Here is a 111,422-nt window from a genome sequence, read left to right as displayed (position 1 = left end):
GCGGTAGCCGAGGAGCCCACCCCTTGTCCGCTCACCATCGTCTGTGAACCGGCACCCGGCCTCATCTCCGGCTTGGCTGCAAACCGGGTCTCTGTCTCAGACGCCGCGTCGCGAGAAGATATGGAGCCAAATGCCTCCTGATCTGGGACAAGCCCGCCTGCAGCAAAACGACCGGCAAGCGGAGAGCTTTCCGTACCGGCCCGTCCCGGCTGCACCGGCTGTCCTGCCTGTACTGGCTGCCCCGCCTGTGCCGTTGAAACAGGACGCTCTATCCCTGCCGCCTTACCCGTCGCTCCTTGCAGCCCATTCAGAGGCTCGGACACAGCGATTCCGGGTGCAGCGGGCACTTTAGACTGTGACGCTGGCAGCAAGGCAGACGGAGAGGGCGGCGATTCTTTCGCTGCCTGGCCTGCCCGTGAGCCCAGCTGCGACAAATCGACCGGCAGTTCAGCCAATTTTCCCCGCAAGGCGGCGATCAGCTGCGGCAGTCCGTTTGCCGCTGCCAACCGGTTTTCTCCTGTGGCGCTGCTGCCATGCGTTTGCAAAAACAGCTCAGCCTGCCTGCCGAAGGTGCCGATGGACTCCGCCAGCGAATCCCCGGAAAAAAACGCCCGAAGTCCGGCCAGCACATTTTCGGTCACAGGCAGATTGCGCCTGACCGCCAGTAAAAAGGCATCGACAAGTCCATCGTCCAGGCCGCCGAGGCGCTGGGCAGCAGCGAGAAAAGCGTTGATCGACTCCCTTGACACCGGAAGCTGCTGCTGGATCAATGCCGCCACCAGCGTTCTGCTCTGAGCCGTGTCGGCAATCCCCAGCGTGCGCAGCAGCGCCTCTGCCGACGGCTGCTGTCCGGACTCATCTGTGGTGTGCAGGACTTTGAGCGTCACGGGGTTGCCGGATGGCTGTACCTGCAGCCAGGCGGTCCGTCCTGCCTCCAGCGGTGTTTCCAGCTTCGCCAATACCTGTGTGCCGCCGACTTGAACCAGTGCTTGACTGTCAGGCAGCAGCCTGACGACGCGCCCCGCGACTACCTGCCCAGGTGTTAATTCCAGTTGTTTTTGCCCGGGTGTTGCCGCCCGATTCAATACGGAAGTGATCAGTTGTGCAGCCTGAAACATGGTGCAACCCTCCTTTGGCATGCCTACCGGGCAGCCAGTTCCTTGACAGCGCCAAATGTACGCCGATGTATCGGGGAAGGTCCGACCAGGTGCAGAGCCCGCAAATGCTCTTCCGTGCCGTACCCGGCATTCTTCTCGAAGCCGTATTCCGGATAGAGCAGCGAATACTCCGCCATCAGCCTGTCCCGCGTTACCTTGGCCACGATGGAAGCGGCGGCAATCGACACGCTCTTTCCATCTCCGCCGATGATCGGCCGTTGTTCAAACGGGAAGTCCGGTATCTGCACCGCGTCGATCAGGCAGATATCCGGTCTTGTACCCGCCTCAAGGACAGCGTGCCGCATCGCTTCCCGTGTCGCTTCCAATATATTGATCTCATCTATTCTCTCGGCAGATACGATGCCGATCCCCACGTACTGCGCTTCCCGCATGATCACTTCATAAAAAGCCTGTCGCATGGCTTCCGGCACCTTTTTCGAGTCGTCCAGTCCGGGGAGATAAAAGTCCTCCTTCAACGCCACCGCGGCGGCCACAACCGGCCCTGCAAGCGGCCCCCGGCCCACTTCATCGATGCCGACGACGATAGTCTTCCCTTGCTGCCTGCAGGCCCGTTCATACTGCGACATCTCTTCCCACTTCGCAGCCAGCTTGGCCTGCCGCTCTTGCCGCTGCGTCAACTGCCGGGCGAGCTCCACGACGCCTTTGCGCTGGTCGGCGAGCAGCTGCTTGAGGACAGACGCCGAGACCTCTTCTTGCTTAGAAAGATACTCTCTTATTTCTGTTATCGACATATTCTCAATCTTCATTGACGGTTCTCTCCTATGTACGAACTGCATGAAAGCGAAAAACTCCGCTTACCTATCATGGTAGACGGAGTTAGGCGTAGCTGCAAATAAAATTTACGCTTCCTCTGATTCCTGCCAGTCCGTGGGCCTCTCCAGAGAGATACTCCCCAGCTTCCCCGAACGCAGCTCCCGTAAGAAAATCTCTGCTGCTTTATCGTAGTCAATCTCGCCGCCGCCAATCAGGCAGCCCCGTTTTTTTCCTATTTCGGCCAGCATTCCCACGTGATCTTCAGGCAGCTGTTTCAGTTTGAACCGCTCAAGCAGCCGCTCCGGATAGTACTGCAGCATGTAACGAATCGCAAACAGCGCGACATCGGTAAAGTCAAGCAGTTCATCCTTAATGGCCCCGCTTGCGGCCAACCGAAGTCCCACCTGCTGATCCTCGAACTTTGGCCAAAGAATTCCCGGGGTGTCGAGAAGCTCAAGAGAATCTCCCATTTTCACCCACTGCTGCGCCTTGGTGACAGCCGGACGATCGCCGGTCTGGGCCACCGAGCGCTTGGCCAGACGGTTAAGCAGGGATGACTTGCCCACATTGGGAATACCCAGTATCATGATCCGCACAGCCCGGCCCTGCATCCCCCGCTCGGCCCGCTTCTGCAGCATGTCGGAGGCGAGCTCCCTGCATATGCCAGGCAGCTTGTTTACTCCTTTGCCGCTAAGGGCATCGATGGGCAAGGTTCGGATACCGCGCAGGCGGAAGTATTCCATCCATTCCTTCGTCACAGCTTCGTCGGCTAAATCAGCTTTATTCAATAAAATGAGACGAGGTTTCTCGCCGACGATCTCATCAATCATCGGATTGCGGCTTGACAGCGGCAGCCTGGCGTCAAGCAGTTCAATTACGACATCGATCTGTCCCAGCCTCTCCGTTACCTGTCGGCGCGCTTTGGCCATGTGGCCGGGAAACCATTGGATCGTCATCGCTACTCCACCTGCCTCCTCTTGCTTGTTAACGAGTCATTCTGATGCGATTCAGCGGCCAGAAGACAAACTCGGCTCGTCCAACCACTGTCTTTAGCTCAACCGGCCCGATCATCCGGCTGTCCTTGCTGTTGGGGCGGTTATCCCCCATCACCCAGATGTGGTCTTCCGGAATCTTTACCGGTTGAAAGTCGGCTGTCCATTCCAGACCAGCCGCTTCGGCTTTTTGCTTATTCTCTGCGAGGTACGGCTCATCGATCGGTTGACCATTGATGTAGAGGGTATCATTGCGCATTTCAACCGTGTCGCCAGGAAGTCCGATTACCCGCTTTATGTAATCGCGTTTGGCCTCGGCGTGAAAGACGATGATATCTCCCCGCTCAGGAGGGTGCAGATAGTACACTGCCTTGTTGACAACCAGCTTCTCTTCATTATGTAAAGTAGACTCCATTGATTCCCCTTCAACGATGAACGGAGCGAACAAGAAGCCGCGAATCAATAAAGCCAGCACGATTGCGATAGCGAGTGCCTTAATCCATTCCCACGCTTCACTCTTGCCTCGGCTGGAGGTAGCTTCTTCACTCATGTACAATCCCTCCTGCGCATCCAATATCAATCAATGGGAAAAAAAGGAGGACTGGAATCCAGACCCCCTTTTTTTGAAAGCAAAACGGCTGTCTTGCTTCTTATCGACGAATTTCCTTGATGCGTGCAGCCTTACCCACACGATCACGCAGGTAGTACAGCTTCGCACGGCGAACACGGCCTCTGCGCACCACTTCGAGTTTATCGATTTTCGGCGTATGAAGCGGGAAAGTACGCTCTACACCCACACCGTACGAAATCTTACGAACGGTGAAAGTCTCGCTGATACCTGTGCCGCGACGGCGGATGACCACGCCTTCAAACAACTGGATACGCTCGCGCTGACCTTCAATAACCTTAACGTGTACACGTACGGTATCACCTGGTCGGAACGCAGGAAGATCCTGTTTTAATTGATCTTTTTCTAATTCACGGATCACTTGATTCATGTTATTCCCTCCTTCCGATCAGACGTTCTTACTCGCCTGCTTAACCATCAGCACCTTCGGCCGACGTACGAGTAGCGGACCGCCTTAGTCAGCGGGCAAAATTGCCACGATAAGTATAATAACACACTTGGGAACCGACTACAAGGGCTAATCCTGTCCCCCGGTACTTTCTTCTTCCCGCTCTGCTTGAAGCTCTGCGAGCACCTGCTGCATCTCTTTGGTCAGTTCCGTCTGCGCGAGCAGCTCCGGCCGGCGTTCCATTGTGCGGCGCAGGGACTCCCTCAGCCGCCAGCGCTCGATGTTGGCGTGATGACCCGAAAGCAGCACCTCCGGCACCTGCCAGCCGCGAAATTCAGCCGGACGGGTGTAGTGGGGGTGCTCCAAAAGGCCGGTGGAGAACGAATCCGTCACCGCCGACTGTTCATTGCCCAGCGCACCCGGCTGCAGACGGACAACACTGTCAATCACCACCATCGCAGCCAGTTCTCCGCCGGTCAGGACGTAATCCCCAATCGAGATCTCGTCTGTCACCAGGTGCTGGCGGATGCGCTCGTCATACCCTTCGTAGTGACCGCATATAAACACGAGGTGCTGCTCGGCTGCCAGCTCCTCGGCCAGCCGCTGGTCGTAGCGCCTCCCCTGCGGACACATCAGGATGACGCGAGGTTTCGCCTGGCCGGCTACCGCCTCTACCGCACGGAACAGCGGCTCCGGCTTCAGGACCATCCCGCCGCCGCCCCCGTAAGGAGTGTCGTCCACCGTACCGTGTTTACTCTCAGAGAAATCGCGAAAATTGGTCAAGCCAAACTGTACGATGCCCTTTTCCGCTGCTTTGCCCAAGATACTGGAGCCAAGTACCCCGGAAAACATCTCAGGAAACAGCGTCAGGATGTCAATGCGCATGCCTTTTCCTCCTACAGCAAGCCTTCCATTAAATGACAAACAATCTTTTTATTTACAACGTCCACTTCTTTGATGCAATCGTCAATATACGGGAGCAGGATTTCTCCCCGCACTCCGCGCACCACCCAGACGTCGTTTGCTCCCGGCTGCAGCACGTCGACGAGTTTTCCAAGCGGCTCCCCCTCGTCTGTGACCACTTCGCAGCCGACGAGCTGGTGAATGTAAAATTCGTCCTCTTCCAGTTCCATCAACTGGTCCTCCGACACCTTCAGCTCGCCGCCTTTGAACTTCTCCACATCGTTGATGGAGGGGTACCCCTTGAAGCTGATGATCTCAAACTCTTTTTGGGTGCGGCGGGAAGCCACTGCGAGCTTTAACGGCTGCGGCAGCGAGTCATGAAACAGGTACATTTCGCTGCCGACCCGAAAGCGCTCCTCGGGAAAGTCGGTCGTCGGGATCACCCGGACCTCCCCGCGCAGTCCCTGGGTGTTGACCAGCTTGCCTATCAAAAAATAGCGTGTCTCACTCACGTCGGCTTCACTCCTCGGCGGATTTCATGGATAACGCCATCTTTTAAAATGATTTCCGTTCCTTCCATAATTTCATCCCAGCGCTCGCCTACCTTGATCTCTATGCTGCTCTCTACCGTGGTGTGGTAGATCTCGCTTCCCTCCGGCAGATTCTCCACCTGCTTGATTTGGAACTGAAGCAGCTCCAATTTTTCCTTGCGAACGCGCTCTTCGCGGGCCACCCGTTCTCTTACCAGCTGGGCCCCGTCGCTTTGCTTCTTGGCCTCTGACAACAGCTTTTTGCCCTGAAACTGCCACTGCTCCAGCTCCTGCTGAAGCTGCTTGACCTGCCGGCGATACTCGGCCAGCAGCAGGGCGCGGGAGGCTTCTGTCAGGATCACCTTTACCTGTACGGGAGTCGTAATCGTCAGCATCAGATCCCTCCTTTGTAGAGGAGCTATGGATAGCAAAAAAGACTGGGTGTGCCCCAGCCTTTTTCATACGATTTCTACCGTGACGCGTTTGTCCGTTTGCACGGCAGCCGCGCTCACTACTGTTCGCAGGGCTTTGGCGATCCGTCCTTGCTTCCCGATAATCTTCCCCATATCCTCGGGGTGTACGGACAATTCAAAGACAACCAATCGGTCCTTTTCCACTGCGTTGACACGAATCTCTTCCGGATGATCAACGAGAGCCTTTGCGATCGTTTCGACCAACTCTTTCATATCATGACCTCCGTCAGAGTTCCTTATTTCCCGTATTTGGCTTCATGCACTTTTGCCATGACGCCTGCTTTGGACAGCAGATTGCGCACGGTATCAGTCGGAGCTGCACCGTTTAAAATCCATTGCACAGCCTTTTCGCTGTCAATATTGACAACAGCCGGTTGAGCGATCGGATTGTAGTAACCGATTTCTTCAATAAAACGGCCATCGCGAGGGGAACGGGAGTCAGCTACAACTACACGGTAGAACGGAGCTTTTTTCGAACCCATACGCTTCAGACGGATTTTTACTGCCATGATGTTCACCTCCTATATCAATCAACGCTTACACGTTGTACAAGCTGTATCTGAACTATCGCGTGAAGTGCGGCAGGCACCTGTTCGCGAAGAGAGTTCAAGCATTCTTATTTAAACGGCGGTTTGAAGTTAAACGGGAAACCGGGCCCCCGCTCCTTCAGCGGAAGGTTGCCGGCCGACTTGCCCATGAACGGCAGGCCGAACCCTTTTTTCTTGCTCTTCTTCTGCATCTTGTCCGCCATCCCGCTGAACTGTTTCATCATCTTCTTCATTTCTTCAAACTGCTTGATGAAACGGTTGACTTCCTGAACGCTCGTACCGCTTCCAGCGGCAATCCGCTTGCGGCGGCTGGCGTTGAGCAGGTCGGGATTGGCCCGCTCCTTCAGGGTCATCGACGTGACGATCGCTTCGACGCGCCCGAGCTGCTTTTCATCCACCTTCAGGTCTTTCATCTTGTTCATCCCCGGCATCATCCCGAGAATGTCCTCCAGCGGACCCAGTTTGCGCATCTGCTGCATGGAGTCAAGGAACATGTCAAAGGTAAACTCCCCTTGACGCATCTGCTTCTCCATCTCTTTGGCCTTCTCGGTGTCGACCGCTTCCTGGGCCTTCTCGATCAGGCTGAGCACATCGCCCATGCCGAGTATCCGCGAAGCCATCCGGTCCGGATGAAACGGTTCGAGGCTATCCAGCTTCTCGCCCATCCCGGCAAACTTGATCGGCTGCCCGGTGACTGCCTTGACTGACAGGGCAGCACCGCCGCGGGTATCCCCGTCCAGCTTGGTCAGGATCACGCCGGTCAATTCCAGCTGCTGGTTGAAGCTCTCCGCCACATTGACCGCATCTTGTCCGGTCATGGCGTCGACGACGAGGAGAATCTCGTCCGGCTTCGCTACTTCCCGCACCTGTTTCAGCTCATCCATCAGCGCTTCATCGATGTGCAGGCGTCCGGCTGTATCAATCAAGACGTAGTCGAGATGATTTTCTTTTGCGTGTTCAATCGCCTGTCTGGCGATTTCGACCGGGCTAACCTGGTCGCCCAAGGTAAAGACAGGCGCTTTCACCTGTTCGCCCAGCACCTGCAGCTGCTTGATCGCAGCCGGGCGATAGATGTCGCCCGCCACTAACAGCGGTTTGCGGTTTTGCTTTTGCAGGTACTTGGCCAGCTTGCCGGTGGTGGTCGTCTTACCTGCCCCCTGCAGTCCCACCATCATCACGACGGTCGGCGGTTTGGCTGCGACGGCTATCTTGGCGACGTTGCCGCCCATCAACTCAGTCAACTCTTCGTTGACTACCTTGATGACCATCTGCCCCGGGGTTAAGCTTTTCAGCACCTCTTGGCCAATCGCCCGTTCTTTCACACGTGCGACAAAGTCTTTTACTACCTTGAAGTTGACGTCGGCTTCCAGCAAGGCGAGGCGGACTTCCCGCATCGCTTCGTTGACCGCCTGCTCGTCGATCTTCCCTCTGCCGCGCAGTTTGTCAAATGCACTTTGCAACCGGCTTGCTAAGCTTTCAAAGGCCATGCCAGCCCCTCCTAATCCATCTCTGACAGTTGGCGGAGCAAAGATAGGAGTTCCTCTCTCGGCTTGCTTTCTTCCGTCGCTTCGGCCAGCAGGATCGCCTGGGAAATCACTTCCTGACGCCGCTGATGCCTGATGGCAAGCTGCAGCTTTTCTTCGTACTCAAACAGCTGCTTTTCAGCGCGTTTGATGTGGTCGTAAACCGCCTGGCGGCTCACTTCGTGCATCTGCGCAATCTCGCCGAGCGAAAGGTCGTCCAAATAGTACAATTCCAGGTATTCCCGCTGTTTTCCTTTTAGCAGCGGAGCGTAAAAGTCAAACAGGAGATTCACTTGATTGGTCTTCTCAAGCATGAAACCAATCCTTTGCTTAAAAGATCCGCGGTTGCATCACTGTAAAGGGAAATCACTTTACAGAACCAGATACTATACTATCCAATTCCATGCCCACTGTCAAGTGTTTTTGTTGACAAGAGTTTTGCTGCCTTACTCGCTTGTTTTCGCTTCGTCTTCAATCACTCCGGCGAACAGGGCGTGGACGAACTGTTCCGGATCAAACGGCTGCAAATCGTCCATTTTTTCGCCCAGACCGACGTATTTCACCGGCAGGCTCAGCTCATTGCGAATGGCGATGACGATGCCGCCTTTTGCCGTCCCGTCCAGCTTGGTCAGGACGATCCCGGTCACACCCGCCGACTGGCCAAACGTCTTCGCCTGAGACATCGCATTTTGACCGGTCGTGGCGTCGAGTACGAGCAGCACCTCATGCGGGGCGCCAGGGATTTCCCGCTGCAATACGCGGTGCACCTTGGCCAGCTCCTCCATCAGGTTGACTTTGTTTTGCAGGCGTCCGGCTGTATCGCACAGAAGCACATCGGCTCCGCGTGACTTGGCCGCCTGCACGGCGTCGAAGATCACCGCCGCCGGATCGGCTCCCTGCTGGTGCTTGATCACATCCACTCCGACGCGTTCGCCCCATACCTCCAGCTGTTCGATCGCCGCCGCGCGGAAGGTGTCGCCGGCCGCCAGCAGGACCTTATTCCCCTGCTGCTTCAGCATGTGGGCCATCTTGCCGATCGTCGTCGTCTTGCCGACGCCGTTGACGCCGACGAACAGGATAACGTTGAGCCGGCTGGGCTGAATATTGAGCGAGGCATCCTGCTCGCTGCCGCCGCCCTGCAGCAGGGCGACCAGTTTTTCCGAGAGGATCGGCTGCAGGTCAGCCGCTTCCTCGATTTTGCGCTTGCGCACCTCATCCCGCAGCTCATCGATCAGCTCCATGACCGTGGAGACGCCGACGTCCGCCCCGATCAAGATCTCTTCCAGCTCCTCAAAGAAATCGTCGTCGATTTTTTTGTAGCGGCGAATCAGTTCTTCCACCTTGCCGACGAGGACGTCACGCGTTTTCGTTAGCCCTTGCGTAAACTTCTGTGTGACCGCCTCCGATTTTTGCACGATGGCGTCGCGTAATTTCTTGAAAAAACTCACAGGTATCCCCCTTCTTGGCCGAAAAATGAATTCGGCACGGCTTATGACACATTCTCGATGAACTTCTTCGTCTCTTCCAGGCGGACCGATACCAGCTTGGAAACCCCGCCTTCCTGCATCGTGATGCCGTACAGCACGTCTGCGCTCTCCATCGTCCCCTTGCGGTGCGTCACGCAGATGAACTGGGTCTGGCTGCTAAAGTGATGCATGTACTCGGCAAAGCGGGCAACGTTGGCCTCATCCAATGCCGCTTCTACCTCGTCGAGCACGCAGAACGGCACAGGCTTCACCCGCAGGATGGCAAACAGCAGTGCCATCGCTGTAAACGCCCGCTCGCCGCCCGAGAGCAGTGCGAGATTTTGCAGTTTTTTCCCCGGCGGTTGAGCGACGATGTCGATCCCCGTCTCCAGCAGATTGTCCGGCTGGGACAGCATCAGATCGGCCCGCCCTCCGCCAAACAGCTGCACGAACACGTCCTGGAACTGTTCGCGGATCTCCTCGAACGTCTGCTGGAAGCGGCGAGACATCTCTTCGTCCATCTCGGCGATCACCTGGTACAGCATCTCTTTTGCTTCATTTAAATCCGCTTCTTGGCCGCTCAAAAACTGCAGCCGCTCGGACAGCCTCTCATACTCTTCAATCGCTCCCAAGTTGACTGTGCCCAGGGCGGCGATCTCCTTTTTCAGCCGGTTGACGACCTGCTGCAGCTCGCCGATGTCTCCCTTGGGCGGGTACTTCTCCTTGGCCAGATCAAAGCTCAGTTCGTACTCTTCCGAGAGCTTGCCGAGCAGGTGATCCAGCTCGACGTCGTAGCGGTTGGTCTTCACTTCTTCCTGGTGCAGCTTCTCCTCCAGCCCTTTTACTTGTTTACGAATTTCCTTCGTCTCAAGTTCCACTTGTTCCTGTTGGGCAAACAGGGTGGCCCGGTCTCCCCGCCGCTCGGCGATCAACGCGGACACATTCTCCTTGTCCCGGCGAAGCTCGGCAATCCGCTCGTCCAGCTCAACGGTAGAGGAGTCATTGGTCCCCTCCAGTTCGTCGTAGGAGGCCAACGTTCGGTTGGCTTCTTCCCAGTCCCGCTTCAGTGCCGCTTGTTCCTGTGCCAGGCGCTCCGTCTGTTCGACGCGGGAGCGATGCTCCTCCTTCACCTGGGCGACCAGCACCTTCAGCCCGGTGATCTGCTCATTCATCTCTTCCTTATTGGTAAGCTGTTCGAGCCGCTTGCTTTCCGCCGCGGCAATCCGGGCGCTGAGTTCCTGTTCTTCCTTCGCCAACTGCTCCAGCTGCTCGTCCAGCTTGGCCCGCTTTTCCTCGGCCAGCTTCATCTCCTGCCGGTAGCCGTCGAGATCCTGCGTCAGCAAAAACAGTCGCTCGGTCAGGGTCCGCCCCTCCGACTCGATCTGCTGCAGCACGCCCTTCTGCTCCTGTTCCTTCAAGCGAAGGCTTTCTCCCCGGCTCCGCAGCTCTTCCTGCTCGGCTTCCATCTTCGCCGCTTCCTGCTGCAGTTTCTGGATCAGCTCCGCCTGCTGCTGAATCGACCGGTCGATCTCGGCGAGCATCGCCTCCAGCTCTTCCGCCTGGCGCCCGCGACCTAACAGATTGGATGAATTCTTTTTCAGCGCACCCCCGGTCATCGAGCCGCCGGCGTTGACCAGATCTCCCTCCAGCGTGACGACCCGGTAGCGATAGCCGCAGGCCCGGGCCACGCGGTTGGCCTGCTCCAGGGTAGCCGTGACGACCACCGTGCCGAGCATCGACTCGATAATCGCACGGTAGGGCTCGGCAAAGGAGACGAGCTCGCTGGCAATGCCGACAACGCCTTCCTCCTTGGCCAGCAAGCGGCGGTCGCTCTCCGCAAGTGAGCGGGAGCGGATGACGTCCAGCGGAAGAAAGGTGGCACGGCCGAGATTTTGTTTTTTCAGGTAGGCGATCGCCTCGCGCCCGGCCCGCTCGTCATCGACGACGACGTTCTGCAGGGCGCCGCCCAGCGCCACTTCGACAGCCGTCTCCACCTTCTGCGGCACGGACAACAGCTCGGCGACCGCACCGTGGATCCCCTTGAACCCTTTTTCCCGCGCCTTCAAAATTTCTTTGACCCCTTGCCCGAAACCGGCGAATTCAGCCTGCATCTCTTTTAGCAAGGCGAGACGCGACTTTGCCGCTTCCCTCCGCTGCTCCAGCTGGTGCAATTCGCTTCGCGCGCTGTCTACCCCGGCTTGCCGCTCCCGCACGCCGTCCATCAGCGCCTTGTAGGAGGCCAGTGTTTCATTGATCGCCTGTTCGACTTCGGCCAACTCCCGCTGGCAGAGAGCCAGCTTTTCCTGCCGCTGGGCCTCTTCCTGGTCGAGCCGCGCTTTTTCCTGGGTCAGGCGGTCTACGCGCGCCTGATGCGTCTGCAGAATCTGCTGTTGGTGGCGCATGTCGTTGCGCAGATTGGCTGTCTGATTCAGCTTTTCAAAGTAATCGCTCTTCAAGGCGTCGACGTCGTCCGTCAGCGCTTGCAGCATCTCGCTGTAATTCTCCTGTGCCTTTTTCAGCGCAGCCTCCGCTTCCGCAAGGCGCAGCTCGGCCTCCTGCTTCAGCTTGTTCTGTTCGGCCAGCTCTTCTTCCAGACTGCGCTGTTTTTCTGTCAGCCGGTGCAGCTGTTCCATCGTCTGCTGCCGATTGGCCGCCAGGTTGCGCTTGCGTTCGCGCAGTACTTCCCGCTGGCCTTCCACCTTCTCGGTTTCTTCACTGACGGAAAGAAGCACCTGCTGCAGTTCTTCAATCGATTGATCGATCTCGTGCACCTTCAACTTTGCCTGCTCCAGCTCCGCCTCCCGGGTACTGGAGGTGGCGGACAGCTGGATGAGCTCGTTTTGCAGGCCGGCTACCTGTTCGCTTGCACGCTGCCATTTTTCGTGGGTCGCCTCGATCTGCTGCACGTACAGGGAGACTTCGTGTTCGACCAGCTGCTGATGCAGCACTTTATAGGTTTTGGCCGTTTCGGCCTGCTCGGCAAGCGGGCCCGCCTGCTCGTCGATCTCGCTGACGATGTCGTGGATGCGCACGAGGTTTTGCTCGGTCTCGTCCAGCCTTTTCTCCGCTTCCCGCTTGCGATTTTTATATTTGACGATTCCCGCCGCTTCCTCAAAAATGCCGCGGCGGTCCTCCGCTTTCGTACTGAGGATTTCTTCGATCCGGCCTTGTCCAATAATGGAGTAGGCTTCTTTCCCCACGCCTGTATCCATAAACAATTCCATGATGTCTTTCAGGCGGCAAGGACGCTTATTAATCGAATACTCGCTCTCGCCTGAACGGTACACCCGCCGTGTCACGGTCACCTCGGAGTACTCCAGATCGAGTGAGCCGTCGGAGTTGTCCAAGGTGAGCGACACTTCCGCGAAGTTGACCGGCTTGCGCGTATCGCTTCCGGCAAAAATGATATCCTCCATCTTGGCGCCGCGAAGCGATTTGGCGCTCTGCTCCCCCAACACCCAGCGGATCGCATCGGACACATTGCTCTTGCCGCTGCCGTTCGGTCCGACGACCGCCGTTACGCCCGGGACAAACTCCAGCTCGGTGCGGTCCGCGAACGATTTAAACCCGATTAATTCCAAGCGTTTCAGGTACATCCCTTCGTCCTCCTGTCGTAGAAAAAAGGCTCCTGGGGGCAGGAGCATTTTATCCATTGCAACCTATTAATTTTACCATAAATCAGCGACGAAGAGGAGAACCTGCAAAAAAACCGGGTTCGCCTGGATGAACGGAAAAAATATCGCGTCCATACCGGCCGCTTTTCCCTTATTTGCCGATATCCAGTTTATCATGGGTTCCATCGTAACCCCATGTTAGGCCTCCGTCTTTACTGGACAAATAAATCATTCCGATTACTCCAATCTTATCATCGAACAGACTGATAGGGTACAGTCCTTCCTTCCCGTTGAAGATTGGCGAGAGAGGGTTCTTCGAATACTGATCGAATTTTTCGGGAAGCTTGACGGAGAGTCGTTCCCATGAAACGAAAAGTGAAAGGGTAACAGCAAGCGTACAGCCACAATCATCCACACCCAGTATTTCCACTTAGCCGCATAATTTTTGTGCAGTATTGGAGACGACACTTTTAAACCGATAATGACAAGGCTGGTCGTAACGGAAATGACCAGGTAATCGATAAATAGACTTGTCGGCATGCCTACTCCTCCTTCGCTACCTTATCAAGGAAGTCGCGAAGTTCGGCAAGGTCGCTTTTGTCGATGGCTTTCCCGTTGTACAGGGACATCACCATGTCTTGAATAGAGTTGCCGTACAACTTTTCCAGTGTGGATTTTCCTTCGCTTTGCTTATATTCCGCTTCCGAAATGACAGCTTGATAGCTGTTGCTGCGCCCTTCTTTTTCGCAGCGCAGGAATCCCTTTTCGACCAGCCGCGCCAATACCGTCATCAAGGTAGCCAAAGCCCACTTTCTTTTCCCCCGCAGTCGTTCCAGTATGTATGAAGAGCTAACCTGTTTTCCGGCTTCCCAGATAACCAGCATGATCTCCAGCTCTGCATCTGGCAATCGCTTGATTTTACCATCCATAGATGACCATCCTTTTTCTTATACAAATGTATAACTACATCAATAATACATTTGTATAAAAAAAAGAAAGGACTTTCTGTACAAAGCGTAGTCACGTGATCCCCTGCGTCTGCTCAGGGGATCACGCGGCCTCGGTTCGCTGGAGAATTAGACTGGTTCATTGAGTGACTGCGGAACTTTCTTCCCAAAAGAGAAGAGATAGAAAAGAGCGACGGCAAGGACGATAAAGCTTAAGAACAGGATCAGGTTGCCGTACACATAGGCATGAGCGTCCGAAATCAAAGGATGCAGCGGAAAAGCAAACAGCTTTTGCTCCATCGCTTTGGCGACGAGCGCTGTCACGACTGCCCCGGAGATCGTCGAGGTCATATTATAGAACCCCATGCCGATGCCGATTTGGTCAGCAGGCAGGATTTGAGTCACACTCTCCGCCAATGCCGTCTGCAGGAAAGAAAAGCCGATGTACATCATGATCAGTGCCACCCCGATGTACCACACCCAAAGCCCGATCGTTGAAGATTGCAGCAGAAGGCTAAGCGCGATCAGGCCTAGCCCCAGGTAGACGACGAAATGACTCCCCCGTCTGACCGTCATGTTGCCGGCCACCCTGCCAAAGACGACCGCGCTGATCGCTCCCGGGAACATGATGAGTCCGATTTTGTCCGTGCTCAACTCGTACATGTGATGCAGCATCAGCGGAATGACAAACATCACGGACATGACGGTGCCGAAGATCAAAAAGCCGATCACGAGCCCGCTCCGGTACAGCGGATTGGCAAACAAGGCGGGATCGACAAACGGCTCCTTCGCCCGGCGGATGTGGACGATAAAGAGGACAAGAGCGAGGAAAGCTGCACACAAGTAGAGCCAGCGTGCTTCTGTCGTAAACAGGACCAGCATCGACACGACAATCCCCAACAGCAGCGCCCCGACAGCATCCAGCCTGCCCGGCCTGGGCTGTTCCGTCGGCAGCAGCTTCCGAAAAAAGGGAATGGCGATGAGGACAGGAAGCGGGATGAGGAACAAGTATGCCCAGCTAAACGATCCCGCGATGTAACCGCCGAGGACCGGGCCGATACCAACGGCGAAGGATGCAGTCGAAGTAATGATGCCAAACAATTTGCCGCGTTCGTCCGAAGTAAAATAACGCGCTACCATGGCAAAGACCAATGCCGGAATCGCAGATCCGCCGGCGCCTTGCAACGCCCTGGATAAAATGACAGCGGGATACCAGGATTGCAAGGCAAAGCCAAGAATCGACCCCAGGCTGTAAAGGGCGATTCCGATCGTTATCAGTTTTTTGATGCTGTACATATCGGATAATTTGCCAAAAATAACCATACCCATCCCGAAGACGATGAAAAAAATCGTTACCACCCAGCTTACACCGGCTGCATCCAAAGCGAACTGCTTGGCGATGCTCGGAGTAGCTACGTTGAATACCGACTCGTTCAGTACGGAAAAAAAGATCACGAAGTAAAGCCACGGTACACTTTTCTTTATGTCTGAAGTGTCCGTCACTGGTTTGGTTTTGCTCTCCACCGATTTCATTTCTCCTTTGCTCCTTTTCTCTTGTTTGTAGAGGGCAAAACGATCTTCAGCCCTGCACCTATCCTAGCACGGAGCAAATAATCAGGTTTCTTATCGATTGCTGTTTTGGTACACCTTGCCGAGAAAACTTTGCATCAATAGCGGAATGGATACCAGTATGGGAGGATCGTCCGAACGGGGCAGCTGCAGCACCAATTGCTGATGGGGCACGGGGGAATAGGGACCCACGATGATTGGCTCCTTCACTCGGGCGCGCAAGGTAGTGTGCGGCAGCAGAAAATCCATCGCCTGCATCCCCCAAGAGACCGATGTGGCCATCAGGTAGTACGTGCCCGGTTTGACGCCCGTAAAGCAAAAATTCCCCAAGGATGACAACAGCGTCCCGTACAAGGGACGTCCTTCCGGAATCGGCTTGGCAAATAAGCCGATTAACACAACGCCTTCAAAAGGAATCACTGAATGGACGGTCCCTTCTACCCTGAAATGAGTGTCAGCGAACCGTTGATACATCGACCAATCATCCAGCTTCTTCAACGAATGAAAGAGATCGTCCGCTTCCAGCGCGGAGTTGCGAAAGTGAGTCGGCGTCACGCCTACCCGCTCGGTGAAGCGGGTGGTGAAGGTTCCCAGACTTTGCTGCCCGATCTCCAACCCGATGTCGCGAACACTTAAATTTGTCCGCAGCAATAAATCCTTTGCCATTTGCAATCGGAGGGAAGAAACGTAGTAGAGAGGAGAGAGGCCGGTTCTTTCTTTAAAAATGCGGGCAAAGTGGTAGGGACTGTAACCCGCATAGCTGGCTAGCCGGGAAAGCGGAAGCGGATCATAAATCTGTTCGTGAATATATGCAATCACCCCGTCAATTTCTGCGTACCGGTCAGTCATCATGCCTACACCTTCCTTCTGCTCATCTTCCTGTTTCGATTGGGATTCGTTTGCTGTCCCATACAACATTATAGAACAATCGTTCGTATATGCGCCAGCATTAATTGCTCGCAAAATTCACTTTTCTTCGACAAACGGCCAGCTTCGCAAAAAAGAAAAGAGAGCCCGCATGCTGCTGCAAGCTCTTCCTTAATTGCACGATCCGCTTTCCCTTCTTCCGGATGTTATTCCTAAACCCCAATGTATATGCTTTTGCATGCAGATATGACGGATAAGGCAAAATCATAACGGTTGCTCAGAAATCACTTTTCCACATGAAAAACCGCGCCGCACAAGCGGCACGATCGATCACAAATCCTGGGATAAGCGCACCATATCCCGGCACTGTATCCCCTGTTCAAAAATCTCCTCAGGATAATGTCTGACGAAGAAGTCCCTGTCAATTCCGGTCATTCTGAATCCGCATTTTTGATACAGGGCCAGTTGGCCGATGCTGGAGTTTCCCGTCCCGACTTCGATGGTACGATAACCCTTGGATTTTGCCTGTTGAATGGCATGTGCCACGAGCCGCTTCCCGATTCCTTTCCCCTGATGCTTCTCGTCAACGGCAATATTGACCAGCTCAACGGTTCCCGGTCTTGTCGGAAGCAATACGTACACCCCGATGGCCTGACCATCTGCCTCGGCGATAAAACACTCCCCTCGGCTGACATAGTCCTCAACAAATTCGGGGGAGGGGTCTGCCAACAGCAACAGGTCTCTTGGAACCGCTTCGCCGGCACTCCACTTTCTGATCTTCATGTAATCTACCCTGCTTTCCTGTCAACCAGCGTTTCCAACAGTATACCATGTCCAGGTACACGGCAAAATCGAATCAAAGGTAAGGCTGCTGCCCTTTCTCGATCCAGTCTTCCCGCGTGGGACCGTATATCCCGGCCGGACGCAATCCTGCTTGACGCATCAGGACTGTCATTTGTCCGCGATGGTGGACTTCATGCTGAATGATCAGATGCAGGGAATATCCGTTGGACCATTCCTCGCCGTTCACGGACTTGGACTGCAGCAAGTCGGCATCGGTCCACTGGGTCTCCACGGCATCAAGCAAGGCTTGCGAGAGCCTTCTGTATTCACTCGCGATCTTGTTTGCGGAAGCGGGAGCGCGTTCTCCTCCATCCGGTTTCTCGAGATCGAGCCCCATCATTGACATGCTGCCGATGGTCAAAACGAGGTGCCAGGCAATTTGTCCCAACGTTCGGTACTCTGGCGCAATTGCTTGCTGCAGCGATTCATCTGTCAAGGTGTCCATCAATTGTTGGGTGAGATTCATTTCTTTCTTCCATTCAGCTGTGAAATCACTGATTTTGACAAACATCCGCTTGTCCTCCTTGGCTGTATTTACGCTCATTCTACTCAATGATCCCTGACAGATATGGTCAGTGATGTTACAGCACAAACGAAAAAAGCCGCACCCCATAAACGGTACGGCTTTCGTTTTTTATTTCGCTCCCAATTTGATCAGCGCGCGGGCGGCAGCCTGCTGTTCGGCCTCTTTTTTGGAACGGCCGATGCCGAGGCCGAGAGGATTGTCGTTGAGCAGCACTTCCGAGACGAACTCGCGGTTGTGCGCCGGTCCCTTCTCCTGGACGATGCGATACTGGATCTCGCCGAGGTTGTCCTGCTGGACGAATTCCTGCAGTTGGCTTTTGAAATCCGTCAGCTGGGTAAATTCCCCTTTGTCGATCAAGGGATAGACGTAGGCTTCCATGAAGCGGAAGACTGCGTCAATCCCCTGATCGAGATAGAGGGCTCCGACGAAGGCTTCGAATACGTCAGCGAGCAGCGCCGGACGCTGCCGGCCGCCTGTCATCTCTTCTCCTTTACCCAGCAGAACCATGTCGCCGAAACGGAGCCGCTCGGCAAATTTGACAAGGGACGGTTCGCAGACGATGGCCGCCCGCAGCTTCGTCATCTCGCCCTCGGTCATCTTGGGAAACGTCTTGTAAAGGAACTGCGAAACAGCCAACTCCAACACTGCATCTCCCAGAAACTCGAGACGTTCATTGTCCTGGATTCGCCTTCCCCTCTGTTCATTCACGTATGAAGAGTGGGTAAATGCCTGCCTGAGCACACTCTCATTGTGAAAGTGAATGCCGATCTTTTTTTGGAGTTCTGCAAAATTCAACACTTCCACTACCTTCCTCCGCGTGGCCGGGCGCTTTGCCCGGCTTAAGCCTCAAAACGTTTGAGGACGATTGTCGCGTTGTGCCCGCCAAAGCCAAACGTATTGGAGATGGCCACCTTCACATCGGCACGGCGCGCCTGGTTCGGCACATAGTCCAGATCGCACTCGGGATCGGGATGCTCCAGATTGATCGTCGGCGGCAAGATCTGATCTCGCAGGGCAAATGCTGTCGCAATCGCTTCGACACCGCCTGTAGCCCCGAGCAGGTGTCCGGTCATTGATTTGGTTGAACTGACCGCCAGCTTGTAGGCGTGATCGCCGAAGACCGTCTTGATCGCCCTGGTCTCGGCGATGTCGCCGATGTCGGTCGAGGTTCCGTGAGCGTTGATGTAGCCTACATCCTCCGGTCGAATTCCGGCATCATTAAGCGCGTCCTGCATGCAGCGGGCAGCCCCTTCCCCGTTCTCCGGCGGTGCCGTGATGTGGAAGGCGTCGCCGCTGAGTCCGTAGCCGATCACCTCGGCGATGATCGTCGCCCCCCGCCCTACGGCGTGTTCGTACTCTTCCAGCACGAGAACGCCTGAGCCTTCGCTCATGACGAAGCCATCGCGGTCCTGATCGAACGGACGGCTCGCTTTTTGCGGTTCGTCATTGCGGGTTGACATCGCCTTGGCTGAGCAAAAGCCGGCGATCGCCATCGGCCTGATCGTCGCTTCCGCTCCGCCGGTAATCATGACGTCGGCTTTGCCGTACTGAATCAGCTTAAACGCATCCCCGATCGCATTGGTCCCGGTGGCGCAAGCCGTCATCGCGCTGGATGTCGGCCCTTTTGCACCCGTTTCAATCGAGACGAGGCCGGCCGCCATATTGGCGATCATCATCGGGATGAAGAACGGGCTGACCCGGCGAGGCCCTTTTTCCATCAGCACAGTGTGCTGGTCCTCCCAGGTTGCCAGTCCGCCGATCCCCGAACCGATGTAGACGCCGACCCGCGGAGCTATCTCCGGCGTAATCTCCAGCTTGGCGTTCTGCAAGGCCATCTTCGACGCAGCCAGCGCGAATTGGGCAAAGCGGTCGGTCCGGCGGGCATCCTTTTTATCCATGTACGCTTCGGGATCGAAGTCTTTTACTTCCCCGGCGATCTGGGTCGGGTAGTCGGATACGTCAAAAGAAGTAATCTTGTCGATTCCGGACTTTCCTTCCAGCAAATGATTCCAGAAAACGGCAGCATCGTTGCCCAATGAGGAAATGACACCAACACCGGTAATAACCACTCTACGTTTCATGACATTCACCTCTATATCATCAAATCAGCTTTTTTCGCTTCTATTCGTTCCTAGTTATGTCCATTCCGCCTGAAAAAGTAACCCCTGCCTGCAGGGGCGAACTTCATCGGAATTGAATAAAAACGGGATTCCGCTATGTATGGGAAAATAAGTCAAGGTGTTCCATTATGAAGGGAGAGAAGTCCCGTTTTCACGGGACTCCTACTTACTCTTACTGGCGGGACTCTATGTATTTTACTACCTCTCCCACAGTAGAGATCTTTTCAGCGTCTTCGTCGGAAATCTCCATATCGAACTCGTCTTCCAGTTCCATCACGAGCTCTACCACGTCAAGGGAATCAGCTCCCAGATCTTCCTTAAAGGAAGCTTCCATAACCACCTTTTCCTCTTCCACACCCAGACGGTCAATGATGATCTTCTTTACACGGTCAAATGTATCAGCCATTTTTGCTCACCCCCTCTCCAAGTATTATACGGGATGTCCTATATAAAAACCAGTTGTCACCTATTGGTCGAAGCGGCCTCTACATGAACATGCCGCCGTCGATGTGCAGCGTCTGCCCTGTCATGTAGCCGGCTGCATCAGAGGCGAGGAACAGCACCGCAGCCGCGACGTCCTCGGACTGGCCCAGCCGGCCGAGCGGAATCTGCCGGAGCATGGCCTCGCGCAGGTCTTCCGGCAGCTTAGCCGTCATGTCAGTGTCGATAAATCCGGGCGCGACGGCATTTACGGTAATGCCGCGGGAAGCCAGCTCGCGGGCGCTCGTCTTGGTCAATCCGATCACGCCTGCCTTGGCCGCGACGTAATTGGCCTGCCCGGCATTGCCGAGAAAGCCGACGACCGAAGCGATGTTGATGATCCGGCCGCTCTTCTGCTTCATCATCGGTCGGGTGGCCGCCTTGATGCAGGTAAATACGCCTTTCAGGTTGGTGTTGATGACCTCGTCCCACTCATCCTCTTTCATCCGCATCAGCAGGTTGTCGCGGGTAATCCCGGCATTGTTGACCAGGATGTCCAGCCGGCCGAAATGGTCCAGTGTCTGCTTGAACATCTCGTTTACCTCATCCGTGCTTGCGATGTTGGCTCTGATCACCAGCGCTTCGCGCCCCATCTCTCTGATTTTTGCCGCCGTCTCGGCCGCCGCTGCTTCACTGCCCGCGTAGTTGACGACGACGTTGGCTCCGGCTTCGGCCAGCTTCAGGGCAATCGCGCGGCCGATCCCGCGGGAGGCGCCTGTCACCAGGGCTACCTGATTCGTCAGCATAACACTCCTCCATCCAGCAGTTCAGTCAGGCCGTTCATATCCTGAACCGCAAAAATCTGCACTTCTTTTGGCGCTATTTTCTTGATCAGTCCCGCCAGCACCTTGCCCGGACCAATCTCGACAAACGTGGTAACGCCCTCACCCAGCATATAGGTTACGCAGTCTTCCCAAAGCACCGGGGAAGCTACCTGCCGAATCAGACTTTCTTTGATTTGGTTCGCTTCGCTCACCGGTTTGGCGGTGACATTGGCGACAACCGGTATCCCTGCGTCCTTGATGGCGATCCCGTCCAGAACCCCGGCCAGTTTGTCCGCTGCCGGCGCCATCAAAGAAGAGTGGAACGGGCCGCTGACGTTAAGCGGCATGACACGCTTCGCCCCGTTTTGCTTGGCCTGCTCGGAAGCAAGCTGTACGCCCTCGGCGCTGCCGGAGATGACGATTTGCCCTGGAGAATTCAGGTTGGCAAGTTGAACCGGATGGCCTTGGCAGCTGACCGCTTCACAGACGGCGTGCAGCGCCTCCCGGTCCATCCCGAGCACCGCAGCCATCGCCCCCTGTCCGGCTGGTACAGCTTCCTCCATAAACTGGCCGCGCAGGCGCACCGTGGTTACCGCATCCGCGAAGCTCATCGCCCCGGCCGCAACCAGTGCCGAATACTCACCAAGGCTGTGCCCGGCGACAAAGTCCGGCTGAAAACCGGGCTGTTTTTCCCGCAATGCTTCCAGAACTGCTGCACTCATCGTCAAAATGGCCGGCTGGGTATTGGCGGTAAGACGAAGATCTTCTTCCGGTCCCATCCAGCAGAGCGTGGACAAAGAGAAGCCCAATGCGGCATCCGCTTGCGCAAATACCTCCCTGGCCTTTGCGTAATCTTTTGCCAACTCCGCTCCCATGCCGACGAACTGGGAACCTTGTCCCGGGAAGACAAAAGCGATTTTACTCATCTCGCAACCACTCCCTACTCTTTTGCTTCGCGAGTCGACCACTTGCACAGGGCCGCTCCCCACGTCAATCCGCCGCCAAAGCCGACGAGCACGACGTTGTCTCCTTCTTTGAGGCGTCCGGCCTCGATTGCTTCGTCCAACGCCACCGGAATGGACGCAGACGACATGTTGCCGTAGCGGTCGAGGTTGATCACGACCTTCTCCTCGGACAGGCCGAAGCGCTTGACGGCAGCGTCGATGATCCGCCGGTTGGCCTGGTGAGGCACCATCAAATCAATCTCATCCTTGCTGATCCCCGACTTCTCCAGTACCGCCTCGGTCGCCGAGTTCATTACCTTGACGGCAAACTTAAACACTTCCGACCCGGCCATCGAGATGTAGTGCTGCCGCTGTTCCACCGTTTCACTGGAAGCCGGCAGACGCGAACCTCCGCCCGGCAAAGAGAGCAGCGGGCCGCCGGATCCATCCGCACCCAGGTCAAACGCCAAAAAGCCCATCCCTTGCTCGACCGGACCGAGCAGAGCGGCACCCGCACCGTCTCCAAACAATACGCAGGTGTTGCGGTCCGTATAATCCGTGATTTTCGACAGGCACTCGACCCCGACTACCAGCACGTAGCGGTACAGCCCGTTGGCGATGAACTGGCTGGCCGTGGTGATGCCGTACAGGAACCCCGTGCAGGCTGCCGACAGGTCCATCGCCGCCGCCTTTGCCGCCCCGAGTTTGTCCTGCAGGATGCAAGCCGTCGAAGGAAACATCATGTCAGGCGTGACGGTTGCCACGATGATCATATCTAAGTCTTCCGGACGAACCCTGGCCTTCTCGAGCGCTTTCTTCGCCGCTTCCAGCGCCAGATCGGACGAGGCTTGTTCCGGCGCGCTGATGCGGCGCTCGCGAATGCCGGTGCGGGTCACTACCCACTCGTCCGAGGTATCGACCATTTTTTCCAGATCCGCATTGGTCAGTACGCGTTCAGGTGTATATGAGCCAGTTGACAGGATGCCAACCGAGCGTAATCCTCTCATTATCATCACTCTCTTTCGCTCTCTCTTCCTGCGTCCATCTCTTTTTGTACATAGCCGTTGACGTCTAACTGGGCAAACCGCGAGGCTACTAGGATCGCATTTTTAATCGCGTGAGCATTGGACGAGCCGTGTGCTTTTACCACCGGCCGGCGCAATCCCAAGAGCGGCGCTCCGCCGTACTCCGAGTAATCCATGCGCGTTTTGAAGCGGGTCAGGCTTGGCTTGAGAATAGCCGCTGCTATCTTATTCACGAAACTGGAGAGGAACTCCTTCTTGAGCTGCGAAAAAATGGTTGAGATCGCCCCTTCCATCGACTTCAGCATCACGTTGCCGGAAAAGCCGTCGCAGACCAGCACGTCACACATCCCGTCGAGGACGTCGCGCGCCTCCACGTTGCCGATGAAGTTCACATTGGAGGCAGCCAGCAGCGGATAGACCGCTTTGGTCAGCTCGTTGCCTTTCGCTTCCTCTGTTCCTACGTTCAGCAGGGCGACAGTCGGTCTGTCGTAGCCCAGCACCTTTTCTGCATACAGGCTGCCCATGATGGCGTACTGCAGCAGGTGAAGCGGTTTGGCATCCATATTGGCCCCAACGTCCAAGACCAGTGTCGCCTTGCTCTTCATGTTGGGAAAAAGCGCCGCCAATGCGGGCCGTTCGATTCCCTGCATCCTGCCTGCAACCAACAGGCCGGCGGTCATCAAGGCGCCAGTGTTGCCGGCGGAAATGACCGCATCTACTTTTTCGTCCCGGGCCAATCCGACAGCCACCACCATCGAGGCATCTTTTTTTCGTCTGACAGCCTTCACGGGCTCGTCATCCGGTTCGATCACTTCACTGCAATGCAGCAATTCAATTCCCGGCGGCAATTGTTCAGGCAAATGCGGCTTAACCTGGGCTTCGTCGCCCACCAGCACGATTTTTAAAGCCGGATCGGCCAGGCAGGCCTGCACCGCTCCCTCTACGGTGCTGCGCGGGGCGTTGTCACCGCCCATAGCATCCAAGGCAATACGCAAAAGAATTTCCTCCTCTTAAGTTGAAGCGTTTAGCCGGACTACACCGTTCCAGGCACCCGAAATACGCGAAACGTACCAGTGAAGACGGTCTCTCCCTGGACCTTCGTCTCGACCCGCACCTTGCTTTCGTCCCCGTCCCGGCTGCGAACTTCCGCTTTCGCGAACAGCTTTTCTCCAAGCTGAACGGGACGGACAAAGCGAATCCTGGCAGTGGCCGTCAGCGCGACATCCGCATCTATAACGGCGACCGCCAGCGAATTGGCTTGGGCAAAAATATAATGTCCCCTGGCGATCTTCGTCCGGGCAAAAATGTGTTCTTCTTTTACTTCCAGCATGGAAAATCCGTATTTATCCAACTGCAGCTCGATTACTTCTCCGATCACTTCGTCGATGTGAAGGGATTTTACGTTGTCAAAACTTTTTTCAGCAACCGATTTGATTCTCTCACGCAGTTCGGGAATGCCCAACTCCAGGCGGTCGAGGCGAATCGTCTGTATGCTTACGCTAAACATCGCGGCCAGATCCTCGTCCGTGGCAAACGGGTTGTCTGCTAGCGTCCGGGCAAGACGCTGCTGCCGTTCCCTCTTGGGTAATCGCATGGTCGCCGGCACCCCCTCTTGAAGAACACGACCTATGTATTACGATCAGTTTATATTACCTGGTACTAAGTCAGTATATGAGAACGGCAGGATTTTTTCAACCCTGCCGCCCACACTGGATAAACAATCCAGTGGAATTAATCCACCACTTTGTTTCCTTTATAAGTTCCGCAGCTTGGGCATACGCGATGCGCCAGCTTGTACTCGCCGCAATTGTCGCATTTGATCATGCCTGGGATTTCCAGTTTGAAGTGCGTACGGCGCATATTTTTACGGGTTTTGGAAGTTCTCCGCTGAGGTACTGCCATCTTCCTAACACCTCCTTCAACTGATGATGTCGCAAAATCTGCATTTGCAAATAAGAGTTAAGGCCTCTATTGAAGCACTCTCAAGAAAGAGCGACTGCAGTTTAGAGGAATCCTTGATGTATGGATGGTGTCCCATCCGTTCAAAAATGAGCCGGCAATCCGAAGACGACAGCTTCATCTTGAAAACAAGTGAATGAACTCATTCTTCTGTCTTAGAGAAAAAGTCAGCCAAACCGGCCAGGCGGGGATCAATTCTCTGGTTGTTGCACGAACAGGTCTGTTCATTTCGGTTTACCCCGCAAGTCGGACAAAGCCCCTTGCAATCCTCCATACACAGCGGAAATGCCGGTATCGCGAGCAGGAAGTCTTCCTGCAGCACCGGATCCAGTTCGATTTCATCCCCGTCGACTTCGTGAAAATCGCTGTCCTCATCCACCTGGACTTCCGCATCAGACGTGGCAAAGGTCTCCTGAAACGGGATCTCCACATGCTGTCGAAACGGCTCCAGACAGCGGGCACAGACAAAATCGACATCAGCATTCAGCTTGCCCGTCACGTAGACAAGTCCGCCCAGCATGACAGCTTCACCAACCGTTTCGACCGGGGTCAAGCCGCGGATCTCCTGATGGCGATGCTTCAAGTCTGCCGCTTCCAGGGTTGTACGAAAAGTCAGCGGTTCACCTTGTCGTGACTTAAGCTCTGCAATTTTAAGATTCATGTCTCTTCACCTCAAGCACAACAAAGTTGATTATAGCGGTAGCGGAAAGCTTTGTCAACCAAATTAGCTTGACAGTGCAGGAAAAACCGATTTGCCAAACCGGCCTTTGTCTCTTACACTCAAAAGAAAAAAAGGAGCGGTCCGCATTTGAAAACGGTCGGTCTTATCGTTGAATACAACCCGTTTCACAACGGTCACCTGCACCACTTCACCGCTGCCAAGGCAGCCGCAGGGGCTGACGCCTGTGTCGCAGTCATGAGCGGCAATTTTCTACAGCGCGGCGAACCTGCGATCGTCTCCAAGTGGGCCCGGGCGGAAATGGCACTCTCCGTCGGGATCGATCTGGTCATCGAACTGCCGGTTCCCTTCGCCTGCGCCAACGCGGAAATCTTCGCTCACGGCGCTGTGTCGATACTGGATCGCCTGGGAGTGGTCGACTGCCTCTGCTTCGGCAGCGAGAGCGGCGAGCTGGAATGGATGCGTCTTTTGGCCAAATCTCTGGCGGACGAGCCAGCGGCATTTACCCGTTACCTGCGGGCCGGTCTGGCTGACGGTCTCGCCTATCCCGCCGCCTACGCCGCGGCCGCCGGACAGCTGATGCAGGACATGGGCCTTGGCAGCGTCCCCATCGACCAGCCCAACAACATCCTGGGGCTGAATTACCTCCTCGCCCTGGAGCGGCAGCACAGCCCGATCCAGGCCGTGACGATCAAACGGCAGAAGGCCGGGTACCACCAGGAGACGATCACCGATCGCCGCATCGCCAGCGCTACGGCGATCAGAAAACTGATTTTCGACGAAAAGGGGGCGCTGCAGGAGCTGGCTTCCTACGTCCCGCCGAGTGTTTTGGAAATCCTTTCGCGGGAATTTTCATCCGGCGCGGGGCCGGTTTCGTGGGAACATTTTCGCCATCCCCTGTTCCACCGCTTGCTGCAGCTTACTCCCGAGGAACTCTCCCGCTATCACGAGATAGAGGAGGGGGTGGAGCACAGGCTGAAACAAGCGGTAAAACGCGTCGAAACCGTAGCTGAACTGCTTTCGCAGGCGAAGACCCGCCGCTTTACCTGGAACCGCCTGCAGCGAATGCTGCACAGTGTCCTGCTGGGTCTTGGCAAGCAGGACATCGCTGGCTTTCAGTTAAAAGCGGGAGCCCCGTACGCCCGCGTGCTCGGCTTCAACGAGACGGGCCAGGCGCTGCTCCGCCGGGCAAAGCAATCCGGGCGCCTGCCGATTTACACCAAGGTGCGCGACGGCATCCATCCGATGCTTGACCTCGATATTGTCGCCGACAGCTTGTACCGGCTGGCCCTGCCGAATCCCGGAGAGCAGCCGTTCACGCGGGAGTACCGCCAGGCGCCGATCATGCGTGTTTCGGCTGCAGCTCCTTGAGATATTGAATAGCGTCGTCCACCGTCTTGACAGGTACGATTTTCATCGCGGAGCCGATTTTTTTGGCCGTCTCTACCGCTTCCTCGTAGTTGGAGATGCCCGGTCCCGGATCGTTCGGGGCGAAAAAGATTTCCGCACCGGTAGCGTTGGCGGCGACGATCTTGTGATTGATTCCGCCAATCCTGCCGACCGTTCCGTCCGGGTTGATCGATCCGGTGCCGGCGATCCGGTAGCCCCGCGTCAGGTCGACGCCGGTCTCCAGTTGATCGTAGATTTCCAGCGTCATCATCAATCCCGCGGATGGTCCCCCGATGCCTTGTGAGGCGATGGTCACTTTCTTCGGCACCTCGATCAGCAGTTTGTTATCCCGGCGGATCCCCAGCCCGACCCGCCTTTCCTGGCCGGGTCCTTGCGGAGGCAGCAGCGCCAAGGCGACTTGCCCCTGCTGCTTTTGGCCGCCGCGCAGATACGTAATGTCCACTTTGTCGCCCGCTTTTTTGCCGTTTATGTAGGAGCTCAGTTCATCTGCGGTCAAAACGGGGTGCTGATCAACCTGAGTGATCACATCTCCGACCTTCAGAACTTCACTCGCCGGCATCCCTTTTACGCCTCCCAGCACCAGCACGCCCTGCGGTTCGATTTTCACATCGTAGCCGGCGCGTTGAAACGCTACTGCTTCTGCCAATTTTTGGGAAACTTTCATCACTTCCAGCTCACGCTGGGTGTACTCTTCCTCTGACTCGCCTTCATCGACGACCAGGTTTTTATCCATCAGCTCCGCGTTTGGCGACAGCTTGGCGTAAAGATACCAGATCGGCGTAGCCTGTCCCATGCGAACAGTCGTCAGCATAAACGCCCCCTGTTCGTTCTTCGTCCCGCCCTCCACGGTGATCATCGGCGAAAGCTCAATGGCAGAGCCGGGACGGGTCACGTAGTAGGGCAGCGGAATGTATCCGGAAAGCACGATCAACGCACAGGCGGCTACCAGCCACCACTGCAGTCGTCTCAGCCTTTTTCTTGATCGTTCGCGCTGCATATCCGCCTGCTCGGTCACTCTTCTCCCTCCCATTTGTCTATCAGTTCTTTAATGCGGTCTACGTGCTCCAGCGCCGTCCGTTCCCCTTCGGCGATGATTTCCTCGATTCCGGTATAGGAGATACTGCTATAGTGTCCAACATTCGGACGGATTACCAGGTCGGCGGCAAGCATTTGGTGCCGCAATATCTCCCGTTCCATCACGTCGATCGCCTGGGCGATGACATCAAAGATGGACCCCACCTTCATCTTTACGTCAAACTGGGCGACGTCGACGGCAATCACAATGTCGGCCCCCATCTCCCTGGTGACGGTGACTGGCACTCTGTCGATCACCCCGCCGTCGACCAACAGCCGATCCCCCACCCTCTCCGGGATAAAGATGCCGGGGATCGAAATGCTGGCCCGAACCGCCCGGTCGACCGGTCCGCTGCGGAACACGACTCGCTCTCCGGTCTCGATATCCGTCGCGACAATAGCCAGCGGCTTGCTGAGCTCTTCGATTTTCTTCCCGTGCGTCAACAGACGGACGAGTTCCTTGATCTTCTGGCCGGCGACAAAGCCGAGGGTAGGTACGGTCACATCCAGCCAATGCTTGCGCTTCAGATGAATCGCCAGCTTCTCCATCATGCCGGGCTCGATATCGTTCGCGAAGAACGCGCCTATCAACCCGCCCATGCTGCTGCCCGCCACGAAGTCGATCGGGATCCGGTGAGCTTCGAGCACTTTCAATACCCCGATGTGGGCGAAACCGCGGGCCCCGCCGGAGCCAAGAGCCAGGCCGACTTTTGGTGTTCGTTTGACAGTCACATCATTTTCCCTCCCTCTTACATTCTTATGAGGGTCGCAAGGCATAGATTAGCCCTTCCACACGTATGCATGTACTATCTTAGTTCTTCAGGAGGAACCTATGTCACGTCATTCACCGGTCCTCACACTTATTCTTGCCGTTTGTGCAATCGGCCTGGTCGTAACCTTGGTCTCACATCCGGAAATGTCGTACCGCGCGGCAGTCAGCGGTTTAAAAATTTGGTGGGATGTCGTCTTCCCCGCTCTGCTGCCTTTTATCGTCGTCTCCGAAATCCTGATGGGGCTTGGTGTCGTACACTTTGTCGGCGTCCTGTTAGAGCCGGTGATGCGCCCTTTTTTTAACGTTCCCGGAACCGGCGGTTTTGTCCTGACGATGGGATTTTCCTCCGGGTACCCGGTTGCAGCCAAACTGACGACCCGGCTGCGCGAACAGGGGAACCTGACGAGGGTGGAAGGGGAGCGGCTGGTCTCCTTTACCACAACGGCTGACCCGCTGTTTGTCATCGGTGCGGTCTCCGTCGGCTTTTTTCACAACGAACAGCTGGGCGTCGTGCTGACCGCCTCCCATTACCTGTCCGCGATCATTTTGGGATTCTGCCTCCGCTTTTTCGCCGGACATACGCCGATCACCAGACCGCTGGAAAAACAACAGCGCTCCCTGGCCTACCGCGCCCTGCAGGCCATGCACCGGGCTCGCCTCGCGGACAAACGTCCATTCGGCCAGTTGATGGGCGACGCCGTTTTCTCCGCCCTGCAGATGCAGTTGATGATCGGCGGTTTTCTCGTCGTCTTCTCCGTACTGATGGAGATGTTTGAGGTGATTAACATCACGCAGTTTTTGAGCGCGATCCTGATGGTGGTGCTCGGACCGCTCGGACTGCCTGAAGGATTTTCCCAGGCGCTGGTTACAGGGCTTTTTGAAGTGACGCTTGGGGCCCAAGCGGTAAGCGAAGTACCCGCGAATGTCTCGCTCATGTGGAAAGCAGCGATAGCCAGTTCCGTGCTCTCCTGGGGCGGCCTTAGCGTACACGCCCAGGTGGCCAGCATCCTCAGTTCCACCGACATACGCGTCACGCCCTACCTGATGGCTCGTTGCATCCACGCTGTACTGGCTGTCGTGACGACGCTTGTGCTCTGGCGTCCTTTCATGACGCTGACGGCCGGCTGGATAAGCAGTGTACCGGTATTTTTGCCAAATACCTTCCCGAGCACAGCCGATGTCTGGCGGGATGTCTTTTTCCGCTCCGGCGCGACCGCGCTGACGATCCTGCTCATCCTGATCGCGCTCAGTGCGATCATCCGCAAATTCACGGTAAAGCGGCCCCGCTACCGCTAGGCCCGGGCTCGTTTACGCTTGCCGGGCCAGCTTGTCGTAGAGCGCTTTTTCCACAAGCGGCGGCACCAGATCGCTGATGCGCCCGTTATACCTGGCAACTTCCTTGACAATGCTGGAACTCAAGTAGGAGTACTGATTGTTGGTCATCATAAAAAAGGTCTCAATCTCTTCATCCAACTTGCGGTTGATCGCGGCCATCTGCATTTCATACTCGAAGTCGGAAACGGCGCGAAGCCCCTTGATCAAGACCTTTGCCTGCTTGGTCCGCATATAGTCAATCAAGAGGCCCGAAAACGAATCCACCTCAACGTTGGGCATCTCGGCCGTTACCTGGCTCAACAGGTCGAGCCGCTCCTCGACCGAGAACAGCGGCGTCTTTTTGGAATTGTACAGCACGGCGACTATCACTTTGTCAAAAATTTTGGCTCCCCGGCTGATGATGTCGAGGTGCCCGTTAGTGACCGGATCGAAGCTGCCCGGACAGACGGCAATGCGCATACACATGACTCCCTTCATCTCGCCGCATGGGAAAGGGTTCCTTTCCGATCGGCCTATCAAAGTACCTCAGCGTTTTTTTCGTAACCGTAGATGGTAACCGCAGTATCGCCGTAACTGGCAATGCGCTGCACAGCACAGTCTCCCACGCGTTCCGGCAGGATGACTCCGGCATCGTGCTCGGCGACAATCCGGCACTCCGAAGACAGCAAACCCGACTCCTGCAGCACCTGCAGCTCCTGGGCGATTTGCTGTTTGGCATAGGGGGGGTCGAGAAAGACCAGCTCAAAGACGAGCTGCCGCTTGGCCAAAGCCCGCAGCGCCCGCGCAGCGTCAATCCGGTATATCTCAGAGCGCCCCTCCAGTTTGAGTGCGGCAAGGTTTTGCTTGACGATGGAAACCGCTTTGGGGTCCGCATCGACAAAGACGGCTTTGTCCGCCCCGCGGCTTAGCGCCTCGATTCCCAATCCTCCCGTACCGGCGTAGAGATCAAGCGCCCAGCCGCCGTCGAAGTACGGTCCGATCATGTTGAAAATCGACTCTTTTACTTTGTCCGACGTCGGCCTCGTTCCCCTGCCGGGAACGGCGGCGAGCGGACGTCCTTTATAATCACCTGCTATGACTCGCATATTCTCACCTGGCTGTCTGTATATGGCAATACGTTCATACTAACACAGACATGGTTTCTCCGTAAAATGGCAAGCTTCCTTCCGGTCGCTACGGCTTTTGGGTCACGCTGTACAGGCCGCAGCAGGGCTGCCCGAAAAAAATTTGCATCAAGGGTGTATAAACACTCCCACACTTGGAAAAGAATAGATACAGCGACGCAACGGTGTCGCTGACAACCGCGGAGAAGACTTACGTTTCCCCATAAGCTCTTCCTCCGGTTTCTCCTCTCCCATAATTGAAAAGCGGTTCGCGCTTGCACATCGAATGTCTGATAGGAGCATTCATGTGGTACGCTCTCCTTGAGAGAGTCGAATGAACCGCTGCCCCGCTGCTTAGCAGCGGGGTTTTTTTTCGGCCTTCATCCGGGACATACTAGCCATACATGGAAGGAGGATGACCCATGGCGGAAAAATTGCCTTCAAAGCGAAAACAGGCAGCCGCAGCGGCTCAATCGCTGGCCGACCGAACCGGCCAAAACAAAGAAGCGGCACGGGAAATGCAGTCCCGCGCCGACCAGGCTGACTTTAAAAAACACGGACAGTAGGCGGCCTTTCAAAAAAGCCCTCTTTCCGGGGAAAACCAACCCGGGACAGAGGGCTTTATCGCAAGACGCTTATCCGTTTTTCTCCGCATTTGCGTATGACTTGGCGATGTCTGCCGCAGGGCGCTTGGCTGCGCTGCGGATGACGAGACCCAGCAGTCCGCCGACAAGCGCCGGCAGCAGCCAGCCAATCCCTTCCGCGTAAAGCGGCAGTTTGTCATAGGCAGCGGCCAGCCAATCCGGCTGCAGGCCCAGCTGCTTCAAGCCGTCGCCGATACTGACCAGCGCCGTCCCGACCAATGCGCCCAGATAGACGCCCGGGCTTCCTTTGACGATCGGGTGAAAAATGGACAGGATGATCAATACAATAGCAAGCGGATAGATGACCATCAGCAACGGCACTGAATAACTGATGATCTGGGTCAGCCCCAAATTGGCCACGCCCAGGCTGAACAGACACATGATGTAGACGACGGCCTTGTAGGAAAGCTTGGGCAACAGCCGGGAAAAATACTGGCCGCAGGACGCGACGAGCCCTACAGAGGTAGTCAAACACGCCAGGGTAATCGCCACACCCAACAGAATCGTTCCCGGACTGCCGAACAACAAGGAAGTGACCGCTGTTAAAATTTGCCCGCCGTTCTCCGTTGCCCCCACCGCCGATCGGCTGGAAGCTCCCAGATAGCCAAGGGCGATGTAGACCAGCGCCAGTCCGACAGCGGCTATGAGCGCCGCTTTCACCGTAATAAACGCAAGGTGTTTGCGCTCCTTTACTCCGCGCTCCTGAACGGCCGTGATCACGACGATGCCGAAAACCAGCGCCGCGATGGCGTCCATCGTCAAATACCCTTTCACGAATCCGCCAAAAAACGGCGCCGATTGATACCCTTCCGCCGGCGGCTCAAACGATCCGATCGGGTGGACCATTCCCTGTATGGAAATGACCGCGATCGTGATCAACAACAAAGGCGTCAATATTTTCCCAATCCGATCCACCAGCTTTGTCGGATTTAACGACAGCCATAACGTGATCGCAAAGTAAACCAGCGTATAGAGCAGCAAAGACCAGCCGCCGCTCTTCATTTCCTCAGGCAGTAGGGGGGCTGCCCCCATTTCAAACGCAACCGTACCGGTGCGGGGAATGGCGAAAACCGGACCGATCGACAGGTACACAATCGTCGTAAAAACGACGGCAAACACCGGATGGACGCGGTTGCCGAGAGACTGCAGGTTTTCCCCGGAGACGGCGATCGCGATGACGCCAAGCAGCGGAAGCCCTACGCCCGTGACGATAAATCCGGCGATGGCCGCCCAAAAATGAGTCCCTGCTGCCTGTCCCAAAGACGGGGGAAAAATCATGTTTCCGGCGCCAAAAAACAGGGCAAACAGCATTAATCCTATGGATGTAGTCTCTTTCCAAGACAAGTTTTTCATCTGTTCAAAACTCCTTGTATAAGTTGTTCCATTCCACATAATTTTTAGAGAAATTGAAATATGGAATATAAATTTCACATAGATAAAAATAATATCAGGAATGTCGGAAACTTTCAACCCTTGGATGCTGCTAATTCAGACCAGATGGCTGCTTCAATCCAAAACTTTCAAGACCGCTCTTTTGCACCGGCTGACCATACTACTTGATAGAGGAAAACAACCGCAGGAGGCCTATATGCACACTGTCTGGAAAGGTTCGATCAGCTTCGGACTCGTCAATATTCCGATCAAGATGTTTACTGCCACGGAAGAAAAAGATGTCCGCTTCCGTCAGCTTCACAAGGAATGCAATACGCCGATCCGTTACGCCAAAATGTGCCCGCACTGCGACCGGGAAGTGGATGCAAGCGAGATCGTACGCGGTTTTGAATACGAAAAGGGAAATTTTGTAATTGTTTCAGACGAAGACCTGGAGAGCATCACTCCCGAGACCCGCAAAGCGATCGAGATCCTCGACTTCGTACAGCTCACCGAGATCGACCCGATCTTCTTCGTCAAAAGCTACTACCTTTCCCCTCAGGATACGGGAGACAAGGCATATGCGCTGCTCAGGGCGGCGATGGAGCGAACCGGCAAAATCGCCGTTGCCCGCATCACGATTCGCAACCGGCAAAGCCTGGCCGTCGTCCGGATCTATGGACCCTGCATCGTCCTGGAGACGATTTTTTACCCCGATGAGGTGCGTGCTGTGGCCCAAGTCCCCGCCCTGCCGGCTGCCGATTTTCCCCTGGCTGAAAACGAACTGGCCATGGCGGAAGAATTGATCAACAGCATGAGCGCCCCGTTTGAACCGGCCAAATACACGGATGATTACCGCGAGGATCTTCACACCCTGATTGCCAAAAAACTGGAAGGCGAGGAAATAGCCGTCGCCCCGACTGCACCAAAGGCAAATGTGATCGACTTGATGCAGGCGCTAAAAGCAAGTCTTGCGGCAGCGTCAGGAGAAGGAGCAGCAGAGCCGGCCGCTATCCCTCCCTCTCCGACCCCTGCTGTCAAAAACCCGCTTTTTGCCGAGAAGGAAAAAGAGAAGCCGGCCGAAAAACAGGCCGGTGGGACCACCACGAAAAAACTGCGTCGAAAAAAGACGGAGAGCCGGCGGATGTGACCGCCGCTTTAATCGCCAGAAGGGATGGATAGATTTCTCCACGCAGGAAACTACTAGGGAGAACATATTTTCATCTGAAAAGAGGTCGGTCTGATGTACTGGGGTGTTTGGTCGATTGAGCGAATCTTGATCCTGTTTACCAGTGTGGCCTTTTTGGCGATCGGGCTGCAGGTGACGCTGTTTCACTACCGGCAAAATTTTCACCAAAAAGTCATGTGGGTACCGGTGATCCTGGCCCCGATCATTTTTATCGAGGGCATCGCCTTCTCCTTTTACAATACTGCCTTGCTGCGCTCTCTGTTCGTCTTGCTGATGTGTCTGGGGATACTTTCCGGGTTGATCGGATCGTATTTTCACATTCGCGGTGTGGGAATCCGCGTCGGCGGGTGGGCGCTGCGCAATTTTTTGATCGGCCCTCCGCTCACCCTGCCGTTTATGTTTACCGCCATAAGCGTGCTGGGCTTAATCGCGGTATTCTGGTCAGCCAGGTAAGGAGGTCTGTCTATGGTGCGACAAAGCCATTACCCGTCTTTTGACGTGTTAAGGGAAACGGATGCCTGGGACGATCACACCCAGTCCATCGTCACCTCGCGCGTGCGTCCAAAAAATAATTTCCAGTTTTTAACACAGCCAGAGATAGAGATGCTGCGGGCCATCTGTTCGCTTTTGGTGGACGACCAGCGGCTGAACGTGCTCTCGTATGTACTTGAACATATTGACCAGACCCTGACGCAAGCGATTGGCGAGGGGCAGCGAAAAGCGGGGGTGCCGGGCGAGCAGATCCTCATCCGGGAAGGCCTGCAGGCCATCGATGCAGCAGCAAAGCAGCTGCATGCCACACCCTTCATCCATTTAAAAACCGAGCAGCAGACAGAACTTCTGCAGGCACTCAGCCAGGGACACGGGAACACGGAAGCAACCCCCACCTGGAACCCGGCGTGGCAGCAGCCCTTGTTTGACAAACTGCTTACTCTGACCATTGAGTCGTATTGCTCGCATCCTGCCGTATGGTCCGAGATCGGGTACGCCGGACCGGCCTATCCGCGCGGGTACGTTCGCACCCAATTGGGACAATTAGATCCATGGGAGGCTCAGCCGGAATCATGATAAAACGCAAATACACCGGAGAAGTAGATGTCGTCATCGTTGGCGCCGGGGCGGCGGGGGGCGTTCTGGCCAAGGAGCTCAGCGAGGCGGGGATGAGTGTCGTCGTTCTGGATGCGGGTCCGTTTCGCGATCCCCAAAAGGATTTTGCCAGCGATGAATTGTCGATGAAAAATCTAGGTTGGCAGGAGACGCGGATCGTCGACGGCCAGAATCCCTTGACGATGGGACACAATAATTCCGGTCGCGGCATCGGCGGCGGGACCGTCCATTTTACCGCAGTCTTTTTACGTTTTCACGACATCGATTTCAAGGCGAGGACGCTGGACGGTGTGGCCGATGATTGGCCGATGGACTACGAAGACCTTGAGCCCTACTACGACAAGATCGAAAAAGAGATTGCGGTATCGGGTCCCAAGCATTTCCCCTGGGGGAACTTTCACGGCCCCTACCCTTACCCGGAGCGGGAGCCGCTGAGTCCCAACGCTTACCTGTTTCAAAACGGCTGTGCAAAGCTGGGGATCCAATCGACCGTTGCCCCCCTGGCGATCCTGTCGGCACCGTTTGAAGGCAGGCCGCCTTGCATCAACCGGGGCTTTTGCAACCAGGGGTGCATGCCGGACTCCAAATTCAGCACGCTGATCGTGCATATTCCCAAAGCGATCGCGGCTGGTGCCGAGGTATTGGCCGACTGTATGGTCACCCAGGTGCTCGTCGGAAAAGACGGCCGGGCCACGGGCGTCACCTTCGTCCACGACGGCGTCACCTATGAGCAGAAGGCCAAACTGGTCATCCTCTCCGCCTATGTCGTGGAAACGCCGCGGCTGCTGCTGAATTCGGCCACTTCCCGGTTCCCCGACGGCCTGGCCAACAGCAGCGGGATGGTCGGCAAATCGATCATGGTACACAGCAGCCACGACGTCTACGCCAAGTTCGACAGGGAGATTCGCCTGTACAAAGGGACGCCGGTGCTGGCCACTACGCAGGATTTCTACCGCACCAATCCGAACAATGACTTTGTCCGCGGCTATACCCTGCACGCCCACGGGGCAAGACCAGTCGCCTTTGCCACGGGCATCACCAAGGCAGAGGGCGGACCGATCTGGGGTTCCCGCATCAGGGAGGCAATGCTTGACTACAACTACTACGGCCGGGTCACTTTAGTAGGCGAGGTCCTGCCGGACGTCCGCAACCAGGTCACGCTCGCAGATGAAAAAGACGAGTACGGACTGCCGCGGGCAAAAGTTACTTTCAGCTACGGAGACAATGACCAGCGGCTGATCAGGCACGCGGTCAAAACGATGAGTGCCATTATGGAAGCGGAAGGCGGCAAAGTAGAATTCGTCGTTCCCGACACAGCCCATATGATGGGCGGCTGCCGGATGGGCGACAACCCGCAGACGTCGGTGGTCAATTCGTTCGGCCGAAGCCATGACATCCCCAACCTGTTCATCTGCGACGCTTCGATCTTCGTCACATCCGGCGGAGGCAATCCGACCAACACCGTCATGGCGCTGGCGGCGCGAACGGCAGATTACATCAAGGAAAAAGCGAGCATGCAGGAATTGTAAGAAAAGCTTAGTAAAAAAAGCCGGTTTACCCGGCTTTTTTGCATAAGTCCCGATAGCATCTGCAGGCGAATTGGTCCGCTGCCGCTTCAAACGGCAGCTCCCGGTAGTCGGCTGCCGCCTTGGCCAGTTTGGCCCGGCTGATGCCTGCCGCAAGGAGCGCTTTGCTCCCGGCTTGTCTGATCAGGTTTGCCGCATCGGCGAGATGGGCGTATTCGTGAAACAGGATAAAGTAAGGCAGGTGTCTTCGCGGCACGCCGTACCGGGATAAAACCTTTCGCTCATCGGCGGTAAGGTAGCGGTCATAGGGAATTTGTATATCGATTCTCGCTTGTCGCAAGGTTCGGTTCAATATGGCGGAGCCGTTGTAAAAAGGCCCCCACGTGACTGAGAGCGTGACGGGAAAAGCAATGCCAGTCACTCTGGCGAGCCGGTCCAACTGCTCCGTCAGCCGCCTCTTCCAGACGCGAAGGCGCATTCTGCGCCACTTGTGCTTGAGGAAGGCGTGTTTGAGCATACGCTTGCACCTCCTCCCCCACGATACAACGGACAGCCAAAGAAAAACAACCTGTAAATACAGGATATCAGCCGTTAATCACGACCCCGCCGTTGACATGGATGATCTGGCCGCTGATGTAGGAAGCGTCGTCCGAGGCCAAGAACACGTAGGCAGGAGCGATTTCCTGCGGCTGTCCGGCCCGCTTCATCGGAGTTGTAGTCCCCCAGCTGGCTACCTGGTCGGCGGGGAAGGAAGCCGGGATCAGCGGGGCCCAGACCGTACCGGGTGCGACGCCGTTCACACGGATGCCCCGGCCGACCAGCGACTTGGACAAAGACCGGGTGAACGAGACGATCGCCCCTTTGGTCGCGGAGTAGTCGATCAACTGTTCGTTCCCTTCATAGGCGGCCAGCGAAGCCGCGTTGATGATCGCACTGCCTGGCCGCAGGTGGGGCAGCGCCGCCTTTGTCAGATAAAACATGGAAAAAAAGTTGGTGCGAAACGTCCGCTCCATCTGTTCGCTCGTGATGTTCTCAAGGCCGTTTTGCACCCACTGCTCAGCCGCATTGTTGACCAGGATATCGAGTCGGCCGAGCTGACTGACCGTCTCTTGGACCACCTGCCGGCAAAAGGCTTCATCGCCGATATCGCCCGCCAGCAGCAGGCAGCGGCGCCCTTTTTGCTCGATGTAATACCTGGTTTCATTGGCGTCTTCGTGTTCATCGAGGTAGACGATCGCGACGTCGGCGCCTTCTTTGGCGAAGGCAATCGAGATGGCCCGCCCCTGCCCGCTGTCTCCGCCGGTCACGATCGCCACTTTGCCCTGCAGCTTGCCGCTGGCCTGATATGCCGGATTGTCAAACAGGGGACGCGGATTCATCAAGGCCTCCAGTCCGGGCTGCCTGTCTTGGTGCTGCGGGGGGAAGACTGGTATCGGATTGGTGTTCATGGTGGCTGCTCCTTTCAGGCATAGTTATCTGAAGTCAGGATGGGCGACAGGCGCGGTGTTGACGTCTACCAAGACAGGAGAGACGGAGTCGAATGCCCTTTTTAGCGTATCTGCCAACTCTGCGTAGGATTCCACCCGGTAAGCCAGCCAGCCGCAGGCCTCCGCTACATGGACAAAGTCCGGTGTCCGCATGATCGTCCCTTCCGGTATGTACGCCTTTTCGACCATTTTGTCCCGTTCCATCTGCAGCGATCCATTGCGAAAGACGACGACAACGACGGGCAGCCCGTACTGGGTCGCGGTCAACAGGTCGGCCAGCACCATTCCCAGACCGCCATCGCCGACCACCGCTATGACCTGCCGCTCCGGCATGCTGATCTTTGCCGCCAGCGCCGCCGGCAGCCCGAAGCCCATCGTTCGCCAATGGCGTGATAACAGTACGGTTTGGCTTTTGGCTCGAAAGTTGCGCAGGAACCAGACTGTGGAATCCCCCGTATCCAGGGTGATAATCGCGTTTTCGGCAGCGCACTGTTCGATGGCCCTGACGATCGCAGGCGGCGGGACAGGAGAACCAGCCTCCCTCCCCTCCAGCTCGTTTTGTTGGCGCCAGATTTGGATGACTTCGCGGACGTGGCGCATCCAGTCCGTCTCGCGGGAATGCTCCTGCATTTCGGCGAGAATGAGCGGGATCGCGGCTTCCGCCTCGCAGGCCAGTCCGATTTCACAGGGGATGCCGCGGCCGAGATTGGCCGCCCGCTTGTCGATCTGAACGATGCGGGCGCCTGTCGGAACGTACCCCTCCGGCCACCAGGACGTGCCCACAGCAAGCACGACATCGGCCTGCACAAAGACACCTGCAGCCAGCGGATTTCCGCCCTCGCCTAGACCGCCGAGCAGATGCGGGTGATCATCGGGCAGCATCCCGACCGAACCGTAACTGAGCGCAATCCCCGCTCCCCATGATTGGGCCAACTCTGCCAGAGATTCTGCCGCTTGCCGCGCTCCGGTTCCCGCCAGGATCATCGGCCGGTCGGCAGAGCGAAGCAACTGGATCGCCTGCTGCAAGGTCTCGCGATCGGGAACCAATCTGGAGACGCTCATCTTGGGCCGCGGCCTGACCGTCGTCGCCTGTGAAAAGAGATCGGCCGGAATCGAAAGGTGGGATACAGCGCCATGGGCCAACGACTGACCTAGCGCGCAAGTGAGAACATCGACGACAGCGTCAGGATGGGCGAGCAGCGTGCTGTAGCCGGCGATGGGGCTCAATAGCTCCTGTTGATTGAGATACTGCTTGTAATGCGTACCCAGTTTGTTCAGCGGGACCTGGCCGGTGATCGCCAAAACGGGAACGCGATCACCGCTGGCATCACCCAGACCGGCCAGCAGATTGCACAACCCCGGTCCCATCTGTGCCGCGCAACCCCCAATCCCTCCGGTCAGCTTCGCTTCCGCCGACGCCATCATCGCCGCAACCTGCTCGTGCCGGACCGCAATAAACTGGATCGCTTGCTGTCTGGCAATGGCGTCAAGCAGACCGAAGATGCTGTCGCCGACAACACCGTAAATCCGTTTGACGCCCCAAAGCCGCAGCTGTTCCAAGATGACTTCTGCAACGGTATGGGGGTCAGCGTCAACTGGGATCTGCGCAAGATCGGACATCTGGATGGCTCCTTTGCACGGAAATGACTATCAAGGGAAATTATTCCCCACACAAAGGAAAAGCATCCACATCCCGTTCATTTCCCCCTTTGACGATTCCAAAGGCCCCGGTTGGCCGCCCTGACGCCTCTGATAATGGCCTGTTCCAATACCACTGCTGCAGTAGTCCCCACTGCAGTCACGGCGTTATTGCCCGTCAGGCCGCTGGTGTCGGTACCAGTAGCAAGGCAGAAGATGGTATCGCCGTCAGCCTGCGTGTGTACGGGCGAGATGGCCCGCGCCATGCCATCGTGAGCCAGTGTCGCCACCCGGCTGGCTTCCGCCTTGGTCAATACCGCGGTAGTGGCTACCACGGCAATGGTCGTATTCCTCCCCTGACTGGTCCTCGGAGGCACACCTTCCAGAATCGCCCGGGTTTGGTTGACGAAAGTACCGTTTGGCCGCAGCGCTCCGGCGATGATGTGGTCATGGTCCCAGATGTCTCCGACAGCGTTGACCACCGCCAAAGCTGCTACCACAGGGCCGCCCGGGATTTTCCAGGAGGCAGTACCTACCCCTCCCTTCATTGGTCGGCCGTAGATTTTCCCTACCGTCGCGCCAGCCCCAGCGCCTACGCTCCCTTCCTCCACTGGCCCGGCATTCGCTGCTTGACTGGCAGCATAGCCCATTTTCGCATCGGGCCGGCGGGCACCTTTCGCGAAAATAAGATCGAAAATGACCGCTCCGGGAACGGTAGGAAGTGTTCCTCCCTCCGTTGGGACGCCGAATCCCCTTTGCGCAAGCCAGTTCATTACCCCCGATGCCGCCGCCAAACCAAAGTTGCTGCCGCCTGTAAGCAGAACAGCCTGCACGACCTCTGTCGCAGTACCAGGCCGGATGGCGTCGGTTTGAATCGTTCCGGGAAATCCTCCTCTTACGTCAACGCCGGGAACAGCTCCTTTGGGATACAGAACCACGGTGCAACCCGTACGGCCGCTTTCGTCCTCCGCATGCCCTACTAAAATGCCGGGAACATCTGTAAGTCCTCCCTTAAACACCATTCCTTTCTGGCCGATCAGGCGGTCGGGACTGGGGCCAATCGGCTGTGTAAGGATGCTTCGGCTGCCCTTGTTTGGCATCTCGCTGAGGTCGATCACAATACCGCCGTCGGAAACGGGCACCCCCTTTCCGTATGGGTGGCCGAAACGCCGCATGCGAATCGGAACTTGATAGTGACGTGCCCAACGGACAGCATTGACGATGTCCTGCTGCTTCCGGGCATAGACGATCGCCAACGGGAACCGATTGAATCCCCCGCGGCTCACATTGTACTGTGCATCCCCCGGAAGAACGATTCGCCCGGTTAGTTTGGGTTCTTGTTTGAGGATCAAACGCTTTTCTCCACCCATTCCCATTCCCTCCGAATTGTTCAGGATTCACCGTTAAAGCTTTGTCACGCAACGGAAAGCCCCACCGATGTTGGCAAGTGAAAGCCGAATGTTTTTAATCGCGCCTTTATTCCTTCGCTGTCGTACTGCAAACTTGGCTTTGCGAAGATCTTGAATGGCTGCATCCAGCTTTCGCATACACAGGCGCCTCTGCCGCATAAGCACACTGGTCCCTCCTTGTCTGATAAAAGTCTACTAAAAGGTATGTCAGCCCGAACAAACATGTGAGTAGGGCAATGCGGAACAGTCATCTCCACTTTCAGGAAACGACCTATGCCATCGGCTTCCCGCATAGTAAAAGAGCATCGGAGAAACCGCTTCTTTCCCCGATGCTCTTTATTTACTCTGTGAAAATGTACATTCAAATACATCAACATCCACGATAGCCTGAACGCTGGGATGTCTCATCGTGGCACCTGGCGTCCATTCCAAAAACTGGACCTTCACGACGATTTCCGGTTTTATCCAGATCGCCCCTTTCATCCTCTCAGGCTGATTTACAAAGGGCTTGCTGTCAATCGTCAACGTCAGGATCTTCCCGGTAAGGTTTTCCCAGTCCCTATGACTCAATTTTCCCGTGCCAACATGGCCAATGTACAGGAAATTGCCTGATTTATCGTATAAACCGAGAAGCAACGCGTTCACAACGCCATCGCGAAAGGTTGCCCCGCCGACTGCAGCCAACAGGTCGCGGGAAACCTTCTTTTTTTGCCACCGTTTGTCTTTTCCGCGAATGATGTACTGGCTTTCCAGATCCTTGCAGACGATCCCTTCCATATCATGCTGCTTCATGACCTGAAATAAAGCGTCTCCATCGGGAAAATTCTGTACGATTTGCACATGTGGGCTTTCTTTGATAATGTCCTGCAGTATCCGTTGACGAATGGACAATTTTTGGTCTGTGACCCAATTTCCGTCACAATATAAGACATCAAAAATCATATAGGTAACGGGTATTTGTTTGATCGCTGCTTCTATACTTTTCGTTTTTCGTAAGCTGTCCCGTTTCATGACCTCGTGAAAGGACGGTCTTTTCTCGTCTAAAGCGATGATTTCCCCATCAAGAATAACGGATGATGCAGAACAATAATTTTTGATGTCTCTAAATTCAGGGTACTGTTCCGTACGATCATGTCCTCTTCTGTTGACAAAACGTATTTCATGTCCGTCGAAATACGAAAGCATTCTAACCCCGTCCCACTTTATTTGTGCAGCCCAGTTTTCCCCTTGGGGTATTTGACTTGTGAGTATTGGCTCAAACGGAACGACAGGTTTTAAGTCCATACAAACCTCCACAACTCTCTGATGCTTACAGTTTGTCCCGGTAAAATTGATTTTTTACATCAACGTGTAAACACAGGAGTTGCCGACACGATTCTCCCCTTATTCCGCGTGAACAATCCGTGACGTGCCAATTACCTGGCCGCGCAATGGATTAGGCCGTGTGCTTGGGTTTGTGCCGGGGAGCTTGAGGAAGCGCAGCAGGCGTCATCAAACCAACGGATCCTGTTTCCAGGTCTGTGGCGGGCATCGCGCTGCCAAGAAAATCTGGCAGGCGGTAAACAGCGCCGGCGAAGGTTGATTCCCATCCTGATTCAAGCGGCGTTTAACGCTTTCCCGACTATTCTTGCAAAATTCAGCGGTTTTGAGCCCTGCATGCGATTGCGCTGCTCCGGGCACGCCAGGATCAAAAAGGATATGAAAACAGGTTGCTGTCGTTTATTTTTTACCCGATTTCCCCCCTGATGGGGCAAAAATCAGTCTAATTGAACTTTGAGTGAGGAGACGGGTAGCTGTTATAGTTGTTAGTGAAGAGATTGTCATTACCGAAAGGATGATACGTTTTTGGACAGTGTTCCGATAGTGCTTAACCTTGTTCTTGTAATGATTCTGGTCGTGCTGAACGGCTTCTTTGTCGCTGCCGAGTTTGCCTTGGTCAAAGTGCGGCAGACACGCCTCACGCAGCTTGTGAATGAAGGCAACAAGCGCGCCGTTTACGCGCAAAAGGTCTCGCAAAAATTAGACGCGTACATGTCGGCATGCCAGGTCGGCATTACCCTTGCCTCCCTTGGCTTGGGCTGGGTCGGGGAACCGGCGATTGCCCATATGATCATTGAGCCTTTGCTCGGGAACTTCCATTTGCCTGACTATGTCATATCCGCCCTGTCGTTGGGTGTTGCCTTTGCGATCATTACGTTTCTCCATATTGTATTGGGGGAACTGGCTCCGAAGTCGCTCGCAATCCAGAAGGCGGAGGCCGCCTCATTGTGGGTAGCGCCACCGCTCATCATGTTTTACAAACTGTTTTATCCCGCGATCTGGTTGTTAAACGGCGCGGCAAACCGCCTGCTCAAATGGCTGGGCCTGGAGCCTGTCTCCGATCACGAAACCGCTCATACAGAAGAAGAAATTCGCTTGCTGGTGAATGAGAGCCATAAGAGCGGCCACATCGATCAGACTGAATTTACGCTGGTCAAACAAGTTTTCGACTTCTCTGAAAAGTCGGCTCGTGAAGTAATGCTTCCCCGTATCGATATGGTGTGTTTATATACAACAAGCTCGTTTCAAGAGAATCTGGACATCATCCGTTCCGAGCGGCATACCCGTTTTCCGGTAGCCGTCGACGACAAGGACAACATCATCGGGTTCGTCCACGCAACCGATTTTTACCTCGCTGCCTTGCATGAGGGAGAAGCGGAGATTGAACAGCTGCTCCGTCCGGTGCTGACCGTGCCCGAGACGATGGAGATCAGCCAAGTGCTTCGCCTGATGCAGAAGCGTCGTTCGCAAATCGCCATCGTCATTGACGAATTCGGCGGTACCTCTGGCCTTGTGACGCTGGAAGACATCCTGGAAGAAATCGTCGGCGATATCCAGGACGAATTTGACGAACAAAAGCGGGCAGAGATTGAAAAAGGAGAGAAGGGCCTGTCCGTCTCCGGGCAGACATTGCTCTCCGAACTGAATGAACACTTGCCGTTTGAACTCGAGTCAGATGATGTCGACACCATTGGCGGATGGGTGTACAGTCAATTGGAAGAAGATATTGCTGCGGGCAAATCAGTCGAGTGGGCGAATCACCTGTTTACCATCACCGAGATGGAGAACCACCGGATTAACCGGATTGAGATCACCCCTTGCAAAATAGATGAAAACAAAGAAGCTGAACTGCCGCTGCATCCGGCATCGTGACGATAAAGAGCCGCTTATTCCCTTTACGGAATCAGCGGCTTTTTCTGTCATGACAAAAGCCATTTTTCCATCGCCATGACGTCGACGAACCGTCCATCCAGGACTCCTTGCCTTTCAAACACGCGAACCGTTTCGGACTGTTCATATCCTCAACCGGGCTCAAAATAAACGACAAACAGGAAAAGGGACCCCGCAGCGGAGTCCCTTCTATTATAAAGTGATCTTTTTTGCTATCCTGATCAGACGCTATGTGTCCGTATCCCAATACCACTCCGTGATGGACATGCTGGCGAAATCGCTTGGCATCTGCGACCTATTCCGGAGTGCCATAGGGGCTACCAGAACCTCGGCCAAAGCATACTGCGGTTTGCCAGCGATCCACTCCATCCCCTGTTTTCTCGTAGAATACACAAAAATGTTCGGCCCAACTTCCGCGAATTTCATCCGCTGCAGTGTCTTTCGTCCGGCAATGCTCGCCGCAATCGCATAAATCACATCGATGAAAAAGCCGCGTTTCCTCATCTGCCGTAAGTGTTCTTGCAAGAGCTGGAACAAATGCTTCGCCCGAATCGCCGGGTACTTCCGCTTATTCACCACAATGGAGGACAAGTAGGCTTGGTACCTGCCCATTTTTCGGTAGGGCAGCACATTTCCCTCCGTCTGTGCCTCATTGGAGGTGCCGCGCTTGATTTTTCCGGCAATCTCCGCTGGTATCGGAAGGAGCGTGACGTAACCGACCAGGTCAGCCCCGTGCTTGATGCAAATGTCGGTGTACGGGTTTGGCTCCAACCGCTTTCGCGTAATCTCTTGATCCACAAGGTATTGCGGTTGGTAGACGGTCGCATCCAGATGGACTAATTTCTCCACGTCATCCTTTTGCAAATAACAAATATTGAAGATCTACATCTCCTTTTTTTAACCAAAAAACCAAATCAACCATAATAGTTTTTTAGGTTTTGGATACTTCCATTATACTGCACATGACGTATCTGCTCAACGTCGGCTATCCGCCACTGCAGCCGCCGTGACGCCATTTTCTCGGAGAAACCTCAACTTTCTTTCCGGAAGCTTCCCATCGTTCCTTTTTTCTTCGGAATCAACGTGACGGACATCAGTACGGCACAGAGCTTTCGCGATCCTCTCTCGACACCAGGCCAAACAACAAAATCTCCACAATAGACGATAAGGCTTCGTCCAGGTTGATGTGGTTGTTCAAGTAGAACCGCTGATCAAGAATGGAATTCGTCGCATCCACGATCAGTTTCATGATGAGGGCCGGACTTTTGCCGACGATCAGCCCTTCTTCAATCCCTTGCTCAATCAACATGCGAAGCACGTCCCAATCATCCTTGAGAGCGGCGTCGATCTTGGCCCACTGCTCCGGAAAATAGCGTTTCATCTGATCCAGAATCTTCAAATCGTAAAGTTCGTAATGGTTTGGCAATACAGTCATAACTCCGGTGATTTTTTCGAGTAAAGACAGCCGTTCGTCCAGGACGATTTGCCTCGTCTTTTCGTCCGCCTCCTGCAAGGTTTGGTCGATAATCGTCTCCAGAACCTCGACTTTGGAAGAAAAGTGTTCATACAGCGTCCGCTTGCTGATGCCAAGCCGCTTGGATAAATCGTCCATGGTAAATTTCATGCCGCTGTCATGAATCTCTTCTATAAAAGCTTGCATGATCCGCTCTTTCATGATCAGCCCCCCGTGATAGAACCAGATTTGTAAATTATATAAACTAAAATCGTTTTTTCAGTTTCCGGACTTTATTTTACCTCATCAGAAACGAAAGGGCAAGTGCCTAACAGCGGCACTTGAGCCCTTTTGCCTTGACCAATCAGTTTACTCCTTCATCGCTTCGTACTCCGTTTTTAAGATCCCCATGTATATGACATCGTGATAGGTTCCATTGAGATAGTACTTCTGCCTGATTCTTCCCTCTTCTCTGAATCCGCACTTAAGGTAGCAGTGGTACGCCTGCGCGTTGAAATCATGCACTTTCAATTCAAGTTTGTGTAAATTCAGCCGCTCAAAGACAAAACCCTGCAAGAGGCGAACGGCTTCAGAGCCGTATCCCTTCCCCTGATCGCACGCTCTGCCGATGACAATGCCCATCTCTGCCACTCGATTCTTCCAATCGATCTGGTGCAGGTCGATTTGCCCGATATACGCTGCCGTATCCTTGTGGGCAATCACAAAGCCCCTTTGTTCTCCCCTTTTTTCCAGCATCGCCTGCAGGAAGCCCTCTGTATCGTTTAATGTCTGAGGGTAGAGAAAAATATCCGACAATTGGTTGACGATTTCCGGATCATTGACCCACTCCCGCATATGCGGCAAATCTTCCTGCATGTATTCCCTCAGCACAATCCGCTTACCCAGTATTCTCGGCATGATGTCCTCCTCCTGCCCAAATGGTTTGTCTCCTATCATACTGCGGGATTGCATTCATTTCCACTCATAGTCACCTGACAAACAGCCACATTATGTAATGATACGAAAACGGGGAGAATCACATCGATGAACTGGAAAAACATTCTTCTGGTGGCAGCCAGCCTGTTTGCCTGCGGATGGGCCTCGACTCCAGCCGCGGCAAAGTCGCCGCCGCATACGATCTTTCACGTCAATACCAACCAAAAACTGATCGCCCTCACCTTCGATGACGGCCCCCATCCGGTTTACACGATGAGACTGCTCAAAATACTGGACAAGTACAACGCAAAAGGGACTTTTTTCGTCGTCGGACAAAGGGCGAAGTGGTATCCCAAGGTCATCCGGAAAATTCATCGCAAAGGGCATGAGCTGGGCAACCACACGTACACCCATCCGCCGATGAGGAGGGTCAGCGCAAGACGGCTCAAGCAGGAAATCCAGCAAACCGACCACATTATCCATGCCTTGACTGGAACCTATCCCGTCTTTTTCCGTCCGCCTGGAGGAGAGCTGACACACACGGTTCTCCGCGAGTCAGCCAGACAAAAGCATCCGATCGCCATCTGGTCTTATGCGCAGGACACGCAGGACTGGAAAAACCCTGGAGTAAGCAAGATCGTGACCAGGGTGACGGGAAGCGCCAAGCCGGGCAACATCGTCTTGTTTCACGATTCCGGCATTGACCGCACCCAAACCCTGCAGGCCGTCGACAGGACGCTGGCCATCCTCTCGAAGCGGGGCTACAAATTCGTCACCTTATCCGAGCTCATGCGCCATCACCAACAGTAGAGAAGGGTGGAACTGACATGCCGGCAGCAACCCAGGAACACGTCCTGACCGTCGAAGGGAAAACGCTTACGATCAGCAATCCGGACAAGCCGCTGTGGCCGGAAGCAGGTGTGACCAAACTGGCTTATCTTCAGTACCTGCTGGCTGTAGCCCCAGTCATGCTGCCCTACACGAAAAATCGGCTGCTGACCGTCATCCGCTATCCCCACGGCATCCACGACAAGCATTTTTACCAAAAAAACATTCCCGATTACGCGCCCGAGTGGATCGCAACGGCCATCTGGGAGAACACCCGCTATCCCTTGCTCAATGATCTGCCCACTCTTATCTGGATGGCAAACCAGGCAGCCTTGGAGTGGCACGTCTCCTTCCACCTCGCCGGCGATGAAATCCCGACAGAGCTGGTGTTTGACCTCGATCCCTCTACTCCAGATTTCGAGCCTGCCATTGAGGCCGCCCTGCGGATAAAAGAGGTCCTAGACGAACTACAGTTGACCTCCTATGTAAAAACATCGGGCGCCAGCGGCCTGCAAATCTACATTCCGATCGAACGGCGTTACCGCTTTGAACAGACGCGCCAGGTCGGAAAGTTCGTCGCCACCTACCTGACGGAAAGGTTTCCGCAGTTTTTAACCGTGGAGCGGCTGGTGAAAAATCGCGGCACCAAGCTTTACATCGACTATCTGCAGCACTGGCGGGGCAAGACGCTGGCCGCCCCCTACTCCACCCGGGCCAAACCGCAGGCGACTGTCTCCACCCCGCTCACCTGGCAGGAGGTGCCTCATATCCACCCGACCCACTTTACGGTACACAACGTACCGGATCGGCTGCAGCAGCAAGGCGATCTGTTTGCCCACCTGCTTAGCGAGGACAACCGGGCTTCGCTCGACTCGATTCTGGGATTTTTGTCAAAAAAGAAAACATGAGCAGCACATTCCCCTTAAAAGGAATGTGCTGCTTGTTTACACGGAAAAATAGAGGTGAATTATGTTATACTGACAAAAGACATATCCTTTACCTGAAGGAGGAGAACTGTTTTGCTTGATCCAGTAGCCTTTCATTTGGGCCCGATTCCGGTACGTTGGTACGGCATTATCATGGGTTCGGCTTTTTTCATCGGGACTAATCTGGCCCACCATCATGCGAAACGGGCAGGCATCAATCCTGACCACGTGCTCAACATGGTCCTCTGGATCATTCCGTCGGCGATCATCTGCGCCCGCGCCTATTACGTTTTCTTTGAAAGAGAGAATTACCACAGCCTGTGGGAGATGATTGCAGTCTGGAACGGCGGATTGGCCATTCACGGCGGATTGATCGGCGGACTGATCGCAGGTACCTTGTACATCCGCAAGCACAAGCTGCCCTTCCTGCTGTTCGGCGATTTGCTGATGCCGAGCGTCATCCTCGGTCAGGCGATCGGCCGCTGGGGCAATTTTATGAACCAGGAAGCTCACGGCGGAGTGGTTTCCGCTGAATACATGTCGCACTTTCCCGCGTTTATACGCGATCAGATGTTGATTGACGGCGTCTACTACGCGCCGACCTTCCTCTACGAGTCGTTATGGAATCTTTTGGTTTTTGCTGTTCTGCTCCTCCTGCTGTACCGCTTGAAGCGATTTGACGGCCAGGTCCTGTTCAGCTATCTGATCCTCTACTCCATCGGACGCTTCGTAATCGAAGGAATGCGCACAGACAGCCTTCTCATCGGCTCGTTGCGGGTCGCCCAGCTGGTCAGCCTGTCGCTGATCGTGGTCGGCATCGCGCTTTACATCACGTTCTGGCTCAAATCCAATTCCAGGCGATCCAAGCCGGAACCGATCGAGCAACTGGATTAACGGCCCTTACAATTTGCGCAATTTGACGCCCCGTACCGCATGGTCGGGGCCTTTTTCCAGGATCAACTGGGCCCGTCCCCGCGTCGGCAGAATGTTGTCCACCAGATTGACGTCATTGATCTCCCGCCATATCTGCTTGGCTACTTGCACCGCCTCGTCGGCCGTTAAGCTGGCATAGCGGTGGAAGTAGGAATCAGGACTTTGAAATGCCGTGTTGCGCAGCACTTTAAAACGTTCGATGTACCAGTGTTCGATATCCTTTTTATCGGCGTCGACGTAAATGGAGAAGTCAAAAAAGTCAGAGACAAAGACGCGGGGTCCGTACCCTGTACTGCTCTCCGCCGTATTCTGCAGAACATTTAACCCTTCCACGATCACAATGTCCGGCTGCCGGATGACCTGGGCCTCATCAGGCAAGATATCATAGGCCAAATGGGAGTAGACGGGCGCAGTTACTTCCGGTTTTCCCGATTTGACATCGGCCATGAACCGGATCAGCCGTTTGACATCGTAGCTCTCCGGAAATCCTTTGCGCTTCATCAAGCCGCGTTCCTCCAGAATCCTGTTGGGGTAGAGAAACCCGTCTGTCGTAACGAGATCCACCTTGGGATGGTTAGGCCAGCGGGCGAGCAGTGCCTGCAAAATTCTCGCCGTCGTGCTCTTCCCGACCGCCACGCTGCCGGCGACGCCGATGATGTACGGAACTTTGTTCGTGGTATTGCCGAGAAACGTCTTTGTGGCATTAAACAGCTCCTGCGTTGCCGCCACATACAGGTTCAACAGGCGGGACAGCGGCAGGTAGATTTCGGCCACTTCTTCAAGCGACAGCCGCTCGTTGATCCCCTGCAGATTGACCAGATCAGCTTCGGATAAAGACAGCGGAGTTACCTCCCGCAAGCCGGCCCATTCCTTGCGGCTAAAAGAAATATATGGTGAAAAGTTCTTTTTACGGGCAGATTTTATGGTCATTTTTCCAGTCCCCTTTTTCCGCTAGCATATGCAACATCCATATGGTAACACATTTTAGTGCTGTCCGAACACAATAGCACTGCCTTTTTGCCATTCGGATTATCGTCAAAAAGACACCGAAAGGCATTGAATTTGTCGCCAACGCGAAAGCGCGGGGTTACTACATTTTCCCCGCGCTTTTCCTATTTGTCTGAATTTGTATGTTTGCGGCAATCCTAGCATAAAAGGAGGTGGAGACATGGAAGCAGACGTCTTGGATGAATACCTCGACCGGCGAATTGTCATCCGTTTTGCACCGTCCCCTGCTTCCCCCGGCGCTTCCCAGGAAGAAGAGGGGCTGCTGCGCGACTACGGTGCGTCCGGGCTGTTGATCGAACGGGATGACCTGACACTTGCCTTTGTACCGTTCACCGCAATTCAACTGGTCGAAATCAAGCCTCAGCCGACCTGGTGGCAGCGCCTGACCGGCACCACGCCCTAAGCTGGGCGGCAGCCGGACAATGCCCTATAAAAAGACGTCGTACACGATGTAGCAGGCGGCGGCCAGCAATGCGGATACCGGCAGGGTAACGATCCAGGTGAAAATGATCCGGCCGGCTACGCCCCACTTCACCGCGGAAAATTTTTGCGATGCGCCAACACCCATAATCGCAGAGGAAATCACGTGCGTGGTGCTGACGGGCAGGTGCAGCGCAGTAAAAATCGTAATGATCAAGGCGGAAGACAAGTCGGCCGAGAAGCCGGTGATCGGTTTGATTTTCATGATTTTTCCCCCGACTGTCTTGATGATCCGCCATCCTCCGATCGAGGTGCCGAGGGCCATGGCCAACGCCGCAGACAGCTTGACCCACAACGGGATGATGAACTCCCCGCCCGGGGTGTGCAAAAAACCGCCGGTAACGAGTGCAAACGTGATCACACCCATCGTTTTTTGCGCATCGTTGGCCCCATGGCTAAAGGACTGCCACGATGCCGAGAGAATTTGCAGGTAGCGGAATCTGCGGTTTGTCTTATGGTAAGCGGTATTGGCTACCAGTGCGGAGATCAGTTTGATCATGAGGAATCCGACAAAGAATGCCCCGATGGGCGACAGGATCAACGCCTCTACAATGCTGAGAAATCCTTTAAAATTGACGGCGCCGAATCCTGCTGCTCCAATCGTCGCACCGGTAATGCCGCCGATGATGGCATGGGAAGAAGAGCTTGGGATGCCAAACCACCAGGTGACCAAATTCCATAAAATGGCAGATGTCAGAGCCGCCAGAATCACGACCAGGCCGTTTTCCAGTTTAAACGGATCGGCAATGTCCTTCCCGATGGTTTTGGCGACGCCTGTATAGGTCAGGGCGCCGACCAGGTTGAACACAGACGCCAGAACAATCGCCGTACGGGGGCTGAGCGCCCGGGTTGAAACCGAGGTGGCAATCGCATTGGCCGTGTCGTGAAACCCGTTGATAAAGTCAAAGCTTAGCGCCAATACAATAACCAGGATGAGCAGAATCACATCCGGCGTGACCTGATTAAGCATTCTTCAGCACGATCCCTTCCACCAGGTTGGACACGTCTTCAGCGAAGTCCGCACAGTCTTCCAGTTTATCGTAAATCTCTTTCCATTTGATCGCCTCGATCGGATTCGTGTCCGGATTGTTCAACAGCTCAGAGACCATCTTGCGGTAGTTCGCATCCGACTCGTGCTCCAGATCTTTAATCTCCCGGGCGATATTGGAGACGGTTGCGTGGTCCAGCTTGCGGAGGGTGCGAATCAAGTCGATCAGCTTGGCGGAACATTGCACCAGGATGTTGGCCTGGGCCACCACTCGGGGCTCGGGCTGCTTCAACTGGTACAGAAACATCCGGTCGGCTACCCCGTCTATGTAATCAATCATGTCGTCAAGCGTGTGTGCCAGCGAGTGAATATCTTCCCGCTCCAAAGGAGTGATGAAAGTGGAGTTCAATTCGTTCATGATCCGGCGAACAATCTCATCCCCTTCATTCTCTGCGCTCTTAATCTCTTTCACCTTCGCTTCAATATCCTGATAATTCCCCAGCATTTCAAAGAAAAGATGAGTTCCCTTATGAACGACGGCTGCCAGTTCCTCTAGTAAGGTAAAAAAGGATTTATTCCGTGATTTAATCATAGAACGATATGTCACTCCTTTTGGATAATAACGCCTCTACGATTATAGCGAAAAAGCAGGAAGAACGTAAATTTTTTTCGCCGATTCTTTACACAAACTTTACACTTTGCAAACAGAAAGAAAAAACCAGGCATTTCCCTGGTTGGCTAGCTTGCTTTAGTTTTTACCCGTTTGCACGGAGTATACGGTATTTTATCATTACATCGCCGCGCTGCTTTGCCTGCGCTTCTCAATCGCACTCACGCCCATGACCACAGCGATCAGGCTGGCTCTACTTCCAGACCGTCATGCGCCGCTGCAGGTTGCTTGTGTACAGTTCAAGCTGTGTTCCATCCGGGTCCAAAAAGTTGATCGCCCGGCCCAGGCCCCGCTCCACCGGGCCGCGCACAACCGTGACCCCGGCTGAGACGAGCTGTACGACTGCGCCGTCAAAATCCGCTTCTTCGATCGAAAAGGCTACATGATCCACGCCCGGAACCGAATTCGTCTGGGGACCTGCTGCCGGCCGCTGCACGAGGCAGATCCAGGCTCCGCCCCAGTCGAGGTAGGCGTCCTGCCTGCCCCGATGGACCAGCTTCATCTGCAGCACGCCTTCGTAGAAAGCGAGGGAACGCGGCAGGTCGGACACGCGGATCGTAACATGGTTAAAACCGGTCACCTTCATGGGATACACCTCAAAACTGTTCATGCTCTGAGCTCGTGTAAGCTGCTCTGCGCAAGGCAATTGTATATCTTTTTTTCTGGCTTGCATACCCTTCTACCAGCTCAATGTCGCTTTCGTACACGCCGTAACGCTTTTTGAGAGCATTGATGACCTCTTCATTCGCTCTTTTATCGGAAAGCGGCGTGCACACCTCGAGCACTTCCATCCCTTTGTACCGCTCGCCTTGAAACATCGTCCGCGGTTTGCCCGGCTTCACCCAGATCGTGACATCCAGGGTTTCTCTGACGACGGAAGCAGCCTTTTCCAGTTCCGCTGCTTTCAGTCGAAATGCTTTTCCGGGCATTCGCTGCCCTCCTGCTCCTGTGCGGTCCATTTCCCGCTTGGCTTCTCGCGCGGCACGTTTGGCGTTCCGCTTTTTAGGGGCAGCATCCGGCTCGACATCCGTCCCTTCGATCTGCTCCAGCCGCGCGGACAGCGAGTGCAAAAAACGGAGAATCACTTCGTACTGCGGCTCTTTGGCACAGATGTCGCGGACGATCTTATACTTGTTCTCCTCGATTACTTCAACGATCATCAACCATCCCGGGCCGTCATTTTTTCGGACAGTCAGAATCATCCATCTCACCACCATTTTGTTGTACATACAACTTTATCGCAAATTTAGTTGTATATACAACCTAAAATTCCGGCCATCCTCTCTTCCCGTTACAAATCGCCCAGCTCCCTCCGCAATTTGCCAATCAACCCCAGCATGAGATCGTATTCTCTTTGGCTCAGGTTTGCAAACACCCGCTGCTCAAAGTGCTCCTTTACCGCCCACAGCATCTCGTCTAATTTCTGCCTGTGCGCTTCGCTGACTGTTACGACATAGCTGCGGGCATCGCGTGGATGCTGTTTTTTCTCAATCATTCCCTTGCGCAGCAAGGCGGGCAGCATGCGCGAGATAGTCGTCTTGTCCCGCAGGCTGTACTCGCCCAATTCCGTCGGCGTCAAACCCTCTGTATGGGACAGGACGATCAGCAGTTCCCACTGCTCCGGGGTGACGCCAAAGCGTTTCAGCGCTTTGCTGGTCTCTTCCCGCATAAGCTGGCCAATTCGATGCAAATTGTGGCCGAGGCTGTCATAAAAATAATCGGGCAAAGCTATTTTGGCCATGATTCCTCCCCATTTCAACAAGCGTGTCTAGCATCAAAGATACACGATTGCCGCTTGGAAAAAAAGTGAAGTATTTTTGACCTTGATAACAGACATAGAAATATTTTTAAACTTTTTACTTTACAAAGTATATTGTATAATCAATTTATATCATGATGAATCAACTTGGGAGGGTGATGAAATGACGCTGATACATTCCTATTTGGAGTTAGGTCTCATCGGCATGGCGCGCGGTGGTCAGTTGTCGTGGTTCAAGGGACACTTCGGGGCTGCTCTACTGGCCGGCTACTTTATGAATCAGGAGCATGATTTGCCTGAACACGTGAAGGAAGGGATCGTCCGAACTTGTGAATCTTACCGCAAGCAGTATCCGGATTGGTTTGGCCCCTTGGAACCGGAGGAACCGAATCCCAGGCTAATGGAAGAAGTCATCAGCGGACTGAAAGCCAACACGCAATGTCTTCGTACTTCCGGACATGGTTTGGCCCTGGGTGTTTTGGCCCTAAAAGCTCTCCGGGAACGTCCCGATCTCACAACGCCAACTGTGGTAAAAGGTCTGGTCAACATGCTGGAACGAACCCGGGAAGATACACCCAACCGTTACTGGGGCGTCGACAACTATTTTACGATGACGAGAGAGGATGTAAGAGAGATCCCGGCGTATTCCGATACACTGGCGATGGCAAGGCAGGCCTTTGCGGAGCTTCAGATGATCGTACCGGGGAGGACGCTAGACGGCAAGAAGTACTTCTTTGACGGCGAGAAAACCCATGGCATTACCCATGCGCATGCCCTTGCGGAATTAGAACGGTTTGGTTATGACGAGCTCGTCGCCGCCGGCCAATCGAATCACCTGATACAAATGCATCTGAACCGCCAACTCCCTGATTTTATGCTGGCCAGTGAGGTAAAGGAGCCCCCGTTCACATCGATACTTTCGCCGGCGTTCTGGGCTAAAACGTATGAAGACCCGCACGCTCTGAAGCTCCCTTACGCCGCGCTCGCCCTGTTAAAACGCCTGCCAAAAGAAGAACGGGCGAAAGCGGAGCTGGATACGTGCAAGCTGCTTTCGATCTTGAGCTAGCCTTTTCGCCACCACCGCTTCCACTGTTTGAACCACGATTCTTTGGGCGGCTTGGGGGCGTTTAGCCGCCCGGTGAGCAGGAAGTATTCATTGACGGCTCCGCACACCACCTGGGCCAATTGGCTCTGTCCCTCAGGACTGGTCAGGCGGGTCCGGTCCCCGGCGTTGCTGATGTAACCCATTTCGACGATCACCGTCGGGCAGATGTCGTGTTTGAGCAAATAATAGCTTGAACCCTTGATCGGAGCTGTGCTGGTTTTGTTGAACTGGTTGAGCGAATGCTGCAGGATGCTGGCCAGCATGTAGCTCTGGTTGTTTTTTTGGTATAAAACGATGGAACCGCGTCTCGACGCTTGAGAGGACCAGTTCATGTGCAGGCTGATCAGCATTTGCGGCGGCAATTCCACAGCCAGGTGTTTGCGCTGGGCCAAATCGCGCAGGTGCCGGGAAGGATTGCGAAGCCATTTGTTTTCGTCGCTGAGCGCATAGTCGCCCGTTCGGTTCAGGATGACGCGGTAGCCGAATTTGCTCAGCTGTCGGTAGAGTTCTTTCGCCACCTGCAAATTGATGTGCTTTTCCAGAAGATCGCCATGGGATGATCCTCCGTCGATGCCGCCATGTCCGGCGTCGATGATAATATCAACCGGCGGGGTGACGAATCCCGCCGCCCCGGCACTGTCACTACCCCAGACGCCAAGCAGCACAGCCAGTACGAGAAGCGTTCGCAGCATGCGGATCCATCCTTCGTTTCCTGAATTTTGCTGGATGTTACGAATATGAGTCTGGAAGTATTATAAGTCTTCTTGCCGACTCCCATACATGTCTACGTCCGGCTTGGCGCCATCGTCTGCATAAAAAACGCCAGTTGAGACTCTCTCAACCGGCGTTTTCCTGTGTATCTTCCGTATCGCAAATCAGTCCGTCAGCGCCTTCGCCAAAAATTGCTGGAAATCGGCCACGGTTTCAAACAGGTAATCAGGTTCTGGGGAAAAACAATCCGTCTGGGTTTCTTCAAACCACTTGACGCCTATTGTTCGCATGCCCGCCGCTTTGCCCGCACGGATGTCCGCGTTGCTGTCTCCGACGAATAAAGCCTCGGCTGCCGGCACTTCCAACCTTTCCAGTACGCTGTGAATTCCTTCTGGGTGGGGTTTGGGGCGGACCACGTCGTCGCCAGTGACGACGATGTCAAAATAGCTGTCCATCTCCAGCAGCCGCAGCGAAATGTCGGCGCTTCGCCTGCCCTTGCCGGTGACGACTCCCATACGTAATCCGCGCTCCTTCAGGTATTGAAGCATGCGGTTGATTTCCGCGGAGGCTCTCACCAGCTCGCGGTGGTTTTCCGCGTACAGCTGGTAGAACCGTTCAATGGCCGGCTGTACGTCGGCCACCCTCTTGATCTGCCGCTCCAGTACGCCCGCTTCCGGCGGCCCAAACATCTTGACGATTTCCTCCGGAGTGACCTCCCGCTGCTCAAACTCGCGGAACACTCCTTGAAATGCCAGGTAAATCACCGGCAGCGTGTCAGCCAGCGTCCCGTCAAAATCAAACAATACCGCCTTGACCGTCATCATGCTTCAACCCCTTCACCTGTTTTTGGCTAAACATACCCTTTCAGGGAAACGATATCTGATAAAAAGGAGGGATCCCCCCGTGGCTTTTGACGTCCAACTCATCCAGCGCATCGGAATGGAAATCGAAGAATCGGGAAAGCGCCTGCAGGATTACGTAAATGCCCCGGATGAATTGCAGGGCGAACTGCAAAAAATCAAGGCAAGCTTAAACAGCCTGACCACCCTGCTGCAAGGCACAGCCAACGCCGGAGCCAACGCTGACACGACCAGATGAACGATATGTAAAAAAAGGGCGCCAGCAAGGTGCCCTTTCTATTTGTTCGCCAAGGAGAAGCCTGTCTCCTTGTTGCTTATTCGCTTTTTTGCAGTACCAGCTCACATGCATTGACGGCACTGGAGAACGAGAGCTCGGAAAGCTGTCCCTGTCCCTCGCACCAATCCCCGGCAAAGAACAGGTTTCGGTAATCCGAGAAGTAGACCGGCATCGGATGCTGATTCATCAGCCACTTGATCTCCTGAACGATGGCGCGCTGCGAGATGCGGGGGACGACCAACTCTTCCCGCCAACCAGGGAAATGCTTGTCGTACAAGGCTTCAATTTTTTGCTTGTACGCCTCCACCTTCTCCTTGTTCTTCAAGTCCTCCTGCGTCAAGTAGGCGATGGCCTGCAGCAATTGGCCGTTTTCCGGCACGCAGGTTTTATCGTAATAAGAGATGTCCGTTAAAAAGATGTGGCTGGCCTTGTCATTAATGTAGGTATACGGAACTTCGATCCGGTTTTTCAGGCCGACATCGTAGACCAGCACGTAGGTCGGTTCGTACTGCGCATACTGCTGGACGGCATGCTCCACCTTGGTTCCCTGGAAGACCTTGACCAACTCTTTCGGCGGAATGCAGAAGATGAATTCGGAGCCGGAAATGGAGCCTTCCGGCGTCTCGATCGACGTGACGCGTTCGTCGATAACCGTAACGCCCTCCACTTTCGTCTTCCGCATGATCGTGCCGTTGTTCTGCTCGATGACGCGGGAAAACTCGTCAATCAGCGCCTGCCAGCCGCCGCCGATGTAGGAAACCGGCTTGCTTGTCGTAAACAAGCGGCGATAGTAGGAAAAAAATACATCAGAGGGGATTTTTTCCGGTTCACTCGTAAAGAAGTTGGAGCAAGCCAGCGTGAGCATCATGTCTTTTACCTCTTCGCTCACGTGTTTTTTCTCCAGCCATTTTCCGATCGAAAGATGGGGATGTCCGGCCTCCACTTTCAGCATCGTCTTCAAAATCTCGAACGTAAACTTGACCTTTTCAACGCCTTTGAGCACTTTCGTCCGGAACAGCCCCTGGATGTTTGCCGGCATGTCGGTCAATTCCTGGCCCAGATCGTACTTGGCCTTCGTCGGGCTGAAATCCTGCCAGTCGATCTTCAGCCCCAGCTCTCTTTCCAGCCGCGTCAGGACAGACGAGTCCCGTCCGTAGATGGCATGAGCGCCAAAGTTAAAATGAAAACCCTTTATTGTCAAAGTAACAGCACGGCCGCCTAATGCCCCTCGTTCCACGACTGCCACCTTTTTTCCGCTGTGAGCCAAATAAGCTGCTGCAGACAGGCCGGCCAGACCGCCTCCTACAACCACAACATCGTACTGATGTTCTGCCACGGTAAATCCTCCCTTTTTACCCCATACAGGTAAACGTTTTCCTCTTTATAAAATATATAAGTTTAAAAAAACCTGACAACTAACTCCCCTGCTAGTATATTCATTCTGCAAAGCCGAGTCAATAAAAATGAACTGAGTACATTTTTTGAAAAATTAGCCCTATTTCGTCTTGGGAGAAATGTGATGGATAAACCACCGAACAAACCCTTATACATAGAAAAGCGGGTTGACTTCACCGCGAGGTCTTCTAGAATAACTATGAGAACCAATAGCCATTTATGGAGGGGAATTGACGTGTCTGACAACCAGCAGGGCACCTATGCCTTCACGCGATACGAACAGGTAGAGGATGCCATCCATACCGTTGTAGAAGAGGAGTTTTACCAAGCTGATTTCTTTACAAGCCTGCATGCCGGAGTGTACAACATGCAGCAGCTTCGCCATTTTGCCATCCAGTATCATTACTACAGCCGTCATTTTCCGCGTGTATTGGGAGCGGCGATCTCGGCTATGGCCCCGATCGATACCTGGTGGGTGCCGTTGGCGGACAATCTGTGGGACGAAGCCGGCCGCGGACTGCCCAACAAATCTCATGAAAAATTGTACAAGACCTTTTTGCTGTCGGTAGACCCGGAAGTTCCCCTGGACGAAAACGGGATTCCTCCGGAGGCGATGTCGCCCGCTGTGGAAAAAGCGATTGAGACGTTTATCCGCTTCTTTTACCACGCTACACCCCTTGAGGCGATGGCTGCAGTAGGCTTGGGTTCCGAACTGTTCGCCGGCGGCGTCATGGGTTCGATCGGCCGCGGGCTGCAGCATCCTGCCTACAACCGCATCCGCCCGCTCAACGTCCTGTTTTGGGAAGCTCACGCCGACGAGCATGAGCCCCGCCACTACCAGCTCTGCAAGGACATCCTCGTCCGCTTTACAGACCCTGCCGACTTGCAAGTGATGTACCAAACAGGCAGTCAAATCGCCCGCTCGGAAGCGCTGATGTACAAAGAACTTCACGTAGAGATGAGCAGGCTGTAGCCTTGTACATAAAACAACCGCCCTGCGATTGCAGCAGGGCGGTTTTGTCATTTCAGAGGATAAAATAGGTGCTTGCCAAATCCCTTTTTCCCGGACGAAACATACATTGAAACTGTAACCCAAACCGAGGGAGGTTTTTTTATGGTGAACAGGCACCGGCATGACAATCCCTTTCATTTCCGGATTGTTTCACAAGCCGAACAAGTCCGAGATTACGCCCAAAATTGGCAAACCCAAGAAAATGCGCGGCCGTTTGTCATGCGACTGCAGCAGCATGAAGGCAAAGTGATCACGGTTGTCACCTCGAAGGACAACTTGACAGGGGCCTTGGACGGGGTCCTTTCCGATCACATTAGATTAGATATCAATGGCACGTTTTACCACATCCCGAACACGAGCATTTTATATTTTTATTAGGAGAAGCGAAACGGGCAAAAGGTCAACGTTTTGTCCTTATCACCAGCCAGGTCAGAAGATTGAGTGCGGCTAACATGGAAATACGGGCAACCATATCGGCTTTTCCCAAAAAAGCATATGTAACGATCAGATACAAACTGGTAATAAAAAAGCAGATGTTCAGTAGATAAAACATGCGCCAAAGCTTTATCCAATCCATTCGTCCCTCTCCTTGACCATGTAATCTGACTGTTCGCCCAATGCAAAACCCACCGCCTGGCGTTATATCTTTACGGTGGGTTTACTCCAGAACTTCAAGACAATCGGGTGTATGACCCCGGCGTTTTTGACTGTCACAATGTTAAATGTATCGAAGGTTCAAGCCAAATATACCACTTCATTTTATGGTCGACAAGGAATTTGAGCAAAATAATCGGAATATTCGATTTGAATTGGTTGTTATGCTGTTGCTTTCAGCTGCCGTTCTATTGCCATACCCTTACCTAACATCTGTCGTATGGATCGTACAGCCAACGGAACAATGTCCCCGCACGCAGCGCCTCTGGCAGCGGGAACTGATCAATGTACGGATCGGGCGGATACGGTTTGACCGGAGGCAGGTGTATCGGCGGATAGCCTCCCGCCCGAAACGGCTCAACCTGTGGGTAGATATCGTCGTTGCCGAAGTAATTCATCGCTTGATCCCTCCTTTCCTAGAAGTACTTGCGGGTATTGTACTGCTCCTCTACGATGAACAGCGCCTCGCGAAAACGCTGGGAGTGAACAATCTCCCGCTCGCGGAGAAACTTCAATACCTCGATGACATCCGGATCATCCGTCAAGTTGATCAGCCACTGGTAAGTGGCACGGGCTCTTTCCTCGGCGGCAATGTCGTCGGCCAGGTCGGCGATGGGATCTCCCTTCGCCTGGATGTACGCCGCCGTCCAGGGCACGCCGCTTGCATCGGTGTAAAACAGGGCCCTGTCGTGGTCCGCATAATGGCTTCCCAACCCCGCATCACGCATCTGTTGGGGTGTTGCTCCTTTGACCAATTTGTGTACTAGAGTGGCAATTACTTCCAAATGGCCCAATTCTTCCGTTCCTATATCTGTTAACAGCGCTTTCGCCCGTTCGTTTGGCATCGTGTAGCGCTGGTTCAAGTAGCGAAGGGCGGCTGACAATTCACCGTCAGGCCCGCCGTATTGCGTAATTAAAAACTTTGCCATCTGCAAGTCGCACTTGCCGACCCGTACGGGGATTTCCAGCTTCTTTTCATAAATCCACATCGGTGTCTCTCCTTAATACTCAATTTCCCACGGCCAAGGGGTGCTGGTCCACACCCAGCGGTTGGGAGAGTTAGAAAATCCGAACTGCATCAACGGGCCGCACACCGCTTCGTACTCGTGCTTCAGATGGTGCAGCTCATCGGATAAACAATTGTACTGTTGCACGGCACGTTGATCATCCGGATTCATATCCAGGTAAAACTGCAGCTCGATGAGAGCAAATTGTACCTCCTGCAATCTGAGCAGTACATTGTTCTGTCCCATATGTCTCCTCCCTTTTTTCATGCTTACGCTTATACCCTATGCAGATAGGCATTTGTCCGTCCTTGCTGCAGCCGCCCATTTTTTCTTGGGACAGGCAGAATTTGGAACAAAAATGCCGCCTCTAGGCAGAAAAAAAGCCCTCTCCCCTGCCAGGGAAAGGACTGTAGCATGCTAATGTCAACTTGGTTTTAGGCTGCACTTTGCGAGGACATGATGGCCGACAGACAACCCTCTCGCTTCCAACTCTTCTGCGTTCAACAGGTTGAACGAATCAGTCTTGCAGGGCATCGGCATCAATCCGCCAAACGGGCTCATGACTCGACCATTGGTATCGGATTCAATCACGACGTACAATCCCTTGCGCTCCAACTGTTCGATAAACTCCACCCATCGCTTTGCTGTCATTAACCCGGCGTGTTTTGTCAAAATCACGCCCATCTCCTGAGCTAGCATACATATCCCCTTTGTTACTCAAAATATTTTCGTACGGATAATAACATACATTACAGCGAAATTTCATCCCTTGCAAAACGCAAAAATGAACAATTCCGTGAAAAACGTTTGATTTACCTTACTTTCTGCGCGCAGAGATGCTCAATCGCGTTCGCACGCAGCTTTATTCGCTCGAAAGCGCCACCTGATTAGGATGGCGCCGGAGGCTTTGCTACGACTCAAGTTTTTGGCTTTCGTCTTTGGCCATGTGCTCTTGGGCGTAGGCGATCATCTTCTTGACCATATGCCCTCCAATTGTACCCACTTCCCGCGTGGTCATGTCACCCCAACCACGCTCCTCAATGTCATCGTCCAGGCCCAGTTCTTTCGCTGTTTCCATCTTCAGACGATCCATTGCCTCTTCGGCTTGCGGTACAACCAGTCGGTTATGACTCAAGTACGCCACCTCCGGAACTTAGTATTTGTCTGTGTCCGCGCTTTATGAAACCTGCTTTTGACATTCCCTTTCGGGCGTGGTACATTAAGGAACAAATAATTGTATACTGCTTACGTGTAATGATAAAGAGTAGTACATATTGTCTGCTTTCAGAGAGCCTGTGGGTGGTGAAAACAGGCAGTGAGGCAATATGGAATGGACTTTTGAACACCCAAACCGAACCCTCGCGCAGTAGGCTTTGGCGTTTTTCCCTGGCGATATCAGGGCATGAGTGATTTCATTTTTGTGAAATAACAAGGGTGGTACCGCGGTCCATTCGTCCCTTTGACAGGTGACGGATGGGCCTTTTCTAATTTTTTCCAGAAATTTTGCAAGGAGGATGTATCATGGCAACGATTTTTTCCGGCGTTCAACCCAGCGGCATGATTACGCTTGGCAATTACCTGGGGGCCATCAAACACTTCGTGGAGTATCAGGATGAGCATCAGTGCTACTACTGCATCGTCAATCAGCACGCCATCACAGTGCCGCAGGACCCCGTCAAGCTGCGGGAGAACAGCCGCAATCTGGCTGCGCTTTACCTGGCGGTCGGCCTCGATCCCGAGAAGGTGGTCCTGTTCATCCAGTCGGAGGTGCCGGAGCACGCCCAGCTTGCCTGGATCATGCAGACTTTGGCCTACGTCGGCGAGTTGGAGAGAATGACCCAGTTCAAGGACAAATCGCAGGGGCGGGGCGAATCCATTCCCGCGGGGCTGCTCACGTACCCGCCGTTGATGGCCGCCGACATCCTGCTGTACAAAACAGACTACGTCCCGGTAGGCGAAGACCAGAAGCAGCATATCGAGATTACCCGCGACCTGGCACAGCGTTTCAACAACCGCTACCACGAAGTCTTCGTGCTGCCGGAAATCCGCACGCCGAAAGTGGGCGCGAGAATCATGTCCCTGCAGGAGCCGACCAAGAAAATGAGCAAGTCGGATCCCAATCAAAACGGGTTTATCAGCCTCTTGGACGATCCCAAGGAGATTGTGAAAAAGGTGAAGCGGGCCCAGACGGATTCCGACAACCGGATCGCTTTCGACAAGGAAAACAAACCCGGCATCTCCAACCTGATGTCGATCTACTCCCTGTGCTCCGGGCAAAGCGTCGAGGAGATCCAAGCGGCCTACGAAGGCAAGGGGTACGGCCAGTTCAAGTCCGACCTGGCGGAGCTCGTCGTCAGTCTGATCGAACCGATCCAGGCCCGTTACCGCGAACTGGTAGGCAGCGACTATCTGGACCAGGTGCTGGACGCCGGGGCCTTAAAAGCACGCGAAACCGCCTCGCGAACGCTGCGGGAAGTGGAGGCAGCGATGGGGCTGTCGCGGAGATAAATACAGCAAAAGGTGTCGGTATCCGACACCTTTTCCTTATGTCCCTAGCTTCGCTCGACCGCATACAGCGCTTCAAACGGCAGCCAGTCCACCCGGTCCAGCGAGTGAAACTTGAGACGGCCAGCAGCCTGGTCGAGGTGGGCGATGATCCCTGCGTGCCGCTGCATCATCCGCCCGTCGAAAAACGTCACGGTGACGCTGCACTTGTCCCGAAACGCCTGCCATACCTGCTCGCTCAGCTCTGCCCGCTGTTCGTCATCCAGCGTCGGCGGGATGTACCGCGCTTCTTCTGCCTTGATCCGCAAATACAGTTCGCGGTGCTCCGGCAGCACGAATCGGCTGGCGGCAAACAAATTCTCCTTTTTGGAAGTGGGCTTATCTCTCATGTGTCATTCCTCCCGTGTTCTTTCAGCCAAAGCCCGACCCGCTCCCGGCACTCGGCCTGAAGCAGCTCAATGGAATAGACGACTTCCCGCAGATAGCCGCGCAGACGCACCTGCACGCAGTAGCAGCTTCCCTGTTTTCGGCTGGTCAGCAAGATGCAGCCGATTTGGCGGAGCTGCCGTTTCATCCGGTAATGCCGCCTTTCCGCCCACCGGGACAGCTCCTCGACGATTTCCCGGTAGGACAGCTTGAGCGGCGCCGTCTGCATCGCATCCAGGTCGATCACTGCCGCTTTAAACACCAGCCCAAACAAAACACATTCCCGCAGCAGTTCCTGCCAGCCGCCTTCGTCTGTGCCATCCCGAACAGGGCCGCCGCCCCCCGTCATTTATAATGGCCCCCGATTTTGGCCGCCCGCTCCCGCGCCTGCCCGGCCGGAAGCAGCGAGACAGCCCGCAAAATCGCGTCATTGCCGTACTTGGCGCGAATGCTGTCCATCGTGCGTCCGAGGGAGCGCTGCCGGGTTTTATCTTCAAACAAGCTGAGCTGGCAATTGTCATCCGGGGTGAGCTGCCCGAGATGGACGCCTACGCTTCGCACCGGCGTATGCTGCCAATGCCGTTCGAACAGGCGGCAGACCGCGCGGTAGAGCGTCATCGCGTCATTGGTCGGCTCGGGCAGCTTCATCTGCCGCCAAAAACCGGTCGACCGCTCAAAATCCGCGCCCCGGCAGCCGACAGATGCCACCATCCCCATCAGCTGCTTGCTGCGCGAGCGGCGGCAGACCTCTTCACACAGCTCCAGCAGCACGACCTTGATGTCGGCAGAGGTATGGTAGTCCCGGGGCAGCGTCATGTGATGGCCGATCCCCTTTTGCAGATCGTGTGTCCGCGGCGATACCGGCGAGTCGTCCAGGCCGCGAGCCGTCCGCCACAGCACTTCGCCGTTGACGCCCCAGCGGCGGCTGACCAGCTCCGGCGAAGCGGCAGCCAGCTGGCCGATGCGATAGATGCCAATGCGGTGAAAATGCCGCTTCATCCGCGAGCCGACCCCGAACAGCTTCTCGATCGGCAGCGGCCACAGCGTCTCAGGCAGTTCTTCTTGCTTCAGCCAGAAAATCCCCTGCTCCTGTTTTTTGGCAAAGTTGTCGCAGGCCATTTTGGCCAGTACTTTATTTTCCCCGATCCCGACGCGGCAGACGATGCCCGTCTCCAGCCACACCCTCCGGCGAATCTGCTCCGCCAGCGTCCACGGGTCGCCGAACAGCGACAGGCTGCCGGTCACATCGAGGAACTGTTCGTCGATCGAATACGGCTCCACCAGATCGGTAAACGCTTCGAAGATGCGCGTTATCTGTACCGACATCCGCAGGTAGGTCTCCATCCGCGGGCGAACGACGACGAGGTCCCGGCACTTCTGCTGCGCCTTCCAGAGCACCTCTGCCGTCGTCACGCCGTACGCTTTGGCCAGCGGGCAGGCGGCCAGCACCACTCCGCTCCGCCGCTCCGGATCTCCGGCGACGACGATTGGCTTATCGCGCAGCGCAGGATTGGCTGCCTTTTCTACACTGGCATAAAAACTTTGCATGTCTGCGAGAAAAATGATTCGCTTGCCGTCCATGCTGATTCCTCCTGAATGGGAACGTGTGTTCTTAGTTCCATTATACCAAACGTATGTTCTTTTTATACTGCCAATTTCACCCTTTGGCCCGTCAACATTTTGACAAAAACGGACAAGGAGAAGGCGATGTTTTGAGATACAATGATGGAGGGGCATGTCAAAAACTGTGAACGGCTCTGCTATTGTGCTATACTAGTCGACATGGCCTACATAAAAAGCTTCTAACCTGGAAAAAAGGAGTTGGGATCACATGAGCCAAAACGAAGCGGCACTTACACTGGAAGGTTGGTACGCGCTGCACGATTTTCGTAAAATAGATTGGGCGGCATGGAAGTCGATCACGGAAGAGGAGCGCAAAGCAGCGGTGGACGAACTCCTCTCTCTTTCCCACACCTGGGCAGCCAACGAACAGGCCGGCGAGGGCAGCACGGTGATGTACTCCATTCTCGGCCACAAGGCGGACCTGCTCTTTATGTTCCTGCGCCCTACCCTGCAGGAGCTGAACGAGATCGAGACGGCGTTTAACAAGACGCGCTTCGCCGACTATACCACCCCGGACTACTCCTACGTGTCCGTCGTGGAGCTGAGCAACTACGTCAACAATCCTGGCGAAGACCCGAAAGCCAATCCGCAGATTCGCGCCCGCCTCTATCCGGAGCTGCCAAAGTCGGAGCACATCTGCTTCTATCCGATGAACAAGAAGCGCGAAGGCAACGACAACTGGTACATGCTGTCCATGGAGCAGCGCCGCGAGATGATGTACTCCCACGGTCTGATCGGCCGCAAGTACGCGGGCAAGCTGAGGCAGATCATCACCGGATCGGTTGGATTCGACGATTGGGAATGGGGCGTCACCCTGTTCGGCAACGATCCGCTCGACTTTAAATACATCATTTACGAAATGCGCTTTGATGAAGTCAGCGCTCGCTTTGGCGAGTTTGGCACCTTCCTGGTCGGCAACCGGCTGACGGAGGAGAAGCTGCAGAAGCTGCTGGCGATTTAAAGATGAGACGGGAAAAAAGAGCATCTTACGTGGATGCTCTTTTTGTATGCAAAACAATTTCGGTGCGTCCCTTTTAGTTTGCGAACATAGTGGAGGGAGAAAGAGAAAAATGGGTTCGCTCCATTTTTCTCTTTCTCTTCGTTGCTTTTCTCCTTACAAGTGTTCAGTGAAAATAAAGTTTTAGTCTTAGACTGACGATGCATCATTGCGCGAATGAGTCCGGCTAAGCATTCCGAACGTCAAGAAACTCGCCAGCCAGGCGCCGGAGCATGTATTCATTCTGCTGGGCAGCAATGACATCCGGTTGTCGGACAAGCAGAAATTCGTCGAGAGTTATCGCCAACTGATCGGCAATCAATATCGGGTGCAGACGAGATCAATAGCGATTGAAAATGTGTTCAACAATCGTCGCGGTTTTGTTATAATTCGTAAAAAAAAACGGGAGATTTTGTGATGAGATACTACGTAAATGCAGTCATAGCCATCCTGTTTATCATCTATTCATTCTGGAAACTGCATCGTTTCTTCGCCCCGCGAGTTGGTCCCATCGGAAACGGTCCCAGTGAAGAACTTGTCTGGACGGTCTGGGGGCTGTTTGCGCTCTCGATGATTTTGGGATTCGGCACCCTGTTCCACTCCATTTTCCGGATTGTAAAAGAGAAAAAACGATAGTGACACGGACCCGGATGACTCGTTCGGCTCAGCTGGAAAAGAAAAAAGGAGCGGCCGCCGGGGCACACTCCCTTTTCCATGTAAGTGAAGGTATCTTATTTCGCTTGTCCGTACTTGCGGTAAGCGGCATGGTTGGTCGGGCCAAAGCCGATGCCGAGCGAGAATGAGTGGCGAATCGCCTCGGTGATGAACGCTTTGGCCGTTTTGACCGCATCGGGCACGGAGTTGCCTTTGGCCAGCTCAGCCGTAATCGCCGCAGAGTACGTGCAGCCGGCGCCGTGGGTGTTGGGCGTATCGATCCGCTCCGTCTCCAACAGTTCGAAGTCTTTGCCGTCGTAAAGCACATCTACCGCCACGTCGCTGTTGTCCAGCTTGCCGCCTTTTACCAGGACATACTTGGGACCAAACGAATAAATCTGGCGGGCCGCTTCCTTCATGTCGTCCAACGTAGCGATCCGCTCTTTGTTGGTAAGCGTAGCCGCTTCCTGCAGGTTGGGCGTCACTACCGTGGCGGTCGGAATCAACAGCTCCCGCATGGCGCTCACCATGCCGCCGGCGATCAAGGTATCGCTGCCTTTGCAGACCATCACCGGGTCGATCACCACGTTGGGCAGCGCATGCTGCTTGATCTTGCCGGCGACCAGTTCGATGATCTCTTCTGCGTACAGCATCCCCGTCTTCATCGCGTCTACGCCCATCACTTCGACGATGCCCTCGATCTGTTCCTCGATCAGGCTAAGCGGCTGGGTGTAGACATTGTGCGAAAGGTCAGCTCTGGAGACGACGATCGTGGTGATGGCCGTCATGCCGAACACGTCGCGTTCCTGGAACGTTTTCAAGTCGGCTTCCAGTCCCGCGCCTCCTTTAATATCTGACCCCGCGATTGTCAGTGCTCTTTTGATGCTCATCGTTCATTCCCCCTGATTTGGAGATAGTATTGCAGCTCCTGCTGCCGTCATAGTGATTTTACTGTATACTTATGTGTAACAGTCAATATCAGTTTGTAACACTTTTGGAGTTGATACTATTGAAAATTGAACTCAATCGCAGCTCCCACATCCCGCTCGCCCAGCAAATCCACCAGGCGCTGGCCGACCGCATCCTGTCGGGATACTTCCAAAAAGGATCGCGCCTGCCCTCGGTCCGCAAGCTTGCCGGGCTGCTGCACGTAAGCCCGGTTACGGTCATCCACGCCCTGGACATGTTGGAGAAGGAAAAGCTGGTGACCCGCATACAGGGCAAAGGCACGTTTGTGTACGAACAGAGAACGGACGGCCTGGAAGGGCAAAAGCAAGATGCCATGCCTTTGCAGATCCCCGATTATCTCCACCGCTCACAGTACTTGTACTATAATCAGATGCCGGCCGAATTTAATTTTGCCTCCTCATCGGTCGACCCGGCGCTGCTGCCGACAAAGCTGCTCGCCGAAAGCATCCAGCATTTGGCTCGGCATCAGCCGGAAATCCTGGCGCAATACGGCGAGATTCAGGGAGATCTGGAACTGCGTCAGGCGCTGGCCAAGTACTTGACCCAGGAAAGTCTGTTCACCACGCCGCAGGAAATTCTCGTCACCAACGGCTCGCAGCAGGGCATCGACCTGGTCGCCCGCAGTTTTATCGGGCCGGGTGACGTCGTCGTGACAGAGGAGCCCACCTATGCCGCGGCGATTGACGTATTTCGCAGCCGGGGGGCGGTGGTCGTCTCGGTGCCAATGGACGAGGAAGGCATGCGCATCGACAAGCTGACCGCCTTGTTGGACACCTACACGCCCAAGCTGGTATATACCATGCCGACGTTTCAAAATCCGACCGGCAAGGTGATGAGCAATCGCCGGCGCAAACAGTTGCTCGAACTGGCCAACGAACTGGGTTTCCTGATTTTGGAAGACGACCCATGGAGCGAGATTTACTATGATGAAACCCCGCCGCCCCACATCAAATCGATGGATACAAACGGCAGCGTGATCTATTTGAAGGGGCTGAGTAAAATCTTGTCGCCGGGCTGCCGCATCGGGTTTCTCATCGCCTCGGTCAACATCCTGAACCGTTTGATCGTCGCAAAAACCAATGCTGATCTGGGCAACCCCCTGTTGAATCAAAAGGTGATCCTGCCGATTTTGGAATCCAACCGCATCGGACGCCAGTTGGAAGAGCTGCGGAGCACCTTGAAAAAGCGGCGCGACCTGACACTGAAGCTGCTGGGGCAGCAGGCTCCGGCAGGCACCTCCTGGATTGTGCCGAAGGGCGGGTTCAACCTGTGGATTTCCCTGCCTGATTGGGCCAATACGAACGAGCTGTTGGGTGAAGCGGAAAAACGGAACGTCACTTACCTGCCCGGTTCTTCCTGCTATCCTGGAGAGATGGAGTGGAACCATCTGCGGATCAGTTTTTCATTTGTAGACGAAGACCATCTTAAGCGGGGAATTGGCGAGCTGTGTGCGCTGATTGACTCCTACCTCAGCTCGTCCGAGGAGCGTAAAGGGATGACGCCGCTGTTTTAGAACGTAAAAATAGAGGGGACTGCGAATACAAGTTTTCGCAGTCTTCTTCTTGCGAATTTTCATCTGTGATATAATAGTGATATAAATAGTTAGAATGTTCGGTTAATATTTTGCTTTGGAGAGGAGTTGACGACGATAAACCTTCTGTATCTGGAAACCTTTCTGGCTGTTTGCGAGTACCAGAATTTTACCGAGGCGGCAAAACACCTGTACGTGCCCCAGCCTACGGTAACAAATCGGATCCATTATCTAGAGACGGAATTGGGACAAGAGCTGTTTACCAGAGGAAAATCGGGAAAGAGAAGCGTGAGGCTTACAGAAGCGGGACAAATCTTTTTGCCGTATGCCCAAAGCGTCGTCGCGTCAATCGAAGCCGCCAAAAAAGAGCTGATCTCCCGCAGCCGAAGCAACCTGATCAGAATCGGCAGCTCCGTTCCGTTTACCCATCCGTTTATCATCGACAAGATCAAGGCATTGTACAGTTTTCATCAGGACATTAGCCTGTCCTTTACCGAAAAAGCCAATGTGATTCATCTGCTTCGCGATAACACGATCGATATCGCCTTTACGACGGATTGTCAGGCAGAGGCCCATTTTGAAAGCCATCTGCTTGGCACAGAAGACTTTCAATTGATTCTGTCGGCGGAAAATCCCTTGTCCCGCTACGCGTGCATCGAGGACTTTACCTGTATGGAATCGGAAAATCTGATCTGCTATAAGCCTTACGCTACCAGCTTGGAAGAGTCGCTGTTATCCCGCTATCATTTCAAAAAGAAGCTGCTGTCCAACCAACTCGGGATCATCCGCAACCTGCTCAAGCACAATTACGGCATTACCCTATTGCCTCCGCTCCTTCTGGACAAAGAGCTTCAGACGGATAATTTAAAGTGCATTCCCTTACAACTGGACATTCCAGCAAAAAAAATATCTTATTCCTTGGTTTACAAAAAAGGCCAGCTCCCTTACATGGACGAGCTTTTATGCGATCACGCCTGAAGAAGGCCGGGATCCTCACAGCGAGGAACCCGGCCCTTTGCCTTTATTTGATCAGCAGCTTCCCGTTGTCGACCACACATTCGTCGTCGATCCAGACGGTGGGAGCGAGCAGCAGTCCGTCCAAATGGATCGAGCTCTCTACGGTTCCGCCGATCACATGGCTGTCCCCGATCGCGATGTGAACCGTTCCCTCCGCTTTTTTATCCTCGGCCATATTGCCGATCAGGCGGGCATTGGGGTTGGTGCCGATGGCGAATTCCGCGATGTTGCGGGCTCCCTCGTCTGACTCTTCCACCAGTTTTCTCAGCTTGTCGGCGGATTTCCCGCCCTCGATGCTCGTCACCCTGCCCTGTTCCACCTTCATCCGGATCGGAGCGTCGAGCAAGCCGATGCCGTCCATTGTGTGGTCGATCACCAGTGTCCCCTCCGCTGTCCCCTCCACCGGGGCGATGGCCGCCTCTCCGTCCGGCATCGCGGCAAAGGTGCCGGGCCCCTTGACCAGACCAGTCAGCATAATGCCCGTTCTGCCCTCGACGCTTAAGCGTAAATCCGTTCCGGAAGGCGAGGCAATCCTTACCGTCCCTCCATTTGTCATTTTTTTCCTGACCAGTTCGGACACCCGGTCGATCTCTTTGTAATCTGCTCCGACGGCACCGTACAGCATCAGCTCTTTGGTCACGCCGCGCATGACCAAGACGCGCTTGCCCGCCTGGAGCGCTTCTTTGGTCGCATTCGTATGGGTAATGGCGTAGGTGATCGGCTGCAGAATCACATCCGCTGCCTTCATCGCCGCCGCTACCACTGCCGGCGGCTCTACCCCGTGCGTTTTGCGCGGTGTGATCACCAGGAGAATCGGCTCGGCACCCATCGCAGCTGTGCAGGAAGCGAATACCTCGCCGATCTCCGCCGTATTCGTATCCGAGACGATGCAGACGCTCTCTCCCGCTTCCAGCTTGACAGAATCTTTCAAAATACGGCTGGCTGCCGCATACAAGTTAAAGTTTTCCATAACAAATCTCTCCTCGTCGTGATTTGTTTCTTACCTGGCCAGCTCCGACTCCAGTTCTTTGGCGGCGTTGAGCACCTGAAGCGACGAATCCCAGATGTGTTCCCGGGCGCGCTTGCGGGCCAACTCCGGGTCTCTGGCCGTAATCGCCGCGAAAATCTCCTGATGCTGGTAAAGCGTCGTGACCCGCCGCTGCTTGTTGCGGGACCAGCTCATCGAGCAGAGCAGGTGGATCGTCGCCCGAAGCTGGGACAGGGAACCAATCAGGGCGTGATTGTCGCTTGCGGCAGCAATAGCGTGATGAAACTCGTTGTTGTGCAGGACTGCCTCCTTTTCATCGGGCAGTTCGAGATCCAGATTGGCTCTGGCCAGGTCCAGAATCCGCCCAATCGCCTCCAGCTTCTGCTGATCTCCGCGCTTGGCTGCCAATTCTGCCGACAGACCCTCCAATTCAGCGCGAAGCTCGTAAAAATCCTTGATCTCCTTCAAGGTAAGCCGGCGGAGACGGACGCCATGGTGGGGGACTGATTCGAGTATCCTCTCCTGTACAAGCATTCGCAGCGCTTCGCGGATGGGTGTACTGCTCACCCCTAAAATCTCCTTGATTTCCCTCTCGCGAATCCATTCGCCGATCTGAAATTTTCCGGCGGCGAACAGTTCGTTTAAGCGATGGTAGACCGCCATTGCCGCCGTTTCCTTGACGAGTTTGCCAGAAGATTCGATCATTCCGCCCCTCCTCTATCGACAGCAGCCGCTGCCGAACGGCCGCCCAGCAGTTGACTGATGTAGGACGGTTTGACGGGTATCCGGTCCACCGAAATCTTCCAAGGGCGCAGGGCATCCTCCACTGCGGATTGGATGGCGGCCGGCACCGGAATGGTCCCGCTTTCTCCCGTGCCTTTGACACCTAAGGGGTTGAGCGGAGACGGCGTCTCGATATGCGCTACCGTCAGCTCCGGGCTTTCGCAGGACGTCGGCACCAGATAATCCATCAGGGTACTGGTCAGCAGTTGGCCCCGCCGGTCGTAGACGACTTCTTCGTACAAGGCTGTGCCCACTCCGTTGACGATGCCGCCGTGGATCTGCCCGTTTACGACCAGCGGATTGATCAGGCGGCCGGAATCATGTACCGATGTGTACTGCAAGATTTTGATTTCACAGGAAGCAGGGTCCACCTCCACTACGGCAATATCCGCCATCGACGTAACGGCAGCGGCCGGGGGAGCGAAGTACTCGGTCGCTTCCAAACCGGGCGAAACAGGCAGGGAATAGGTCGTCCCCGGGTACAATCCCTTGGCTTCACGGGCCGCTTCCGCCAGAGTAAGGCAGCGGGCCGGATCGTGTTTCAGGCGAATGGAGCCCTGGGCGAGCTCCAGCATCTCCACTTCCGCCTGCAGCTTGCAGGCTGCAATCGCCAGCGCCTTTTCCTTGACGGCCTGGGCCGCTTTGTAGATCGCCGTTCCGGTAATCGTGGCAATCCTGCTGGCAAACGTCCCTGTACCATAAGTAATCAATGACGTATCTCCCTGGCACACCGTCACCTGCGGCAGCGGCACGTCCAATACCTCCGCGGCGATCTGGGCCAGCGTGGTCTCATGTCCCTGCCCCTGCGTGGCTGCCCCGGTCAGCACTGTCACCTCTCCGGTCGTCTCCACTCTGACCGTCGCTCCCTCGAAGGAGCCAAATCCCGTATTTTCAATCGCCACCGCCGTGCCGATGCCGATCTGCCGCCCGATCCGCCGGCCTTCTTCCTGCTTTTGCCGCCAGCCGCCGTAATCGCTTTGTATGACCGCCTCGTCCAGCAGCCTGGCGTAATCGCCGCTGTCGTACACCTGCGGCGAGCCGTCCCTCGACAACAGGCCGGTGCGATAGGGGAATTCATCCGCCTGGATGAGGTTTCTGCGCCTGATTTCGAGCGGGTCCAGATTCAGCTTCTGCGCGGCCTGATCGAGCAGCCGGTTTAAGATCAGGGCGGCTTGCGGCCTGCCCGCCCCGCGAAATGGCGCCAATGGAACCGTATTGGTGTAGAGAACCTGGACGTCGCAAAAGTAATGGGGCACCTTGTACGGCCCAGGAATCAGCGTTGAGGTCATCAGCGGCACGATGATGCCCCAGGGCACGTACGCTCCTGTATTGGCCAGCATAGCGTCGGTGACGGCGAGAATCTTTCCGTCTGCGCTCACGCCGAGCGACGCCTCGTGGAGCTGTTCCCGCTCGTGAATGCAGCTCATCATGTGCTCCATGCGGTCTTCCACCCAGCGGACGGGTGCACCGAGCTGGCGAGCCGCCCAGCAGACGAGAAAATCCTCCACATAAAACGGCGCTTTTGCCCCAAACGCGCCGCCGACGTCCGGGGCGATCACCCGCACCTGACGCTCCGGAAGATCGAGCAACCTCGCCAAAGTACTTCGCATCTCATGCTGATTCTGCGTAGCGGCGTACACTTCCAAGGCCGGGTTTGTCCCCTCGTCCCGCCAGAGGGCCAAAAGGCCCCTGGTCTCGATCGGCAAACAGCTTACCCTGCCGATCTGAAACTGCTGGGTAACCACCACGTCGGCTGCCTGCATGGCAGCCTTTGCATCGCCGATCGACTGGGTAAACCGGGCCGCGAGGTTGGAGCCGAGGTGATCGTGGGCCAGCGGGGCGTCTGCTCTAATCGCGTCCTCTAGATGGGCGACCGCGGGCAGCGGCTCGTAGCGGACATCGATCAAATCCAGCGCATCCTCCGCGATATACCGCGTCTCGGCAATCACCATGGCGACAGGCTCACCGACGTGGTGCACCGTCCGGTTCAGAGGGCGCTGGGTGACCGGAGTCAGGCTGGCATGGGGAAACAGCAAGGGCAAATAGGGAAAGTCCACGGCGTCCTCAGGTCCGTATACGGCCACCACTCCCGGCAGCCCGCGCGCCTCTTCCAGGCTGATGTCGGCAATTCGCGCATGGGCGTGCGGACTGCGCAGAAAAGCGGCGCTCAGCGTGCCCGGCACGGTTATGTCAGCGACATAGCGTCCGCCGCCTCGCAGCAGCCGCGGGTCAATTTTTCGTTTGATCGGCTTTCCGAACCACTTCATGAAAACACTTCAGCCCCTTTCGGCCTGTTCTTTCCCTGGCGGATCGCCTGTCTGATCAGCTCTGGGCGGATCGGCAGGGAAGTGACGGCAAGCCCGTAATCCTGAAGCGCATCGCAGACAGCATTGGCTACAGCGGGCGCCACTGCCACGGTACCGCCTTCTCCTGCGCCTTTTACACCCAGCGGGTTGAGCGAAGACGGCGCCCACTCCAATATCTCCACTTCCACTTCAGGCACCTCCATCGAGCTTGGCAGCAGGTAATCCATGAACGTTCCCGACAAAAGCTGCCCGGTCTCGTCGTAGTGCAGCTTTTCGAACAGGGCTCCTCCCAGTCCCTGCGCCATGCCGCCGACCAATTGCCCCTTCACCAGCAGCGGATTGATCGCACGGCCGACATCATAGGCCAGGTAGTACCGGTTGATCTTGACCTGTCCCGTATCCTGATCCACGTCTACTTCAGCGGCGTGGACACCGTAGGGGTATGTCATATGGGCTGCCGAAAAGGTGTACTCTTCCCGCAGCCGGATGCCCTGCCGCCTGCATTCCTCCAGCAATTGTGCAAAGGAGAGCAGCGTTTGACCGGTTGCCTTCAAGACGACTGACTCATTTTGAAGAGCAAGCTGCGCGGTCTCGATCTGCAGCAGACCGGCGACAGTCTGCAGCATTTTGCTCCGGAGCGTGTCAGCCGCCTGCCAGGCCGCCGTCCCTCCCATGACCGTTCCGCGGGTGGCAAACGATCCATTTCCCTTGGGAACGACGGCGGTGTCTCCGTGAACCACCCGGATCTTGGTGTACGGGAGGCCAAGCCGGTCGCTGCACACCTGGGCCAGCATCGTCTTGACGCCTTGACCTACATCGGCCAGACCCGTCTTGCAGCAGGCCTCGCCATTTTCCAGCAGCTCCACCTCAGCCCACTCCCACGGCCCAAGGCCGGATTTTTCCACAAACATCGCCAGCCCCATGCCGAGCAGCCGGCCTGAGGCTGCCGCTTCCGCCTTCCTCGCGGCGAATCCGTCCCAGTTCATCACGCGGCGCACGTGAGCCAGAATCCGTGGATAATCTCCGCTGTCCAGCTCCACCTCCTGCCCAAGCGCGGCGATCCCGTTGGAGTAAGGCATTTGCTCCGGCCGGATGACGTTGATCTCCCGCACCTTGAGCGGATCGCGCCTCAGCGCTTTGGCGATCATGTCCATCACCCGCTCCCGCACAAATGTGCCTTCAAATCTGCCGGGTCCCCGGTACGTTCCTGTCGGTGTTTTGTTGGTAGCGACGACGTGGGTGGTCAGCTCGAGCGCTTCGATATCGTAGGGACCGGGCAGCATCGCCTGCGTCAAGGCGGGAACCGTCACCCCGTGGGTGCGGATATACGCGCCCGTATCCACAAAGATCTCGTCGCGCAGAGCGAGAATCCGCCCTTCGTCAGTAAAGCCGACGGTCACGCGGTGCTTTTGCTGCCGGGAGTGGTTAGTGGCGACCAGGTGTTCCAGCCGGTCTTCGATCCAGCGGACCGGGCGGCCAACCTGCATGGCGGCGTATGGAACCAGGAAGTCCTCGGGATAAAACTCGCCGCGCGGGCCAAAGCCTCCGCCTACGTCTGTTTCCACGTAGCGGATTTGGCTTTCATCCTGCTTTAACAGCCTGGCGAGGATCTGCCGGTTAAAATGGACTACTTTGGCGGCGCCGTACACGGTCAGTTTCCCGCTGGTTCTGTTTGGGTCGTAGACGGCGAGCAGCCCTCGCGTCTCCAGCGGCACACCGGTGTGCCGCTGCACGTACAGCTCCTCCTGCAAGACATGCGGAGATTCCTTCAGCTTTTCCGCTACCGAGCCTTTTTGGGAGTGGATGACAAACAAGTCATTGCTGCCGACAGCCGGATGCAGCAGGCTCGCACCTGCCGAGAGTGCCTGATCGACGCTCGCCACCGGGGTCAACGGTTCATAGTCGATCTCGACGAGCTCAGCAGCGTCTTCGGCGGCGTACCGGTTTTTGGCCACGATCAGCGCGACCGGCTCGCCGACGTAGCGGACCTTATCCTTTGCCAGCGGATACTGCAGGGCAAGCTCCAGCGATCCCTCCGGCGACAAGCGCATCGGAATCGGCGGGAGATCATCCGGCAGATCGTTCGCCGTCAAGACCAGCAGAACATCCGGCCGATTGGCGGCCTCCTGGGTGCGAATAGACCGCAGGTTGGCGTGAGCGTGCAAGCTTCTGACGACGACCGCTTCACATTGTCCAGGCAGTTGGATATCCCCCACATAGCGGCCTTTTCCCCTGACCAGGCGCGGATCCTCCACACGCTTTACGCTGGTGCCTATCGTCATCAAGCTCACTTCCCTCCCCGGCAGATGCGGGCCGCCTGTTCTACCGCATCGATAATCGACTGGTAACCGGTGCATCTGCACAAGTTGCCGGAGATGCCCTCGCGGATCTCCTCGCGGCTGGGATTCGGGTTTTCCTGTAAAAAGTGGTACGCCGTCATCAGCATGCCCGGCGTGCAAAAGCCGCACTGCAGGCCGTGACACTCCCAAAACGCGTCCTGCAGGGGATGAAGCGGTCCATCGTCTTCCGCCAGTCCCTCTACCGTCAAAAGTTCGGAGCCGTTCGCCTGGACTCCGAAGACGAGACAGGAGCGGACTGGCCGTCCGTTCATGATAATGGTGCAAGCTCCGCAGATTCCGTGTTCGCAGCCGACATGGGTCCCGGTTAAACCCAATTCGTCCCGGAGCACATCCGAGAGGAGCATCCGCGGCTCGACGGACACGGTGTGCTCCACTCCGTTGACCTTCAAACGGACATTGGCCAGCGTACGTCCCGGTGCGTTGGCTGCAGGTGTTTCCAGCGTGTGATCGCTCATGCTACCGCCTCCTATCGATTGTCCGATCCGGACAGGCTCAGCCGGGCGCGACTGAGTGCCGTCTCCAGTGCGCGCCTGCTCAAGGTGACACTCAAATCCCGCCGGTACTCTGCACTCGCGTGAATATCGGCCTCTGGTTCGACGATGTCTCTGATCTGTTCACAGCACTCCTGGATGAGCCGGCTGTCGGGCTCCAGGCCGAGAAGCGCATCTGTCACTTGATCAAGCTTGACCGGAGCCCCGTCCACACCGCCCAGGCCGAGACTGGCGGCGGCGATTTTCCCTGCTTCATCCAAGGTTACCGCCGCAGCAGCCAGCACAATGGCGAAATCCCCTTTGCGCAGCGCGAATTCTTCAATCGCGTGACCGCTTCCCGCTTGAATCCGGGGAATTTGCACCGCGACCAAGATTTCATTTGGTTCGATTGCTGTAGTCAGATAAGTCAGAAAGAACTCTTCAGCCGGAACAACGCGCTCACCGTCAAGCGAGGCCAGCGTGACCGCTCCGCCAAGCGTGCAGAGGATGACCGGCAGCTCTGCCGTCGGATCGGCGTGGACCAGACTTCCCCCGACCGTCCCCCGCGAGCGTATCTGCGGGTGGCCGATCAGCTTGATGCCCTCCGCCAGCATCGGACAATCGCGTGCTACCTCAGGCGATTGCTCGATCAGATACTGCCGGGTCATACCTCCGATCCGAATCTCCTCCTCCGTCAGCCGAATCGACTCCAGGTCGCCGATTCGGCCGAGGTCAATCAACACCTTGGGGCTCGCCAGGCGCATGTTCATCGTCGGAATCAAGCTTTGTCCTCCCGCGAGGATCTTGGCCTCAAAACCGTGCTGTTCCAATAACAGCAGCGCCTCATGCACCGTCTGCGGGCTGTAGTAGTCAAACACTGCCGGTTTCACTGCAATCCCCCTCCGCGACGAATTCTCCCAGGACGCCGCATAAGGCCTCCCGCTTTAAAAAACAGATTTGCGTGTTTCCCGCTCCTGCCCGCGGTACCTGGTCCGCGACGGGAATGTTCTCCCTGATCAGGCGGTTGCACTCTGCTGCGATGTCATCTACTTGAAACGCCAGGTGTTCGATCCCTTCGCCGTGCTCCTGCAAAAAATCCCAGGCGGTGCTGCCGGGCCGAAGCGGCTGGATCAGCTCCAAGAGCACCTCCCCTAATGGAAAAAACGCGATGCGGAGCAAACCTGCTCCATAGTCCTCGATCCGGTCCAGTTTGACCCCCAGCACCTCTTGGTACTTCGAGATCGCCGCTTCCAGATCGGAAACGATGATGCCGATGTGATTCAGCTTTGTCACAGACAATCTTTCGCACCCCTTTCTGACGGCGAAAATTCAAGTGCCGTCAAACACTTGAATTTTCGCCTTGTATGGTCGCACTCTGATTCTGTTTTGCAAGCAGGGTGTACTGGCCCGGACAGCGATCGAGCAGCAGATCGTTTTTCGTCCCGACGCGCTTGTTTCGCGACAGCTTCGGGTCGATCTCCGCGATCAGCACATCCGCCTCGCGCTTTGCCGCCGGACCGGCCGCGATCCGCGACTGGGAATCGACGACCAGGCTCGAGCCGAGAAACTGCACCCCGCCTTCCTCCCCGGCGCGGTTGGCGCAGGCGATGGCGATCCGGTTGCTGTAGCTGTGCGCCACCGCCAGGTAGTTGGCCAGGCAGTACCCCTTTTCATCCCAGAGGATCGATTTGCCGATCGACGTCCAGGTCGTGGGGACGAGCAGCAGTTCACATCCGGCTAAAGCCAGTGAGCGGACCGCTTCGGGAAACCGCAGATCGTAGCAGATCAGCATCCCGATGTGAACGTCAAACCAATCCAGATAAAACACGGGAAATCCCAGGTTGCCGGGTGTCAGGTACTCCGTTTCCCAGTCGAACAGGTGCACTTTCCGGTAGCGGCCGACAATGCCGCCGGGGCCGACCAGCACAGCGGTGTTGTACAAGCAGTCCGCTTCTCGCTCGATGATTCCGCCGGCGACGTAGCCGCCGTGCCTGGCGGCGGCCTCGCGCCAGGCCGAGACGCTCGGTCCATCCAGCGTCTCGGCCAGTTCGTCCGCTTCCTGCCTGGAGCCGACGATGTAATGGTGGTTGGAGCACTCGGGCAGGACGACGACTTCGGCCCCGCTGCGAAAGGCGGCTTCGATCCTGTTTTGATTCGCTTTCCGGTTATGCGGCAGATTGATCCGCCCCTGCAGGTTGTTCGATTGGACGACGCCGATTTTCATCCTTGGATTACTCCGCCGCAGCCTTCTCGGCCGTTGTCAGCCGCTGCTGTTTTCTGTCCAAGATCGCCTTCATCTGGCCGCCGTCAATCGTCAGCGCCGCATTGTGGACAAAGCTGGCCCGCTCGGAGGCGAGGAAGACGACCACGTCGGCCACTTCCTGAGCTGTCGCGATCCGGCCGAACGGCATCGATTTGGCGGCGGCGTCATTGGCTTCTTCAATGCTGATATCCATGTCGCGGGCATATGCCTCGGTCAGCGTCGCCCAGCGCCCGGTATCGACTGGTCCGGGGTTGACGCTGTTGATCCGGATATTCTCGTTACCGTACTGGTTGGCCAGCGCCTCCATGACTGCCAGGTCGGCTGCGTTCACGGCTGTGCCGGTCAGTTCCCACCAGGAAGGCTTGACCCCGTCGTTGCCGATCACGTTGACAATAACGCCGTGTTTTTGCACGAGGAATTGCGGAATCGTCGCCTTTGCCATCCGCAGGTAGCCGCGAAACTTCAGGCCGAGGGCAAAATCCCAGTCCTCTTCGGTCAGATCCAGCAGAAGTCCGCCCGGGGCTGCTCCGGCGCAGTTGATCAGAATATCGATTTGGCCGAAGTGCTGAACGGTTTGGCGAACGGCCTCCTGGGCGTCAGCCTCGTGCTGCAGGTCAGCCGAGACCGTCAAAACGTCGGCACCCGGCACCTCGCTTATCAGCAAATCCTTAGCCTTTTGCAAATCTTCCGGATTTCTCGCCACCAGTGCCACGCGGGCGCCTTCCCGCAGAAACGTCAACCCGGTCTGACGTCCAATCCCTTTGCTCCCGCCGGTAATCAATACGACCTTGCCATTCAATCCAAGATCCATCTTCTCTTCCTCCCTTTTCTCAATTGATTTGGGCATTCGTCTCCTTGGCGATCTTCTTGAAAAAGTCGTTGACGATCAGTTTGGCGATCCCGGCCAAAATCCGCTGTCCGACTCCGGCGATCTTGCCGCCTACCTGGGCCGTTCCGCTGTACTGGATGTGAGTCTTGGCGTCTTCGGAGACCAGCTCTACGATCGCGTCTCCGCTGACAAATCCAACCGGACTGTTGGCGGTCATCACCAAGCGGTAGCGGTCGGGTTCGCGCTTCTCCAATATTTGAATCGTGGACTCGTACTCTCCGCGAACCGCAGCCACTCCTACGCTGATCTTTGCCTGATAATGATCGGGTCCAATCTCCGTCAAAGTCTTGCAGCCAGGTGTGGCTTTCTGCAAAGCCGAAGGGTCGTTCAGCACCCGCCACACTTCCTCCTTGCCGGCGTTCACCACAATCTCTCCGGCTACATCCATGCAGATTCCCCCTTACTCCTCGATTTGTGCCACGACGCGCGCCGGGGAGCCATCCCCGCCCACCACCGGCAGAGGCAGTGCGATCAGCGTAAAATCACGGGAACCGATCAAGTGCAGATTCACCAGGTTTTCAATCAAGGGAATTTCACTCCCGAGCAAAATCGGATGATTGGGATACGGCGCCGCTCCGTCTACGGCAAAGTCCAACCCCAGCGCGGCGATCCCGGCGTCCCGCAGCCAGGCCGCCGCTTCCTCGGATAGATACGGGTTGTCGGCATAGAGATCCGGCTTATTCCAATGCTCGGATGCCCAGCCGCTCCACAGCACTACTCGCTTTCCATGGATTTGTTCGGCTGTCACTTGGCCGACCGTCTGCAGCTCTGACAGAGAAATCTCATGATTCGGGGAAGCTGCTTCCCGCAGATCGACCAGGACAGCCGGCCCGATGAACAGATCGATGGGAAGCTGTTCGATTGTCTTTCCGTCCGCGAAAAAGTGATAGGGCGAATCGATATGGGTGCCGGTGTGTATGCTGAAACGGACTTCCGTATTGGACCGCCCTTCCGCCTCGTGTGTCGTGATCGGTGTAAACGTGATCGGAGGATGTCCCTCCAGCCCCTGTACCTCCGGTCCCCAGGGCATCGTCAAATCAACGAGTCTTGCCATCTATAAACCCTCCTCCGTCGGTATTTCCGCATCTATTACAAACTCCTCTCCCGCTCGGCCTCACCCCCTTTTCGCAAACAACCGGTGATATGCCAAAAATGAAGATCAAGCGTTCTCTTGAACGAGAGCAGCTTCCTTGTGGTCAGGCTCCTCTTTTACCCGCGTCTCTTTGCCGAGGAGCAGGACGTTGATCGCAGCCAGCATGCTTGCGATAAAAAAGAGCGTAAAGATGGCTGTAAACGAGACTTTTGCCGCTACCAGATACCCGACTGCCAGCGGACCTGCGATTGCGCCAATACGCCCTGCCGCGTTGGCGTACCCGGAACCCGTGCCGCGGATGTCAGATTCGTACTGATCGGTTGTGTAGGCGTAGGTGGTGCCTGTAACCCCGAGGTAGAAAAACGACAAGGCCATGCCTGCGGCGATCAGGACAGGCAGCGTCTCCGCCGTGCCGAAGAAGTAAGCGCTGATGGCCGACATCACCAGATAGGTGATCAGAACAAACTTCCGCCCTACCTTCTCGACAAGCCATGCTGCGCTGTAGAACCCCGGCAATTGCGTCAGCGTCATCAGCAGCACGTATCCGAAACTTTTAATCAGGCCGAATCCCTTGATCACCAGCACGGACGGCAGCCATAAAAACATGCCGTGATAGCAGAACATGACGAAAATCCAGAGAATCCACAGCATGGCTGTCGGGCGGGCGTACTTGGGAGACCAGAGCGCCTTCAGGTTTTGCAGCATGGTCGTTTTCGGTCTGCCCGGCGCTTGAAAAGCGGGAGACTCAGGAAGTCCCCAGCGCATGTATATCGCCAGGAGTGCCGGCAGTGCGCCGATGACTAACGCCGAGCGCCAGCCGAAGATCGGCATGATAAAGTAGGCGATCACCGCTGACAGGATCCAGCCTACAGCCCAAAAGCTCTCCAGCAGGACGACCATTCGTCCCCGTTTGTGGGCGGGTACGTTATCCGCTACCAGGGTGGAGGCGACGGGAAGCTCTCCCCCCAGCCCAAGGCCGATGAAGAACCTGAGTACGAGCAGCACGGCAAACGTCGGAGCGAGCGCCGAAGCGCCGCTGGCAATCGAAAACAGCAGCACCGTGAACATCAGCACTTTGTTGCGCCCAATGCGGTCTGCCAGGGAACCGGCCACGATGGCGCCGATCATCATGCCAATGGCGTTGACACTGCCAATCCAGCCGGTCTCTTGCGGGGTCAACTGCCATTCCCCCATCAAAGCAGCAGCAATAAAAGAGATGAGTCCTACATCCATTGCGTCAAAAACCCAGCTAAGCCCGGCCACGACAAATATCCTGCGAAAGGATAAGGTTTTTACAACGGAACCCACGGGAATCCCCTCTTTTCTGATCCTCTTCGGACCGTATCGGTACATCAATGATCCAGGGCTAAAAACCGAATTTAATTAACCGAATATTCAGATATATTCTGTTATCCTTTCGCCGCCTCCTTCCTTGAAATCTGCATGTACGAAAAGAAATACCCATTACAAGACTGAATGTTCGGACTATTTGTTAGTACAGATTATAATTTATATTTTATATAATGTTAAATATCAAAGCTTTATCATGTCATAAAGTTGATGAATGTCCCCTCCCGGTCCTGCCAATTCATTCCACGCTTTTTCTCGGCCCGAATAAGTAACGGATTGGCGAATCCAGACGTCAAATACTACAAAGAATAAAACTTTTTGCGCGAGGAGTGTGGAAGATGAAAGCAATCTCAACTTTGCTGATCCCTTTGACTCTGCTCGTCCTGACAGGGTGCTCTGCCTCTTCGGACGCTGTCCGCCAGCCGATCGATATACAGCCTCCCGAACCGCCGCTGATCCGTGATCAGATGAATGAAACGGCAGCGGGGCCTAAACAAGATACACCATTTGACTACGCCAGTATGACAGACGAGGTTCTGATCCAACTCAACTCAGAACCTCGTTTGCATTCTCCAATCCGTACGCTGGTGTCGGACGGCCCGCAGGAGTACACCTTGTACTTTCGCCAGCCGATGCAGCGCGATTCTGTAGAAAAAACGCTGCAGGAGAGGGCGAAGGATTTTCAAAAGGATTGGCCGTACTCCTTTGTGCCTGAGCTTGCGTTTGCCTGGAAAAACGACCAAGAGCTGCTGGTAACGGCAGAAGTGCCCGCTTCCAAGCCCCGACAGATAAGCGATTCCTACCTGCTCGACGTCAAGGGAGCCCAAACCCAAAACGGAACGGTGCTGGATGAGCAGCCAAACTTCTTTGCCACTGTCACCAAACCGGATCAGCTTTGGCGCATCTCACTCGATGGCAAGGTACGGGAGCGGCTGAGTTCGCTGTCCGAGCCGTACATGTTTGAACAGCTTGGCATGGACGACCGTTACTTTTTCCTCTCCCGCTTTAAGGAGTACTGCGAGTGTGATAAAGAACTGGAACGGCTGTACGGCCTGTACGATGTTGAAAAGAAGCAGCTGATTTCGTATCCGGTTCCGCTGGCCACCAACTACATGGGGCCCGGCACGTTCATCGCCGACCGCCGCGGCTTCTTTTACAAACAGCCAGACGAGCAGACCGTCGTTCCGGAAAGTCAGACGGCAGTTCCGGTTCGGGTAGACGGGCATATCTACGGCTCCAGCTTTAGCCGGGACGGCTCGCATCTGCTGCTGGCAGTGGGCGAAGAACAGCAGCAGGCAAACCTCGACCTGGTCGTGTACGCATTGGAAAACGGGACATTTGAGCGGCTCTCGGGCGCATTAAAAGGAAATGTGCCGCCCAACGAACTGAGCGGCAACCCATTGCCTATCTATTTTTATGACGACGGCGAGTACGTCTACTTTGCGATGCGGGATCCAGACAAACAAGCCGAACTGCGGTATATGTACTCCTGGCAAACGAAACAGATCAGCACTTGGAACTCTCCGGTTGACGAGGACGCCTGGTCCGGATTTAGCAGCTCCAGCGACGGCAAGTACAAGATGTACCCCAATGCCGGCCTGTACAAAGGCAAGGAGCTGGTCTATCAGGACATCAACGTACCCGGGAATTATTGGATAAACGGTACCCATCTGATGGTCGGACACAAGTATGAAGATGTCCCCGACGGCGTCGCACCGCAGGAGAGCATCACCCTGTTTGATGCTGACACGCAAAAGCGCTGGGCGATCATGGAACATCTGCCGGGCGGCAACTGGGTCATCGGATCCAGCGCTGACGGCAAGTGGATCTATCTGACGTCGAAATCGGACCTCGCCTCTCTGCAATAGGAACCGCATTAGTCAAGGGAGTGAACCTCCTGCACTCCTTCTATTTCTCCCAGCCTTCCGGCGAAATCAAGCAGCTTTTTCCTCGCCGGAAGGCGAACGCGCAGCCTGACCGTGAGATAGGGGTGCCCGTTCTCCTCCCTTGATTCGGTTACGGAGACACTGCGGATCTCGGCTACTTCCCCTTCGAGCGCCGTGCTCAACCGGTGCAGGATGCCCGGCTGATCCCAGATTTTCATCTGCAGGGTCACATCCTGCATCGGCGATGCGTATCGCTCTTCCACCCCGCGCAGCAGCACGACACTGACGAAGACGATCCCGGTGGTGACCACTGCCGGAAGGTAGAAGCCGGCCCCGACGCTAAGACCGATACCGGCCACCACCCACAAGGTGGCCGCCGTCGTCAGTCCGGAGACGACCAGATTGGAACGGCGCAGGATCGCTCCCGCTCCGAGGAAGCCGATGCCGCTCACCACCTGGGCGGCGAGCCGGGCGGGATCGTACCGGGCCTCGGGATTGTTGTAGTCGCCAAAACCGTAGATGGAGGTAAGCATGACCAAAGCCGAGCCTACCGAGACGAGCAAATGCGTTTTAAACCCGGCTTGCTTATTGCGCCGCTCCCTCTCCCAGCCGACAAAACCGCCAAGCAGTGCCGCTACACACAATCTGGCGACAATCGTCAGGGCGTCGATGCCAAAATCCATACCTCTCTCCCCGTTCGCTCCCGTCATCCCTTCCTGATTGTAGGTTTCTCCCATAGCCGGTGCTTTCATTCACTTGACGGGCACGCCGGCGGCGGGGGCACGCATTTTTCGTCAATCCAGTACTTTTCCTTCCAAGATGCCCTCGCGGTGCAGATAATCCCGCAGCGGAGCGAAAAGCTGATCCTGCCAAAACTGCTTGTCTCCGATCAGCGCAGCCGCTTCCTGCCTGGCCACCTCCAGGGCCTTGTAGTCGCTCAGCAAATCAGCCACTTTGAATTCCGGCAGACCGCTCTGCTTGGTCCCGAAGAAATCCCCCGGTCCGCGCAGTTCCAGGTCGCGCTGGGACAGAACGAAGCCGTCATTCGTCTCGCACATGACCCGCATGCGCTCCTTGCCCACCTCTGTCTTGGGATCGGCGATCAGCACGCAGTACGATTGTTCGGCGCCGCGCCCTACCCTTCCGCGCAGCTGGTGAAGCTGGGCCAGTCCAAACCGTTCGGCGTCGTAGATGACCATGAACGTGGCATTGGGCACATTGACGCCAACCTCGACAACGGTTGTGGAGACGAGCACGTTCACGTCCCCGCGGGCAAATGCCTGCATTACCTCGTCCTTTTCCTTGGCGGGCAGCCGCCCGTGCATGAGGCCGACGCTGTACTCCGGAAAGTAGACGGCTAGCTGCTGATGCACGTCTATCGCATTTTGCACATCCAGCTTCTCCGACTCCTCGATCAGCGGACAGATGACGTATGCCTGCCGCCCCTTCGCCAATTCACCGCGCATCCGCTCCAAAACCTGGTGGAACTGCCCGTGTTTGGCCCAGACGGTGTCGACGGGTTTGCGTCCGGCGGGCATCTCATCGATCGTCGAGACGTCCATGTCGCCAAAGGCGGTGATCGCCAGCGTTCGCGGAATCGGCGTAGCCGTCATGAACAGAACGTCGGGCGACAGGCCTTTGCTGCGGAGAATGCGCCGCTGCTCCACGCCGAAGCGATGCTGCTCGTCTGTAATCACGAGGCCCAACTGTCGGAAGGAGACGTCTTCCTGGATCAGGGCGTGTGTGCCAACGACGACGTCAATCAAGCCGAGCTGCAAGGCAGAGATGATCTCCCGCCGCCTTTTCGCCGTCAGCGAACCGGAGAGCAGAGCGATCTGCAGGCCGTACGGCTCCAGCAGCGCCTGCAGTGACTGCAGATGCTGCTCGGCGAGGATTTCCGTCGGGACCATCAGCGCGCCCTGAAAGCCCGCCTTCACCGTGGCAAACAGAGCAATCGCCGCGACGACGGTCTTGCCGGACCCGACATCTCCCTGCAGCAGCCGGTTCATCGCGAAGCCGGCCTGCATATCACTCGTAACCTCCTTGACCACCCGCTTCTGCGCCCCGGTGAGCGGAAACGGCAGAGAGCGAATAAACTGTCGCACCTCTTCAAGCGGTATCTCTTGTTTGACTCCCTCTGTTTGCTGCTTGGCGATCCGCCGGTGAGCCTGCACCTTCAATTGAAACAAGAACAGTTCTTCAAACATGATCCGCCGTCGGGCCTGCTTGCCCTCCGCCAGATCGCGCGGAAAGTGGATCGCTTGAATCGCCTCGCGACGCGGCATCAAGCGGTAGCGCTCAACCAGCGGCTGCGGCAGGATCTCCCCGATCTGGTCGCCGTACTGGCGCAGTCCGGTTTGAATCGTCCGGCGCAAAAAAGCGAGGGAGACGTCGCCGCCGAGCGGATAGACGGGAACGAGGTCGCTTCGCCTCTGCGCTCGCGGCGAATCAACCCCGGTCATTTCACTTACCGTAATCTGCAGCTTGTGCTTGTCCCACTTGCCTGTAACGATGATTTCTTTTCCCGGCGACAGCTGATTTTTGACATAAGTCTGGTTAAACCAGACGGCAGTGACGACGACACGGTTGATGACCATACGGACAGAGATGCGGGATTTGCGCTTGCCGTAAAAACGAACAGAGGGTTCACCGTAGATCGTGCCAGCCAGTGTAACCCTCTCGCCGTCCTGTACCTCTGTCAAGTCGCGTATCCGGTAATCTTCATAGCGGGATGGAAAGTACTCCAGCAAATCCTGTACGGTTTCAATTCGCAGCGACGCCAGATCTTTTGCCCGCTCCTCTCCTACCCCGGCCAAGGCAGTTACGGGCATTGCCAATGACACTCGTTCCATCTTACCGGTTGATTGGGACGCCAAAGATTTTTGCCTCCAGCTGCCGTCCCGTCTGCGTCGCTGCCAATCCGCCCTGCGCCGTCTCCTTCAGCGTATTGGGCATCGTACAGCCGATCCGGTACATCGCCAGGATGACTTCATCCGTCGGGATTACACTCTTGATCCCGGCAAGCGCCATGTCGGCCGCCACTGTCGCGATCGCGGCTCCCATCGCGTTTCGCTTAACACAGGGCACCTCAACCAATCCGGCTACGGGGTCACACACTAGACCGAGCATGTTTTTCAGCGCGATGGCCACAGCCTGTGACGACTGTTCCGGGGTGCCGCCGGCCATCTCGACGATCGCCGCTGCCGCCATCGCTGTAGCCGAGCCTACCTCCGCCTGGCAGCCTCCGGCAGCTCCCGAGATAAAGGCGTTGTTGGCTATGCAAAAGCCGACCGCTCCGGCCGCAAACAGATAATGAACCATCTCTTCGCGCGTCGGCTTCAGTTTCTCTGAGACAGCGAACAGCGTCCCCGGCACGATCCCGCAAGCTCCGGCCGTTGGAGTAGCGACAATCGTCCCCATCGCGGCGTTCACTTCATTGACCGCGATCGACATGCTCACGGCGTTCAGCAGCGTCGGTCCGGATAAAAACGGTTTTTCCTTCATGTACTGCTGCAGTTTCTTGGCGTCTCCTCCGGTAAGCCCGCTGTGGGAGCGTATATCCTCGGTCAATCCCCGCTGGACGGCGCTTTCCATCACATCCAGGTTGGCGTACATCTGCTGCATGATTTCCTCGCGTGTGCGCTCGGAGACCTTCATCTCCGCTTCAATCATCACTTCCGAGATCTTTTTTCCCTCTGATTCGGCTAACTCGACAAGTTCAGCCACGTTGCGAAACATGTTGTCCGCTCCTTCCGCTTGCTATTTCATCATGGCTCGGGTGACAGCACCGATACCCCGAGTATATGGGGGATCTGCTCAACGTCGCGAACGAGGCCTGCAGTGATCGGCAGATCCACTTCGATCACCATCAGTGCTTTGGCACCGCGTTCCCCGCGCGACACCTCCATGTGCCCGATATTCGTCTCGTACTTCGCCAGCACCTGCGCTACGCTGGCGATCATTCCGTAGCGGTCCTCGTGCAGCACCAGCAGTGTCGGTTCATTGCCGGAGAGCTTCAACGGGAAGCCGTTGACACAGGTGATCTCGATTTTTCCGCCGCCGATCGAAACGCCAACAATCTCTGCACTGCCATTTTCGTCGCTCAACCGGATCCGTGCCGTATTCGGGTGGTCGGTCAGCTCCTCGGATGTTAGAAAAATAACATCGACGCCTACATCCTTGGCGATCCGCAGCGAATCTTTCAGACGTGTATCAAATGTATCAAAATGAAGGATTCCGGCAACTGTGGCAACATCGGAGCCATGTCCTTTGTACGTTTTGGCAAACGAACCGTAAAACGTAATCTCGGCCTGTTTCGGCTGCCGGCCAAACAGCATCCGGGCAACTCGTCCGATCCGGGCGGCACCCGCAGTATGTGAACTGGACGGCCCAACCATCACCGGCCCGATAATGTCAAATACACTTTTATATTTCAACCAGTATCTCCTCCCAGCCGAAAGCGGCGCTTGATGAGAGCACAGGCAATCTGTTCGGATCTTTCTTCTATTGTAACCTACAGAAAAGCGAAGCGCTATACAGGCAATTGTATCCTTATTTCCTGATTGACTACTATTGATTACAATTGTAATATCTATTTCAGATATCATCGATTCCATTTCTTAACAAAGGAGGTGAATGAATTGACTATTTTGAAAAACAATACAAACGAGGTGTCAATCGACAGGGGATGACACTGGAAAACTTCTTTGTCTTTGTAAGAAGCGTCACTACTTGGATTTGGTCCAGTTCCTTGCAAGCCAGCATCCTGGTATGTCTGATCCTGCTGTGCAAATTTGTGTTCAGATATCGCTTATCAGCGAGAATGCACGATGTCATCTGGCTCTTGGTGATCGTAAAGCTCCTCATACCATGGACGTTCGAAAGTCCTGTCAGCCTGTACAACCTGCTGCCAGGCACTGTCCGCTTCCTGATTCCCGCCGCGCCGGCGATGCAAACGCCTGTAAGCGGCACCCCTGCCGCCTACCTGACGGGAGAGCATGTACCATTGAGCAGTTGGTTTGTACCGGCAAACGTTTCCGATGTCCATCTAGGAGGCATCTGGATGAACATCCTGGCCCTGATCTGGCTGCTCGGTGTGATCTTTCTTGCCCTGTATGCGTTGTTCAAGTATCGCATGTTCGCTTCCAACCTGAAGGGTGCTGCCCTGGTACAGGACCAAAGAATCCTGGAAGTATTTGAACGTTGCAAACGGAAGTTGGGGCAGAAAAGGCACGTCCCGCTGGTAGTCTGTCAGACGATTAAAAGCCCAGCGTTGATCGGCTGGCTGCGTCCGCGCATACTGCTTCCGGCACAAGTGGCAGCCGAGTTTGACAGTTGCGAGTTAACCCATATTTTCATTCATGAATTATCCCATTTGAAGCGCAACGATATTGCCGTGAACGTCGTGATGAGTTCATTGCTCATCCTGCATTGGTTCAACCCGCTGCTCTGGTATGCCGTTTCCGTCATGCGCCGGGATCAGGAGATTGCCTGCGACTCGATGGCCCTTACATACATGGACAAGCAGGATCCGAAAAAATACGGTTTCACGTTGGTCAAATTGTTGGAGATGCATTCACGTCCGCCTCAGATAACGTATACGGTGCGTTTTCTGGGCTATAAAAAACACTTGAGGAGGAGACTTGAAATGATTAAGCGTTTTAGGCGATCCACTTATTCCTGGTCCTTTTTTGGCGTACTTTTACTCGCGGTATTGGCTGCCGCGACGTTGGGCAACCCGACAAAAACCATGAGCGAGGCATCCCCCTTTGTCCCGCCGGCCGCGGGGAAGCTGACAAGAGAATTCGCTGCCGAACATCCGGGAATAGACATTGCCAATCAGACAGGGACACCTGTTTATGCTGCGGCTGACGGGGTTGTCCTCGATGCAGGCTATCAGCAAACGGACGGAAATCGAATCGTCATCCAACACAACGATGCCTATCAAACGGTTTACGCCCATTTGGAGACCATCCACGTCAATAAAGGAGACAAGGTAGGACAAGGGCAGACAATCGGTGAAATGGGAAGCACCGGGAGAAGCACGGGGCCCCACCTGTATTTTGAAATCTCGCAAGACGGTACACTCGTCAACCCTGCTTCGTACGTAACGATCCCGCAGCCGACAGTTGAGTGAATGTGAAGGGACTGGCCAAAAAGTCGTCAAGACAAAGGCCGTCCCTTTTTTCGCTTCTTTAGCCTGATCAGATTGTATTTAACAGGAGAAGCGCATCCTAAGGCGGTACGAGCCATGACGGGTGCGGCACATCCGGACGATCGCAAGCAAGCCCTGGCTGCCGCATCCCAACGATAGAGGAAGGAGACCCGCGAGAATCGTGAACATCATGACAGACTTTATTCCCGCAAATCACCCCAATCGACCCGGGACCAAACTGATCGGGATCCGGTTCATCACCATCCACGATACCGATAATCCAAGTCCGGGAGCCAACGCCTTGGGACACGCCGGCTACCTGAAGAGCAGCGAAGCCGCAGAGCGCTTCGTTTCGTGGCATTTCACCGTCGATGATACCAACATCGTACAGCATCTGCCGCTCGACGAAACCGGCTGGCACGCAGGCGACGAAGACGGCCCCGGGAACAGCTCCAGCATCGGAATCGAGATATGCGAAAATGCCGATGGGAATCGCAGCGAAGCGGAAAAGCGGGCTGCGCAGCTGGTCGCCAGGCTGTTGGAGCAATTCGGGCTTGGCATTGACGCCGTCGTGCAGCACCACCATTGGAGCGGCAAAAACTGTCCGCACATCTTGCGGGAGCGATCCGGCGGGTGGGATGGGTTCATCGACACGATCAAACACTGCAGGCAGGAGGCGTAAAAAAAGCTTCTATCGAAGCCATCTCGAAGAAGCTGGTTCTTCTTTTATGGATGCTTTTTATGCCGATAGGAAAGTTATACTTTCCTATGCGGTAAAAAACGCGCCCCCGCCAACAGCGGGAGCGCCTGCTCCTGTTATGTACGTCACACCTTCACCACGGCGCAGCCGAGCACCCCAGGGCCGGTATGAGTACCGACGACAGGGCCGACCTCGGCCTGAAAGGCTTCGACCACGTTCATCTCCGTTTGGACCCGCTCCCGCAATGCTTCCGCCTCCTCTGGCGACTGGGCATGGATAATCGCCGCCTTGACAGGAGAGGTCCCTGCATACTCCTTCAGCCGTTCGATCATCCGGCTCACCGCTTTCTTGGAGCCGCGCACTTTCTCATACGGGGTCACAACTCCGCTTTCATCCAGGTACAAAATGGGCTTGATGTTGAGCAGAGAACCAAGGAACGCAGACGCTTTGCCGATTCGTCCGCCCTTTTGCAGGAATTCAAGCGTATCGATGATAAAGTAGACCTGGATGGATTCTATATAGCGGTTGATCAGGTCGAGCACCTGCTGCTTCGACTGTCCCGCCAGAGCCGCGCGGGCCGCTTCGACCACGATTAATCCGTAGACAAACGAAGCCTTTTTGGAGTCAATCACCGTGATATCCGCTGCTTCCTCCAGCATGGATTTGGCAATCACTGCAGACTGATGGGTGCCGGATAGCGCAGCCGAAAGGGTCAGTACGATGATTTGGACATCGGGTCCGCGCCTCGCGATGATCTCCTTGTACTTGGCGGCGAAATCCATTGTCGAAGGCTGCGAGGTCATCGGCAGCACCGGTGACTGCCTGAGCTTTTCGTAAAATTGATCCGCACGCAGGGTGACGCCGTCCAGATACTCTTCTTCGCCAAATCTCACCTTCAGGGGAACGACTTCGATTCCCAGCGTCTGCTGCAGGGACTGGTCAATGTCGGATGCGCTGTCTGTTACAATGACAATCGGTGGCATACAATATCCTCCTTACTGCTTCCTACTCCACTGCCATCATCAACGGATACAGGGGTTGTCCGCCATAGGATACTTCTGCTTCTGCATCCGGAGCGATGTGAGTGAGCCACTCCTGGAGCGCTTCTGCCTGATCTTTCGTCGCACTCTCTCCGTAAAGGAGCGTGACGACCCCCGTCTCTTCATCTACCAGCTGCTGCAGGAGTGACTTCGCACACGACAAAAGGTCAGCTTCCGCCACCGCGACCTCGCCGTCGGCAATCCCGATAAAATCGCCTTCCCTGATCGAAACTTCCCCCAGCTTCGTCTCCCTGACCGCCTGCGTGACGAGTCCGGTCTTTACCTGTTCGATCGCCCGCAGCATATTCTCCGTATTGGCCGCTTCGCCTGCCCCGCTGTTAAATGCGACGGCTGCTGCCATTCCCTGCGGCACGCTCTTCGCCGGAATGACTGTGACAGGCACCTCGGCGAGCTCCGCCGCCTGCTTAGCCGCCATCACAATATTCCCGTTGTTGGGCAAAAGGTACACCCTTTCGGCAGCAACCTGGCCAATCGCCTTCAGCAGGTCTTCCGTACTCGGATTCATCGTCTGTCCGCCTTCGACTACGACCTGCACGCCCAGCCCGTGAAACAGCTCGCTGATGCCGCTTCCGGCAGCTACGGCGATCAGGGCGTAGGGAGGCTTTTGCCGCTTCGTGTCGGGCGGCTGAACAGCCTCTTCCGGACGCTTTTCAGCCGTCATGCCTTCCGTCTCCTTGACGATGTTGGCATGCTGCTCCCGCATGTTTTCGATCTTCAGCCGGTGAAGGCTGCCAAATTGTTGGGCGTACTGCAGCACTTCGCCCGGGTGTTCCGCGTGGATATGTACTTTCACCAGTTCGTCGTCCGAGACTACCAGCAGCGAATCTCCCATCGCCGCCAGGTGATTGCGGAAGGCCGCCTCGATAAACGGCTTCTTGCCCGCTTCGGTGCTCTGCTTCAGCCGAACCATAAATTCCGTACAGTAGCCGTATGTAATATCTTCTGTCTTCATGTGGGTTTGCGCATGGTGCTGCTCGGCAACCAACTGCTCTATATCGGCGGCAGCGGCCTCCGGCTTCGCCCTGTCTGCCGGCGCTGTCGCCCCCTGCATAGCGCGCAAAAATCCCTCGTAGATGAATACCAATCCCTGCCCGCCGGAGTCCACCACGCCGACCTCTCTCAGAACGGGCAGCAGCTCGGGAGTGCGGCTCAGGCTCGCCAGCGCCTCGCTGTACGCGCCCTCCATCACCGCGGTGATGTCATCCGTCATACGCGCCTTCCGCACTGCCGCCTCGGCCGCTTCGCGGGCCACCGTCAGGATGGTGCCCTCTACAGGTTTCATTACAGCTTGGTAGGCGGTTTCAACACCTGTTTTGAAAGCTTCCGCGAACTGCCGGGCATCGACCTCCGCTTTTCCCGCGACAGCCTTGTGAAAGCCGCGAAAAAGCTGGGACAGAATGACTCCGGAATTGCCCCTAGCCCCCATCAGCAAGCCTTTTGCCAAAGTTGCTGCGGCGTCGTCGATGCGCTCTGAAGGCTTCCGGGTCAGCTCGTCGACACCGGAAGTAAACGTCAAGTTCATATTGGTTCCCGTATCGCCGTCCGGTACCGGAAAGACGTTCAGGGCATTGACGGTCTTGACGTTTTTAAACAAGTTGTGGGCACCCAGCAAGGCCATTTGCAAAAACAGGTCGCCACTTAGAAGCTTGTATACCACTCAGTTTCCTCCTTACGTTTCCCGTTCTGTCCGGACTCCCTGCACAAAGATGTTGATGGCGGAAACGTCGATGCCTACCGTCTGTTCCAGCGTATATCGGACGCGGCGCTGCACATTGCCCGCCACTTCGGAAATCTTCGTGCCGTAACTGACGATGATATGCATGTCCAACACGACTTGACCGTTTTCATTGCGAACGACGACACCCTTGCTCAAATTGTCCAACCTCAGCATCTCGGCGATGCCATCCTTGAACGCTTTGCGGGATGCCATTCCGACCAGGCCGAATACTTCCATCGCGGCGCCGCCGGAAATCCGCGCGATCACTTCCTCTGTCACATCGATCTTTCCAAGAGGCGTATTCATTTCCACTGGCATGCAAGACCCTCCTTTGTTATGAAAAACCTGGCTCACACCAAGTCTGGTTGCAGGCGACGGACAATGCTGCACTCGTTTTTTACCTTTTCCCAATTCTACTACATCAATAAGCGTAAATGAAGTTTTTTCGCCATCGTTTCACCTGAATGTCAGCCCTTCAAAGAGAAAATCCTGTCAAGTATTGCAATTGACAGGAGGGTATGCTACTATATCCAAGTGTTTATACAGTTCTGCAGAAGCTTTTCTTGTTTTACACGCTGTGAGGGAGGTGGAAATTCATGGCACGTAGATGTTTTGTTACTGGTAAATCTGCAAAAGCTGGCAACGCACGCTCCCACTCGATGCGTGCAACTCGCCGCTCTTGGGGTGTCAACGTACAAAAAGTGCGCATCCTGGTAAACGGCAAACCGAAGCGCGTTTATGTCAGCACGAGAGCGCTGAAATCCGGTCTTGTGACCCGCGTATAATTTCTTATGCCATGCGAAAAAAGCACCTGTCGGGTGCTTTTTTGTATTTTCCTGGCATGACCGCGATTTATTAGTCCAGAAGGGTATCTCCGTCTTGTCCCACACAGGCAAGGGGGCAAGCCTTTCCGTGCATCCCCGGCACATGAAAAGGCTGTAGTGTTCAGCTTACTTTTTTCTGTTGAATGCCTCGATTACGGCGCGTATCATGCCACCTAGAAACTTTGGCAATTTGATGGTATAGAAACGCATTTCGACCCCTCCTTATCGGATTACTTGTGATGAAAGAGAAACCACCCGACGGCCATTAGTCCTGTTCCTAGAATGGCATACCACACCCATAGAGGCGCGGAGCTCAACAGAATGGTCAACCCCCCGACAGCCAAACAGACGCCAACAATACGTTTAACGGCCATTCCCTGCCGTACCCGAATAGAGCGAAATCCCATTTGTATGTCGCACCCCCCCAGGCATAATCCGAAACATGTATACTACATCTTATTCCAGAGGGGGCCAAACATGTGCCAAACACGGTCGTTAATCAAAAAAAATCAGGTGGGCCATGATCCTACCTGATAAGTATATGCGCAAAAATGTCAATTGTGCCGTCAGACTAGCCTGCCGATCCCGGGTTTTTTTCCAGCTTCTCGTCCTGCCGGCCGCCTGCGTCTCGAGTTGACATGACCAGCAGGGCCCCGCTTTCGATCTGAATCCTGCCAGCTTCCCCTGTCAACTGATTGCTCACGCCGAGCGTCGAGCCCAGCTCCAGCCTCGCGTCGTGCAGCGGGTAGGCAAAGCCTTCCAAGGTTATTCCGGTCACCAGCGGGCTTAGCGGCAGCAGGGAGACGTACTGGTAGTGATCCCTGGTCAGCCGGCAGCGGCGGAAGCGCTCAGACAGCAGGGCGATACGGTTGTCTCCGCTCTCGATCTGCATCCAGACACCTGCCTGATGGGCCTGCCACAAGAGCTGCACGTTCGCCAGCGAGTGGTCCATCCGCCCGCCCAGCGCGCCGTACATGAAGATCTCCTTGGGCTGAAACGACAGCGCCGCCTGCAGTCCGATGTCGCTGTCAGTCGCATCCTTTCTCTCCGGAAAACGGCGAATCTCCACGCCGGAGCGGACGAGCTTAGACAAGCCTGCTTCGCCGATCGTGTCAAAGTCGCCGACGGCCAGTGTCGGCACCGCTCCCGCTTCCAGCAGGCGCAGCGCACCGGCGTCTACCCCGATCAGGATGTCTCCCGGCATTGCATTCGGGAGTACATCCAGCGTCCCTCCGGCGCATATATGCACCCGCCCGGCGACGGTTTTCTCTTGTTTCTGCTTCATATCTCGGTACCCTCTCTTCTTTGGCTCTCCTTCTTTATTGTAGAGCCCCCAGCCCCCGGTTGCAAAAGAAAAACCGCGGCATCGCCTTAAGGATGCCGCAGCTTCTTTTACTTTTATAGCATTTTTTCCAAAAATTGTTTGGCCCGTTCACTCTGCGGCCTGCTGAAAAACTGTTCCGGAGGTGCTTCCTCGATCAGGCGCCCCCCGTCGAGGAACAGGATGCGATCCGCCACTTCACGGGCAAAGCCCATCTCGTGGGTGACGATCGCCATCGTCATTCCGGTATGGGCCAGCGTCTTCATCACTTCCAGCACCTCTTTGACCATCTCCGGATCAAGCGCTGAGGTCGGCTCGTCAAACAGCATGATTTCCGGCTCCATCGCCAGCGAACGGGCGATCGCCACCCGCTGTTTCTGGCCGCCGGACAGTTTGGACGGATACACGTCCGCCTTGTCGGAGAGGCCGACTCTGCCTAGCAGCTCCCGCGCTTTTTGCCGGGCAGCGTCTTTTGCCAGCTTCTTCACTTTTACCGGCGCATATGTCAAATTCTCCAGTACGGTCATATGGGGAAACAGGTGAAAGTGTTGAAACACCATCCCGATCATCTGGCGAACCTGCATCGCATCCGCCTTTTTCGCGGTGATGTCGGTACCGTCGATGAGGATCTTGCCCGTGGTCGGAACCTCCAGCAGGTTCATACAGCGAAGCAGAGTTGATTTGCCGGAGCCGGATGGACCGATGATCGCCACGACATCCCCTTTTTTGACTTCGGTCGAGATGTCGTGGAGAACCTCCAGCTTCCCGAACGATTTCGACAAGTTTTCCACTTTAATCACTTCGTCTCAGCCTCCTCTCCAAAGACCGCGCCGCCAATGTCAGCAGCATGACCATGACGTAGTAGAGCAGGGCCGCGAAGATCAGCGGTTCAAAGTACAGGAACGTGTTGGCCCCGACGATAGTGGCGCGGCGCAGGATGTCCAGCGCGCCGATCGTCGAGACCAGCGCGGAGTCCTTCAGCAGCGCGATGCTCTCATTCACCATCGCCGGCAGGATGTTTTTCAACGCCTGCGGAAAGATGATGTCGAGCATCATCTGCCGGTACGGAACGCCAAGGGCGATCGCCGCTTCCCGTTGTCCCTTGTCGATCGCGAGAATCCCGGCGCGAATCGTCTCTGAGATGTACGCTGCCGAGTTCAACCCCAGTGTGATCACGCCCGCCTGCAGCGCCGTGATATCGTACTGGGTCAACTGCGGCGTGGCGAAGTACACCAGTGCGATCATCAGGATCAGCGGCGTCCCGCGGAAAATCGAGGTATAGAAGACGGCGAACCACTTGAGCGGCGCGATGCTGGAGATTTTGAACAGCGACAGCACCGCCCCCCATACAAAGCCGAAAATCGCGGCCAGGACGGTAAATTCCAGCGTCGTGTACATCCCCTCGGCTATATATCGAAAGTCTATCTGTGAAAAATCAAGATGCATTCCCTGCTACACCCCATATCTGGCTGCTTATTCGCCGAACCACTTCTTGATTAGCTTATCCAGTTCGCCGCTGTCTTGCAGCTTTTTGATCGCCTGGTTGAACTTGTCCACGTTTGCGGAGCCCTTTGGAAAAGCGACAGCCGAACCGTTTGAACCGTCCTGTGGAAGCGGGCTCATTTCCAAATCGGGATTGGTCGTCATGTAGCCCTTGGCTACCACGTCTTCGATAATCGCGGCGTCGATCCGGCCCGATTTCAATTCCTGCACGATTTCACCCAGTTTATTGAGCGACACGACCTGCAGCCCCTTGGCCGATTCGGCGATCGTGTTGGCTGCCTCTTCTTGAATCGAACCGAGCTGCACTCCTATCTTCTTGCCGGCTAAATCTTCAGGTTTGGCAAGCCCGCTCCCTTTTTTCGCGACGATCGTATTCTTTGCTTCGAAATAGACATCGGAGAAATCAGCGTTTTTCTTGCGCTTTTCGTCTGGAGTCATCCCGGCCATGACGAAGTCGACGCGTCCTGACTGCAGAGCCGGCAGCAAGCCATTGAAGTCCATATCCTTGATTTCCAAATCAAATCCTGCTTCGTTCGCAATGTATTTGGCGATGTCGACGTCAAATCCGACGATTTCATCCTTGCCGCTTGAGGTGTCGTGGTACTCAAACGGCTTGTAATCCGCCGACGTACCCATGATCAGCTTAGGCTTGGCATGTTCTTGATTGTTATCTGCGTTGCTTGCTCCCGTACTGGCGCCTGAGCCGCATCCGGCGAGAACGCCGAGAGCAAGGACGGAGGAAATAGCAAGTGCAACAAATCTGTTTCGTTTATTCATGTTCAGATAACCCCTTATGTCGTTTGTGTTTAGTAAAACTGACTGAATTAATATACCACTAAAAGAATTTGTATTCAATATTATTTTATCGGAAAAAAGTGTCTGACTTTATCTTGACTCCTCTGTTTCATGTGTATATATTATATATACACACTATAAACAAAATACACACACTGGTCGGTGATTCGATGATGAACATTCTCATATCAAATGCCTCTGCAGACCCGATTTACCTGCAAATCAAAAACCAGATCAAGCAGAGCATCCTGAGTGGTGAACTGTCTCCCGGCGAAAGCCTGCCGTCCATCCGCCAGCTGGCCAAGGATTTGCAAATCAGTGTCATCACCACCAAACGGGCCTATGAAGAGCTGGAAAAGGAAGGATTGATTGACTCGGTGGTTGGCAAAGGCTCGTTCGTCTCCGGCGCCAATCAAGCGTTTATCCGCGAGCAGCGGCTCAAGCAGTGGGAAGAAAAGCTGATCGAAATTGCTCAGGAAAGCAAGGCACTGGGAATCAGCATGCCGGAGTTGCTCGACCACTTGCGCATGCTTTATCAGGAGGAGAAGGAAAACCATGAACATCATTGACATCCGCAACTTGAACAAACAATACGAATCATTTGCCCTAAAGGACATCTCGTTCGGCGTCAAACAGGGATTTGTCACCGGCCTGATCGGCCCGAACGGTTCGGGAAAAAGCACGTTGATCAAGATGATCATGAACATCGTCGTCCCGGACAGCGGAGAGATAACCGTCTGCGGCCAAAAAATGCCCGAATGCGAAAAAGAAATCAAGCAGCGCATCGCCTTCGTACCGGATGAAAGCTACTACTATGAGGACTTGACCATCGCCGAGATGAAGCGGGTCATCGCCCCATTCTACAAGAACTGGAGCGAAGATGTATTCAGGGGATATCTGAAGGAGTTCGAACTCCCGGAAAACAAAAAAATCAAGGACTTGTCTAAAGGGATGAAAATGAAGTTTTCACTCGCCCTGGCCTTGTCACATGAGGCCGACCTGCTGATCATGGATGAACCTACCGCCGGCCTTGACCCGGTCTTTCGCAGAGAACTTTTGGATATCCTCGCCGGTCTTATCCTGGACGAGCAGAAGTCCATCCTGTTCTCTACACATATTACGACCGACCTCGATCGGATCGCCGATTACATCACGTTCGTCAATCGCGGACAGATCGTCTTCAGCGAAGCGAAGGACAGGGTATTGGAGCGCTACGTCCTGGTCAAGGGCAGCAAGGAACTGCTTGACCGGGATACCCGTCAACTGTTTGTCGGCATTCGCGAGACAGGGGTAGGGTTTGAAGGGCTGGCTGATAACCGGGCAGAGGCGGCCCGGCAGTTCGGAGATCATGCACTGCTGGAGGTGCCGTCTTTGGAGGATATCATCTTTTTTACGGTAAAAGGGGGAAACGCTCGTGTTTAACCTAATCGTAAAAGATCTGCTGGTGATGAAAAAATCGATTCTTGGGATTTTCTTTTACATTGCGGTTTTCCCCATTACGTTCGTCAACATTTCCGGGGGTTTTCTCACAGTCGGCCTGTTTCCGCTTGCCATCATGCTGTTGAACAGTACGAGCAATGACTTGAAAAATAAAAACTACATTTTACTGGGCAGCCTGCCGATTCGCCGTACACAGATCGTCGCCGCCAAATACCTTGGAGCGCTTTTCTACAGCCTGGCGGGAGTGGTGATCGCGGTTGTAACGAGTATGATCTTCCATCAACTGGTTCCCGATGCACAGGTCGCCTGGATGTCTGTCGGGCAAGCAGTCATGCTGCTCAGTTTGGCATTGATTTTCTCTTCCTTATACCTGCCGATTTTTTACTGGATCAGTAATCAGGGCGAACAGGTTGCAAATATTGTCATGACGATACTCCTGATGATTACGCTTGTTATTTCGTTTCAACTCACCGTATACACCGGGAAATTGTTCATGCTGTTGGCGGCGATTGTCTTATTCCTCCTGTCTTACGTGGCAGCTGCGCGGATTTTTTCCCGCAAAGATTTTTGATCTATGATCGCAAAAAGCACCCTCGGGACTCCCCCGAAGGTGCTTTGCATGCCTTCAGCTATTCGACAAACGCTTCCGCTTCGAACTGGACCAGAAAATAGCGGACGATCAACAAAAAAGTACAGGCCCAATCGACCTGTACTTCTCTTTTAGCCGCGGATGGCGGCGATCGCCTGTGCGCGGTCCGGTTTGTTGAACACGGCTGATCCGGCAACCAATACGGTTGCGCCGGCAGATTCACAAAGGCGGGCTGTCTCGGCGTTAACGCCGCCGTCAATCTCGATCTCTACGTGGGACAGTCCCCGTTCGTCGAGCATCTGCCGCAGCGCCGACACCTTGGGCAGGACGCTGTGAATAAAGCTCTGCCCTCCGAAGCCGGGGTTGACCGTCATCAGCAGAACCAGGTCCACATCTGCCAGCACGGATTCGATCGTCACCAGCGGGGTAGCCGGGTTCAGCACGACCCCTGCCTTGACGCCCTGTTCTTTGATGGCGTAGATCGAGCGGTGCAGGTGGCGAGAGGCCTCCTGGTGCACGCTGATCAGATCGGCGCCGCTTTTGGCAAAGGCGGAGATGTACCGATCCGGCTCTTCGATCATCAGGTGAACGTCGAGCGGAAGCTTGGTGACAGGACGCACCGCTTCCACAATCAACGGCCCGATCGTAATATTCGGCACAAAGCGGCCGTCCATCACATCGATGTGAATCCAGTCCGCGCCGCCGCGCTCTACGTCTTGAATCTCGGCTCCCAGACGGGCGAAATCGGCGGAGAGGATAGATGGGGCGATTTTTACCATGGTTTGTTCCTCCGTTGGTACTCTTTTAGCTCTTCAGCAAACTGCTTGTAGTGTTCATACCGCTCCGCGTCGATCAATTCGTTCTCAACGGCGGCCTGGACGGCGCAGCCCGGCTCGCGCAAGTGAAGACAGCCGCGAAACTTGCATTCGTCCGCATAGCTGTTAAATTCGCGGAACGCCTGTGCCAGGTCCAGTTCCGTCAAATCGACGAAGTCAAGCGAACTGAATCCAGGAGTATCCGCTACATAACTCCCCTTTTCGAGGGGGATCAGTTCGACGTGGCGGGTCGTATGCCGTCCCCGTCCAAGCTTGTGGCTCACCTGTCCCGTCTGCAGACGGGCATGGGGGAAAAGGGCATTGATCAGCGATGATTTTCCTACACCGGACTGACCGGCGAAGACGGCGATATGGGATGCCAGCGCCTGGCGAATCTCTTCCAGCCCCCGCTTGTCCTGCGTGGAGGTGGGAATGACGCGATAGCCTATCTGCCGATACTTTTGGCAAATCTCATCCAGCTCTGCCTGGTCCGCCAAGTCGGCCTTGGACAGAGCGATCACCGCTTCGATCCCGGCCGTCTCGGTATGCACCAGAAACTTGTCCAGCAGCGCGGAGGAAAAGGAAGGGGTCCGCATGGAAAAGACCAATACAGCTGCGTCGACGTTGGCGACCGGCGGGCGAACCAGCTCGGTGGTCCGCTCGCCAACCTCCATCACATACCCTTCCGCCTCGCTCACCGTGTCGTACACAACCCAATCGCCAACCAGCGGCGTGACTCTGGCATCTTTTTTCTTGAACAGCCCTCTTGCCCGGCACTGGATGACCTGTTCGCCGTTATCTACGTAGTAAAAACCACTCAACGCTTTCACGATGCGTCCTTCTGGCATTATTTCCCTCCATTTTCATGATATCTCCTAGAAATTGTGATAGTCGACGTTGTAGGTCTGATATAGTTCTCCGTTTTTATAGATGACGATCTTGCCGTTTTTATTCGGCGCCAGCACCAGGGGAACGTTAAAACCGGTGCTTTCGTCAATCGTCTCGTTCAATGCCACCTGATTGTCGCCGCGGGCGTCGTTGACCACAATCTTGATCTCGGCGGTTTCGCCGAAATTGAGGTCGATTAAGACCGAGTAGTCTCCCGTCTTGGTATCGGCAGGGTACTCGCCGTTGCTCACGATCAGCGTAACTTTGGAACCCTCAGGTACATCGTCGCCGGCGTTGTAAGGGAACGTGCCGATTACCTTGCCTTTTGGCTCGAAGGACGGCTGGTATTTCACTTCATCCGCTTTGGCCAATTTTGCCTTGAGCAGATCGATCTCCGCCAATTCGACAGTCTTGCCGATAACACCTGGCATCTTGGTCATCGGCACCCCGCTGCTGACGACTACTTTTACCTGCGCTTTGGACGGAATGACGGAGACGCCCTCGCTCGGAGACTGGTCGATGACCTGTCCGACAGGCGCCTGGCTGTCCTCTCGCTCGGTGAAGTCTACGTTGTCGAGGTTAAAGCCCTTCTGCTTCAGCAGGCTCTCCGCCTGGGAACGATCCAGCCCGACCAGGCGATCCATCGGCACTTCTGCCGGTCCTTTGCTGACGAACAGGGTAACGGTTGAGTTTTTCTTCACACGCATCGGCGGCGAGGGGTCCTGGCGGAAGACGGTGCCTTGTTCGGCTTCGTTGTTCTCCTCCACCAGATTTGCGACCAGGTTCTTCTCCTTCAGAGCTTCTTGGGCCTTGTCTACTTGCATGCCTTCCACTCGCGGTACGTCAGTCTCAGGTACGGCGAAAATTCCGTCGACAATATTAAAACCAAAAAGAGCCAACACCACAAACAAAACTGCCGCACCCGACCAGACTACTGAGCGGATCAGCCACTTCTTTCTGTTGGCAGGATTTTGTTGCGACGTCTCTTCCTCCTCGTCCTCTTCCTCGGCAGCGGCAGCCGACCGCGCCCGCTGGGGGAAGTGGCGTTCCTGCTTCACCTGTTCCAGCATTTCCGGCGTGATGGCCGGCAATACCCGGGTCTCATCCTCATCGCTGGGAACCTCCACTTTCGGTTCGTTCAAGCGTTCCGGCAAAAGGCACGTCTCCAGGTCGTCCAGCATCTCTTTCGCCGAAGCGTACCGCATAAACGGGTCTTTCATCAGCGAGCGCAATATCACGTTTTCCACACTCTGCGGAATCGCAGGGTTGATCTCGCGCGGCTCCGGCAGGGGTTCCTGCAAATGCTTCAACGCTACCGAAATGGGCGAATCTCCAGAAAACGGAAGCTGACCCGTCACCATTTCATACAAGACGATTCCGAGCGAATAGATATCCGACTTTTCCGCCGTGACGCCGCCGCGGGCCTGTTCCGGCGAAAAGTAGTGAACGGAGCCAAGCACAGCCCCTGTATGGGTGATCGTCGCCGAGGTTACAGCTCGGGCGATCCCGAAATCTGTCACCTTTACCTGACCGTTTTTGCCTATCAAAATATTGTGTGGTTTAATATCACGATGAATAATATGATTCTGGTGAGCGTGATCCAGCGCGTCACAGATTTTGATCGCGATGCGGACCGCCTCTTTGACCGGCAGGGCACCGTGTTCGTTGATGACCTCTTTCAGCGTGGAGCCTTCGATATACTCCATGACCATGTAGTGCGTGTCGTCTTCCTGCCCGACGTCATAGACGCCCACGACATTCGGGTGGGACAGGCTGGCGACGGCTTGGGCTTCCCTGCGGAAGCGCTGGACGAAGTCTTCGTCGACGGAAAATTGAGGGCGAAGCACTTTTACCGCTACCGGTCTGTTCAACACGAGATCTCTTGCTTTGTAGACGACGGCCATGCCTCCGCCGCCGACCCGGCGCTCCAACTGGTATCGTCCTCCCAACTGACGATTCTCCATCTGCTTCACCCCTCTTCCTGCCCTGCGTCAACCGCTGAAGCCGTATTGCTCACGGCGATTAACGTAATGTTGTCTTCTCCGCCTGCATCCAGCGCGAACTGGACGAGCCCGTCTACCTTTTCCTGCAGAGGAATCGGCTTTTCCATCCAGGTCTCCATCACCGCAGGCGGAACCTTGTTGGTCAATCCATCTGAGCAAAGCAGGACGATATCGCCGTCAGACCAGGAAAAATCGCCCAAGTCGATCCGGACGTTTCTTTCCGTGCCCAACGCTCGCATCAGCACATTGCGCCGGGGATGGAAAGAGGCCTCCTGCACCGTGATCTGGCCGCTTTTCAACAGCTCCTGTACCAGTGAATGGTCTTCCGTTTGCTGCCTCAGTCCGCCTTCACTGTACAAGTACAGCCGGCTGTCCCCGATATGGGCGGTCACCCCGCCTTCCTGGTTGATCAGGGCAACCACGACGGTGGTTCCCATCCCGCTGCATTCGGGATGGGACTCGGCATACGAGTACACCGCTTCATTGGCGGACAAGACGGCATTCATAAGTACTTCCCGCTCGTCTACTGGGGTGAGGTCCCGGTCAACGAGACGCAGTTCCTGCAAAATGCGCTCGACTGCCATACGGCTCGCCACGTCGCCTGCCTGGTGTCCGCCCATGCCATCAGCGACGATCGCCAGTACCCGCCCTGTTTCATCGGCCGTACAGGCAAAATAGTCTTCATTCACTTGGCGCACACACCCAACATGTGACTTCATGGCTATTTCCATATCCTCACCCCACTGTTTCTTTGGCGTGCTGGGCTCTCAGCTGCCCGCAGGCAGCGGCAATATCACTGCCGTGTTCACGCCTGATCGTGACATTGATTCCTTTGCTCTCCAAAATTCGTTTAAAGGCAAAAATTTCCTTTTTCGGCGTCCGCACGTAATCCCGCTCGGGAACGTAATTGACAGGAATCAGGTTGACGTGGCAGAGCATGTCGCCAATCAGCGCAGCCAGCTCTTGCGCATGCTCGGGCTGGTCGTTTTGTCCGCCGAACAGTCCGTACTCAAACGAGATGCGCCGCCCCGTCCGCTTGATGTAGTAACGGCAAGCCTCAAGCAGCTTCTCCAAGGGGAAGCCGCGGTTGATCGGCATCAGCTTAGAGCGCAGCTCTGTATTGGGAGCATGCAGCGAAATCGCCAGATTCACTTGGCCGCCTACCTCTGCAAACTCGTAGATCTTTGGCACGATGCCGCTGGTGGAAACGGTGATGTGGCGCTGCCCGATATTCAGCCCGTGGTTGTCGTTGATGATGCGAAGGAAATGGATCAGCGCATCGAAGTTCTCAAACGGCTCGCCGATCCCCATGACGACCACATGACTCGCCCTCTCCCCTGCTTCATCAAGCGCGCGCTGTGCCATCAGCACCTGGGCGACGATCTCGCCGGCTTCCAGGTTGCGCTTCAACCCGCCCAGCGTGGAAGCGCAGAAGGTGCAGCCGATCCGGCAGCCAACCTGAGTGGTCACGCAGATGCTGTTTCCGTAGTTATGCCGCATGATGACCGTTTCGATGGCGTGCCCGTCCCGCAGTTGAAACAAAAACTTGACGGTCCCATCCTGGGATTCCTGGCGGGTAATCTCCGTCATCGCGTTCATCCGAAAGTGTTCGGCCAGTTTTTCGCGGAGCGGTTTTGACAGATTGCTCATATCCGCAAAATCACGGACTCGCTTGACGTACAGCCAGTCAAAAATTTGCTGGGCCCGAAACGCCTTTTCCCCTTGCCCGGTCAACCATTCTTTCAATTCGTCCATCGTCAGACTGTAAATCAAGGGTTGTAGACTCCCTGTTGCCTCCATTGTGCTTCACCCTTTATCGTAATGTCATATCTCACAGCTTCGGCCGCGATCCCCTGTCATGCTGTCCAACACTCATATCTCCGGATTTCGCTTCAATCGGGAGATAAAGAAGCCGTCACTGTGGAACTGATGAGGCAAAAGCTGAACATACCCTCTGCTCGCATCTGTCATCTGGCCTACCACATCAGGCAAGTCATTCGCCAGGGAAGCATCCAGGCTGAACTCGGGATGCTCGGCGACAAACCGCTCGACGATCTGCTGATTTTCTTCCGGCTCGATCGTACAGGTGCTGTAAACCATCAGCCCGCCGGGAGCGAGCAATTTGCTCACTTCTGCAAGCAGCCGGTACTGCACCCGGGAGATCGCTTCGACATCCTCGGGACGCTTGTTCCACTTTACATCCGGTTTGCGCCGGATAACGCCAAATCCCGTACACGGGGCATCCAGGAGAATCCGCTCAAACTGGCCAAGCCCCTGACTTGGCAATTCGGCTGCGTCGCTGATCCGCGTGCGGACGATCGAAATGCCCAGGCGTTCAGCAGTCTGCTCGATCAACTGGCGCTTGTGGGGATGGACGTCGCAGGCGACCAGCTCTCCTTGATTCTCCATCCGCTCGGCGATGTGGGTCGTCTTCCCCCCGGGTGCTGCGCAGGCATCCAGCACACGCATGCCGGGGCCGGCAGCAAGAGCCGGGGCGACGAGCATCGAGCTTTCGTCCTGAATCGTGTATAAGCCTTCGCGAAACCAGCGGGTGGCTGCCGGATTGCCTTGTCCCAAAATGATCCCGTCCGGGGTGAGCGGAGATTTTTCCGCTGCGGGGAATTCTTCTGCAAGCTGGCGCAGCAGTTCGTCCCGGCTGATCTTCAGGCGATTGACCCGGATCGTCGTGCGAGGAGGCAGGTTGTTGGCCTCGCAGATCTGCCGCGTCACCTCCTCGCCGTATTGCCTGAGCCAGCGCTCGATAAGCCACTCGGGATGCGACAGGGAAAAGGCGATCTTTGCCGCAGTCGTTCCCTCCGCCGGTTCCGCCCAGACGTCGGGCTGCCGCAATACGTTTCGCAGCACGCCGTTGACGAGCGAAGCGATCCCCCGATGCCCCCGGCTCTTGGCAATCTCTACGGCTTCATGCACCGCCGCGCGGTCGGGTATCCGGTCCAAAAAGCGGATTTGGTACAAACTCATCCGCAGGAGATTGGCCACCCAGGGCTGCAGCTTTTTCATGCCGCCGCGCACGAAGCGGGCGATGACCGCATCGAGCGTATTGCGGCGCAGGGTCGTGCCGTAGACCAATTCCGTCACCAGAGCCGCGTCCGGAGCGGACAGCGAGCCCTTTTCGAGCGCGCTCTTCACTTGCAGGTTGCTGTAGGAGCCAAGCTCATCTACTTTTGTCAATACGTCAAGGGCGATTTCTCTCGCCCCCGGCTGTCTTGTTCTGTTCACGTCAGTCTTCTCCTAACCTGACACCGACCGGAATCGAAGAACCTGCTCCGCGCAGGAAATCATGCGCGCTCATTCGTTTTTTGCCTTCCGGTTGAAGCTCTGTCAGTTTTACGCTGCCTTGGCCGCAGGCGATGACCAGCCCGTCCGACTCGCGGGCGATCACCGTTCCCGGCTCAGCAAGAGCGCCTGTTGTTTCTACTTTTTCCACCCACCAGACTTTCCAAACTTTCCCTTCCAGTGTCGTAAAGGCAACCGGCCACGGATTCAGTCCGCGTACGAGATTGTAGACCGCTTCCGCGGACTTTTGCCAGTCGATCTGCTCGTCAGCGCGCTTCAAGGTTGGAGCGAACGTCGCTTCCCCATGGTTCTGCGGTTCTGCAGCGATGCTGCCCGCCTCCAGTTTGGGCAGCGTGATGACCAGAAGTCCGGCACCTGCTGCCGCCAATTTATCGTGAAGTGATCCAACCGTATCCCGCTCGTCGATCGGCACCGACACCTTCGCGATCATGTCGCCGGCGTCGAGCGCCTCGACCATGTACATAATCGTCACGCCGGTCTCGGCCTCCCCGGAGATGATGGCCTTGTGAATCGGCGCACCGCCTCGGTATTTGGGCAGCAGCGAGGCGTGCACGTTGATGCAGCCCAAGCGAGGGCTGTCGAGCAAGGCCTTGGGCAGGATTTGGCCGTAGGCCGCCGTCACGATTAAATCCGGCTGAAGGGCCAAGACTGTTTCCAGCGCTTCCGGTGTCTTTATCTTTTCCGGCTGAAAGATTGCTAATCCGTGCCGCTGCGCCGCCACCTTCACGGGCGGCGGCGTCATGACCTGTTTGCGGCCAACCGGCCGGTCAGGCTGCGTCACGACGCCGATCACGTCGTAACCCGCTTGAATCAGCGCCTCCAGGCTGGCTACGGCGAAGTCCGGCGTTCCCATGAACAATATACGTATGCCGCTCAACCGTTATTCCCCTTCCTCATCTTTGGAAATCGGATAGACGCGATCAGCAATATCGATGAAGAGCACGCCATTGAGATGGTCGATTTCGTGCTGGGCGCAGCGGGAGAGCAAATCCTCTGCCTCCATCTCGAACGGATTGCCGTTGCGATCCTGGCCGCGCAGCTTTACCCACTTGTGGCGTCGCACGTCACCGCGCAGTCCGGGAATGCTGAGGCAGCCTTCCGGATAGTTTTCTTTCTGCTCGCCCTTGTGCTCGACAATTTCCGGATTGACGACTTCGATCAGCCCGTCGCCGCAGTCCATGACGATCGCCCGCTTCAAGATTCCGATCTGGGGTGCGGCAAGGCCTACTCCGTCATTTTCGTACATGGTTTCTGCCATATCGTCCAGCAGCTTGTGGAGATTGGCGTTAAATTTGGTCACTTCTTTCGATTTTTCCCGCAGGATCGGATCAGGGTGTTTCACAATTGTCCGAATGGCCATCTTTAGTTTCCTCCTATAGTAACATCTGCGGGTCGACGTCAATCGTCGCCAACACCTGATGTTGTTTCATCCAGTCGTCAAAATGAGCGGTCGTCTGCGCCAACAGCTCTGTCAATTTAGGCTCATCACGATATTTTATCATGAGTTGAAAGCGAAATCTATCTTTGATCCGGGCGATTGACGAGGCTACAGGCCCGAGCAGCACCGTACTTTGGGCCATTCTCGGACGCAGGTAGTCGGCGTACATCTCTGCCGCTCGAATCACCACCGGCACATCTTCGTGCGAAAACGTGATCAGCACCAGGCGGTAGTACGGCGGGTAGCCGCTCTGTTTGCGGAGCTTCATTTCCGTCTGAAAAAACGCTTCGTAATCGTGCCGGCTGGCGTACTGAATGCTGTAGTGTTCCGGCGTGTAGGTCTGGATCACCACATCGCCGGCCAAATCGTGCCTCCCCGCCCGTCCGCCTACTTGGGTGAGCAGTTGAAACGTCTTTTCCGCCGCCCGAAAATCCGGCAGGTGAAGGGACGTATCGGCGGCGATGACACCGACCAGCGTGACCCGGGGAAAGTCCAGCCCCTTGGCAATCATCTGCGTACCCAGCAATATATCCCCCTGCCCGGTGCGAAACTTGGTCAGCAAGGCTTCATGCGCTCCTTTTCGAGAAGTCGTATCGACATCCATGCGGATCACGCGAACCCCCGGAAACAACCCTGCCAGCTCCGCTTCGATTTTCTGCGTACCCGTGCCAAAAAAGCGAATGTGCGGACTTTGACATTCCGGGCAGTGGTCCGGCTGGCGGATCGTGTACCCGCAGTAATGGCAGCGGG

122 protein-coding genes and 1 other annotated feature (2 of these 123 cut by a window edge) are annotated in these 111,422 nt (G+C 55.5%); of the genes, 28 read left to right on the top strand and 94 right to left on the bottom strand.

The window, feature by feature from the left end:
- The 29 genes from ACI7RC_RS01455 to ACI7RC_RS01315 all read right to left on the bottom strand — a co-directional run.
- Window positions 1–1,118 carry the 5' portion of a hypothetical protein gene (locus ACI7RC_RS01455; RefSeq protein ID WP_408106435.1) on the bottom strand. The gene continues 889 nt to the left of window position 1, outside the view, so only the first 1,118 of its 2,007 coding nucleotides appear in the window; the start codon lies at window positions 1,116–1,118; its stop codon lies beyond the left edge, outside the window.
- A gap of 23 nt (window positions 1,119–1,141) precedes the next feature.
- Window positions 1,142–1,924 (bottom strand): ribonuclease HII, encoded by a 783-nt coding sequence (locus tag ACI7RC_RS01450; protein WP_408106434.1) that lies wholly within the window; start codon window positions 1,922–1,924, stop codon window positions 1,142–1,144.
- 93 nt (window positions 1,925–2,017) lie between these two features.
- Window positions 2,018–2,887, bottom strand: a complete 870-nt coding sequence (gene ylqF / locus ACI7RC_RS01445) for a ribosome biogenesis GTPase YlqF (protein ID WP_408106433.1) — start codon at window positions 2,885–2,887, stop codon at window positions 2,018–2,020.
- Window positions 2,888–2,915: 28 nt separating this feature from the next.
- Window positions 2,916–3,473, bottom strand: a complete 558-nt coding sequence (gene lepB / locus ACI7RC_RS01440) for a signal peptidase I (RefSeq protein WP_408106432.1) — start codon at window positions 3,471–3,473, stop codon at window positions 2,916–2,918.
- 100 nt (window positions 3,474–3,573) lie between these two features.
- Window positions 3,574–3,921, bottom strand: a complete 348-nt coding sequence (gene rplS, locus ACI7RC_RS01435) for a 50S ribosomal protein L19 (RefSeq protein WP_408106431.1) — start codon at window positions 3,919–3,921, stop codon at window positions 3,574–3,576.
- 147 nt (window positions 3,922–4,068) lie between these two features.
- Window positions 4,069–4,824: a tRNA (guanosine(37)-N1)-methyltransferase TrmD gene (trmD, locus tag ACI7RC_RS01430; protein ID WP_408106430.1), complete on the bottom strand. Its 756-nt coding sequence runs from the start codon at window positions 4,822–4,824 to the stop codon at window positions 4,069–4,071.
- Between the two features lie 11 nt (window positions 4,825–4,835).
- Window positions 4,836–5,354: a ribosome maturation factor RimM gene (gene rimM, locus ACI7RC_RS01425; protein ID WP_408106429.1), complete on the bottom strand. Its 519-nt coding sequence runs from the start codon at window positions 5,352–5,354 to the stop codon at window positions 4,836–4,838.
- Window positions 5,351–5,767, bottom strand: coding sequence for a YlqD family protein (locus tag ACI7RC_RS01420; RefSeq protein ID WP_408106428.1), 417 nt, complete (start codon window positions 5,765–5,767; stop codon window positions 5,351–5,353). Before ACI7RC_RS01420 ends, rimM begins: the two co-directional genes overlap by 4 nt.
- A gap of 63 nt (window positions 5,768–5,830) precedes the next feature.
- Window positions 5,831–6,058, bottom strand: coding sequence for a KH domain-containing protein (locus ACI7RC_RS01415; RefSeq protein ID WP_408106427.1), 228 nt, complete (start codon window positions 6,056–6,058; stop codon window positions 5,831–5,833).
- A 23-nt stretch (window positions 6,059–6,081) separates the two neighbouring features.
- Window positions 6,082–6,354 (bottom strand): 30S ribosomal protein S16, encoded by a 273-nt coding sequence (gene rpsP, locus ACI7RC_RS01410; RefSeq protein WP_408106426.1) that lies wholly within the window; start codon window positions 6,352–6,354, stop codon window positions 6,082–6,084.
- A gap of 107 nt (window positions 6,355–6,461) precedes the next feature.
- On the bottom strand, window positions 6,462–7,880 hold the full coding sequence (ffh, locus tag ACI7RC_RS01405; RefSeq protein ID WP_408106425.1) for a signal recognition particle protein: 1,419 nt from the start codon (window positions 7,878–7,880) through the stop codon (window positions 6,462–6,464).
- Between the two features lie 11 nt (window positions 7,881–7,891).
- Entirely contained in the window at window positions 7,892–8,230 is a 339-nt protein-coding gene (locus ACI7RC_RS01400; protein ID WP_408106424.1) for a putative DNA-binding protein, read from the bottom strand.
- A 132-nt stretch (window positions 8,231–8,362) separates the two neighbouring features.
- Entirely contained in the window at window positions 8,363–9,364 is a 1,002-nt protein-coding gene (ftsY, locus tag ACI7RC_RS01395) for a signal recognition particle-docking protein FtsY (protein ID WP_408106423.1), read from the bottom strand.
- 41 nt (window positions 9,365–9,405) lie between these two features.
- Window positions 9,406–12,978, bottom strand: coding sequence for a chromosome segregation protein SMC (gene smc / locus ACI7RC_RS01390; RefSeq protein ID WP_408106422.1), 3,573 nt, complete (start codon window positions 12,976–12,978; stop codon window positions 9,406–9,408).
- A 560-nt stretch (window positions 12,979–13,538) separates the two neighbouring features.
- Window positions 13,539–13,925 (bottom strand): BlaI/MecI/CopY family transcriptional regulator, encoded by a 387-nt coding sequence (locus ACI7RC_RS01385; RefSeq protein ID WP_408106421.1) that lies wholly within the window; start codon window positions 13,923–13,925, stop codon window positions 13,539–13,541.
- 147 nt (window positions 13,926–14,072) lie between these two features.
- Window positions 14,073–15,476, bottom strand: coding sequence for an MFS transporter (locus tag ACI7RC_RS01380; RefSeq protein WP_408106420.1), 1,404 nt, complete (start codon window positions 15,474–15,476; stop codon window positions 14,073–14,075).
- A gap of 90 nt (window positions 15,477–15,566) precedes the next feature.
- Complete coding sequence (locus ACI7RC_RS01375) at window positions 15,567–16,364, bottom strand: helix-turn-helix transcriptional regulator (protein ID WP_408106419.1); 798 nt, start codon at window positions 16,362–16,364, stop codon at window positions 15,567–15,569.
- A 345-nt stretch (window positions 16,365–16,709) separates the two neighbouring features.
- Window positions 16,710–17,162 (bottom strand): GNAT family N-acetyltransferase, encoded by a 453-nt coding sequence (locus tag ACI7RC_RS01370; RefSeq protein WP_408106418.1) that lies wholly within the window; start codon window positions 17,160–17,162, stop codon window positions 16,710–16,712.
- A 73-nt stretch (window positions 17,163–17,235) separates the two neighbouring features.
- On the bottom strand, window positions 17,236–17,733 hold the full coding sequence (locus ACI7RC_RS01365; RefSeq protein ID WP_408106417.1) for a DinB family protein: 498 nt from the start codon (window positions 17,731–17,733) through the stop codon (window positions 17,236–17,238).
- Window positions 17,734–17,856: 123 nt separating this feature from the next.
- Window positions 17,857–18,543, bottom strand: coding sequence for a ribonuclease III (rnc, locus tag ACI7RC_RS01360; protein WP_408106714.1), 687 nt, complete (start codon window positions 18,541–18,543; stop codon window positions 17,857–17,859).
- Window positions 18,544–18,587: 44 nt separating this feature from the next.
- Window positions 18,588–19,829, bottom strand: coding sequence for a beta-ketoacyl-ACP synthase II (gene fabF, locus ACI7RC_RS01355; protein WP_408106416.1), 1,242 nt, complete (start codon window positions 19,827–19,829; stop codon window positions 18,588–18,590).
- A 211-nt stretch (window positions 19,830–20,040) separates the two neighbouring features.
- The gene (gene acpP, locus ACI7RC_RS01350) at window positions 20,041–20,274 is read right to left on the bottom strand and encodes an acyl carrier protein (RefSeq protein ID WP_019120485.1); all 234 of its coding nucleotides are present in this window, start codon (window positions 20,272–20,274) and stop codon (window positions 20,041–20,043) included.
- Window positions 20,275–20,353: 79 nt separating this feature from the next.
- Window positions 20,354–21,094: a 3-oxoacyl-[acyl-carrier-protein] reductase gene (gene fabG / locus ACI7RC_RS01345; protein WP_408106415.1), complete on the bottom strand. Its 741-nt coding sequence runs from the start codon at window positions 21,092–21,094 to the stop codon at window positions 20,354–20,356.
- Window positions 21,088–22,038, bottom strand: coding sequence for an ACP S-malonyltransferase (fabD, locus tag ACI7RC_RS01340; RefSeq protein ID WP_408106414.1), 951 nt, complete (start codon window positions 22,036–22,038; stop codon window positions 21,088–21,090). The genes fabG and fabD overlap by 7 nt, the downstream gene beginning before the upstream one ends.
- Window positions 22,039–22,052: 14 nt before the next feature.
- Window positions 22,053–23,063: a beta-ketoacyl-ACP synthase III gene (locus ACI7RC_RS01335; RefSeq protein ID WP_408106413.1), complete on the bottom strand. Its 1,011-nt coding sequence runs from the start codon at window positions 23,061–23,063 to the stop codon at window positions 22,053–22,055.
- Between the two features lie 5 nt (window positions 23,064–23,068).
- The gene (gene plsX, locus ACI7RC_RS01330; protein ID WP_408106412.1) at window positions 23,069–24,076 is read right to left on the bottom strand and encodes a phosphate acyltransferase PlsX; all 1,008 of its coding nucleotides are present in this window, start codon (window positions 24,074–24,076) and stop codon (window positions 23,069–23,071) included.
- A gap of 38 nt (window positions 24,077–24,114) precedes the next feature.
- Window positions 24,115–24,675, bottom strand: coding sequence for a transcription factor FapR (fapR, locus tag ACI7RC_RS01325; RefSeq protein WP_408106411.1), 561 nt, complete (start codon window positions 24,673–24,675; stop codon window positions 24,115–24,117).
- 137 nt (window positions 24,676–24,812) lie between these two features.
- Window positions 24,813–24,983, bottom strand: coding sequence for a 50S ribosomal protein L32 (gene rpmF, locus ACI7RC_RS01320; protein WP_408106410.1), 171 nt, complete (start codon window positions 24,981–24,983; stop codon window positions 24,813–24,815).
- A 199-nt stretch (window positions 24,984–25,182) separates the two neighbouring features.
- Entirely contained in the window at window positions 25,183–25,701 is a 519-nt protein-coding gene (locus tag ACI7RC_RS01315) for a YceD family protein (protein ID WP_408106409.1), read from the bottom strand.
- 147 nt (window positions 25,702–25,848) lie between these two features.
- Here ACI7RC_RS01315 and ACI7RC_RS01310 point away from each other — a divergent pair, with 147 nt between their 5' ends.
- Window positions 25,849–27,090 carry a nucleotidyltransferase gene (locus ACI7RC_RS01310; protein ID WP_408106408.1) on the top strand — a complete coding sequence of 414 codons (1,242 nt, stop codon included), beginning with the start codon at window positions 25,849–25,851 and terminating at the stop codon, window positions 27,088–27,090.
- Here ACI7RC_RS01310 and ACI7RC_RS01305 read toward each other — a convergent pair.
- Together ACI7RC_RS01305 and ACI7RC_RS01300 are read right to left on the bottom strand one after the other, a co-directional pair.
- Window positions 27,062–28,144 carry a SepM family pheromone-processing serine protease gene (locus ACI7RC_RS01305; protein WP_408106407.1) on the bottom strand — a complete coding sequence of 361 codons (1,083 nt, stop codon included), beginning with the start codon at window positions 28,142–28,144 and terminating at the stop codon, window positions 27,062–27,064. The two genes, ACI7RC_RS01310 and ACI7RC_RS01305, sit on opposite strands and share 29 nt — an antisense overlap.
- Window positions 28,141–28,935 (bottom strand): patatin-like phospholipase family protein, encoded by a 795-nt coding sequence (locus ACI7RC_RS01300; protein WP_408106406.1) that lies wholly within the window; start codon window positions 28,933–28,935, stop codon window positions 28,141–28,143. The genes ACI7RC_RS01305 and ACI7RC_RS01300 overlap by 4 nt, the downstream gene beginning before the upstream one ends.
- Before the next feature lie 100 nt (window positions 28,936–29,035).
- Here ACI7RC_RS01300 and ylbJ point away from each other — a divergent pair, with 100 nt between their 5' ends.
- Window positions 29,036–30,271, top strand: a complete 1,236-nt coding sequence (gene ylbJ, locus ACI7RC_RS01295; protein ID WP_408106405.1) for a sporulation integral membrane protein YlbJ — start codon at window positions 29,036–29,038, stop codon at window positions 30,269–30,271.
- Between the two features lie 12 nt (window positions 30,272–30,283).
- Here ylbJ and coaD read toward each other — a convergent pair whose 3' ends face one another.
- Together coaD and rsmD are read right to left on the bottom strand one after the other, a co-directional pair.
- Window positions 30,284–30,769 carry a pantetheine-phosphate adenylyltransferase gene (gene coaD / locus ACI7RC_RS01290; protein WP_408106404.1) on the bottom strand — a complete coding sequence of 162 codons (486 nt, stop codon included), beginning with the start codon at window positions 30,767–30,769 and terminating at the stop codon, window positions 30,284–30,286.
- Between the two features lie 56 nt (window positions 30,770–30,825).
- Entirely contained in the window at window positions 30,826–31,419 is a 594-nt protein-coding gene (rsmD, locus tag ACI7RC_RS01285; protein ID WP_408106713.1) for a 16S rRNA (guanine(966)-N(2))-methyltransferase RsmD, read from the bottom strand.
- A 416-nt stretch (window positions 31,420–31,835) separates the two neighbouring features.
- Between rsmD and ACI7RC_RS01280 the strand changes: the two genes are divergently transcribed.
- The gene (locus ACI7RC_RS01280; RefSeq protein WP_408106403.1) at window positions 31,836–31,979 is read left to right on the top strand and encodes a hypothetical protein; all 144 of its coding nucleotides are present in this window, start codon (window positions 31,836–31,838) and stop codon (window positions 31,977–31,979) included.
- Between the two features lie 69 nt (window positions 31,980–32,048).
- Here the strand turns inward: ACI7RC_RS01280 and brnQ are convergent, their stop codons facing one another.
- Window positions 32,049–33,410 carry a branched-chain amino acid transport system II carrier protein gene (brnQ, locus tag ACI7RC_RS01275; protein WP_408106402.1) on the bottom strand — a complete coding sequence of 454 codons (1,362 nt, stop codon included), beginning with the start codon at window positions 33,408–33,410 and terminating at the stop codon, window positions 32,049–32,051.
- A gap of 235 nt (window positions 33,411–33,645) precedes the next feature.
- On the opposite strand from brnQ, the gene ku reads away from it, so the two are divergent.
- The 4 genes from ku (at window position 33,646) to ACI7RC_RS01255 (ending at window position 37,253) form a co-directional block, all read left to right on the top strand.
- Window positions 33,646–34,578 carry a non-homologous end joining protein Ku gene (ku, locus tag ACI7RC_RS01270; protein WP_408106401.1) on the top strand — a complete coding sequence of 311 codons (933 nt, stop codon included), beginning with the start codon at window positions 33,646–33,648 and terminating at the stop codon, window positions 34,576–34,578.
- Between the two features lie 93 nt (window positions 34,579–34,671).
- Window positions 34,672–35,070: a hypothetical protein gene (locus tag ACI7RC_RS01265; RefSeq protein WP_408106400.1), complete on the top strand. Its 399-nt coding sequence runs from the start codon at window positions 34,672–34,674 to the stop codon at window positions 35,068–35,070.
- A gap of 12 nt (window positions 35,071–35,082) precedes the next feature.
- Window positions 35,083–35,685, top strand: coding sequence for a gluconate 2-dehydrogenase subunit 3 family protein (locus tag ACI7RC_RS01260; protein ID WP_408106399.1), 603 nt, complete (start codon window positions 35,083–35,085; stop codon window positions 35,683–35,685).
- Window positions 35,682–37,253, top strand: coding sequence for a GMC family oxidoreductase (locus tag ACI7RC_RS01255; protein WP_408106398.1), 1,572 nt, complete (start codon window positions 35,682–35,684; stop codon window positions 37,251–37,253). Before ACI7RC_RS01260 ends, ACI7RC_RS01255 begins: the two co-directional genes overlap by 4 nt.
- Window positions 37,254–37,278: 25 nt before the next feature.
- Here ACI7RC_RS01255 and ACI7RC_RS01250 read toward each other — a convergent pair whose 3' ends face one another.
- The 5 genes from ACI7RC_RS01250 to ACI7RC_RS01230 all read right to left on the bottom strand — a co-directional run bounded on the left by ACI7RC_RS01250 (window position 37,279) and on the right by ACI7RC_RS01230 (window position 43,068).
- The gene (locus ACI7RC_RS01250) at window positions 37,279–37,767 is read right to left on the bottom strand and encodes a hypothetical protein (protein ID WP_408106397.1); all 489 of its coding nucleotides are present in this window, start codon (window positions 37,765–37,767) and stop codon (window positions 37,279–37,281) included.
- A gap of 67 nt (window positions 37,768–37,834) precedes the next feature.
- A complete protein-coding gene (locus ACI7RC_RS01245; protein ID WP_408106396.1) occupies window positions 37,835–38,698 on the bottom strand; it encodes an SDR family oxidoreductase in 864 nt (287 codons plus the stop codon).
- 24 nt (window positions 38,699–38,722) lie between these two features.
- A complete protein-coding gene (locus tag ACI7RC_RS01240) occupies window positions 38,723–40,357 on the bottom strand; it encodes a thiamine pyrophosphate-binding protein (protein ID WP_408106395.1) in 1,635 nt (544 codons plus the stop codon).
- Between the two features lie 77 nt (window positions 40,358–40,434).
- Window positions 40,435–41,745, bottom strand: coding sequence for a P1 family peptidase (locus tag ACI7RC_RS01235; RefSeq protein WP_408106394.1), 1,311 nt, complete (start codon window positions 41,743–41,745; stop codon window positions 40,435–40,437).
- A 375-nt stretch (window positions 41,746–42,120) separates the two neighbouring features.
- The gene (locus ACI7RC_RS01230) at window positions 42,121–43,068 is read right to left on the bottom strand and encodes an ATP-dependent DNA ligase (RefSeq protein ID WP_408106393.1); all 948 of its coding nucleotides are present in this window, start codon (window positions 43,066–43,068) and stop codon (window positions 42,121–42,123) included.
- Between the two features lie 561 nt (window positions 43,069–43,629).
- On the opposite strand from ACI7RC_RS01230, the gene ACI7RC_RS01225 reads away from it, so the two are divergent.
- The gene (locus tag ACI7RC_RS01225; RefSeq protein ID WP_408106392.1) at window positions 43,630–44,976 is read left to right on the top strand and encodes a hemolysin family protein; all 1,347 of its coding nucleotides are present in this window, start codon (window positions 43,630–43,632) and stop codon (window positions 44,974–44,976) included.
- 246 nt (window positions 44,977–45,222) lie between these two features.
- On the opposite strand, the gene ACI7RC_RS01220 is transcribed toward ACI7RC_RS01225, so the two are convergent.
- The 3 genes from ACI7RC_RS01220 to ACI7RC_RS01210 form a co-directional block, all read right to left on the bottom strand.
- Window positions 45,223–45,843: a hypothetical protein gene (locus tag ACI7RC_RS01220; protein ID WP_408106391.1), complete on the bottom strand. Its 621-nt coding sequence runs from the start codon at window positions 45,841–45,843 to the stop codon at window positions 45,223–45,225.
- A 244-nt stretch (window positions 45,844–46,087) separates the two neighbouring features.
- Window positions 46,088–46,669 (bottom strand): TetR/AcrR family transcriptional regulator, encoded by a 582-nt coding sequence (locus tag ACI7RC_RS01215; protein WP_408106390.1) that lies wholly within the window; start codon window positions 46,667–46,669, stop codon window positions 46,088–46,090.
- A 147-nt stretch (window positions 46,670–46,816) separates the two neighbouring features.
- On the bottom strand, window positions 46,817–47,365 hold the full coding sequence (locus tag ACI7RC_RS01210) for a GNAT family N-acetyltransferase (protein ID WP_408106389.1): 549 nt from the start codon (window positions 47,363–47,365) through the stop codon (window positions 46,817–46,819).
- 126 nt (window positions 47,366–47,491) lie between these two features.
- On the opposite strand from ACI7RC_RS01210, the gene ACI7RC_RS01205 reads away from it, so the two are divergent.
- The 3 genes from ACI7RC_RS01205 to lgt all read left to right on the top strand — a co-directional run bounded on the left by ACI7RC_RS01205 (window position 47,492) and on the right by lgt (window position 50,031).
- On the top strand, window positions 47,492–48,193 hold the full coding sequence (locus ACI7RC_RS01205) for a polysaccharide deacetylase family protein (protein ID WP_408106388.1): 702 nt from the start codon (window positions 47,492–47,494) through the stop codon (window positions 48,191–48,193).
- A 17-nt stretch (window positions 48,194–48,210) separates the two neighbouring features.
- Window positions 48,211–49,119, top strand: a complete 909-nt coding sequence (ligD, locus tag ACI7RC_RS01200) for a non-homologous end-joining DNA ligase (protein WP_408106387.1) — start codon at window positions 48,211–48,213, stop codon at window positions 49,117–49,119.
- A gap of 111 nt (window positions 49,120–49,230) precedes the next feature.
- Window positions 49,231–50,031 carry a prolipoprotein diacylglyceryl transferase gene (lgt, locus tag ACI7RC_RS01195; protein WP_408106386.1) on the top strand — a complete coding sequence of 267 codons (801 nt, stop codon included), beginning with the start codon at window positions 49,231–49,233 and terminating at the stop codon, window positions 50,029–50,031.
- Window positions 50,032–50,037: 6 nt separating this feature from the next.
- Here the strand turns inward: lgt and coaA are convergent, their stop codons facing one another.
- A complete protein-coding gene (gene coaA, locus ACI7RC_RS01190; RefSeq protein WP_408106385.1) occupies window positions 50,038–51,000 on the bottom strand; it encodes a type I pantothenate kinase in 963 nt (320 codons plus the stop codon).
- A 238-nt stretch (window positions 51,001–51,238) separates the two neighbouring features.
- On the opposite strand from coaA, the gene ACI7RC_RS01185 reads away from it, so the two are divergent.
- Window positions 51,239–51,481, top strand: coding sequence for a hypothetical protein (locus ACI7RC_RS01185; protein WP_408106384.1), 243 nt, complete (start codon window positions 51,239–51,241; stop codon window positions 51,479–51,481).
- A 24-nt stretch (window positions 51,482–51,505) separates the two neighbouring features.
- Here ACI7RC_RS01185 and ACI7RC_RS01180 read toward each other — a convergent pair whose 3' ends face one another.
- From ACI7RC_RS01180 to ACI7RC_RS01160, 5 genes are all read right to left on the bottom strand, one after another.
- Complete coding sequence (locus ACI7RC_RS01180) at window positions 51,506–52,528, bottom strand: inorganic phosphate transporter (RefSeq protein WP_408106383.1); 1,023 nt, start codon at window positions 52,526–52,528, stop codon at window positions 51,506–51,508.
- Window positions 52,521–53,138, bottom strand: coding sequence for a DUF47 domain-containing protein (locus ACI7RC_RS01175; protein ID WP_408106382.1), 618 nt, complete (start codon window positions 53,136–53,138; stop codon window positions 52,521–52,523). The genes ACI7RC_RS01180 and ACI7RC_RS01175 overlap by 8 nt, the downstream gene beginning before the upstream one ends.
- 271 nt (window positions 53,139–53,409) lie before the next feature.
- The gene (locus ACI7RC_RS01170) at window positions 53,410–53,802 is read right to left on the bottom strand and encodes a VOC family protein (protein ID WP_408106712.1); all 393 of its coding nucleotides are present in this window, start codon (window positions 53,800–53,802) and stop codon (window positions 53,410–53,412) included.
- A 10-nt stretch (window positions 53,803–53,812) separates the two neighbouring features.
- Complete coding sequence (locus ACI7RC_RS01165) at window positions 53,813–54,418, bottom strand: DUF167 domain-containing protein (RefSeq protein WP_408106381.1); 606 nt, start codon at window positions 54,416–54,418, stop codon at window positions 53,813–53,815.
- Between the two features lie 89 nt (window positions 54,419–54,507).
- The gene (locus ACI7RC_RS01160) at window positions 54,508–54,957 is read right to left on the bottom strand and encodes a MarR family winged helix-turn-helix transcriptional regulator (RefSeq protein ID WP_408106380.1); all 450 of its coding nucleotides are present in this window, start codon (window positions 54,955–54,957) and stop codon (window positions 54,508–54,510) included.
- Window positions 54,958–55,138: 181 nt separating this feature from the next.
- On the opposite strand from ACI7RC_RS01160, the gene ACI7RC_RS01155 reads away from it, so the two are divergent.
- Complete coding sequence (locus ACI7RC_RS01155; RefSeq protein WP_408106379.1) at window positions 55,139–56,041, top strand: hypothetical protein; 903 nt, start codon at window positions 55,139–55,141, stop codon at window positions 56,039–56,041.
- Here the strand turns inward: ACI7RC_RS01155 and ACI7RC_RS01150 are convergent.
- A complete protein-coding gene (locus ACI7RC_RS01150; RefSeq protein WP_408106378.1) occupies window positions 56,038–56,772 on the bottom strand; it encodes an N-acetylmuramoyl-L-alanine amidase family protein in 735 nt (244 codons plus the stop codon). The genes ACI7RC_RS01155 and ACI7RC_RS01150 overlap by 4 nt on opposite strands.
- A gap of 183 nt (window positions 56,773–56,955) precedes the next feature.
- Window positions 56,956–57,615 carry an HAD family hydrolase gene (locus tag ACI7RC_RS01145; RefSeq protein ID WP_408106377.1) on the bottom strand — a complete coding sequence of 220 codons (660 nt, stop codon included), beginning with the start codon at window positions 57,613–57,615 and terminating at the stop codon, window positions 56,956–56,958.
- A 79-nt stretch (window positions 57,616–57,694) separates the two neighbouring features.
- On the opposite strand from ACI7RC_RS01145, the gene ACI7RC_RS01140 reads away from it, so the two are divergent.
- Complete coding sequence (locus ACI7RC_RS01140) at window positions 57,695–57,889, top strand: hypothetical protein (protein WP_408106376.1); 195 nt, start codon at window positions 57,695–57,697, stop codon at window positions 57,887–57,889.
- A 76-nt stretch (window positions 57,890–57,965) separates the two neighbouring features.
- Here ACI7RC_RS01140 and ACI7RC_RS01135 read toward each other — a convergent pair whose 3' ends face one another.
- Window positions 57,966–59,264, bottom strand: coding sequence for a phytoene desaturase family protein (locus tag ACI7RC_RS01135; RefSeq protein WP_408106375.1), 1,299 nt, complete (start codon window positions 59,262–59,264; stop codon window positions 57,966–57,968).
- 294 nt (window positions 59,265–59,558) lie between these two features.
- Between ACI7RC_RS01135 and ACI7RC_RS01130 the strand changes: the two genes are divergently transcribed.
- Both ACI7RC_RS01130 and ACI7RC_RS01125 read left to right on the top strand, forming a co-directional pair.
- Window positions 59,559–60,296 (top strand): iron-containing redox enzyme family protein, encoded by a 738-nt coding sequence (locus ACI7RC_RS01130; protein WP_408106374.1) that lies wholly within the window; start codon window positions 59,559–59,561, stop codon window positions 60,294–60,296.
- 141 nt (window positions 60,297–60,437) lie between these two features.
- Window positions 60,438–60,713 carry a DUF2642 domain-containing protein gene (locus tag ACI7RC_RS01125; RefSeq protein WP_408106373.1) on the top strand — a complete coding sequence of 92 codons (276 nt, stop codon included), beginning with the start codon at window positions 60,438–60,440 and terminating at the stop codon, window positions 60,711–60,713.
- A gap of 22 nt (window positions 60,714–60,735) precedes the next feature.
- Here the strand turns inward: ACI7RC_RS01125 and ACI7RC_RS01120 are convergent, their stop codons facing one another.
- From ACI7RC_RS01120 to ACI7RC_RS01095, 6 genes are all read right to left on the bottom strand, one after another.
- Complete coding sequence (locus tag ACI7RC_RS01120; RefSeq protein ID WP_408106372.1) at window positions 60,736–60,912, bottom strand: hypothetical protein; 177 nt, start codon at window positions 60,910–60,912, stop codon at window positions 60,736–60,738.
- Between the two features lie 283 nt (window positions 60,913–61,195).
- On the bottom strand, window positions 61,196–61,387 hold the full coding sequence (locus tag ACI7RC_RS01115) for a spore coat associated protein CotJA (protein WP_408106371.1): 192 nt from the start codon (window positions 61,385–61,387) through the stop codon (window positions 61,196–61,198).
- An 18-nt stretch (window positions 61,388–61,405) separates the two neighbouring features.
- Window positions 61,406–61,978 (bottom strand): manganese catalase family protein, encoded by a 573-nt coding sequence (locus ACI7RC_RS01110; protein WP_408106370.1) that lies wholly within the window; start codon window positions 61,976–61,978, stop codon window positions 61,406–61,408.
- 12 nt (window positions 61,979–61,990) lie between these two features.
- Window positions 61,991–62,242, bottom strand: coding sequence for a spore coat protein CotJB (locus ACI7RC_RS01105; RefSeq protein ID WP_408106369.1), 252 nt, complete (start codon window positions 62,240–62,242; stop codon window positions 61,991–61,993).
- A gap of 177 nt (window positions 62,243–62,419) precedes the next feature.
- Window positions 62,420–62,695, bottom strand: coding sequence for a hypothetical protein (locus ACI7RC_RS01100; RefSeq protein WP_408106368.1), 276 nt, complete (start codon window positions 62,693–62,695; stop codon window positions 62,420–62,422).
- A gap of 211 nt (window positions 62,696–62,906) precedes the next feature.
- Window positions 62,907–63,140 carry an alpha/beta-type small acid-soluble spore protein gene (locus ACI7RC_RS01095; protein ID WP_408106367.1) on the bottom strand — a complete coding sequence of 78 codons (234 nt, stop codon included), beginning with the start codon at window positions 63,138–63,140 and terminating at the stop codon, window positions 62,907–62,909.
- A 101-nt stretch (window positions 63,141–63,241) separates the two neighbouring features.
- Window positions 63,242–63,458: a binding site (T-box leader), on the top strand.
- 59 nt (window positions 63,459–63,517) lie between these two features.
- Here ACI7RC_RS01095 and trpS point away from each other — a divergent pair.
- Complete coding sequence (trpS, locus tag ACI7RC_RS01090) at window positions 63,518–64,504, top strand: tryptophan--tRNA ligase (protein ID WP_408106366.1); 987 nt, start codon at window positions 63,518–63,520, stop codon at window positions 64,502–64,504.
- Between the two features lie 44 nt (window positions 64,505–64,548).
- Here the strand turns inward: trpS and ACI7RC_RS01085 are convergent, their stop codons facing one another.
- The 3 genes from ACI7RC_RS01085 to ACI7RC_RS01075 are packed head-to-tail and all read right to left on the bottom strand — an operon-like array spanning window position 64,549 to window position 66,508.
- The gene (locus ACI7RC_RS01085; RefSeq protein ID WP_408106365.1) at window positions 64,549–64,890 is read right to left on the bottom strand and encodes a YolD-like family protein; all 342 of its coding nucleotides are present in this window, start codon (window positions 64,888–64,890) and stop codon (window positions 64,549–64,551) included.
- Window positions 64,887–65,276: a YhjD family protein gene (locus tag ACI7RC_RS01080; protein ID WP_408106364.1), complete on the bottom strand. Its 390-nt coding sequence runs from the start codon at window positions 65,274–65,276 to the stop codon at window positions 64,887–64,889. The genes ACI7RC_RS01085 and ACI7RC_RS01080 overlap by 4 nt, the downstream gene beginning before the upstream one ends.
- Window positions 65,273–66,508 carry a DNA polymerase IV gene (locus tag ACI7RC_RS01075; protein ID WP_408106363.1) on the bottom strand — a complete coding sequence of 412 codons (1,236 nt, stop codon included), beginning with the start codon at window positions 66,506–66,508 and terminating at the stop codon, window positions 65,273–65,275. The genes ACI7RC_RS01080 and ACI7RC_RS01075 overlap by 4 nt, the downstream gene beginning before the upstream one ends.
- A 250-nt stretch (window positions 66,509–66,758) precedes the next feature.
- On the opposite strand from ACI7RC_RS01075, the gene hemQ reads away from it, so the two are divergent.
- Together hemQ and ACI7RC_RS01065 are read left to right on the top strand one after the other, a co-directional pair.
- Window positions 66,759–67,511 carry a hydrogen peroxide-dependent heme synthase gene (gene hemQ / locus ACI7RC_RS01070; protein ID WP_408106362.1) on the top strand — a complete coding sequence of 251 codons (753 nt, stop codon included), beginning with the start codon at window positions 66,759–66,761 and terminating at the stop codon, window positions 67,509–67,511.
- A gap of 453 nt (window positions 67,512–67,964) precedes the next feature.
- Entirely contained in the window at window positions 67,965–68,183 is a 219-nt protein-coding gene (locus ACI7RC_RS01065; protein WP_408106361.1) for a hypothetical protein, read from the top strand.
- A 95-nt stretch (window positions 68,184–68,278) separates the two neighbouring features.
- Here ACI7RC_RS01065 and thiD read toward each other — a convergent pair whose 3' ends face one another.
- Window positions 68,279–69,091 (bottom strand): bifunctional hydroxymethylpyrimidine kinase/phosphomethylpyrimidine kinase, encoded by an 813-nt coding sequence (gene thiD / locus ACI7RC_RS01060; RefSeq protein WP_408106360.1) that lies wholly within the window; start codon window positions 69,089–69,091, stop codon window positions 68,279–68,281.
- Between the two features lie 119 nt (window positions 69,092–69,210).
- On the opposite strand from thiD, the gene pdxR reads away from it, so the two are divergent.
- Entirely contained in the window at window positions 69,211–70,683 is a 1,473-nt protein-coding gene (pdxR, locus tag ACI7RC_RS01055) for a MocR-like pyridoxine biosynthesis transcription factor PdxR (protein WP_408106359.1), read from the top strand.
- A 126-nt stretch (window positions 70,684–70,809) separates the two neighbouring features.
- Window positions 70,810–71,679: a LysR family transcriptional regulator gene (locus tag ACI7RC_RS01050; protein WP_408106358.1), complete on the top strand. Its 870-nt coding sequence runs from the start codon at window positions 70,810–70,812 to the stop codon at window positions 71,677–71,679.
- Window positions 71,680–71,722: 43 nt separating this feature from the next.
- On the opposite strand, the gene ACI7RC_RS01045 is transcribed toward ACI7RC_RS01050, so the two are convergent.
- The 12 genes from ACI7RC_RS01045 to ACI7RC_RS00990 form a co-directional block, all read right to left on the bottom strand.
- Entirely contained in the window at window positions 71,723–72,688 is a 966-nt protein-coding gene (locus tag ACI7RC_RS01045; RefSeq protein ID WP_408106357.1) for an aminopeptidase, read from the bottom strand.
- A gap of 30 nt (window positions 72,689–72,718) precedes the next feature.
- On the bottom strand, window positions 72,719–73,411 hold the full coding sequence (locus ACI7RC_RS01040) for a GntR family transcriptional regulator (RefSeq protein WP_408106356.1): 693 nt from the start codon (window positions 73,409–73,411) through the stop codon (window positions 72,719–72,721).
- Window positions 73,408–75,756 carry a xanthine dehydrogenase family protein molybdopterin-binding subunit gene (locus ACI7RC_RS01035; protein ID WP_408106355.1) on the bottom strand — a complete coding sequence of 783 codons (2,349 nt, stop codon included), beginning with the start codon at window positions 75,754–75,756 and terminating at the stop codon, window positions 73,408–73,410. Before ACI7RC_RS01035 ends, ACI7RC_RS01040 begins: the two co-directional genes overlap by 4 nt.
- Window positions 75,753–78,077 (bottom strand): xanthine dehydrogenase family protein molybdopterin-binding subunit, encoded by a 2,325-nt coding sequence (locus ACI7RC_RS01030; protein ID WP_408106711.1) that lies wholly within the window; start codon window positions 78,075–78,077, stop codon window positions 75,753–75,755. The genes ACI7RC_RS01035 and ACI7RC_RS01030 overlap by 4 nt, the downstream gene beginning before the upstream one ends.
- A gap of 5 nt (window positions 78,078–78,082) precedes the next feature.
- Window positions 78,083–78,610 carry a (2Fe-2S)-binding protein gene (locus ACI7RC_RS01025; protein ID WP_408106354.1) on the bottom strand — a complete coding sequence of 176 codons (528 nt, stop codon included), beginning with the start codon at window positions 78,608–78,610 and terminating at the stop codon, window positions 78,083–78,085.
- Window positions 78,611–78,621: 11 nt separating this feature from the next.
- On the bottom strand, window positions 78,622–79,515 hold the full coding sequence (locus tag ACI7RC_RS01020; protein ID WP_408106353.1) for an FAD binding domain-containing protein: 894 nt from the start codon (window positions 79,513–79,515) through the stop codon (window positions 78,622–78,624).
- Window positions 79,496–79,918, bottom strand: a complete 423-nt coding sequence (locus ACI7RC_RS01015) for a VOC family protein (RefSeq protein WP_408106710.1) — start codon at window positions 79,916–79,918, stop codon at window positions 79,496–79,498. The genes ACI7RC_RS01020 and ACI7RC_RS01015 overlap by 20 nt, the downstream gene beginning before the upstream one ends.
- A gap of 46 nt (window positions 79,919–79,964) precedes the next feature.
- On the bottom strand, window positions 79,965–80,849 hold the full coding sequence (locus tag ACI7RC_RS01010) for a nitrilase-related carbon-nitrogen hydrolase (RefSeq protein ID WP_408106352.1): 885 nt from the start codon (window positions 80,847–80,849) through the stop codon (window positions 79,965–79,967).
- Between the two features lie 7 nt (window positions 80,850–80,856).
- On the bottom strand, window positions 80,857–81,699 hold the full coding sequence (locus tag ACI7RC_RS01005; RefSeq protein WP_408106351.1) for an SDR family oxidoreductase: 843 nt from the start codon (window positions 81,697–81,699) through the stop codon (window positions 80,857–80,859).
- A 19-nt stretch (window positions 81,700–81,718) separates the two neighbouring features.
- The gene (locus ACI7RC_RS01000; RefSeq protein WP_408106350.1) at window positions 81,719–82,165 is read right to left on the bottom strand and encodes an SRPBCC family protein; all 447 of its coding nucleotides are present in this window, start codon (window positions 82,163–82,165) and stop codon (window positions 81,719–81,721) included.
- Between the two features lie 12 nt (window positions 82,166–82,177).
- Complete coding sequence (locus ACI7RC_RS00995; RefSeq protein ID WP_408106349.1) at window positions 82,178–82,831, bottom strand: cyclase family protein; 654 nt, start codon at window positions 82,829–82,831, stop codon at window positions 82,178–82,180.
- 105 nt (window positions 82,832–82,936) lie between these two features.
- Window positions 82,937–84,178: an MFS transporter gene (locus ACI7RC_RS00990; protein WP_408106348.1), complete on the bottom strand. Its 1,242-nt coding sequence runs from the start codon at window positions 84,176–84,178 to the stop codon at window positions 82,937–82,939.
- Window positions 84,179–84,558: 380 nt separating this feature from the next.
- Between ACI7RC_RS00990 and ACI7RC_RS00985 the strand changes: the two genes are divergently transcribed.
- On the top strand, window positions 84,559–86,088 hold the full coding sequence (locus ACI7RC_RS00985; RefSeq protein ID WP_408106347.1) for a hypothetical protein: 1,530 nt from the start codon (window positions 84,559–84,561) through the stop codon (window positions 86,086–86,088).
- Window positions 86,089–86,096: 8 nt separating this feature from the next.
- Here ACI7RC_RS00985 and ACI7RC_RS00980 read toward each other — a convergent pair whose 3' ends face one another.
- From ACI7RC_RS00980 to sdaAB, 4 genes are read right to left on the bottom strand one after another with little or no spacing between them, the layout of a single operon-like run.
- Window positions 86,097–86,843 carry an MgtC/SapB family protein gene (locus ACI7RC_RS00980; RefSeq protein ID WP_408106346.1) on the bottom strand — a complete coding sequence of 249 codons (747 nt, stop codon included), beginning with the start codon at window positions 86,841–86,843 and terminating at the stop codon, window positions 86,097–86,099.
- Between the two features lie 57 nt (window positions 86,844–86,900).
- Window positions 86,901–88,958 carry an ATP-dependent DNA helicase RecG gene (gene recG / locus ACI7RC_RS00975; RefSeq protein WP_408106709.1) on the bottom strand — a complete coding sequence of 686 codons (2,058 nt, stop codon included), beginning with the start codon at window positions 88,956–88,958 and terminating at the stop codon, window positions 86,901–86,903.
- Window position 88,959: 1 nt separating this feature from the next.
- Entirely contained in the window at window positions 88,960–89,844 is an 885-nt protein-coding gene (sdaAA, locus tag ACI7RC_RS00970; RefSeq protein ID WP_408106345.1) for an L-serine ammonia-lyase, iron-sulfur-dependent, subunit alpha, read from the bottom strand.
- 29 nt (window positions 89,845–89,873) lie between these two features.
- A complete protein-coding gene (sdaAB, locus tag ACI7RC_RS00965; protein ID WP_408106344.1) occupies window positions 89,874–90,542 on the bottom strand; it encodes an L-serine ammonia-lyase, iron-sulfur-dependent subunit beta in 669 nt (222 codons plus the stop codon).
- Between the two features lie 251 nt (window positions 90,543–90,793).
- Between sdaAB and ACI7RC_RS00960 the strand changes: the two genes are divergently transcribed.
- Window positions 90,794–92,242, top strand: coding sequence for a M56 family metallopeptidase (locus ACI7RC_RS00960; RefSeq protein WP_408106343.1), 1,449 nt, complete (start codon window positions 90,794–90,796; stop codon window positions 92,240–92,242).
- A gap of 208 nt (window positions 92,243–92,450) precedes the next feature.
- A complete protein-coding gene (locus tag ACI7RC_RS00955) occupies window positions 92,451–92,942 on the top strand; it encodes a peptidoglycan recognition protein family protein (protein ID WP_408106708.1) in 492 nt (163 codons plus the stop codon).
- A gap of 143 nt (window positions 92,943–93,085) precedes the next feature.
- On the opposite strand, the gene ACI7RC_RS00950 is transcribed toward ACI7RC_RS00955, so the two are convergent.
- The 3 genes from ACI7RC_RS00950 to ACI7RC_RS00940 are packed head-to-tail and all read right to left on the bottom strand — an operon-like array spanning window position 93,086 to window position 96,056.
- Complete coding sequence (locus ACI7RC_RS00950; RefSeq protein ID WP_408106342.1) at window positions 93,086–93,943, bottom strand: DegV family protein; 858 nt, start codon at window positions 93,941–93,943, stop codon at window positions 93,086–93,088.
- 22 nt (window positions 93,944–93,965) lie between these two features.
- Window positions 93,966–95,678, bottom strand: a complete 1,713-nt coding sequence (locus tag ACI7RC_RS00945) for a DAK2 domain-containing protein (RefSeq protein WP_408106341.1) — start codon at window positions 95,676–95,678, stop codon at window positions 93,966–93,968.
- A 12-nt stretch (window positions 95,679–95,690) separates the two neighbouring features.
- Window positions 95,691–96,056, bottom strand: coding sequence for an Asp23/Gls24 family envelope stress response protein (locus ACI7RC_RS00940; protein WP_408106340.1), 366 nt, complete (start codon window positions 96,054–96,056; stop codon window positions 95,691–95,693).
- Window positions 96,057–96,334: 278 nt separating this feature from the next.
- Here ACI7RC_RS00940 and rpmB point away from each other — a divergent pair, with 278 nt between their 5' ends.
- Window positions 96,335–96,523, top strand: coding sequence for a 50S ribosomal protein L28 (rpmB, locus tag ACI7RC_RS00935; protein ID WP_081590121.1), 189 nt, complete (start codon window positions 96,335–96,337; stop codon window positions 96,521–96,523).
- A 165-nt stretch (window positions 96,524–96,688) separates the two neighbouring features.
- Here the strand turns inward: rpmB and spoVM are convergent, their stop codons facing one another.
- The 5 genes from spoVM to ACI7RC_RS00910 all read right to left on the bottom strand — a co-directional run bounded on the left by spoVM (window position 96,689) and on the right by ACI7RC_RS00910 (window position 100,163).
- Complete coding sequence (gene spoVM, locus ACI7RC_RS00930; RefSeq protein WP_035286689.1) at window positions 96,689–96,772, bottom strand: stage V sporulation protein SpoVM; 84 nt, start codon at window positions 96,770–96,772, stop codon at window positions 96,689–96,691.
- Window positions 96,773–97,133: 361 nt separating this feature from the next.
- A complete protein-coding gene (locus ACI7RC_RS00925; protein WP_408106339.1) occupies window positions 97,134–97,847 on the bottom strand; it encodes a thiamine diphosphokinase in 714 nt (237 codons plus the stop codon).
- Between the two features lie 113 nt (window positions 97,848–97,960).
- A complete protein-coding gene (locus ACI7RC_RS00920; RefSeq protein ID WP_408106338.1) occupies window positions 97,961–98,683 on the bottom strand; it encodes an amino acid ABC transporter ATP-binding protein in 723 nt (240 codons plus the stop codon).
- On the bottom strand, window positions 98,676–99,329 hold the full coding sequence (locus ACI7RC_RS00915) for an amino acid ABC transporter permease (RefSeq protein ID WP_408106337.1): 654 nt from the start codon (window positions 99,327–99,329) through the stop codon (window positions 98,676–98,678). Before ACI7RC_RS00915 ends, ACI7RC_RS00920 begins: the two co-directional genes overlap by 8 nt.
- A gap of 27 nt (window positions 99,330–99,356) precedes the next feature.
- A complete protein-coding gene (locus ACI7RC_RS00910) occupies window positions 99,357–100,163 on the bottom strand; it encodes a transporter substrate-binding domain-containing protein (RefSeq protein WP_408106336.1) in 807 nt (268 codons plus the stop codon).
- Between the two features lie 191 nt (window positions 100,164–100,354).
- Between ACI7RC_RS00910 and ACI7RC_RS00905 the strand changes: the two genes are divergently transcribed.
- Genes ACI7RC_RS00905 through ACI7RC_RS00895 form a run of 3 tightly spaced genes read left to right on the top strand, consistent with a single transcriptional unit; the run spans window position 100,355 to window position 102,192 of the window.
- On the top strand, window positions 100,355–100,750 hold the full coding sequence (locus ACI7RC_RS00905) for a GntR family transcriptional regulator (RefSeq protein WP_408106335.1): 396 nt from the start codon (window positions 100,355–100,357) through the stop codon (window positions 100,748–100,750).
- Window positions 100,737–101,603, top strand: a complete 867-nt coding sequence (locus tag ACI7RC_RS00900) for an ABC transporter ATP-binding protein (protein WP_408106334.1) — start codon at window positions 100,737–100,739, stop codon at window positions 101,601–101,603. Before ACI7RC_RS00905 ends, ACI7RC_RS00900 begins: the two co-directional genes overlap by 14 nt.
- The gene (locus ACI7RC_RS00895) at window positions 101,596–102,192 is read left to right on the top strand and encodes an ABC-2 transporter permease (protein WP_408106333.1); all 597 of its coding nucleotides are present in this window, start codon (window positions 101,596–101,598) and stop codon (window positions 102,190–102,192) included. Before ACI7RC_RS00900 ends, ACI7RC_RS00895 begins: the two co-directional genes overlap by 8 nt.
- Window positions 102,193–102,341: 149 nt before the next feature.
- On the opposite strand, the gene rpe is transcribed toward ACI7RC_RS00895, so the two are convergent.
- The 9 genes from rpe to priA all read right to left on the bottom strand — a co-directional run.
- Window positions 102,342–102,989, bottom strand: coding sequence for a ribulose-phosphate 3-epimerase (gene rpe / locus ACI7RC_RS00890; RefSeq protein ID WP_408106332.1), 648 nt, complete (start codon window positions 102,987–102,989; stop codon window positions 102,342–102,344).
- Window positions 102,983–103,873, bottom strand: a complete 891-nt coding sequence (gene rsgA / locus ACI7RC_RS00885) for a ribosome small subunit-dependent GTPase A (protein WP_408106331.1) — start codon at window positions 103,871–103,873, stop codon at window positions 102,983–102,985. Before rsgA ends, rpe begins: the two co-directional genes overlap by 7 nt.
- 27 nt (window positions 103,874–103,900) lie before the next feature.
- A complete protein-coding gene (gene pknB / locus ACI7RC_RS00880) occupies window positions 103,901–105,877 on the bottom strand; it encodes a Stk1 family PASTA domain-containing Ser/Thr kinase (protein WP_408106330.1) in 1,977 nt (658 codons plus the stop codon).
- Window positions 105,878–105,882: 5 nt separating this feature from the next.
- On the bottom strand, window positions 105,883–106,647 hold the full coding sequence (locus ACI7RC_RS00875; RefSeq protein ID WP_408106329.1) for a Stp1/IreP family PP2C-type Ser/Thr phosphatase: 765 nt from the start codon (window positions 106,645–106,647) through the stop codon (window positions 105,883–105,885).
- 4 nt (window positions 106,648–106,651) lie between these two features.
- Window positions 106,652–107,716 (bottom strand): dual-specificity RNA methyltransferase RlmN, encoded by a 1,065-nt coding sequence (gene rlmN, locus ACI7RC_RS00870; RefSeq protein WP_408106328.1) that lies wholly within the window; start codon window positions 107,714–107,716, stop codon window positions 106,652–106,654.
- 72 nt (window positions 107,717–107,788) lie between these two features.
- Window positions 107,789–109,156, bottom strand: coding sequence for a 16S rRNA (cytosine(967)-C(5))-methyltransferase RsmB (gene rsmB, locus ACI7RC_RS00865; RefSeq protein WP_408106327.1), 1,368 nt, complete (start codon window positions 109,154–109,156; stop codon window positions 107,789–107,791).
- Between the two features lies 1 nt (window position 109,157).
- Window positions 109,158–110,111, bottom strand: a complete 954-nt coding sequence (fmt, locus tag ACI7RC_RS00860) for a methionyl-tRNA formyltransferase (RefSeq protein ID WP_408106326.1) — start codon at window positions 110,109–110,111, stop codon at window positions 109,158–109,160.
- Window positions 110,112–110,114: 3 nt separating this feature from the next.
- Window positions 110,115–110,594, bottom strand: coding sequence for a peptide deformylase (gene def / locus ACI7RC_RS00855; protein WP_408106325.1), 480 nt, complete (start codon window positions 110,592–110,594; stop codon window positions 110,115–110,117).
- A 13-nt stretch (window positions 110,595–110,607) separates the two neighbouring features.
- Window positions 110,608–111,422, bottom strand: the 3' end of a protein-coding gene (gene priA, locus ACI7RC_RS00850; protein ID WP_408106324.1) for a primosomal protein N'. It continues 1,624 nt past the right edge of the window; 815 of the gene's 2,439 nt are visible here — the last part of the coding sequence; its start codon lies beyond the right edge, outside the window; it ends in the stop codon at window positions 110,608–110,610.

Origin of the sequence: Brevibacillus sp. B_LB10_24 (assembly GCF_046036945.1) — a bacterium.
In the GTDB taxonomy this organism is placed as follows: Bacteria; Bacillota; Bacilli; order Brevibacillales; family Brevibacillaceae; genus Brevibacillus_C.
The sequence above is the reverse complement of the archived record's forward strand: the minus strand, read 5'-3'. Positions and strand labels throughout refer to the sequence as shown.

Excerpts from the sequence above, each read along its gene's own strand:
- ACI7RC_RS01450 (WP_408106434.1), bottom strand. The coding sequence starts at position 1,924 with ATGAAGATTGAGAATATGTCGATAACAGAAATAAGAGAGTATCTTTCT.
- ylqF (WP_408106433.1), bottom strand. The coding sequence starts at position 2,887 with ATGACGATCCAATGGTTTCCCGGCCACATGGCCAAAGCGCGCCGACAG.
- lepB (WP_408106432.1), bottom strand. The coding sequence starts at position 3,473 with ATGAGTGAAGAAGCTACCTCCAGCCGAGGCAAGAGTGAAGCGTGGGAA.
- rplS (WP_408106431.1), bottom strand. The coding sequence starts at position 3,921 with ATGAATCAAGTGATCCGTGAATTAGAAAAAGATCAATTAAAACAGGAT.
- trmD (WP_408106430.1), bottom strand. The coding sequence starts at position 4,824 with ATGCGCATTGACATCCTGACGCTGTTTCCTGAGATGTTTTCCGGGGTA.
- ACI7RC_RS01420 (WP_408106428.1), bottom strand. The coding sequence starts at position 5,767 with ATGCTGACGATTACGACTCCCGTACAGGTAAAGGTGATCCTGACAGAA.
- ACI7RC_RS01415 (WP_408106427.1), bottom strand. The coding sequence starts at position 6,058 with ATGAAAGAGTTGGTCGAAACGATCGCAAAGGCTCTCGTTGATCATCCG.
- rpsP (WP_408106426.1), bottom strand. The coding sequence starts at position 6,354 with ATGGCAGTAAAAATCCGTCTGAAGCGTATGGGTTCGAAAAAAGCTCCG.
- ffh (WP_408106425.1), bottom strand. The coding sequence starts at position 7,880 with ATGGCCTTTGAAAGCTTAGCAAGCCGGTTGCAAAGTGCATTTGACAAA.
- ACI7RC_RS01400 (WP_408106424.1), bottom strand. The coding sequence starts at position 8,230 with ATGCTTGAGAAGACCAATCAAGTGAATCTCCTGTTTGACTTTTACGCT.
- smc (WP_408106422.1), bottom strand. The coding sequence starts at position 12,978 with ATGTACCTGAAACGCTTGGAATTAATCGGGTTTAAATCGTTCGCGGAC.
- ACI7RC_RS01385 (WP_408106421.1), bottom strand. The coding sequence starts at position 13,925 with ATGGATGGTAAAATCAAGCGATTGCCAGATGCAGAGCTGGAGATCATG.
- ACI7RC_RS01380 (WP_408106420.1), bottom strand. The coding sequence starts at position 15,476 with ATGAAATCGGTGGAGAGCAAAACCAAACCAGTGACGGACACTTCAGAC.
- ACI7RC_RS01375 (WP_408106419.1), bottom strand. The coding sequence starts at position 16,364 with ATGATGACTGACCGGTACGCAGAAATTGACGGGGTGATTGCATATATT.
- ACI7RC_RS01370 (WP_408106418.1), bottom strand. The coding sequence starts at position 17,162 with ATGAAGATCAGAAAGTGGAGTGCCGGCGAAGCGGTTCCAAGAGACCTG.
- ACI7RC_RS01365 (WP_408106417.1), bottom strand. The coding sequence starts at position 17,733 with ATGTTTGTCAAAATCAGTGATTTCACAGCTGAATGGAAGAAAGAAATG.
- fabF (WP_408106416.1), bottom strand. The coding sequence starts at position 19,829 with ATGAAACGTAGAGTGGTTATTACCGGTGTTGGTGTCATTTCCTCATTG.
- acpP (WP_019120485.1), bottom strand. The coding sequence starts at position 20,274 with ATGGCTGATACATTTGACCGTGTAAAGAAGATCATCATTGACCGTCTG.
- fabG (WP_408106415.1), bottom strand. The coding sequence starts at position 21,094 with ATGCTGACGAATCAGGTAGCCCTGGTGACAGGCGCCTCCCGCGGGATC.
- fabD (WP_408106414.1), bottom strand. The coding sequence starts at position 22,038 with ATGAGTAAAATCGCTTTTGTCTTCCCGGGACAAGGTTCCCAGTTCGTC.
- ACI7RC_RS01335 (WP_408106413.1), bottom strand. The coding sequence starts at position 23,063 with ATGAGAGGATTACGCTCGGTTGGCATCCTGTCAACTGGCTCATATACA.
- fapR (WP_408106411.1), bottom strand. The coding sequence starts at position 24,675 with ATGCGATTACCCAAGAGGGAACGGCAGCAGCGTCTTGCCCGGACGCTA.
- rpmF (WP_408106410.1), bottom strand. The coding sequence starts at position 24,983 with ATGGCAGTACCTCAGCGGAGAACTTCCAAAACCCGTAAAAATATGCGC.
- ACI7RC_RS01315 (WP_408106409.1), bottom strand. The coding sequence starts at position 25,701 with ATGAATCTTAAAATTGCAGAGCTTAAGTCACGACAAGGTGAACCGCTG.
- ylbJ (WP_408106405.1), top strand. The coding sequence starts at position 29,036 with ATGTCACGTCATTCACCGGTCCTCACACTTATTCTTGCCGTTTGTGCA.
- coaD (WP_408106404.1), bottom strand. The coding sequence starts at position 30,769 with ATGCGCATTGCCGTCTGTCCGGGCAGCTTCGATCCGGTCACTAACGGG.
- ACI7RC_RS01280 (WP_408106403.1), top strand. The coding sequence starts at position 31,836 with ATGGCGGAAAAATTGCCTTCAAAGCGAAAACAGGCAGCCGCAGCGGCT.
- brnQ (WP_408106402.1), bottom strand. The coding sequence starts at position 33,410 with ATGAAAAACTTGTCTTGGAAAGAGACTACATCCATAGGATTAATGCTG.
- ku (WP_408106401.1), top strand. The coding sequence starts at position 33,646 with ATGCACACTGTCTGGAAAGGTTCGATCAGCTTCGGACTCGTCAATATT.
- ACI7RC_RS01265 (WP_408106400.1), top strand. The coding sequence starts at position 34,672 with ATGTACTGGGGTGTTTGGTCGATTGAGCGAATCTTGATCCTGTTTACC.
- ACI7RC_RS01260 (WP_408106399.1), top strand. The coding sequence starts at position 35,083 with ATGGTGCGACAAAGCCATTACCCGTCTTTTGACGTGTTAAGGGAAACG.
- ACI7RC_RS01255 (WP_408106398.1), top strand. The coding sequence starts at position 35,682 with ATGATAAAACGCAAATACACCGGAGAAGTAGATGTCGTCATCGTTGGC.
- ACI7RC_RS01250 (WP_408106397.1), bottom strand. The coding sequence starts at position 37,767 with ATGCTCAAACACGCCTTCCTCAAGCACAAGTGGCGCAGAATGCGCCTT.
- ACI7RC_RS01245 (WP_408106396.1), bottom strand. The coding sequence starts at position 38,698 with ATGAACACCAATCCGATACCAGTCTTCCCCCCGCAGCACCAAGACAGG.
- ACI7RC_RS01240 (WP_408106395.1), bottom strand. The coding sequence starts at position 40,357 with ATGTCCGATCTTGCGCAGATCCCAGTTGACGCTGACCCCCATACCGTT.
- ACI7RC_RS01235 (WP_408106394.1), bottom strand. The coding sequence starts at position 41,745 with ATGGGTGGAGAAAAGCGTTTGATCCTCAAACAAGAACCCAAACTAACC.
- ACI7RC_RS01230 (WP_408106393.1), bottom strand. The coding sequence starts at position 43,068 with ATGGACTTAAAACCTGTCGTTCCGTTTGAGCCAATACTCACAAGTCAA.
- ACI7RC_RS01215 (WP_408106390.1), bottom strand. The coding sequence starts at position 46,669 with ATGAAAGAGCGGATCATGCAAGCTTTTATAGAAGAGATTCATGACAGC.
- ACI7RC_RS01210 (WP_408106389.1), bottom strand. The coding sequence starts at position 47,365 with ATGCCGAGAATACTGGGTAAGCGGATTGTGCTGAGGGAATACATGCAG.
- ACI7RC_RS01205 (WP_408106388.1), top strand. The coding sequence starts at position 47,492 with ATGAACTGGAAAAACATTCTTCTGGTGGCAGCCAGCCTGTTTGCCTGC.
- ligD (WP_408106387.1), top strand. The coding sequence starts at position 48,211 with ATGCCGGCAGCAACCCAGGAACACGTCCTGACCGTCGAAGGGAAAACG.
- coaA (WP_408106385.1), bottom strand. The coding sequence starts at position 51,000 with ATGACCATAAAATCTGCCCGTAAAAAGAACTTTTCACCATATATTTCT.
- ACI7RC_RS01185 (WP_408106384.1), top strand. The coding sequence starts at position 51,239 with ATGGAAGCAGACGTCTTGGATGAATACCTCGACCGGCGAATTGTCATC.
- ACI7RC_RS01180 (WP_408106383.1), bottom strand. The coding sequence starts at position 52,528 with ATGCTTAATCAGGTCACGCCGGATGTGATTCTGCTCATCCTGGTTATT.
- ACI7RC_RS01175 (WP_408106382.1), bottom strand. The coding sequence starts at position 53,138 with ATGATTAAATCACGGAATAAATCCTTTTTTACCTTACTAGAGGAACTG.
- ACI7RC_RS01170 (WP_408106712.1), bottom strand. The coding sequence starts at position 53,802 with ATGAAGGTGACCGGTTTTAACCATGTTACGATCCGCGTGTCCGACCTG.
- ACI7RC_RS01165 (WP_408106381.1), bottom strand. The coding sequence starts at position 54,418 with ATGATTCTGACTGTCCGAAAAAATGACGGCCCGGGATGGTTGATGATC.
- ACI7RC_RS01160 (WP_408106380.1), bottom strand. The coding sequence starts at position 54,957 with ATGGCCAAAATAGCTTTGCCCGATTATTTTTATGACAGCCTCGGCCAC.
- ACI7RC_RS01155 (WP_408106379.1), top strand. The coding sequence starts at position 55,139 with ATGACGCTGATACATTCCTATTTGGAGTTAGGTCTCATCGGCATGGCG.
- ACI7RC_RS01150 (WP_408106378.1), bottom strand. The coding sequence starts at position 56,772 with ATGCTGCGAACGCTTCTCGTACTGGCTGTGCTGCTTGGCGTCTGGGGT.
- ACI7RC_RS01145 (WP_408106377.1), bottom strand. The coding sequence starts at position 57,615 with ATGATGACGGTCAAGGCGGTATTGTTTGATTTTGACGGGACGCTGGCT.
- ACI7RC_RS01125 (WP_408106373.1), top strand. The coding sequence starts at position 60,438 with ATGGTGAACAGGCACCGGCATGACAATCCCTTTCATTTCCGGATTGTT.
- ACI7RC_RS01120 (WP_408106372.1), bottom strand. The coding sequence starts at position 60,912 with ATGGATTGGATAAAGCTTTGGCGCATGTTTTATCTACTGAACATCTGC.
- ACI7RC_RS01115 (WP_408106371.1), bottom strand. The coding sequence starts at position 61,387 with ATGAATTACTTCGGCAACGACGATATCTACCCACAGGTTGAGCCGTTT.
- ACI7RC_RS01110 (WP_408106370.1), bottom strand. The coding sequence starts at position 61,978 with ATGTGGATTTATGAAAAGAAGCTGGAAATCCCCGTACGGGTCGGCAAG.
- ACI7RC_RS01105 (WP_408106369.1), bottom strand. The coding sequence starts at position 62,242 with ATGGGACAGAACAATGTACTGCTCAGATTGCAGGAGGTACAATTTGCT.
- ACI7RC_RS01100 (WP_408106368.1), bottom strand. The coding sequence starts at position 62,695 with ATGCTAGCTCAGGAGATGGGCGTGATTTTGACAAAACACGCCGGGTTA.
- trpS (WP_408106366.1), top strand. The coding sequence starts at position 63,518 with ATGGCAACGATTTTTTCCGGCGTTCAACCCAGCGGCATGATTACGCTT.
- ACI7RC_RS01085 (WP_408106365.1), bottom strand. The coding sequence starts at position 64,890 with ATGAGAGATAAGCCCACTTCCAAAAAGGAGAATTTGTTTGCCGCCAGC.
- ACI7RC_RS01080 (WP_408106364.1), bottom strand. The coding sequence starts at position 65,276 with ATGACGGGGGGCGGCGGCCCTGTTCGGGATGGCACAGACGAAGGCGGC.
- ACI7RC_RS01075 (WP_408106363.1), bottom strand. The coding sequence starts at position 66,508 with ATGGACGGCAAGCGAATCATTTTTCTCGCAGACATGCAAAGTTTTTAT.
- hemQ (WP_408106362.1), top strand. The coding sequence starts at position 66,759 with ATGAGCCAAAACGAAGCGGCACTTACACTGGAAGGTTGGTACGCGCTG.
- ACI7RC_RS01065 (WP_408106361.1), top strand. The coding sequence starts at position 67,965 with ATGAGATACTACGTAAATGCAGTCATAGCCATCCTGTTTATCATCTAT.
- thiD (WP_408106360.1), bottom strand. The coding sequence starts at position 69,091 with ATGAGCATCAAAAGAGCACTGACAATCGCGGGGTCAGATATTAAAGGA.
- ACI7RC_RS01045 (WP_408106357.1), bottom strand. The coding sequence starts at position 72,688 with ATGGAAAACTTTAACTTGTATGCGGCAGCCAGCCGTATTTTGAAAGAT.
- ACI7RC_RS01040 (WP_408106356.1), bottom strand. The coding sequence starts at position 73,411 with ATGATCGAATCTTCTGGCAAACTCGTCAAGGAAACGGCGGCAATGGCG.
- ACI7RC_RS01035 (WP_408106355.1), bottom strand. The coding sequence starts at position 75,756 with ATGAAGTGGTTCGGAAAGCCGATCAAACGAAAAATTGACCCGCGGCTG.
- ACI7RC_RS01030 (WP_408106711.1), bottom strand. The coding sequence starts at position 78,077 with ATGACGATAGGCACCAGCGTAAAGCGTGTGGAGGATCCGCGCCTGGTC.
- ACI7RC_RS01025 (WP_408106354.1), bottom strand. The coding sequence starts at position 78,610 with ATGAGCGATCACACGCTGGAAACACCTGCAGCCAACGCACCGGGACGT.
- ACI7RC_RS01010 (WP_408106352.1), bottom strand. The coding sequence starts at position 80,849 with ATGAAAATCGGCGTCGTCCAATCGAACAACCTGCAGGGGCGGATCAAT.
- ACI7RC_RS01005 (WP_408106351.1), bottom strand. The coding sequence starts at position 81,699 with ATGGATCTTGGATTGAATGGCAAGGTCGTATTGATTACCGGCGGGAGC.
- ACI7RC_RS01000 (WP_408106350.1), bottom strand. The coding sequence starts at position 82,165 with ATGGATGTAGCCGGAGAGATTGTGGTGAACGCCGGCAAGGAGGAAGTG.
- ACI7RC_RS00995 (WP_408106349.1), bottom strand. The coding sequence starts at position 82,831 with ATGGCAAGACTCGTTGATTTGACGATGCCCTGGGGACCGGAGGTACAG.
- ACI7RC_RS00985 (WP_408106347.1), top strand. The coding sequence starts at position 84,559 with ATGAAAGCAATCTCAACTTTGCTGATCCCTTTGACTCTGCTCGTCCTG.
- ACI7RC_RS00980 (WP_408106346.1), bottom strand. The coding sequence starts at position 86,843 with ATGGGAGAAACCTACAATCAGGAAGGGATGACGGGAGCGAACGGGGAG.
- recG (WP_408106709.1), bottom strand. The coding sequence starts at position 88,958 with ATGGAACGAGTGTCATTGGCAATGCCCGTAACTGCCTTGGCCGGGGTA.
- sdaAA (WP_408106345.1), bottom strand. The coding sequence starts at position 89,844 with ATGTTTCGCAACGTGGCTGAACTTGTCGAGTTAGCCGAATCAGAGGGA.
- ACI7RC_RS00960 (WP_408106343.1), top strand. The coding sequence starts at position 90,794 with ATGACACTGGAAAACTTCTTTGTCTTTGTAAGAAGCGTCACTACTTGG.
- ACI7RC_RS00955 (WP_408106708.1), top strand. The coding sequence starts at position 92,451 with ATGACAGACTTTATTCCCGCAAATCACCCCAATCGACCCGGGACCAAA.
- ACI7RC_RS00950 (WP_408106342.1), bottom strand. The coding sequence starts at position 93,943 with ATGCCACCGATTGTCATTGTAACAGACAGCGCATCCGACATTGACCAG.
- ACI7RC_RS00940 (WP_408106340.1), bottom strand. The coding sequence starts at position 96,056 with ATGCCAGTGGAAATGAATACGCCTCTTGGAAAGATCGATGTGACAGAG.
- rpmB (WP_081590121.1), top strand. The coding sequence starts at position 96,335 with ATGGCACGTAGATGTTTTGTTACTGGTAAATCTGCAAAAGCTGGCAAC.
- spoVM (WP_035286689.1), bottom strand. The coding sequence starts at position 96,772 with ATGCGTTTCTATACCATCAAATTGCCAAAGTTTCTAGGTGGCATGATA.
- ACI7RC_RS00925 (WP_408106339.1), bottom strand. The coding sequence starts at position 97,847 with ATGAAGCAGAAACAAGAGAAAACCGTCGCCGGGCGGGTGCATATATGC.
- ACI7RC_RS00915 (WP_408106337.1), bottom strand. The coding sequence starts at position 99,329 with ATGCATCTTGATTTTTCACAGATAGACTTTCGATATATAGCCGAGGGG.
- ACI7RC_RS00910 (WP_408106336.1), bottom strand. The coding sequence starts at position 100,163 with ATGAATAAACGAAACAGATTTGTTGCACTTGCTATTTCCTCCGTCCTT.
- ACI7RC_RS00905 (WP_408106335.1), top strand. The coding sequence starts at position 100,355 with ATGAACATTCTCATATCAAATGCCTCTGCAGACCCGATTTACCTGCAA.
- ACI7RC_RS00900 (WP_408106334.1), top strand. The coding sequence starts at position 100,737 with ATGAACATCATTGACATCCGCAACTTGAACAAACAATACGAATCATTT.
- rpe (WP_408106332.1), bottom strand. The coding sequence starts at position 102,989 with ATGGTAAAAATCGCCCCATCTATCCTCTCCGCCGATTTCGCCCGTCTG.
- rsgA (WP_408106331.1), bottom strand. The coding sequence starts at position 103,873 with ATGCCAGAAGGACGCATCGTGAAAGCGTTGAGTGGTTTTTACTACGTA.
- pknB (WP_408106330.1), bottom strand. The coding sequence starts at position 105,877 with ATGGAGAATCGTCAGTTGGGAGGACGATACCAGTTGGAGCGCCGGGTC.
- ACI7RC_RS00875 (WP_408106329.1), bottom strand. The coding sequence starts at position 106,647 with ATGGAAATAGCCATGAAGTCACATGTTGGGTGTGTGCGCCAAGTGAAT.
- rlmN (WP_408106328.1), bottom strand. The coding sequence starts at position 107,716 with ATGGAGGCAACAGGGAGTCTACAACCCTTGATTTACAGTCTGACGATG.
- def (WP_408106325.1), bottom strand. The coding sequence starts at position 110,594 with ATGGCCATTCGGACAATTGTGAAACACCCTGATCCGATCCTGCGGGAA.